We start from the raw sequence: 115343 nt of genomic DNA on the forward strand, positions 1-115343 counted from the left end.
TAAATTAAAATGAAGCTACTGCAGAGGTGATTAGTCTCATTTCAATTTAAAATGGAGCTACTCAGTAGGTGATCAGTCTCATTTCAATTTGAAATGGAGCTACTCAGTAGGTGATCAGTCTCATTTCAATTTAAAATGGAGCTACTCAGTAGGTGATCAGTCTCATTTCAATTTAAAATGGAGCTACTCAGTAGGTGATTAGTCTCATTTCAATTTAAAATGAAGCTACTCAGTAGGTGATTAGTCTCATTTCAATTTAAAATGAAGCTACTCAGTAGGTGATTAGTCTCATTTCAATTTAAAATGGAGCTACTCAGTAGGTGATCAGTCTCATTTCAATTTAAAATGAAGCTAATGCAGAGGTGATCAGTCTCATTTCAATTTAAAATGAAGCTATTCAACTAAACTGATAGATAGAGTGGAACGGATAGTAAACGGTTTTAGAGAATGATATAAACGCAGAGGGCGGGTAGAACGCAGAGAGGAAAAAAGGAAAGGCGATCGTTCCCATCCTGAAGAGTAACTCCGGTAAAAACCAAATGCCGTGTTCACCAATAATGCACGGGTAAAACGCGCCAGGGGGGACGGAAGGTGGCACTTTCTTAAGTGCCAGTGCCCTCCAAAAGCGGAGTCCTCGTAGCGCTATAACCGAGGCACCGAGGAGGTACGACGAGCCTGGAGGACAACCGGTGCCGTCCGCGGCAGGCGCCCGAGATACTCTAGTTCTTATCTTTACTCATCATAATGGCTTGGTGGCACTTTCTTAAGTGCCAGTGCCCTCCAAAAGCGGAGTCCTCGTAGCGCTACAACCGAGGCACCGAGGAGGTACGACGAGCCTGGAGGACATTGTGCCCGAATGGGTAGAACCGGTGCCGTCCGCGGCAGGCGCCCGAGGTACTCTAGTCCTTATCTTTACTCATTCGCAAGCTTAAAGGCCTTTTTCGGGACAGTACTTCAGATGCCCTGTTTTTACCCCCCAATATTTTTGCAATATCAGACTGCTTGAAATTTAGCTGGTCCATGCGAAATTTGATAGCTTATATGGGATTCTGGAGGGGAAACCTGGGTATGTTTTTCCTCATAATCTTCTACAAGAATAGAAAGTACCTCTAATTTATCGTATTCAGGTGTCCCACGTTTGGCATCAATGATCTGATCAATTCTTTTGAGTGCTTCATGGAGATCTTTTTTTTGTTCTGATTGGTTTTATCATTTTCTTAACCCTCGCAAGCATTGATTGTTGCCTGATTTTTTATACTGAAATGGTTTCAAAAACAACTCATTCAGGTAGAGGTTGTAAATTGTAACTAAACTGTGCTGGCATCCATAAACCGGGCTTCAAGGAATTTGGTTGCACGGGGTATCTGCTGTTAGCTCTCTCCCAAACTTAAAAGCTCACCGCTCAATCTTCATCATGCAACGCTTCAAAAACAGCCTTTGGGTTTTTATCTGCAACCTTAAGTAAAGCTTTAGCAGGACCATCAGGTTCTCTTCTCCCCTGCTCCCAATTTTGAAGAGTACTCTTGCTCACCCCTATCATCAAAGCGAATTCACTCTGTGAAACATTTAACCTTTTTCTTATGGCTTTGATATTAGGTTTTTCATACTTGCAGACCCTGCTGGCTTTGCGATTTCCGGCTTTTATCTCACCAGCCTCTTTTACACTCTGCAGTAACTTGTTGAAATCCTGTTCTTTCATAATAACCACTCCGTCACAATTTGTTTCACTATCCTAAGCTGCGATGGGGTTAAATCTTCCTGTTGATTTTTCCTGTACGCAAAGAGCATATAAATCCTGTCTGGTTCATCAAAATAATAGATAACCCTCACTCCACCCCGCTTTCCTGTCCGGTTTAAATACCACCTGATTTTTCTTAACCCACCACTTCCTTTGATCACCGCCCCAGCCTCAGGTCGCAGAGCCAGTTCATCCTGAAGCCTTTTATAGGTATCATCTGAGACTAAAGATGTAATCGCTTTAGTGAAAACCGATGTCTCTATGAATATCATACCATAAATAATACGTCATTGGCGGATATGTATTCAATGAGAAAAACCTTTTTTTAAAGTTAGCCAGTGGGATTTCATAATATTTTTGGCTCCAATCCCAAAACGCGAAAAGGAACGCAATATACCAGCCCGGGGTAAGCCAGTCTGCCGGCGCAAAGTCGGGTTTACGGAACATCAAATTTTCCGACTCCCTTGAATAACCCATATCCCCTTTTCAGGAAATTTAATCGAATTTACCCGACGTTTGTGCCGGCAAACGGCGCTGCCACTATAATAACCTGGAGTAGAGCGAGTTAAGCAAAAGCTGTGTGAAGAATATGATATCGCAAAAATGGGTTGCAGTGCAAAGAAACAGTAAAGATAGTGGAATTAAAATCTTTATGAATTGATCTAACCTGGGATTGCTATCTTTAAACCATCTTTGAATAGAGGTGTCGAAGTGCTGTTGCCATGGTGGCTGAAATAGAAAACTGTATGAATAATGTTAAATGAATTGATTTGTTTCCCTAATCACATCTCCCCCTACCCACCGTCCCTCTCAAACAAATCCCCAAGATGTTGGCGGTGTTTGAAAAAATCACTTCACCCCAGTTTTTGTAGTTTGCGCCATCGCGGTAGAGGTATTCGAATTTAATGTTCATGATAGTAGTGCTCCTGATAGAGGGTCTAGCTATTAGGATTACTCCTGGGTGGTGGGGGATATGATAATTACATGAAATGTATGGTTGTCCGTAATCATAGTAACTATATTTAAATTAAAAGATCGAACGAGCAAGCCTCATTACAGTTATTTCTATGCCGCAAATGAGGTTATAATGAATTGCAAAACCGCAGGAACAGACTCTGCTATCGAAGGTGAGTAGGTTGTACCAGTTAATCTTGTGGATTTACTGTTTTGGGCAACTTCGGTTACCATTCGCTCAGGAGTATCTATTACAACTGTCGAATTTCCAATCGAGAATAAGGGTTGACTGTATTAGCAAACCCAAAGACTTGAGAGTTGCTAATCACAAACCAAGGCTGCAAGGCTGATTCAAAAGTAGTTAATCACAAAGCTGAAAAAGCAATTTTTATAAGCAAATAAACATAGTTATGCATATTGTTTAATTTTTTTGCGCTGGATAAACTTATCGTGTTGAAAGGAGCCCCATGGCCATCTCTCACTGGCAGGAATACGAATTCTACCTCGCCATGCACCTCTACTACCGTACCCCGTTTGGACGGCAGCACCAAAGCAACCCTGAAATAATTGAGTTAGCCAATGTTATAGGAAGAACTCCAGGTAGTGTCTCAATGAGACTCAATAATTTTTCAGCTTATGATCCTAAAGAAAAACTCCGCAATGTCAAAGGCCTTGAGGGCGGAGGTAAAGCCTGCAAATCATTCTGGGATAAATTCCATAGCAATTTAGAGGAAGAGTCTATTAAAGCTGAAGCACTTTGGGAACAATTCGTCGATCATGCCGAGGAAGGAGCAACGGTTCAACCGAATGCTGAAGTTGTTGAAAAAACATTTAAAGGTCTTACGGAATCGAATCAATATGTGAAAGTCCGTAAAGCGCAGAACTTTTTTCGCCGCGCCATCTTGTCACTCTACGGGAATAAGTGCTGCATAACAGGGCTACCAATGGAGAGTTTATTGATCGCCAGCCACATCCGACCATGGGCGATGCATCACGATGGAAGAGTAGACCCGGCAAACGGACTGTGCCTCTCGGCTATTCACGACGCGGCTTTTGACAGAGGGCTGATAACATTTGATGACAAGTACTTGCTTGTCCTATCGAAACAAATTGTTGAACACCTCTCCGTTGAGGTTCTAAACGACTGCTTCAAGAAATACGAGGGCAAACCGATTAGTCTTCCTGAAAAAAACTTACCCGATCAATCTGCATTGAAATGGCATCGTAATAACCTTTTCGAGAAAAAACAAAGTAGTCGAGCAGACATTTCGGCTTGTTAGACATAAGCTGCGTTCATTACCACTTCCTGCATACTTTCTCTGTTCCATTTTCTGTTCAAAACAACCACTCCACGTAGAGTTGCAGATCAGAACAACCGATGGCCGTAGCGGCTATTTCGATCTTAAGCCCTATCTCACGGCAGATGCCTTTTTGCCTCTGAAAGAGGTGTCAGAATTCATACAGGTTTCAAACCGTGGGTACTTTATTGAGTGGCCGTGTGGAGCAGATCTGTCTGCAGATACGCTGGAGGCGAAAATGACCGCAACACTTCAGCCGGGAAAAACTACTTTCAGGGTTAATGAGGGGCCGGAGGAGAGCTGAAGGTTTTTATGGCGGGAACTGCTTCTGCATCTCCTACCTGCGAACATTGTTACAATCATTCCTAACAACCATCCATGATGGCAACGGTTCACCGGTGGCTTCAGAGTAAAGCACCTCTGGAGCTATGTCTAATCCATCAGGCCACTTTAGTATGAATAGTTCAGGATCGACACTGAAATTTTTGAAATAATCAACATCCTTTAACCGAGAAAATATCTCGCCTCTATCAATGAATTTGGCGAAATCAACGATGCCGCTTTTCCCATTTTCAAAAGTCAGGTTGATCATGTAGTCTTTTACATAGTGTGCATCTTTTAGATCCGGTGTCATTATGATCTCTCAGTCTAAAGGTCTAATTGCAGGTGGTGTCTCTTCGCATATACGTGCTATGTATCTTATATCTTATTGGCTTTTTTTGAACTCAGCAGGAAAGTCGTCCCTTTAGGATGAGGAGAAATTCGCTTGCCCCCCACCAGGCGTTGAAACGCCTGGACCCGGGATCGGTCGATCCCTCCCCCGGCCTGAAGGGCCGGCTTTCTTTGCCTCTTCATAACCTAATCAAAAATGAAATTCACCAAAACTTACTAATGTGAACCGACACTTGCTGAACCGTATCCCCCACCACCCCCATCAAAAAACGATTGCAGCCATGTAGTCCTCATAAGTTACCTGAGCCCGCCGATATGGTCAGCGTGTGGATGTGTACCTATTACAATATGAAGAGTATCTACTCCCACAGAATCGATGTATCGTTGTACCCGTTGCCTGATATTCGCTCGGCGGCATCTATCAGCACATTTTTCTTCCTGAGCGAATGAGATTAACAACAATCTGGTGTTTAGCGAAGAGGAAAAAACAACCTAATACACCAACAATTATGGGAAGTTATAGTTGTCGTTGACCAACCATTTACACAAAAAAATATACACTCCCCACAAATAAAAATACACTCCCCTCCAAAACGCACTTCCGGCACTTAAAAACGCACTTCCGGCACACAAAAACGCACTTCCGGCACACAAAAACGCACTTCCGGCACACAAAAACGCACTTCCGGCACACAAAAACGCACTTCCGGCACACAAAAACGCACTTCCGGCACACAAAATCGCACTTCCGGCACACAAAATCGCACTTCTGGCACTTAAAAACGCACTTCCGGCACACAAAATCGCACTTCCGGCACTTAAAAACGCACTTCCGGCACTTAAAAACGCACTTCCGGCACTTAAAAACGCACTTCCGGCACTTAAAATCGCACTTCCGGCACACAAAATCGCACTTCCGGCACACAAAATCGCACTTCCGGCACACAAAATCGCACTTCTGGCACACAAAATCGCACTTCTGGCACACAAAATCGTACTTCTGGCACTGAAAATCGTACTTCCGGCACTGAAAACTGCTCTTCCGGCACTGAAAACTGCTCTTCTAGTACTCAAAACCAGTATGGCAAGAGAGGGTGTTTGTAATGAGGCTAAAAAGATGTCAAAATAAAGGCTGAAGCAAAGGTGTTGTAGTTCCTTTACAGAAATACCAGGAGCGGGATATAAGCATTGAAATGTAAGGTTTTGTGAGTAAGACGATCGCAGGAAAGCAAAAGATTGGTTTGAATAATACACACTCTTCTGCTTACAGCAGCTATCTGTAAGAGTTTTCCTTACTGCCTTAAGATGACGCTACTGCCCCGGGCTCCTTTCCCTTGCAGGCGCAGTCCATTTATAGCAACTCCTTGCAAGGCATGGATAATATTGCCATGATAGTCGTCCCTACAGGACGAGGAGAATTCTGCGCGGGCCCCAAACCAGGCGTTGAAACACCTGGCTTTAAATGGATTACCCTTACAGGGTATAGGAGCGGTATTTTTGTTTTAGAATGTATGGTTTGATCAAAGGGGAATAAAAATTGTGAACGGAAAACGGTTTTTTAGAGTGCAATCTTCTCTTGATGATAAATGTTACTGCAAGAGCTTCCCTTACTGTCTTAACTAAACGCCACTGCCCCGTGCTCCCTGCCCTGTAGGGGCAGTCCATTTATAGCCATGCCTTTTAAGGCATGGACCGTCGGGGTCGGCTGACCCCTCTTCCGGCCTGAAAGGTCCGGTTTTCTTTGCCTTTCTAAACAATATTTCCCAAGAATCTAATTCCACAGATGTCGTTCATCATACTCAATATCATGCAACTGCAACAGCTCGATATATTCATCCTTAAATGATTTAAGCCTATGATGCTTTTCCTGGTTTTTGATGTACTGTATTATGCATTTCAGCTTTGACTTACTGATTGAGAATGCCCCGTATCCTGCTTGCCACATAAAGGTGTTTTCGCTTTTGTTTTGTTCATTGATCCATCGTGAAGAATTACCTTTAATCACGTGAAGAAGAGCGCTGACTTTGTGCTTTGGAAGAAGTTTAGCTGCGACATGGATATGATCATTTGTACCATTGATTGCGAAAACCTTCCCGCCTTCTCTGGTGATAGTACTATAGATGTAATGGTATAAATCTTCCCGGAAGTCGGTGATTACGGGACAACGATATTTTGTAGACCACACCATATGATAAAGCAGATTTGATAATGATTGGGGCATAATAGAATTACCTCCGGTTTTGATATGAGCGGAATTGCATCATGGTAAACTGGAAGCGTAAAAAGGTAAAATAATTACCGCGGTTTGGGAGGTGACAAATATTTAGGACAGTCGTCCTAGGACGAGGAGAATTCCGCGCGGGCCCCAAACCAGGCGTTGAAACGCCTGGCTTTAAATGGATTACCCTTACAGGGTATAGGAGCGGTAGGTCTGTTTTTGAATGTACGGTTTGATTAAAGGGGATAGAATAATAATTGTGAACGGAAACGGTTTTTCAGAGTGCAATCTTCTCTTGATAAAAAAAGTTACTGCAAGAGCTTCCCCTTACTGCCTTAACCTAACGCCACTGCCCCGGATTCCCTGCCCTGTAGGGGCAGTCCATTTATAACCATATCTTTTAGGCATGGATGGATGATTAGCAGGGGATAGAATAAAAAATGTGAACGGAAACGGTTTTTATAGTGCAATCATCTCTTGATAATAAAAGACACTGCAAGAGCTTCCCTTACTGCCTTAACCTAACGCCACTGCCCCGGATTCCCTGCCCTGTAGGGGCAGTCCATTTATAGCCATGCCTTTTAAGGCATGGACGATGAGATTGCCGTTCAATGGTCTGTATTTTGCTCTTTTCTATGAATATAGAATTAAGAACACTAAGTGATTAATGAAATGAATCTTATCAAAATCGCACGTTTAATTGGAAAAAGTATGGTAAAAGCAAAATTAAAAAGACGATATATAGAAGTAATAGCGGTTTCACTGTGTTTTGTTGCGACACTGTTTGCGTTCACTCCTTACAGTATCTATTTCAATAATGCTCAGGAGTTTACCATCCCTTCGGCAGCAGTGTACTCAATGTTATTATTTCCGGCAATTGCGCTTTGGGTGGTGCTTCAGTTTTTTCTTTTTCTGATCCCTGAACGCCTCTATAATTATGCACTGTCACTTCTGTCTGCCTCTACCGTCCTTTTCTGGTTACAGGGCAATGTGCTTCAATGGGATTATGGTGTTTTGGACGGACGGCAAATTGCATGGAGCGAAATGAGACTTCAGGGAATGCTTGACCTTATCCTGTGGGCAGGAATTATTACCTTTGCGATAGTTAAGAGGCGCTGGGTAAAAAGAGCGGCTACTGCACTGGCAGGGGTGCTTCTGGCTACGCAACTTGTGTCATTCGCAATGATTTCATCGGGGCCGGTAGAGCCGGTAAGTGCTCACTCTTTCAGTATCGATAACAGCCAACAGTTTGCGTTTTCAGAAGATAAAAATGTGATACTTCTCATTCTCGACGCGTTTCAGGCTGATATAATGCAGGAAATTATAGCTACAGAAGAACACTATTCTGCAATGCTCGATGGGTTCACTTTTTATCGCAACGCCGCATCGGCGTACTCTAAAACCTACCCCACCATGCCTCTTTTTTTAACAGGACAGTGGTATGAGAATCATATGCCCATTCAACGTTTCTTAAACAGAACCTTTTCCCGCTATTCTATAAATTCAGAAATGTTAAATGAGGGCTGGCAGGTTGATTTATTCCCCTGGGTACCCCGAACAATCTACTTCTCCCGGGCAATGGCTTCCAATATGAGACCCAAAATCGGTTTGCACGAACAGATGGTTCAAATAGGTAAAATACTGGATCTGACCTTTTTCAGGGCAACGCCTCACTTTATGAAATCGTACTGGTTAAATGATTACCAGTGGCGCCTTTCGGGGATGTTTAAGCAGTTTGGGTTCTTTGTTTCCGACAAACAAATAGATGAGGAGTTTAGCCACGAACCACATCCCCATATGGCTATCGAATTTACAGAAATGTTAACGCAAACATCACGTGTACCGTTTAATACCCCTGTATTTAAAATGTATCATCTCAATGTTCCTCATGAGCCGTTTTTCCTTACCGAGGATCTGAGAATGGAACGGTTACCTTCTGGCCGGGAAGGTTTTCTGCGCCACTCTGTAGCAGCAATGGAGATTGTTAAAAGGCTTCTGGATACACTAAAAGAGCTTGAAATCTATGACGAAAGTATGATACTGATTGTATCCGATCATGGTGGGGGGGAGTATAATGCAGGTGTAGTATTTGACTATTTACCAGCTGAAATCGGCACACCCGATACTTTGGGTAAATTTATAGATCCCGCTCACCATCAGTCGGCACTGCCGTTGGTGCTTATAAAGCCCTTTTCTTCACGTGGGGATCTAAAAATATCAGATGCTCCGGTTTCTTTGGGGGACATTGCAAAAACCATCGCCGAGGAGTCGGGGATAGAATCCGGGGGGTTGGGTGGAGAGAATATCCTTCATTTAAAAGAGGGTCAGGATCGTGAAAGGCGTTACCTGTATTATGAGTTTAGCTCCTGGAAAAGGGATTATCTCCCTTCGATGAAAGAGTATACGGTGCGGGGGCACAGCTGGCTGCCTCAAAACTGGGAAGCTACAGGGGCAGTGTTTGAACCCAGGTTAGAGTACACCCGCCCTGCGGATACCTTGTTGCCGTATAAAACTGGTCAGGTAATGAGTTTTACCGATCCCTCCTATATGCGTAGTTCATTGGTGCGTGGGTGGAGTAATCCGGAGTCTCATGGTACCTGGAGTAATGGAAGTAGTGCGGAGATAACAATAAGGATGGAAGAGCGGTCAAGGGCTCCTGAAAGCATTGCGATGTACGGTTTTGGGTTTTTGGCTTCCGGGCAGTTAAACTCTCAGCGGGTAATACTCACTTTAAACGGCGAAGAGATCGGGCAGTGGGATGTTTCTCAGCCCCGGTGGTACAGAGCTGAGATACCTTCTCACCTTATATATGGAACCGAATTGCTTGAGTTTAGATTAGAGTTCCCCGATGCAGCATCACCGGCAGATTTTGGTTTAAACCTCGATACCAGAAAACTTGGCTTTGCGCTGATTCATATGCTCATAGATTAGGTTTTCAGTAACCTTAGCAGGTGACTTAATTCACTCTTTATCTCCTCTAACGGGGCTTTGGCATCATGACCGGTTGCCCCCTCCAGGTTTGCTTCTGCTTTATCCCGGGAGTGTGGGTGAGTTAAAGAGAGCTGCTTTTTTGCACCCTCGATAGTGAATTTATCTTCATACAGTAAGCGTTTAATGTATTTGACTGTTTCGATATCCTTTTCTTTATACGCTCTGTTTCCTGCTCTGTTTTTTTTGGGGTTGAGTTGACCAAACTCATGTTCCCAGTAGCGCAAAACATGAGGTTCAAGTCCGGTTAGGCGACTTACATCGCTTATTGAGTAGTAGATTTTCTTCTGTGGCAGAAGGCTCATCTGTTCACAAGTTAAATCACTATCCATAACGCTCTCTTTTTTTGTGTGTGTTGGGGTTTACTTACACCTGTTTTACCACCATTCCGGTTTGGCTTCTCTATGCATCAAATCTTTAACGGCTTCTTTAACCGGTTTATCTTCGAAAAGGACCTTATAGATTTGTGTGGTAATAGGCATTTCGATTTTAAGTTTTGAAGCGAGCTGATAAACAGATCGGGTCGTTTCAACACCTTCGGCGATCATGGTCATATGCTCTTTAGCTTCATCAAGGGTGTATCCCTTAGCGATGAGTTCTCCCATCTGTCTGTTTCTGCTGTGCTTGCTTATACAGGTAGTGATCAGGTCTCCTATACCGGCCAGTCCGCTGAAAGTAGAGTCCTGCGCACCCATTTTTCTGCCAAGGCGCATCATTTCCACTATCCCTCTGGTCATTATCGCCCCTTTGGTATTATCGCCAAAACCCATACCGTCGCTTATCCCCGCGGCAAGGGCGATAACATTTTTGACACTTGCAGCAAGCTCCACCCCCTTCATATCGGAGTTGGTGTAGATGCGAAAGGTTTCGGTTGAGAACTGCTCCTGTATCTCTTCAGCAAGAGGGATATTTTCTGAAGCTGCAACCACGGTGGTGGGGATATTCCTTGATACCTCTTCAGCATGGCTGGGACCGGAGAGTACCACTATTTTTTCACCTGTCACCCCGGGGATCTCCTCTAAGAGCACATCGGTCATAAGAGCCAGTGTGTTACGTTCTATTCCCTTGGAGGCTATAACCCAGCCCCTGATCTTTTTCAGAGACTCTTCACTGACCTTTGAAACAGCACTTTTTAAGGTGGCGCGCATGGTCTGAGAAGGTACAACACACAGTACAACATCTGCCATCTCTATGGTAGTATCAATAGTATTTACAATTTCGATCTCCTGGGGGATTTTGACTCCCGGTAACTTCGAGGGAAGTTCTCTGTTTTGCTGCAGGAAACGTGCATCCTTTTCATTATACTCCCACATACAGATTTTGTGTGAACGCTTCTGCAACATTACCGCCAGAGCAATACCCCAGCTTCCTGCACCAAGTATACCGATGTTCAATTCTTATTCCTCCTGTTTATTTCTCTTTAGCTGCTTCAATTTTTTCGTGATGTTGTTTTGAACGAATAGGCCTGAACTCAAGGGCTACGGGACAACCTGCAAAATCATACTTTTCCTGAATTCTTTTTATTAAAAAACGCTCATAGGATGGTGAGACATGATCGGGGTTGGTAGCATAGAACCGAAAAACCGGGCTTGGGGCATTAACCTGCTTTGCGCCAAGGATGCGAACGGGTTTTGCGGGGTCTAACGGGTGTGGATGAGCTCTCATCCATTCAAACACGGTGTTTTCAAATTCACCTTTCCCAACCTTCTTAACCATTCTTTCCTTTACACTAAGTGCTCTGTCTAATATCTGAGTTATCCGTTTTCCACTCAGAGCACTGACTGAAATCATGGGTACGAAACGAAGTTCTTTAAACTGGTTACGTACTTCAGCAGCAAGGTGGTCAAAGGTTTTGTGGTCTTTTTCGTAGACATCCCATTTGTTCCAGACCAGTAAAAGCCCTTTTCGCTTTTCCTGCACTTTTCTGAGAATACGCATATCCTGAACCCCGATCCCGGTTGTGACATCAACGATCAGTACACATATATCACAGCGTTTAATGCTGTCGAGGGCTCTGAGGTTGGAGTAGTATTCGATGTCTTTTTTTACATGGGATTTTTTCCTCAAACCGGCGGTATCTATAAGGACGACAGTTTTATCTTTGTACTGCATTTGCGAGTCAACGGCATCTCTTGTAGTACCGGGGATAGAGTCCACAATCATACGGTTTTCTTTAAGCAGTTTGTTAACGGTTGAAGATTTCCCTGCGTTGGGGCGTCCCACGATGGTTAATTTAAGCTCTGTATCGTGAAAATCATCTGCTTCTTCACTGCTCACTTTTAGCATATCTGCCGCTTTATCCAGCATATCTGCAACTCCATTTCCGTGCAAAGCGGATATAGCCATGGGGGTTCCCAGTCCAAGAGAGCGAAAAGAGTCCAGTTCGTAGGTAATATTTAAAGACTCAGCTTTATTAACGGCCAGTATGGTTTTCTCTGCGCTGGTTCTTCTTAACTGCTTGGCGACAAGAAGGTCCAGATCAGTTATCCCTGTGCCGGCTTCAACCAGAAAAATCACTACACTTGATTCCTTTAGGGCTATATCGACCTGATCATGTATGGCTTCAGGAAGTGACTCGTGAAGATTAGGTATGAGTCCTCCGGTATCAACGAGAGTAAATTCCTTATCATTCCAGGAGGCATTATAATAGTTACGGTCTCTGGTAACTCCCGGAAAATCATCGACTACTGCAATCCTTCTGCCGATAATTCGATTAAAAAGGCTGGATTTGCCTACATTTGGCCGTCCTACAATGGAAACTATTTGCTTTGTGGCCAAAATGACCTCCTGTGTGTCATTGTAAGTTAACTTTTTTTTAGTTCATTGTCAATGTTAGGGTACGATATAAGCCTAAAGAAATTGTTGTCAGGGCTTATCGGCCATTCTTGAGTTTTGAAAATAATTCCTAATTTCAGGAAAGAAGATAAGTTTTGCCTCTGTTCAAACCTTTTTTAAGTTCATTTTGTACTTGGCATAATCTTTGTACAATGCTTGGTGTTATGAAAATCGGAATACCACAAGCATTGGGATTTTACTACTATGGCCAGCTCTGGAAAGAGTTCCTTACGCAGCTGGGTTGTACAGTTATTGAGAGCCAACCGAGTAACCGAGAGGTTCTTCAAAGCGGAACCGCACTGACTCCAAGTGAGGCATGTCTTCCACTAAAGTGTTTCGTTGGGCATGTACAGAAGCTAATTACTAAGGTCGACGCACTCTTTATACCCAGAATGGTGTGTATGAAAAAAGAGCCTGTGGTGGGTCTGGGGTGTCCTAAATATATAGGATTGCCGGATATGGTTAAAGCACTATTTCCTCAGGCTAAAGTAGTTACTCCCTATTTAGATCTGAGAAAAGCTAAAGAGCAAAACGCTTTTGCGCAGTCGGTTAGAGGTCTTGGATTCACCAGAAAACAGGCACTTAGGGCCTTTAATGCTGCTAAAGATACTATCTCCTCTAAACAGGCAGAGTCTAAAGGTTTCACCTTTGGGTCCGACAATCATCTTACCATAGCGGTAATTGGCCACTCCTATCTGGTGCATGATAAGTTCCTGAGCTTAGATATCATTAAACGGCTATCAGCGATGAGCTGCAGGGTCGTTGATTATACCTCCTTTGGCAGTTCAGGCATGAGCCGCTCAAACAGAGAGCCCCTGTCCTGGTTTTTTGAAGAGGATATACTTTGTTCTGCCGAAAAGCTGATAGCAAGTTCACACATCGATGGCATAGTGTACATGCTAAGCTTTGGATGTGGTGCAGGATCAATCACTTCTGAAATCCTTGAGCTTGAACTGAGAAAAGATGAATCGATGCCTCTTTTAAAACTAGTGATTGATGAGCATACTGGTGAAGCCGGTATAGTAACAAGACTGGAATCGTATATAGACATGTTAACTTTAAGAAAAGAGAGAAGATGAAAGCTGGATTTCAGCATATGGGGAGTATCCATATCCCGCTCAGGGCCTTACTTGAGGGGATAGGTGTTGATGTCAGGCTGGGGCCGGTACCAAATCGTAAAACACTGGAACTGGGAGCCAGGCACTCACCCGAGATGGTGTGTTTGCCATTTAAGGTAACACTGGGAAATATGATAGAATGCCTTGAAAATGGAGCCGATACGCTTCTTTTTATTGGTTCGGGAGACTGGTCCTGCCGCTTTGGCTACTATGGCAGGGTTCAGTGCTCTATTCTAGAAAAATTGGGCTATGATTTCAGGCCACTGTTTATTAACAGAGCTGATTTGGGCAGCATAAAAACCGAAATATTGAGGTTAAACGACGGAAATTATTCAAAATTGGTGCCCAGGGCTTTTAAATCTTTCGTAACTGCAGTGTATAAGTCCAGGATTACAGAACGAATCCAGTGGTGGGCAAGGAAGATGCGGCCTGTGGAGAGGCATGATGGCGATAGTGATCGGGCCGAACAGCTATTGATGAAAGAGGTTTGTGCTGCAAATACCCTTTCATCACTGTTTGGTATGCTTAAAAGGGTAAATCGTGAGTTTTCTTCTATTAAGACTGATAACCAGACCAATCCACTGAGGGTTTTAATTGTGGGAGAGTCGTACTGTGTGGTTGAGCCTTTGGTGAATTTCAACATAATTGAATACCTGGGACACTCGGGTGTGCATGTTGAACCCTTTTTGACTTCACATAAATGGCTTCTGGGCCACGCACTGCGAATAGACACCTCTAAACAGCTTAAAAAGAAAAAAGCGATAAAGCTTGCAAAGCCCTTGTGGGCAGAAGGGACCGGGGGAGAGGATCAGGTGAGTATAGGCCATGCAATAAATGCCCGGAAAATGGGCTTTGATGGAATTATTCATCTGATGCCGTTTGGGTGTATGCCGGAAACTGCAGCTCTTCCTGTGTTTGAAAGTATCTCTAAGGATAAAGAGATACCGCTTTTAAATATCTCGCTTGATGAACACAGTGCTCAGGCTGGAGTGTGTACCAGGCTGGAAGCATTCATTGATATGCTTCAACAACAACGTCAGTTTAGAAATAGGACTGGGGAAGGAAAGAAGAATCGTGCGGTACTATCTGGGAGTTGATGTAGGTTCAATTTCGGCAAAAGCTGTTGTCATAGATACAGATAGCACAGTGGTGGCATACTGTTATAAAAGAACTCAGGGTAACCCGGTAACGGCCATAAAAGAGGTTTTAAGCGATGTTCAAAGCAAGATACCCGGGGAGGCTACGATTCATGCCTGTGGTACGACCGGTTCTGCAAGGATGTTGGCGGGTGCCATGGTAGGGGCAGATGTGGTGAAAAATGAGATTCTGGCGCACGCGGTTGCGGTGGGGCATCTTCATCCAGAAGCGAAAAGTGTGATCGAAATAGGTGGTCAGGACTCAAAACTTATTTTGCTGCAAAACTCCGTACCGGTTGATTTTGCGATGAACACGGTATGTGCTGCCGGTACGGGTTCCTTTCTCGATCACCAGGCGATACGGCTTGGGGTTCCAATAGAGCAGTTTGGTGATTTGGCTCTGAAATCCAAAAATTCCATCCATATAGCTTCACGCTGTACTGTATTTGCCGAAAGTGATATGATCCACAAAACGCAACTGGGAGTGGAGCGAAACGATATCATTGGTGGGCTGTGTAATGCAATAGCCAGAAATTATCTAAACACCGTTGCGAAGGGCAAAAATTTAAACCCCAAGGTGTTGTTTCAGGGCGGTGTTGCCGCAAATACAGGTGTTAAAAAAGCCTTTGAAAGGGCACTGGGGGTGGAACTTATCGTACCGGAGCACTTTCTGGTGATGGGGGCATTGGGAGCAGCACTTTTGGCTTCCCGCAGCAAAAAGCAGCAGTCATTTATAGGTTTCTCAAACTGTATCGATCAGAAGTTTGAATCCAGGGGGTTTGAATGTGAAGATTGTCCCAATCTGTGTGAAATAGTTGAGGCATGCAGGGAGGAAAAAGTGGTCGCAAGGTATGGCAGTCGCTGTGGCAAATGGGGTTGATAGTTACTCCAGCCCATTTTGGGGTCAATTTCCTTTATATCTTTAACATTGCAATTTGTTTTAATCCTCATTGAAAAATCTTTATAAAGATTTTACCTCCATTTATATTTTATTCCTTTGCAATGCTTACCTTTATGGGTATCTGAGTGGAGCAAAGCTATAGTATTCTATTATATTTAGGCTAAGGCTTTTTTGTGGAGAATCAAAAGATTGCTAAACTAATTGAGAATAATCTTTTCTCAGGAACGAAATAAGCTCTGAATAATCAAAAGGCATTGCACAAAGCTGATAGAAATATGTATCTTCCTTTATTGCTCTAAACGGGGATTATATACTGCAGGTTGAGCCTGTCCGGAAATCTTACATGGCAGATCAAAAACGATATAAAATATTACTGGTTGATGATGAGCCTGGAATCCGCAAAATTTTGCGTCTTTTTCTGGAGTTGGAAGGGTATGATGTTTTTGAAGCAGTAACTGCTAATCAGGCTCTTACAATGATTACCAAGGAAAAGCCTGATTTGGTTATTTTGGATGTTATTCTTTGCGGGCAAACAGGTTTTGATGCTTGTGAGGCGATTAAGAGGGATCCAAACTCAAAAGATACCATAGTATTTTTATTTACTGCCCTTAATCAGGAGCATGATTTCCGTGAAGGGCAACGGGTCGGATGCGATCTTTACCTTACAAAACCGCAGAACCCAAAGGATATAGTAGAGAAGGTCAGTGATTTTTTGGCGTCAAAGACCGAGCAGGTGTAGAATCCTGAAAAGAATTAACAGTTAAATATATTTAGCCAAATTCGATAAGTATCCACAGTGATATATCAGAAAGGGTGTTAACGATTATCATGAAGAAGAAAAACAATCTGCTTCGTATCGGAATTCTGGTAGCAGTATTTGCTGCTGCTGTATTTTTTCTTATACCGTCGTTTAGGTTCTACTCTATGCCTCCTGAGCAAAGAGAACTGTACAAGCACGAAAACCCCAATTATTTCGGTCAGATTGTAAACCTCGGTCTTGATCTTCAGGGGGGGATGCGTCTGGTTCTTGAAATTGATCGTGCTGAACTTGGGGACGCCGATGATTCTGATGTTCTGGACAGAGCGTATGCTATTCTTGAAAACCGAATAAATGCTCTGGGTGTAGCAGAGCCCTCTATTCAAAAGCAGGGTAATGAGCGGCTGATTATTGAGCTGCCGGGTATTCAGGATGAACAGGCTGCAAGGGACGTTATAGGTCGTACCGCTCAGCTTCAGTTTAATCTGCTCAGGGATCCGACTCACTTAGAGCGTGCTATAAACGTTATCGAAAATGTGGTTACTGGTAGTAGCGTCGACAGCGCCGTTGAAGATGAAGAAGCCGACACTGCAGTGCAGCGTGAAGAGCAGGATTTGGCAGACAGGCTTTTTGGTGCCGAAGATGATGATGACGATGTGGTTAAAGATGAGCAGGAAACCGAAACCCGAGAATCTTTCAGAGATCTTTTGATTGGCCTCGGGGACCAGGTTGCAGTTAGAGTGGAGCATCAACACCGGATAAATGAGATGCTTGAGAGGCCGGAAGTTCGCTCAGCGCTTCAGCGCGCAGGATTGGGTGGAAACTCTTTTCTCTGGGGTCATGATGTAATCAGCCATGAAAACAGAGAGTACAGGACACTTTATTACGTCAAAAGCTCTCCTGAGATGACAGGGGATATAATCAATGATGCACGTGCGGCTATGGATCACAGCGGTATGCGTGCGGGAGCAGCAAGGGTTAATTTGGAGCTAAATGCAGAGGGTGCCAGAAGATTTGCCTCTGTAACAGGCAATAATGTAAACAGTTTTATGGCTATTGTGCTTGATAATACCGTGTATTCAGCTCCGCGTATACAGCAAAGAATCTCTGGTGGCCGGGCTGAGATTACCGGTAGTTTTACACTGGAAGAGGCTCAGAACCTTTCAATTATTCTTCGGGCGGGTGCACTTCCAGCGCCAGTTGAAATTATTGAAGAGCGCACGGTTGGGCCATCACTTGGACAGGACTCCATAGAAAAGGGTGTTCAGGCTGGTCTTATAGGAGCGGCAATAGTTATTCTTTTCATCCTTGCCTATTATAAATTAAGTGGACTTATCGCTATCATAGCATTAACTATCAATGTCGCGGTTGTGCTTGCTATAATGGCTGCATTTAACGCTGTTTTAACTCTTCCGGGAATCGCGGGTTTGATTCTGCTGGTAGGTATGGCTGTAGATGCCAACGTTATTATATTCGAGCGTATAAGAGAAGAGCTGGCTCTGGGGAAAACCATAAGAAGTGCAATCGACTCGGGCTACTCCAGTGCTTTTGTTACAATAATGGATGCTAATTTAACTACCCTTATCACAGCAGCGATTCTGTACTGGAAGGGTACCGGGCCGATAAGAGGGTTTTCAATAACACTTATGTTCGGTATTGTAGCATCCCTGTTTACAGCTCTGTTTGTATCGAGGGTATTAATGGACATTTTCTTTCAGAGAAAAGCTAAAATCAGCATCTAAATTTTTTAGTGAGGAAAGCATAATATGCAATTTTTCAAGAAAACAAACTGGAACTTTTTGGGCCATAGAAAACTGGCAGTTACCATCTCTGTGATTTTGCTGGCGGTGACTATCGTATCATTTTTCACCCCCGGTATGAATATGTCTATCGATTTTGCTGGTGGAACAGTGGTGCAAATGAAATTTCAAGAGCCTGTTGTGGATGATATAGCAAGAGTTCGCTCTATTGTTGATGATCTGGGATTTGGTCAGGCAGAGATTAGAACCATCGGTCCGGTAGCAAATAATGAGGCTCAGATTACGGTAAAGGAACAAGCCGAAGATGGCACGGAAGTGGCAGACGCTATTACGGCAGCTTTGCAGGCTGAATATTCAGAAAATCCTTTTGAGGTCAGAAGCAGAGAAAACGTAGGGCCCAGAATCGGTAGTGAGTTGAGAAGGGATACTATTATTGCAACTGTTCTGGCTCTGCTTGCGATTCTTATTTACGTAGGGATAAGATTTAATCTGCCCTTTGGTGTAGCGGCTGTTGTGCCTCTGTTTCATGATGTGCTCATTACACTGGGTATTTTTGCCCTGCTGCAGATTGAAATATCTTTGCCGGTATTTGCCGCGTTGCTTACGATTGTAGGATATTCGCTCAATGATACGATTGTGATTTTTGACCGTATTCGCGAAAACATGAAAACCAGTCAGAGAGGAAAGAGCTTTATCGATCTGATAAATACCAGTATTAATCAGACGATTTCAAGAACAGTCATTACATCTTTGACTACCTTTGTGGTGGTAACATCTCTTTATATCGTTGGAAGCGATGCTATAAAAGATTTCGCTCTTGCTCTTATGATCGGTGTTGTTGCGGGTACCTACTCTACACTCTACGTTGCCAGCCCGATTTTGCTGTGGTGGAATAAAAAGTGGGCTATTGCCAGAAAATAGATACTTTTAATTAACTGTTGATTTGATAGGGGACGGGTGCTTTAGGTACCTGTCCTTTTTTTTGTGCCATGCATGGGGTTTACCATGTTTTATAGGAGTGAAAGTTCCGAACGGGCACAAGGCAGGCTGCATATCTCAGTAATGGAAAAACTACTAGTGTTAAAATATAAAGTTCTGCCTAATGTACCTTTGAATACTTTATATAATTTGATTAAATCTGTGATTAGGGAGTTGGGTTTAGCTATTGCTTATTCGACTTTCTTAGGCGATAATACCCGATTGTTCCGCGGTAACTACTGGCTTTCAGTAGTAATAACTTAAGTTTTTGCTTATTCTACAAATATGGTTTAAATATGTATATGATCATTTATCGTTTAAGGTGGTCATAAGATAAATTGTTGAACCGTAAAACAATCTACAATCTATATGTCTCGCCAAAAAACTTGGATGCCTCACTCTATAACAACCTCTTTCAACGTTAATGTAAGAGTATTATGGTGAAAGAACCTGAAGCTTTTAGCAATCTTTATTAAACAGTCAAAAAATGAAAACTTATGTCATGTATTTCCAATGATGTTTTTTGCTGGATACAGAATATATGCTTTGTGCATGTTAGATTCAGCTTCATAAATAAGCATATATCTTTAGGGGTATATAAATCTTATAAAACAGGTTGCATATACTATGGTTCTCATCGATGAAATAAATGTTTGGTGTTTTTTTTACAGAAGACTGCAATTGCCGGACAAAGGATAAAGTGTCTCTCAGTGACATCGGCATATATATACTAATAAAGTAAGGTGGGTTTATTAGGCTGCAAGTTTGATTTGATAAAACTTGGGTACCTGAGATCTTGATTAAATAAAAAAATTACATTGAATAAGTATCTGTTCAGTATTATTTTATCAATATTGCTAATTTATATTTCTTTCACACACTATAAAAAGGAGTTTAAGATGAACAAGAGAGTTCTTCTTATCTGCACAGCGGTAGCCTTTTTCTGTTTGGTATCCAATTCTGTAGCTGTTGAAAATGCGTTGGGTATAAAAGGTGGTATTGGTTTGAATAATGTATATGGCGATGGAACTGATTTACTTGAAACGTCTCCATCATTGGGCTTTGCTGGTGGTGCATTTTATGAACTCGGTATTTCTGATCCCTTTTCAATTCAGTTTGAAGTACTGTTTTCAATGAAGGGTTACAAATTTGAAGTCCCTGATTTGGGTTTCAGTAATGTTTATGGTTTCGATTCTGATTTCGATTTTGACTTTGATTCTGACTTTGATTCTGACTTCGATATGGGTATGGGTATGGATGGAGAGTTCACAATTAGAATGAATTATCTTGAAATTCCTGTTTTGTTTAAATTTAACATTCCTACTACCGGTGCTATGACACCATTTCTCTATGCAGGTCCTTCTTTTGGATTTTTATTATCTTCAAAAGTAGTATTTGATGGAGAGTCAGAAGATGCTGAGGGACATAGTTCATTTGATCTTTCTATTCCTGTTGGTGCTGGTTTTCAAGTCGATGCCGGCCCTGGAAGATTCATTACAGATGCAAGATTTTCTCTCGGATTGCTCAATACTAGTGATGAAGACGAAAGTGACGATTATCCTGTAAAGAATATGCAGCTGTTTAATATTATGGTTGGGTATGCACTGCTCTTCTAATTAGGGTTATAAAATTAAGGTATAAGCTTCATTCAGAGGTAAACGGGCTTATACCTTATTTTTCAATCAAAACAGTTAACGATAATAATCAACCGCAACACCCTTCGACCAACCAAGTTCTGTATGATTAACCAGCGAAACAGCTGATGTTAGAATGCCTGGCGTAACGGTTATGCCTAAGCTTATCTGGGTGGGGTTTCCGCTTACCGCAAAACTGATAGAAACCTGTGAAGAAAAGCTGTACTCCTGTGCTATGGTCATTCTTACAGGCCTGTCTATTTGGGGCTCTATTTCAAAAATAATTCCCTGGGATCCAAATACATTTGGTGATGAATGTATACCGGCTTTTATTACTCGGGATGCTTTATGGTGCGTATCATCGGAAGTGTAAATAAGAGATGGGGAACTAAGTGATAAAGAAACATGACGTGTAAAAATCACTACTGATAATCCTCCCTGGTAACTGTTAACCCGTTCATTACTTATAGTTATACCGCTTCGAAAGTATCTTAAATCCACGCCAGCGTGTAATCGGTTTAAGTTGTATGCCGCAGAGAGAAAAAAGGAATGTTCAAAGAATATCTCAAGAGCGTTAAAATAGGAATGAGCACATTTTACCACGAGCCTGTCCCAGGAAAGAAAACCGCCTACTGCTAATCGGGTTAGATGTTTGTCTCTTAAATTATCCATGGCATCATAGAAGAGGGTGGCATAGCTACTAATACCCAACCTTAAACTATCACGGTAAAATGCCGCGGGACTCCATGCTTCACGCCCCTGTGGACCATCACTACCAAGAACCGCTCCCTGTGTGCTCATTGCAAAACCGGATGGGAAAGGATCCCTTACCGCGGAAATGATTTTTGGGTTCAGAATGAAGAGTACAAAAAGGGATACCTTAAAGATGCTTTGTAGCCAAGTACTATAGCCTATCTCCACAAAACCCCCTTTTTCCTGAGATACCGTTTATATCCGCCAGTACTGGTAAACTCCGCGACAACAAAGAAAGGTCCGGGAGAAATCGTTCGTCCATTTGCACACAAGCCATCCCATAGCAGCGCTGCATTGTTTGGTGCTTCAATTGATACAATTTCTCTGCCATCGAACCCATAAATGGTAATTTGAGCAGTATATTGAGAAGGAAATTGGGGAAGTATGAGTAGATAATCATCCTTTCCATCCCCGTTAGGCTTAAATGGAAGCGGTCCGATATCAAGCGAGAGTGAAGGAGTGTTGAAGGTAACAGTTCTGTTTGGTGCTCCGGGAGTAGGGTCTTCTGAAAGCATCCATGAGCGTTGATCCAGCCCCGAAAGGTTCATGTTTGTTCTCTGAATCGACTGAGAACTCCAGCCCCGAAACCAACTGCTGCTATAACAGGCAATGTCTATCAGTTGGCCATTGGAGCTAAACAGGTAGAGTGTATCGTTACTATTGTTAAATGCCTGCCATTGGGGTGGTTGAATGATATTTCTAACCAGGGGGTAACGCCTTGAGAGGAGGTCTTGGCGGCGGGTTACAACTACAAAATCACCCGGACCAAGCAAAAGAGTGGTGTCGGTGATCAAAACCGTATCCTCAGTAGTACCATAGGACCAGTTTTGAAGGTCATACCAGTCTTCGGAGTAGTTAAATAACTCTATCCATTCCGGTTGATCCACTCTTCCTCTGGGAAAAATTTCAGATATAAGCACAGTGCCCTGTACTTTTGAAGACTTTGAACTGCTGCTTACAACTGGTTTCAGGGGGTTATTTGAAGCAAGTTTTACTGTTTCACTATTAGAATTACGTTGGTTGTTCTCATTGATGCAATGTGCAGTATGAGGTACAGAGTTAAATGTAAAATCCGATCCGCCTGCAGGAGATCTTAACCCAATACCAGATTCAGCACACAGACGATAATGTGCTATAAAGAGACTGATAATGAAAATATAAACTCTCATTATCTACCTTTTGGCAGGGTTAATGTAGCCGCCGAATGCAAAAAACTTTGGAAAATGTAACAGGTGAGAGAATAATCTAATATAACATTGCAGTTAAGGAGTGGAAAGCTTTTTTTTCGTAGTTACTGATTACAGTGTATCTAAAGAGCTCGCATCCATTCGGGCTTAAGAGGAATGTTATTGTGAATTGCCTGGTCCAGAAGTTTTAACGCGTTCTCTTTTTCCCTTGGCATTCTTACTCTTAAAGGCAAGTAATTTGAGGCATGGTTAGCGTAAAAAATGCCTCTGGAAAGCTGGGTGTTTTCGAGCATTACCTTAAGCTCAAGAAGCATTTGCTCAGGCCCCGGAAGAGAAAACGTTTTCTGTTCTATCTTACTCATTAACTGAGTGTTATCACAGGGGATAAGAGTGAGGGCACCGATATAGTTAGGGTCCATAGAGGTAAGTGCTTCTCCGGTGCGTCTGGCATGTTCCAGAGATCTTTCTGTTCCCCCCAGACCAAGAAGAACAGTCACAAAGAGTTTAATGTCGGCATTTTTAAGCCGTTTAGCCTGTTCTATGATTTGAGATGATGTGCCCCATTTCATAACTCTGTTTAAAGTGCAATCATCTCCCGATTCTAACCCCAGGTGAACAATTTTCAACCCGGCCTCACGCAGCGCTTTAAGTTCTTTATCGCTTTTGGTAGCAATGGCCTTTGCATTAGCATATGTTCCAACGCGCTTAACCCAGGGAGTGATGCGTTTAATTTTTTCAAATGTAGTCAGAAGAAGCGTTTGCGGTGCAACAAGGGCATCGCCATCACATAGAAAGAGATTGGTTTTGTGTTTTAGGTGACAGCTATGCTTAAGGCTGTTTTCAATTGCTTGTTCGCTTCTTAGAGTAAAAGGGATAGATTTGTAGGCTGGGCAAAAAGAACATTTGTTGTGAGAACAACCGGTACTGAGTCGCAATAAAATACTATCGGCTTCACTCGGTGGTCGTATTGGCGGATGGTCTGAACTCATGATTTTAAGCGTATGGAGTAGGAGTTAAAGAAAAAAAAGCTCTGTTTGTGGCCAATTTCTTGAGCCCTTCATAGTAATTGTGGTTGTTCACTTAAACAGAAAGAAGTCCGTCCAGATTAGGACGGCATGCACTCGCTGTTTAAAGTAGAATTCCCGGAAGAACGGTGTTCGTCAAGAAATTTGGTACACGCACAAACAGAGCGAAAATTTCAATACTAAATATACTCTAATTTCAGATCGATTGCACACGCTGTTATAAAAAAAGTAGCAATTCTTTTTCCACACGCATGCTCTTTCTCAAAGCAATTATATTATACTTTCGTTCATGCATAACTTTTATTTTCTTCTTAATGCGATATCTTTTTCAGGTGGATTTTTGAATGTTTGAGCTGATATTTAATCGTGAGATTTATCAGGAAGTAGTAATAGAACAAATTCCTCAGGCTAAGAATTTTGTTTGGATTGCTACTTCTGATATCAAAAATCTTCATATTCATAAGAATAAAAGGATGGTTCCTTTTTTGAAGGTTCTTTCAGAGCTTCTTGAATCGGGGGTTTCTGTTCGCCTAATTCACGCAAAAGAGCCGGGGACAAATTTCAGAGAGGATTTTGATCGGTATCCTGCACTTGCAGCTAATTTGGAGCGACTTCTCTGTCCAAGGGTGCATTTTAAGTCAGTGATTATTGATGGGCATTTTGCCTATAATGGCAGTGCAAATTTAACCGGAGCGGGCATGGGGGCCAAGAGTGATAAAAGAAGAAACTTTGAAAATGGATTTGTTACCGATGAGATTAAAATTGTTGAACAGTTAATGGATCAATTTGATCGGGTATGGATGGGCAGCTATTGCAATGATTGTGGCAGGGCTGAGTTATGTCCGGACAGAGAAGATATGGTAAATGAGGAAAATGGGTGAATGTTACATTTGAGGGAATCTCTTTATGTATTTTGGTCATAGAAATTAAACGGGAGAATCGATGAAAAAGAGAATGTTTGCATTTGATCTGGATGGTACACTCCTGAATGACTCAAAACAGATAAGCAGGGCTACAATTGCTGCTCTTGAAGAGATGGTGGAAAAAGGAGTGATTATAGCATTGGCTTCAGGCCGTATCGCAAGTAGCATGAAACAGTTTCTTCCTCAGCTCAGTATGGACGTTGCCCTTTTAACCCTTAATGGTGCAGCCGTTTTTCTTGATGCCCGAAACGGTCATAAATGTATCTATAACATTACATTGGATCACAAATACACAGAAGAACTAATATGTCACTGGAAGGGAAAACCATTCGCACTCAATTTCTACACCCCTGACCATCTGTACACTGTTACTACAGAGCTAACTCGATCGTGGATAGAACTGTATCAGCAGCAGACTAATTCAAAGTATCAGTTTATTGATGATTTTGATTTTTTGGCAGGCACAGATCCCTCGAAAATAATTTTTGTGGGAGATGAATCCGAAATCTCCAGACAGGAACAGCTTTTTAGAGAAGAGTGGGGAGGGAGCAATATTTATATCTGCAGAACTTGGCATCACTATCTTGAATTTTTAAATCCCAAAGCAAATAAGCTTTTGGGGATAGAAGCATTGGCAGGAGCCTATGGCGTGGATCTATCTGATGTTGTAGCGTTTGGTGACGCAGAGAACGATATCCCTATGCTTTCGGGGGCAGGCTTGGGTATAGCAATGAAAAACAGCAGTGAAAAGGTAAAATCCAGCGCAAAACGGGAAACCGAGTATACCAATGATGATGATGGTGTGGCACGGGAGTGGGACAGACTGAAGAAGGAACTCTTTTGAGGTTAGACCAGCTGGTCAACAAATGAAGTTTGTTGTATATCCTCGGGTTTATCCAAATGGTAAAATACAGTTCTTTGGTGCCTTTGAGCGTAGAAAATATCAAGATTAATGCCCTGCTCCTTTAAAAATCTTTTTACCTCTCCAAGGGCCAAATCGGGGGTATTATGGTCTTCACTGAGATGACAAAGGATTACCGTTTCAATTTCGCTGCTTGAGGATTTGGCTATTCTTTCTATGGTCTGGGCAGATTGTAAATTGGAGAGGTGTCCGCGAGCCCCTGTAACTCTCTTTTTGTGATTCCAGGTTCTGTTGGGATTATCCCATAAGAGAGCCGGGTCATGATTCGCTTCAAGACACAAGACTTTTACATTACTAAGGTGTTCTGTGAGATCTTCTGGCGCATAACCAAGATCCGTAGCATAACCCACAATCAGATCTGAGCAGCCGTTGGAGGGATAAAATTTAAATCCAAACGTAAGCCCTCTGGCATCATGAGGAATCTCAAAAGCTTCAAACATAATCTCACCAATGGCAAACTTTTCGTCAAAACTGTTCACCTCTACCCTTTTTGAAGGCTTTCCACCAAAGATCTGTTGAAAGGGTTCAGTATTGTTTTGATGTATCCATAATGGAACCGAAAAGGTTCTGCAGAAACTTAAGGTGGCCCTGTTCAGGTGATCACCATGGAGGTGAGTATTGATTATAGCAGTAATAGAGCAGGGGTCTACATCGATTTCGTTCAGAATTTCAACCAGCTTTTTTCGGCTCATACCACCGGCATCAATAAGAAGTCGAGTGTCTTTGTGTTCTACAAAGGTACAGTTCCCGCTGGAGCCACTTCTGAGAATCGAAAATTTCACTGCTGGTTTCCTTGCCCCGAGAACTTCTGAACTCACAGGTAGGTTCTCTTAAAAAATAGTGGTGCGATAACAAAATACAGAGATAAATATAGTATATCTGCACCACCTGATACCGGGCAAACCTATTAGGATAGCTTTAGTCTCTCCAGAAGAGAAGTAAAATCCACAGTTGCCACTCCGGTGGCATAGTCACTCATGGCATAGGGCACAATTAACTTGTTTTGGTGAATAAGCGCCCCACAGGTATACACCACATTTGGAACATAGCCCTCTCTTTCATTTTCATTTGGCTCAAGCAATGGCTCAGAAAGCCGCCCCAGTACCTGGCGTGGGTTATCAAGATCAAGAAGAATGGCGCCAATGCAGTACTTTCTCATAGGGCCAACACCATGAGTTAGCACCAACCATCCTTCACTTGTTTCTATCGGTGGCCCACAATTACCTACCTGAACAAATTCCCAGGGAAATGTTGGTTTAAGAAGTGGTATCATTTCATGCCAGAAGTGGATATTATTTGAATACATGATATAAAGATTCTCGTTGTCCTGTCTTGAGAGCATGGCGTATTTGCCATTTATCTTCCGGGGAAACAGAGCCATACCTTTGTTTTGAGCAGCCTTACCATTAAGGGTGAATATTTTAAACTTCAGAAAATCTTCCGTAGCCATAAGCTGAGGCAGTATTTTGTTCCCATCATAGGCGGTATAGGTTGCGTAGTAAACATTTGACCCATCATCATCAGTAAAAAGTACAAACCGTGCATCTTCGATGCCGTTTTGCTCGCTGGGACCGGTGGGGAAAATAATTCTCTGTGAAATCTCCTGTTCGCTTGAAAACCGAATTTCGTAGTTTGACCTGGCAAGCCAAATAAGACCATCCCTTGTGTCATCCTTTGTTTGAGAGGAGGGCTGACCTGGTTCAAAGCTGTTTTCAAGAGTCGTTGTTAGTTCCTGGAGAGTAAAGGTATTGTTCAGTTTGTCTATAATTTTGCTGGAAAAATCGTTGTAGAGTCCCATTTCCATAAGTTTTTGAGAAAAAGTGTCTTTATCATAACTGGAATTGGAGATAGGCTGAGGTTGTGCCACAAAGGGCTCAGTTTTGGTAAAAGAAATATTGCAGTTTTTGTCGATTATACCCGATCTAAAAGAGATTGAAGAGATATGGCCCTCTCCGGTTGCCCGTAAGCTCATAATAAATCGTAAAGATCCGTTGGGGAGTTTGGTTTGATCCGGATGGGCAACGATGGATGGGTTAAAAAGTGCTGCGCATTCAAGAGAATATTCGCTGGTGAAAAGTGAACCTATAAGAAGTTGGCGCTCTCTGGAGGGCTCAAGGTCACTAATCATGTAGTCTTTTACCATTGAATAATGGTGTTCGAAAATGCTCTCTATGTCGATGTGGCGGTTGGCAAACTCTGAAAGTACACTCTCTAACTGCCTTTTAACAGTTTCTTTTGGTAATGCCATAACCCTGGAAATGATTTTCATCAATCGGGTTTCACCTCGGGGAATAAAGGGTCGGATCAGAACCCTTGATGGATCCGGAACAAGGCGTATATCGGTGCGTGCAATCTCCAGTGCTCTCATGCCTCTCCTTTGCTTCAGGTATTAATTGGTTCTCTAAACGTTACGATTGTATTTTCCATCTCCTGCATTTCCACTAAAGACAGGTAAAATGAGAGGCTTGCTTCGGCGCCCTCATTTTGATTGACTCTATCAACATGAAGGGCATCTTTACACCCGCCCGTTTTAGGGTCATAGAGTGAAAGTCCGACCTCATTTCTTCCAAGAAACCATTCGAAAACTTTGCGTGCTTCGATAAACCAGGCAGTTTCCTGTGTTGTCCTACATGCTTCAAGGCAGCCTGATATCAAATCATGGACAACGCTTGGTCTCTGATCAAAAAGCCCCTTTTCAAGCTGCAGTGCTGATTCAGGATGGTAGTAGTTTTTGTTGGATGACTGATATTCCACTAACCATTTAAGAGATTCGAGGCCAGCATTTAACATATCTGAATTACTTAGCCATCTGCCGCTTAATATAAGCGCATGGGATAATCTTGCAGTGTATTCACAAGAGTTAGAATCAAACCAAACCCGTTCATTTGTTTTGGCTTTAGAAAAAAGGTTAAAAAGCTTTCCGGCCAGAAGTTCTCTGCCGTGGTTTACAAGGCGGTCTCCATCAAAGCGCCTGAAGTATTCATGAATGCCAATTATTGTATATGCCCACGACAGTGGTGAGGAAAAGTTATAGGCCACAGGAAGAGCTTTCTCAAACAGTTGGCCAGCCAGGTTTTGAACGCCTTCGTGCCGGGACCTTCCAATACAGGTTCCAAGTGCCCATAAAGTCTTGGCATGGCACTCCTGGGAACCGCATTGATCTTCCCATACACGGTTATAGCCAAGCATGTTTCTAAACCGGCCATTTTTGGAATTAAACGAATAGTTTAGAAAAGCAAGATAGGTAGATGTAAGATCGGATATTCGGGCAGAGGGTGCTTCACCAGCTTCCAAAAGAAGATGCATCAAAATAAGTGCCTTTGCATTATCATCTGTGCTGTATCCCTTTGAATAATCAGGGACGGTATGTATAGCGTGTCTGAGGATCCCTGTGCTATCGGACATTCGAAAGAGGTGGTCAAGTTTTATTTTAGGTAAATCTTTCGGTTTTTGTTCAAGTACTCGGTTAGTCACCCTAAAGGGACTTTTGGCCTTTCGGTGCCGGGCCTCCTCAAACGTTTTTTTATATAAGTAAGCAACGTTGCTCCAAACCATCTCGCGGCTGAGAAGGTATGCATTTTTTCTCATCGCGTGACGTTCAGTTTCTTTTTCGATAAGGTCTTTTATTGCCCGGGCAATAGATTGAGGGCTTTTAAAGGGTACCAAAACACCCCTGTCGTGAGAAAGCAGTTCTTTTGCATGCCAGTAGGGGGTAGAGATTACAGCTTTACCGGCACCAAAAGAGTAGGATAGGGCACCAGAGGTAATTTGTGCTTCTTTGAGATAGGGGGTGATGTATATATCTGCAGCACCAATAAACTCCTTTAATTCCTCTGTACTGACAAATCTGTTGTAGAAAATCACATGATTCTCTATGCCCAGATCCTCAGCAAGGTATTGAAGTGTAAGTCTGTATGCCTCCCCCTCTTTTCTAAGAAGGCTTGGGTGGGTGGCACCAAGAATGATATACACTACATTTGGAAACTTTGAAACAATTTCTGGCAGTGCATGCAACACATTCTCTATACCCTTATCAGGAGAAAGAAGGCCAAAGGTAAGCAAAACCAGCTTTCCCTCCACTCCAAAATGGTCTTTATAGAAGTTTGGATCAACGAATGGTACATCGATAATGCCGTGAGGGATGAGGGAGATCTTGTCACTGTCGACGTTATAGGTTTCGTTTAGTAGCTCTAATGCTTTGTGGGTCATTACAACAAGTCGGTCAGAGTAGTTTATTAGCTGGGTCATTACCCGCTGCTGTTGATCATTGGGATCTTTTAAAATGGTGTGCAGGGTGGTAACTATGGGCATTTTTAACTGGCGCAAAAGAGTCAGTATGTATCCTCCAGCGCTTCCCCCGAAAATTCCAAATTCATGCTGAAGGCACGCTACATCGATATTGTTGAGGTTGAGGAAATCAGCAGCTCGTTCATAGGAACCAAGGTCTTTTTCCTTTATCTCAAAGCGAACCCGTTCTGGGTAATCATAGCCATTTTCAATATCGGTTACCGGAACTGAGAAACATTGTACATCTGGAAACTGGGCAGATACCGATTCGCATATGCTTGTAGTAAAAGTGGCGATACCACACTGGCGAGGCAGATAGTTACCGATAAATGCTATTTTACGGATTCCTGATTGTGTGTGCATGGTGAAAATGAGCCTTTCAAGATAATGGTGTGATTGAACTGGCAATAAGCCAGGTATTAATGATCACGGTAAGATCATGTAATCTTCTTTTTAGTTTTGTTACCTGAAGCAAAAATAATGCCCTATTGTTGTGCTGGTTTTGAGAAAGTGCTGAGGGATGTATTGGGATTTAACTATTTTGAAATAGAGTAGAACATTTTTTAAAAAAAAGGCATGGGAAAAATCAAAGCAATAAAATATCTTCCTTCAAAAACCGAATGAAATGGTACATTTTCACAGAAAAAGGATTGAAGCTATGAGTTATTCATTTGACCATGACAGATTCGTATCAAAGAATCGCTCTCTGGCATCGGCAGAGGAGATTAAGAAAAAAGATGAATTTATGGAAAAAAAGGGATACACCCAACTGAAACGTGATTCTGAAGGCTCCTGTTTTAACTGCAAGATGAAATCCACCTGTACTGAGTTCAAGGCAAAAAGAAGTGGACGTGCCTCGGGGGTGGTTTCATTTGGAGGTGATCAGAAATTTATTTGCAAGCGTTATATACCGGCTTCAAATGAACCTAAGACCATGAATAATAAACAAATAAAATCATTGTTGAAAAATGCAAAAAAAGGTTATAAGTAAAACGTTCACCTTAAAACCGGCCACCTTTTCTTTTCAGTGGTAATTGCAGTTGCCAGTATGGGTACCTGAATTTCACGGTTAAATAAGCCACGGCTTCTGATATATCCAGAATTGCCCATTCTGACTGCACTTTTGGGGTTTTGTAAAAAGTGCTCCATTGCCTTGCTAAAAGCGTCTGTATCACACTTTTTTACAAGCAATCCGGTGATCTTATGTTCCACGATCTCTTTGGTACCGCTGCAACTGAAAGCAACAACCGGAAGAGCGCACCCCTGAGCTTCAGCTACTGAGCGTCCAAATGGCTCTTCAATTGCGGCACTGCAAAAACAGTGATGCTTCTGCAAAATCGAAAAGGGGGAGCTTTGGTGTTCCAAAATAGTAACACTGTCCTCAATTCCATACCTTTTTACCTGATCAAACAGCTGCTGGCGATATGAGCTGTTCCAGTAGTATGTCCCACCCGCAATGGTGAGTTTAGGGTCCAAGGTGGTACTTCTGCATTTAAGTTTATAGAACGCATCAATGAGCAGATGGCACCCTTTCCAGGGGACAACTCTTCCCAGATAAATAAATCCAAAAGGTTTTGGCTTTTTAGGTACTTGCCCCGCTATAAAAACACCATTATAGATTACCTTTGCTTTGTTTTTAACAGAATCTGGCAGAGCATTTTTTACCGAAGAAGAGATGGCAATGATTTCTGAATTTGTGTTTCTCAGAAAAATGGAATAAAGAAAATGGCTTACAGTTCCTTTTCTAAAGATCTCTCTTATATGGAATATTGATTTACCTTTATAACCAAGCACCTGAAGTAGAAAAAGTAAACAATGAGATTTGGCTATATTTGCGTGAATGCAGTCTGGTTTGATTTTAAAAATCAGTAGTTGTGTCTTAATTAAAAGAGAGATAAAAGATAATAGTGAGGGGAAATTTAATATGAGTGAAAGCAGGAGATTATCACGCTTAATTGCCTTAAGAGAAAAAAGAGTCGGTGCTACATGGCAAATAGCGCCCGCTTCTTTTGCTTTTTCTGTTAAGTAACCCTTTTCAGTGGTTATTAAATGCACCAAATGCTCTTTAGATGTTTCGCAAAGGATATCTGCCAATGAATATTCTGCACCACCGGGAAATTTGGACCAGTGACTTAAAAAAAGAATAGTTTTATTCTTCCCAAACATAGTATCTCCTGAGATGTTTTTCAGCTGAATTGATATAATGGTTTCTTATGGCGGGATTATTTCCCAGGACTTCTATTGCATCGACAAGTGAGCAGATGTTTTTGGGGTCAAACAGTCTGGCGCAATTGTCATAATCTACAACTTCAGGTATTCCTCCTGAGGAGCTGGCTATTATTGCCGTTTTGTAGGCCATAGCTTCAAGCAGCACAATACCAAAACCCTCTGTGCCACTTGTACTCTCTCTTGAAGACAGAATAAATATATCTGCCAGAAGGTATTCTTTCTGGAGTTCTTTATCTGAAAGGTTGGTTTTTAGTTCTACGGTTTGAACCAGTTTAGGATGGGCTATTTTTTTTTGAAGTTTTTCTTTTTCCGGGCCGTTTCCGGCGATGGTTAACTTAAAATTTTGATTCAGGTCTACCCTTTTGAATGCATCTAAAAGCAAATCGTGTCCTTTATGTTCAACCAATCTACCAACACTTAAAAAGTGTAACATTTCACTACTTTTTTTGGTAACTACGTTTTTTGGTATAACTATCTTTGGTGGCTTAAAGGTTACCTGTTTTTGGATACCAAACTGTTTAAGCAAAGAAAATGAATAGTGTCCAAGAGTGTAAACTGTACCTGCCTTTTTTAGTATCAAAAGAAAAAGCAGAGTGCGGATATATTTTCCTTTCAAAGAAACAAGTTCTGTACCGAAGGTATAAACGTTGTAATCAAGTCTCAGAAAAAAAGGAAGGAGTGCCGAGTAGATGTTGCCACATTCGATAGTTATATTTTTTTTACCGAAAAGGATAAGTTTTAATACAGGGAAAAAAAAGCTCAACAGGGCTGTCTTTTTAAACAGAGTAATGGCAGGATTATTAAAATTTCTTACAGTACAGGGAAAGCCTGTCAAAAACTTTGAACGTACAGAAGTCGCTGTAAAGACCAGGTCATTAGAGGTGTAAGAATGGCGAACTATATCTGCCAGATAACGTTGAATGCCACCATATTCTGGTTCAAAATCAAGAGTTAACAGAAGTTTCAATATTTGACCTCCTGTACTTACAAACTATGGCAAGTTTAATTAAAACTCCGTTCCAGAACCAAAAATAGGTGTCACCGGGAAAACTATGAATATGTGTTCCTGTTAAGTTTATTAAAGCGAATGTTATATTAAAGGTAGTAATGACTTTAGCCAAAAGTTTGGTTTTATTATTGTCGGAGTTGTCGAAAAGATTCAGGCCGGTTTTTATAAATAGTAAGACTAACAAAGTAATAAAGATCATTCCCGGGTAACCAAATTCTGCCAGATAGGTAATGTAAAGTGAATCTGCGTTTAGTGAACCGGTTCCTCTTCCTAAAATTGCATAATAAGGTGTAGCTGAAATGGCAAATAGTTCCTTCCACAGTGATAGCCGGTGCTGAACTGAGTTTTCGCTAAACGGATCTGTTATTGCAGAAACTCGGTCAAATACAAGAAGCTGAATAAGCTCATCCTCAGTGTCATCTGTGATAAATACAGGTTGGTTGTATACTGTTTGGTGGTTTTGGATTTTCGATTCAAGGAATTGTAGTAGTATAACACTGAAAATTATTACAGAAACAAGCAGAATTCTTTTATGAGTACTTTTTGCGGGTAGAAGTACAAACCATACAAAAAGGGAGATGCCTAAACCGGCCCAATTGGAACGGACAGAGGTGATTATGATACCATAGGAAAAAAAACACAGTAAAACTAAAGAAAAGAGTTTACGTGAAAAAGATGAATGAAATGTCAGGAAAAGAACACCTAATAAGGAAAGCTGGAGGTAATCAGCAAATGCCGCAGGTGATTGGAAAAAAGAGAACGGTCTGGCATGTCCGGCTATAAAAAGCGATCTGAAAGAGATTTGTGAAAACCATATTTTCTCAGCTTCGGAGTAACCGAAATAGAGTTGTTTAAGTCCGTAAAGACAAGCAATAATACCTACAATAACAGTAACAGCCCATAGGTTTTTATGCATTTTGAAGTTTTCTCCAAATGCAATACCGGCAAAAAACAATAGAACCTGTGGAGCATAGAATCTTAAATTTACTATGCCATCAAATCCTGAAGAGTTAAAAATGAAGGCACGAGCAATTACATATAAGAAATAAAGGAAGATAATTATACAATATCTCTGAATTTCTCTGTAGGATTTTTGTCGTTTGTACAAAGAGAAAAACAGCGCGGCGAAGACATACATTGAAAGTATATCCCCAAAAACTATAAGTGGATCCAGAGCCGGACGGTCGTAGATCAGATAATAAAGCCTTCTAAAGTGAGGAATAAGGGGAAGAGAACAAAACAAAAGATAGATGCCACAACGTGGAAATTTTAGAATCGGGTAAAAAAGAATAGCAGAAAAGATTACTACAGCTTCAAGCTGAACTGGGACTAAAGCAAGTCTGTAGGCAAGAAAATGACCAAGACAGATGATTACTATGTACAAAAGAGCAGAGAATTGTTTTGGCTTCGTCTCCTGTTGTGGATAGAGAAAAAGGGAGCCCATAGGTTACCCAAAACCTTCATAAAAGTAAAAGTACACAGGTATTAAGGGGTTTTTAGTGAAATTTCCATCGCAAATTCCCCTAAGCTGGATTTAAACGGTACCATTAAAGTTGGCACACCTCTTTGGGATGCTACTTTGTGATCTTTACCAATAACCACTTTGGGTAACGATATTGAAAGATCGTATTGGGTTAAATGTTTCTTGGCATTGCCTGCCACAATATTTGCAAGCTCACCAATACCATCAGTTACTTCTTCTCCGATAATTTTCACCTCTACACCCAGTAGAGCTGTAATGACCTTAAGAGCCACAATTTTAGGGAAGCTTAGGCATATAGATCCCTGAGCCTCACCAGAGAGTCCGATGATCCCTGAAATATCATAAGAGTATACAGTACTGTTTTTAAGCGCAACTTTGCCTGGTTCGATATCACTGTTTAACATCTTTTTAAATGTCTCTATGGTAGACATGATGAATGGGTTAATGTAAGAAACATTCATTATCCTGCTCCGGGAGCTAAGTTTAACAGACCAGCTTTTTAGTTTAGAGTAATCATACCATGCATTTGATCTGTTTGCAAGAGAATTGAGAGATTAATGTTTTACCGGAAGAGTAAAATAAACAGCGGTTCCTTTTCCCGGACCGGGAGATTCGGTTTTTATCCATCCACCATGAGTGGAAACGATGCTTTTGGCCAGTGCAAGTCCAACTCCCGTTCCTTCTGAAGCTGGATCAAGCTTGTGAAATATTCCAAACACTCTATCGTGATATTTGGGCTCTATTCCTATCCCGTTATCTTTAACATAGAAAACCGCTTCCTTTGGAGTTTCAAACCAGCCCACTTTTATGTACGGATTCTGCTGGTCGCCCATGAATTTAATTGAATTTTCAATCAAATTTTCAACCAGCTCAAACAACTCTATCCGATTACCGTGAACTACTGGCATGTTGGTATCAATCTGAAGTATTATTTTTCTCTCGGACAAAGGCTTTTCAAAACGTTGTGCGACTTCAGACACAAGTTTTGAAAAAGGAACATCTTCAGGTTCTCCCGGGTGACGACCTACGCGGGTAAGCTCTATTAAACCTTCAAGGAGACGGCGCATGGTATCGGTGGCTGAACGAATAAAGGTAATGTCTCTGTACAGTCCCCCCAGATCTCCTTCCCTGGCTTCCTTTTCCAGGTAGCCTAAAAATCCCCTAATCGTAATCAATGGAGTTTTTAGTTCGTGAGAAATGGTATAAGCAAAACGTTCCAGTTCAGCGTTTTTAGTTTCAAGCTCCTTAATAAGTTTTTCACGTTCTTCAAGAGCATTTTTTAACTCCGTAACATCTGCAGCAATGCCTTCAATAGCGTGCGGTTGCCCATCTTTTTTTATAACTACTACCCGCAGATGAACCCAGCGACTCTCAGATGATTTACCTATGATTCTAAACTCATAGAGAGGCTCTGCATCTCCCTGCATTAACCTTAGCCACCTGTCTTTGAAGTAATCTCTCCATTCCGGGGCAATGATGCTGATCATAATCCCGGGGTTTTTATAAAATTCTTGGTGGTGAAATCCAGTTAAGTTAAATCCTGCAGGGCTGACGTAATCAAATTTTCGCTGAGGAATAGAGAAACGAAAAATCATATCTCTGGCATTTTCTGTCAGGCGCTTATACCGATCTTCTGTTGCTTGCATAAGCCTTCTGCTTGCCATTGTTCGTGCCACAGAAATGAAAGCAAAAAATAGTAGTGTGGAAGAAAGAATAGCCATTACCAAACTTAGAGCATAACGGTTGCGGTTTTCTCTGTGAAGTCTTCGTATATCACCGGTAATAGGCTGCTCTACCAAAAGTGTTATCTCTCTGCCTAAAATGTGCATGGATGTAGAAGAAGCGATTGTTTGGTCCCCGGGAGTTCTGGTAGCTAATTCATTTCTATAGACCAGAATCTCTTCCATAAAAAAGGAAACGCGCTTAGTTGCAGGGGCGGTTATCTCTATGGTCTGAGCGATAATGTCCTCCAGATAAATTATAGCAGCAACACTACCACTCTGTCCCTCTGATCTAAATGGGACGATAAGGGCAAGAATAAATACTTCCTCGGGAGATTCTAACGGGGGGCTGAGTAAGATGATAGAATCCTGCGCAGCTCTTCTAAGCTGTGCAGGAGGGAGAAGAAACTGCAAAGTGTTTTGTTCTGGTATTGTAATTATAGCTTCCCCAAGTGAATCATAAAGTCCTATGCTTTCATAAATTGGCTCTCTGCTAATAATTCCCGAAGCGTCTCTTATAAAAATAGCAGAAGGTAGTTGAGGGTAGGCATCTTCGGTTACCATCGTGAGATGTGAAAGGTCTTTTGTTCGTTCAAAAAAAAAGAGCTCCAGTCGGGTAAATATTTGCTCAGCGGTGTGAATCGTACGCTCTTCAGCCATTTCGTTGATTACGCGACAGGCTTCTTTAAATGTGGTGTGGATCACCAGAATGAGTATAATAAGCAGTATAAGGGGAATAAACCAGGTTAATGGCTGTAGACTTGGGGAGATAAACTTCTTTAGAGACACACCGTTACTCCTTAAGTCTTCAGTTTAAGAAAGAGGGACTGTTTAGAGTGGAGTAATATTCCATCTTATCCAGTATTGGACCGTATCGATAATCTGTTGCCTGAACTGGGAAAAGTCTATGTGTTTGACCAGATAGCTGTTGGCATGGTAGTAGTAGGCACGCAGTATATCCGGTTCAGCCATAGAGCTTGTAAGTACAACTATCGGTATATCACTTATGTCTTCGTTCCTTTTCACTTCTTTTAGCACATCAATGCCATCCATCTTTGGAAGCCGTAGGTCCAAGAGTACTAATTTGGGTTTAATATTGGGATTGGTTTCGGTATAACTGGTTTTCAGTAAGTATTCGAGGGCCTCCTCACCGTCTAAAACATGAACCATCTCTGCATTTATATCTGATTGGGAAATTCCACGCTTCACCAGCAATGCGTGGCTTTCGTTATCTTCAACCAGGAGTATTATCGACTTATCCTCCACAAATAAACGCCCCTCTTATGCTTTTACAGTAAGCTGATTATATACGCTATAAAGGAGGAAGAGCAAAAAATCTGCCAAAAGGGGTGATAAATTTGTCCCTGGCTGACCTCATTGATTTTAAAATTTTTTTGAATAGATTAGTGCTTTTTTTACAGAAATATTAAATAACTGTTTCTTTTTGATGCGAAAAGAACTATTTTTGGTTTGCATTTTTAACGGGGTGTAGCGCAGTCTGGTAGCGCACTTGGTTTGGGACCAAGGTGTCGGGGGTTCAAATCCCTCCACCCCGATTGAAAAATCGCTTGCGCCCTTAGCTCAGTTGGATAGAGCAACGGATTTCTAATCCGTAGGCCGCAGGTTCGAATCCTGCAGGGCGTGTTTTCCTCAAGCCCAAAAACCTTCTATCCTATATTCTAAATTGGTAACACTACTGGCTCCTGTTTTTATCGTGTATACTACCCCCGGTTCTTTATTATCTTTATTCTATGTCTTTGCTTATATGTAGTTTATGGATCGAAAGAGTAGTATAGTTCACCTTTGCGGAGTTTCACATTTTTGCCAATACATCTGTTTTTCTCTAATCATACAGAAGTGCTTATGGATCAGTTCCATGAGCTTGTACATGAGCAATGGATCGATCCTTTAAACCCACCCTCAGTTATCATTCAGAATAGGTTGATTGAAAAATGGCTGAAGCTTGAGATGGCATACCGTGATGGTATTACTGCTGGTCTGCGGGGCAGTTATCTTGAGCAATGGCTATGGGATATCGTGGCTCAACCAGAGGAGCATATGATAAAGCCAGAGGATCTTCAGTTGGCTATTATGGATGTATTTAATGATGAATCCGATCAGACCGGTTTGGGTGATGAGGTGTTTGAGCCGCTTAGAAACTATTTAGACACTCAGGACAAAGCCGCCCGGGCCCGCAGATCTATCCAGCTTAGCTTGCGGCTTGCAACTTTGTTTTTGGAATATCAGATAAACAGGCCCCTTATAGTGCAAAACGGAGAGATTGTAAGCTATGGATGGGGGATACTTGATGAAAACAACAAGATGTATCACCCTAAACTTTTTTCTCAGCACATTCGAGTAAAGGAGAGAAAAGAACAGGCCAGTAACTATGAAGCATGGCAGACGGCTCTTTTTGAAAAAGCACGTCCCCGATTACCTGAAAACTATTATACGCTTCCGGAGATATGGCTTAAGAGGTGGGATTTGGTAGCTGTAGCGGAGCAGGTAAAAGCGTTACAGGGGCAGGGCCCTGTGCTTTTTGGTACCAGTGGGCTTAGTCTGTTTCATCGCCATTGTCTTGTTCAACTTGCAGATACCAGAAGCTGGGGTGCTTCACTTGACATACCTGTGTTTCTGCTCAATCCCTGCGCCGAATTCTGGGAGGACGTTGAGAGTGACAGAGAACGTGTACGACGCAAGCGAAGAGAAAAAAAGAACAAGCATGCTGCTAAAAAGGTCTTTGAGGCTAAATGGGAAACGATAGCTCAAAGTGAACCCGGTGAGCTTTGGGGAAGTGATACCGATGACAATCGCCTCCTTCAGCTGTGGGGGCAGTCGGGGCGGGATAATATTGCACTGTGGTGCCAGGCGGCAGAGTATGATATTGACTTTAGAGCTATAGAGGCTGAACCTGTTTCAAAAAGCGTGCTTCATGCGGTTCAGGATGCACTGCTTTTCAGAACTACTCAAATCCGGTGTGACTACAGCGCCGATAACTCACTTTCTATTATGGCCATACCGGGTATTCGCCGTGAAGTAGAAGCTGTCAGAGAGAAAATTCTTTATCTTCTTGCAAACGATTCTTCAGTAAGGCTGCATGAAATAGCGGTATTTTGTCCTGATCCGGAAAAATACAGAACTGCATTTTACGAGATATTTAGCACTGTTGCCCCCCATGAGGGACACTATATTCCCTTTGAGTTTACCGAGGATACTGCAGGGGTCAGCCTTTTCAGTGCAGCCATTAAGGACATTTTTACTCTCACTGATCTACAGTTTACACGTGCTCAGGTCTTTTCATTCCTTAGGAATCCTTTGGTGCAGAACGCAAAAGGTATATCTTCTGCTCAGGTGGAAAAGTGGGAAAAATGGGCTGATAGTCTAAATGTATACAGAGGATGGGATGTAAAATGGCGGGAATGGTGTGGCGAAGTAAATCCGGTCAGACAGCATACATGGTGGAGAGCCATCGAACGATTACTTCTGGGCAATTTAGTCGATGAAGAAGTCGCTGTGGAGAACGCCGATGAATCAGATATAGATGCATTGGTTTTGCCTTATTTGGACTTTGATAGTAAAGATGATGATGAGCTTATTGCATTTATATCGACATTAGAAGACCTTTTTGAATCGCTGAGATCGTTTGTTGAACATAACAGAGAAAACAAAAGGATGCTGGCTGAGTGGACCGAAGATATTAAAGATCTTTGGGATGAATGGATCGTAATACCGGCACAGAGTAGTACTCTGGAACGTGATTTCGCACCAGAATCAGTAGTTCGTACTGCGTTTTACGATATGCTTGAACTTTTTGCTAAACACCCGATGGGCTATAATTGGGAAGAGGTAAGACTGCTTATCGAAAGTCACCTTCAGGATGAACTGCCGGGAAGAATAAGTGCGCTTGGTGGCAAACTTATGGTTTGTACCCTTAGTGAAGCGCGCCCATTGCCATGGAAACATGTTTTTGTGCTTGGTATGCAGGCTGGAGAATTTCCTCCCAATGAACGGGAAGATCGACTGGATCTTAGATGGTGGAAACCTATTCCAGGGGATTCATCCCATAGGCGCACCATGCAGTATGCTTTTTTAGAACTTATTCACTGTGTAAGAGAAAGTCTAACGCTCAGCTATCAATGTGAAGATCTTTCTTCCGGGGCACAGCTTTTACCTTGTTCAACATTGCTGGAACTTCAGAGCTTTATAAATGAGTCGGTTCTCAAAAAAAACAGCTCAGAAAACGCTCTGGTTAAAAAAGTAACTCTACTTGCCGAAGAAGATAACGATCCGCTTGTACTACTAGAAGAAGTAAAAATATTAAAAGAGGCACAGAATGCTAAAATGTTGCCTGAAATTGAGCCTTTAGTTTGTTCAAATATGAAAACTTCTGCTAAAAATAATCATTCTGCAGACTGGAGTACTATGCGCTGGTTTCTTTTGAATCCGCTGGAATGTACTCTAAGAAAAAAACTAAAGCTTCTTAATGAAGATGAAAAAGATGCATTGCTTGTGACCGATGAACCGCTTTCATGGGATCATCTTGAGCGTTTTAATATTGTAAAAGAGTGGTTGTCACAGTTGATGAGTGATAGTTTGAGTGGTAATACCATATCTTCCTTTGGGAAGGATGAGTTAACCTCTGTTATGGACATGAGTTGGGAAAAAGTACTTAGGCAAATAACGATTGAAGGCAGGGGGATAGAAAAAGTATTGGGAGATATTTCCTGTGAAGCTATTCGTTCTCAGTTAAGTTTATATCAGCCTCCGTTTTTGGAGCTTTTTCGGGAATTTGATCATTGGAACGTAGATAGTAATTACTTTGAGGTTGGCAAGGAAGGTGTTCTTGAGGGTAAAACGCCGCTTTTTATCAGGTATTATAAAGAAGATGATGAAGCGATCGTTATCTGCATGCCTTCAGAGCTAAAGATTCGCCATAGGGTGGAGGGTTATTTACTTGCGCTTTGGAGGGCAATGAATGGCAAAAAAAGTACAAAGGTTATTTATATAGCGAAGGATTGTAAAAAACCACTAAAGTATGTTTATGATATGGAAATTGATGAGGCTGAGGAAATTGTATCATCTGTACTATCAGGTATTCATGATGATAGATGTTCTTTTCATATGCTACCAGTTGAAGCATTGGAGGGACTATTGGATAAAACTAACTGCAGCTGTAAGGATTGGAGCAGCAGTTCTATTCAAAAGTGGATAGATAACCAGTTGGAAAATTCTTTTACTCCTGAGTACCGTATACGTTTGGATGCTATGCAGCTTGTAAGGTGGCAGTATCCCCAAAATGTTGAAGACCTTGTTCTTCCTAGGCTCAAACATTTGTTATTCTCTTCTCCGGAGGCTTAGATGATCAATAGTGAACAAATACCAGTTTACCTTCAAATGATTCCGGAGAGTGCTTCAAGCTGGAAACATGGAGTGATTGAGGCAAGCGCGGGAACAGGAAAAACATATAATATAGAAAATTTGCTTATAGAGCTTCTTAAACTCCCGCCTGAAATGGTGCCCGGTGAGGAGAACCGGACTGAACGATTGAACCTTTCAGAAATTCTTGTTGTAACCTTTACTGAAAAAGCCACTGGTGAATTAAAAACCCGAATACGTGAAAAGATTGAATGTGAAATAGAGGCCCTCGATAAACGTCATAGGGCGCTGCACTCACATCTTCAGGACTGTTTGAACCGCTTTGACGAAGCTTCAATATTTACGATTCATGGATTTTGCAAAAAGTTCCTTGATAGTTTTGCTTTTGAAAGCAAATTGTCACTTGGACCAGAGCTTAGGGATGAGCATGAACTCGTTCTTCAGTTTACCAGAGATTGGATAAGAAAAGGGGGGCTTGAAAAGATTGATAAAACAATGGCTCAACGCCTTTTGGCAGGAGGGCCCGAAAAATTCATTACTACCCTGAATAATATAATGGTTCACACTGAGTGTAAAGAAGATGTACTACTTCCTTTTAGTGATCAGCTAGCTGCAGATTTAATAACTTTAGAGGTTCAGCTTCAATCGCATCTCCAACAATTAACGGATGAAGATAGAAGATGGTTCAAAGAAGCTGTTAAGCATGGGGTTATCACTACCGATGAAATAGTAAAAAAAACAGGAAAAGCAAAAACATACAAACTACCTTCGTCTCTTGAGCATTGTTTTAAGGCACTGGTTACGGCAAAGGCTCCAAAAGACATCCTGGCTTCATCATGTAATTTTGAAACGTTTAACCTCCATAAACAAAAAAAACTCTCCAAGGGAATACTAAAATATCTTCTCAAACGTTTCGGGGATCTGTTTCTATCTGTATATGCATTTGGTGTTAGCAATTATGTTGAATCTTGGCACAAGGTATTAAAAGACTGTCGCACCAAATACAGCGAATTTAAAACTTCAGGAAGTCTCATTACTTTTTCTGATATGATCCGTAAAATGAGGCAAGAACTTTCTTCCCGTAATTCACTTCTTCTACAAGCCCTTAGAGATAGATTTAAGTTTGGTATTATTGATGAATTTCAGGACACAAATGAAAATCAGTGGACTATATTTCGCAGAATATTTGTGGATGATCAACCGACTGTTCTAAAAAGAGTTCTTTATGTTGTAGGCGATAGAAAACAGAGTATCTACTCATTTCAGGGTGCTGATGTCCAAACGTGCCTCAAAGCAATGGAAGAGCTGTCTGGGGATGAAAGAAAGTGTATTGATAGAAATTACCGCTCAACACCTGCCATGATTTACAGCTATAATGAACTGTTTTCGAGTTCATGGTTTGTTCAGGAGAGATATAATCATGTGTTGCCGGGTAAAAATGATTCTCAGTTCCCCGCTCTCTTTAATAGTAAAACGGTGCCCTGGGGAGACGCACCTTTAGTACTCTTTGACCTCGGCTCTGAAAAAAGTAATGAACAAAAGAAAAAGAAATTGGTAGAACTTACCGTAGATACAATTAAAGACTTAGTTCAAAGCAAAGGTATAAAAGAGAGTGACATTTGTGTTCTTTTTGAGAAAAACAGCGAAATGCTTCCTGTATTGAATAGATTGAGAGAAGAAGGTGTCAGGGCTACTTTAGGTAGTGAAAAAGGCCTGTTTGAATCCATACAGTGCCTCAATGTGATTTGTCTACTACGATCAATAGCACAGCCTGAAAATGCTCAATGGTTTAAAAACGCGCTTATTACAGAATTCTTTTCGGTAGGTATCGAGAGGTTTTCCTCAGACAGCGATTGTTCGGGACAGGAGTGGAGTTTTTACCGCGATAAACTTCAAAAGTGGTTTCTACTTATGCGCAAATCACAATATGAGCAGCTTCTTCACAGCATAATACAAGATACAAATCTTTATGCACGAATAATAAATAGGGAAGATGGGCCAAAAGCGATATCTGCCTACAGACAAATCCTTACCTATACTCTTAAACAGCTGCGAAATGAAAACCTAACCTTCACCCAGACTGTTTCAAAACTATATCAGCTCTATAAAGGTGAGTTGAGTGAGAGTGAAGAGGAAGAGATGTTTTATCGGGAGACCAGCCTTTCGTCAGTTCAGCTTATGACTCTTCATAAAGCCAAAGGCCTTCAGTTTCCTGTAGTATTTTTATGCACCGGAATAGGCGGCCAGAGTAGATCATTAACAACCTGTCGCGTCCGGGATAAGGATAAGATGCGTTTGGCAATATCACCTCTTTCCGATGATCTGAAATCAAGGGTAAAGGAACAGGAAATTAATGAAAGACGGCGGTTGTGGTATGTAGGTTTAACTCGTGCCAGCCATCTTCAGTTTGCTCCTCACTGGAATCTTGAAAAAAAGAAAGAGTGCACTGCCGGATGGTTTCTTGATACCGCATTTGAGGAACTACTGAAACGCCAACAACAGGAGCAACCTCATACGCCCTGGGTAGCTTCTGTCACCAAAACTCAACCTGAGAATAAAGATGGAATACGCAAGGAAACTGAACCAGTGCAGGAGGAACTAAATCTATTTGATACCACGATACCCGAAGAGGAACTAGAGAGAAGAGGGGTGAATAATCGCAGAAGAATTCAAACATCTTATACTTCACTAGCGCACGGGTATACAAATTCAGGACATTTACTTTCTACATATGGAGGAAGGATCGAACCGGGGGATGAAAATAATGAAGTAATAGTATCGGCTAAGGAGAGAGAGGTGTTTTGGGAAAACAATTTGCCTCCGGGGGCAAAAACCGGTAACATACTTCACGCTGTATTCGAGCAGATAGATTTTGCTGTAGCAAGAGACAGCGCTTCTCCGGAGGAGATGTTAAATATAAGTGATACGGTATCAATTATTGACTATCAATTACAAAAGCAGCAGCTTGGGTCCAGTGATAAAACTGAACGGAGGTTTCAGGTAGCCCAAATAGTGTGGAACACTCTGAACGCTTCTGTACCTCTGGGTCAAGGTGAATCAATCAGGCTCGCTGATCTATCTCTCAATGAAAAAATATCGGAACTGGAATACTATTATACTTTTAATAGAAGAGGTGTCTCTTTTTGTAAGAATGAATCAGCAGGAACCGTTTTCGGTTTCATGGATCTGGTTTTCTTGTACAATAATAAATACTGGGTACTGGATTGGAAAAGTAACTTATTACCAGACTATGAAGAAGCAACTATTCATCAGGCTATGATAGATCAACAGTATACACTCCAGGCTGCGCTTTATGCTGGAGCTTTAAATCAGTATTTATTAACATTCAAAGGAAGTGAAAACTACTCTTTGGGTGGAGCAATCTATATGTTTTTAAGAGGGCCACAAGCGGGTAATTCTTCCGGGGTATGGGTAAGAGATTTCAGCTGGCTCCAAAGGGCTTGGGATGAAGCATTGGAGGAGTTTGGGAACAAAACTATTGGCGATCGTCTGGCTATGCTTGCAGGAGGTGAGAAAAGATGAAGGACGCTTCCTTTGCAGTAAAGTACCTTTGTGCACTGGTTCAGTCCGGTCAGCTTACCCCACTGGAAAGACGGCAGCTACGGTTCCTTTACCAGACCATTCATCCCGGTAAGTCATTTCCCAAAATTGAAAAAGACACCGTAGCCGAAGTAATGGTGTGCCAATCCCATTCAGAATGTCAGCTTGTAGCAGAGAGCATAGATGAACCACTGCTTCTTTTATTAACCCTTTTGTTTGCAGAACTTCATAATGGAAGTATAGTTTTACCTGCTTCAGACTACAATGAATTTATTGAAGCTGCTATGTCTTTTGCTAATGTTGCCATGAGTCACGAGGAAAGTGCTGTCTCCGGTATACTATCTGAGAATGAATGTTTACAATCGTTGAAGGCCCTTTATGAGCGAGTTAAAGAAATATCGTTTGATTTTGATAAAAAAGCATCTGTTCTTGTAAAAAGGCATGAAGGGTTCAGTTTTCAGCGCCTTTTTAGAGCAGAGGAAAAAATAAAACAAAACTTAACAGTCAGGCTAAGTGGGCAAAATGAATCATTTACTCCAGGTCAAATTATCGAAACCTTTGCATCTTTAGATCTCCCTGCTTCGCTTCATTATCGCCAGGCTGCAGCTGTTTTTTTATGTTGCTATAAGGATACTGTAATTATATCTGGCGGCCCGGGCACAGGTAAAACAACCGTTGTTCTTGCAGTAATACGAACTCTTTTACGATTAGATAAAACTCTTGGTGTAAACAGTATCGCTCTCTCTGCTCCTACCGGACGGGCTGCAGCAAGGCTTCAGGAGAGTATTTTGCAGGGCTTGGTGAGTTTCTCAGACGACCAAAGCCCCGAACATCAGTGTAAAAACATAAAATCAACAACCTTGCATAGACTTTTGGGCTATGATGGAAGCAAGGGGAGGAATAAATATAACAGAGATAATCCTCTACCTTATGCTCTTGTTGTCGTGGATGAAGTAAGTATGATTGACGTGCACCTTTTTGCAAGCCTGCTTGAGGCTTTGGCTCCAGGAACCAAATTGGTGCTTCTGGGTGATAGAAATCAATTGCCGAGTGTTGATGCTGGGGCTATACTTGGTGACCTCACCAGCAATTTTTACCTCCGATCGCAGGGCACTTTTACCGACGAAATGGTCTCCTGTGCAAAGGAGCTGATGTCGCTTTCTAACAGCCATGTCTCTCCTTTAAATGAAACCGAAAATTTTGAACACCTTAAGTGTGAAGAGAACCATCAATCTTTGCTTGAAGACCACGTGGTGATCCTTACCAGGTCGTACCGTTTTAGAAAAAATATTGCCAAGGCATCTGAAACCCTCCTCAATGGAGTATCAACCTTAGAGCTGAAAAGGTATGGTAATCCCCTAATAGAAGACCTAGATACTGGTAATATCTCTGAAGATGGTATTGTCGCAGCTGTGAGTAAAGAATATTCCTGGGAGGATACCCTTGAACATTGGAGCGAGTTGCTTTTTCCAAAGCAGTGGTTTATAATGGCTCAGGATTTGGGAAATGAAATAGGGGATATTTGTGAAGAGTATATACCATTAGCCAGGCAATTGATTGAAGGACTGGGAAAAGGCAGAATTTTATGTCCGCTCAGGAGCGGAGCATGCGGCGTTGAAGAGACAAATGCTTACCTTCAAAAAAAACATTCCGCTTCATCGGTTTTGGCTTTATATAGTGGAATGCCCATTATGATACGGTCTAATGATTACAGTTTGGGCATCTATAATGGGGATGTTGGTGTTATAGTAGGGAAACATAACCAGAATATGAGAGCGCTCTTTTTCATTGATAACACCTATCGTTTGCTGCCTGTAGAGATGCTGCCTGATTTTGAGGCAGCGTATGCTATAACCATTCACAAATCACAGGGAAGTGAATTTACACGCATTTTAGTGGGGCTTCCTCAAAGGGATAACGTGCTTATTACTAGAGAGTTGCTTTTTACTGCTATTACCCGATGCAAAACGATGTGTGAGATATTCAATTGGGAAAGGTGTTGGGTGAGTGCGGCTATGAGCAGGGCAATACGGAGAAGGAGCGGGTTGAGGGTCTGAAAATTAGGTACGGACTAACTTTTACATTTTCTGGACAGTCCTACATTATAACCACCCCAAGTTTTTTGCGCATATATAAGGATAAGATTTTTGTGGCTAAGTGAAAGGTGCGATCAAAGGTACGGACTGTTTATAGTATCTTATCGCTTCATAGTTTATTTTAACAACACACTAGAGGTTTAGGTTGTTTGTAATTCAGGTTATATGTTCCAGGCAGGTAAATATTGGAATATAATGATAGTGATCAACCACTTTAGGAGGAGAGTCTTACTATAAGGACAATTCCTTAAACAGAAAGTCCTAGGTTCTACTTAAGTATACTATGGAGTTATTTCAATGGTTAATGTTTGGCGAGGGGATTTGATTAAGTTCTTTGTGATATCTTTTCCTACCCTGTTTAGCCAAGCGTGAAACAGATCCAATACTGATCTTTAGGTACTCTGAGATTACAGAGCAGGGAATGAGTTCTAATTCATGCACCAGATAACAAAAACTTGCTCGGGCTTGGGTGACCATGTTTATTCTACCACGTCTAAATAATGCATATGGTTCTATTTTGTGAGTATTGCAGACTGATTTCATCGTGGTTTTAAGTACGTATGGATAATCTGAAACGCGATGCTTTCTGTTGAGATTTTTCTTGTACTTTTCAAGAGTTTCTTTTACATATTTGGAGTCTCCAATTACAGCAGGCCATCCTTTACACGATATTTTTATTTCCAGATTATTAGTTTCTGGTAATTTACCAGCACACTTCAAGTCATCGAAGCAAAAATTATCATCGCAATAGGATCTATAATTATTTACCCCTTCTAGTCGATTTTTGCCAAATCGTACCAGGCACTCATCTCTGTCCTGAAAACTTTCACCTATGGATCCAGGTTTCCCAATTAAAAACCCATGTCCACACCATGAGTAACTTTCTAATTGTTCTAATGACCGAACTTTACCGGCCCTAAGGGGGTTAAGATGAATGTATTTGATTAATTGAGAAGCATATCCCTGGTCCTGACAAATTACTGATTTAAATCGGTTTTGAAACAAATATCCCCGTCTTTTATGTCTTTTATTATAATATTGAGCATATCCCCCATTCAATGCTCGCATAAGCTTACTCATGGGTAGATAATTTGTTCTAACGAGTAGGTGGTAGTGATTATCCATCAATGTCCAGGCGTAGCACTTATATCCAGTTTTCCTTAACCCCTCTTTAAGTCTTTGAAGAAAGTCGTTTCTATCAGAATCGTCAACAAAAAGATCTCTCTGTTCTATGGAATGAGCCATTATGTGAGCTAAGGCACCGGGTACTTCGATTCGTCTTGTGGTAGGCATGTGATCCCCTTCGATAAGAGTAAGGAAAAATGCTGCCAATGAATTATGCAAAATAAATGCCAAATGTGCAAAAGGTTTTTTAAATGTCCAAAACAGTGAGATTAAAGAAAATACCTACTTCCATTCTCAGATTGAGAAAAACTTTGAGACTAAAAGCTAGTCCGTACCTAAAGAGCGATAAAAGCATAAAAGGCAGTCCGTACCCTACAGTCAGCAAAAAAAAGTTGACCAAAAGACTCCCCGTAACTAATTTATTAAACAGTACTCTCATTTACGACCTCTTTTTTCCAGTTTAAAATTCACTAAACCAACGAAAGCGCGGGTAATGGATGCTTGCTAAACTGCGTTCAATGGCTGTTCTCGGTATTGATGCATTCGAAGTGGGTATAGAAGCAGATGTTTTTGACATGGTTCCGGCTTTTACCATTGTGGGATTGCCTGACGGTGCGATAAGGGAGTCTCGGGAAAGGGTAATGTCAGCGGTAAAAAATTGTGGTTACGAATTTCCACCCAGAAAAGTCACTGTCAATCTGGCCCCGGCTGATGTAAAAAAGGAGGGTTCTGCTTTTGATTTGCCTATTGCGGTGGGGCTGTTGATGGCCTCGGGGCAGGTAACCATCTCAGATTTAAACGACTTTGTTATAGTAGGAGAACTTTCACTCGATGGTTCTGTAAAAAAAGTTAAGGGTATGCTCTCTATGGCTATCTGTGCCAGGGATATGGGTATAAAAGGAATGATTATTCCAAAAGATAATGCCAGGGAGGCTTCCGTTGCAGAAGGTGTTTCTATATATCCCGTTGAAAATCTTTCTGAGGCCATCGCTTTTCTTCAGAAACTTGAGCCTATCACCCCACACTCCACAGATCTGGGAGCACTTTTCAATCAGGCAAGAAAATACGGAGTTGATTTTAAGGATGTTAAAGGGCAGGAGCATGTTAAACGGGCTCTTATGGTTGCTGCTGCAGGATCACATAATATTCTTATGATTGGTCCACCTGGTTCAGGAAAAACCATGCTCGCCAGGCGACTGCCCACCATACTGCCCGATCTGTCGCTCAATGAAGCCCTTGAAACTACAAAAATTCACTCTGTCGCCGGACTCCTCGATTCTTCAACTCCACTTTTAGCGGTACGCCCCTACCGCTCACCACACCATACAATAAGTGATGCCGGTTTGATCGGGGGTGGCTCCTATCCCCGTCCCGGTGAAGTGAGCCTTAGTCATCATGGCGTATTGTTTCTTGATGAACTTCCGGAATTCAATAAAAACGTACTTGAAAATCTACGTCAACCGCTTGAAGATGGAAGGGTTACAATTTCCAGGGCTGCAATGTCTCTTTCTTACCCTGCCCGCTTTATGTTAGCAGTGGCTTTAAATCCCTGCCCCTGTGGCTACTATACAGATACAAGGCATAACTGTACCTGTGCACCACCTCAGATTCAGCGCTATATGTCAAAAATTTCCGGCCCCTTACTGGATAGAATCGATATTCATATCGAAGTTCCAGCACTAACCTATGAAGAGCTTTCGCAGAAAACTCCGGGGCTGGATTCTACATCTTTGAGAAATCAGGTGTGTCAGGCCCGTAGCATTCAGCTTGAGCGTTTTGGGGGAAAAAAGAAAATATTTTGCAATGCGCACATGGAGTCTCGGCATATAAGAAAATATTGCGATCTGGATGATAGTTGCCTTGAGCGTCTAAAAAGTGCCATTGAAAAGCTGGGCCTTTCTGCACGGGCCTATGACAGAATTCTGAAAGTTGCAAGAACAATAGCAGATATAGAGGGGGAGGAATGCATACGTTCACCGCATATCTCAGAAGCGATTCAATATAGAAGTTTAGACCGTAAGTTGTGGCTTGGTGATACCTGAGAAAAAATGGGCATACATAAACAATCAAATAAGCTCAGCTAAGAAAACTGGTATGGGCAACAGGTGTGATCGTTTCATGGTAAGTGGATGGAATTTCTCCACAAAAACCTCATTGTCGACCTTATTTTTGGCGAGTCTATTTGGTTATTCGGACCGTTCACATTGTTGCATTTTGGGCTGGTAAAAGGAATGAAGGCAATATTTTTAGTGTGATATATTGCTACACTTAAGACATCTTTACTTCCAAAATGCTACGCTTGCGCTTTGGGGCGCAGGTCTTAAAGAGCCCCGGGCAATAGGTCCGGTTGTTTGTAGTAAGACCAAACCTTACTTCACCACTACCCGTATTCCCCTCGATGTGTGGTGATTGCTGAGTCTGATGAAGTAGACTCCCGCTGGTGTGTTGCTGGTATTCCAGCTAATTACCTTGCCGTTTGACGCCCCCAGTCTCTCTATGACCTTCCCCTGCATATCAATTACTGATACGCGCGGAGCTTCTGTACTGCTCCAACCGCTCATATCAAGGGTGACCGTTTGGCCCTGCACAGTATGCAGCTCTTTAATAGCACGTTTAGCTGGTTTATAATCTGCTCTGGTGGTATGAACGGGGCTAAAGTAGAAACTGTATACTGAATCGGTGTTAACTTCATAGATGACCTGTGGTGAGGTGGTATAGTCAACGGTATCTCCCGAAACGGAGTCTACCATACCGGCTATGATGGTAACTAATGAATATCTCAGGTCCCGGTTGATTTCAAAATTACCTTTGTGGTCACTAGTAACGGAGTTATCAGTATTATGCGATAAAGATTGTTCCTCAACGGATTCACTCAGAGTACCTGTACCCTTTTCAAAAGTATCTCCCTGGTAGGGTGGTTCATACTGCTCTCTTCCCGGATCAATTACCCCGTAAAGAGGCCGTGCATCACCGGGAGGTATGGGTTCATAATATGGTGGTGGTAATATACCGTATTCCGGCATTACAATGTACGTTTGGCTGAAGATAAGTCTGGTGTTGGTTATAGCTGTGGAATCGGATGCACGAAGAGCTCTTCCTCTAAAGTTTTTACCATCTGATAATGATTCATTGCCGAAAGCTTTTGGGCCCTGGCCGCTTACAACACAGAAAAATGCAAAAAAAAGTGTAACGGCTTTAGCGTAGAGTAAAACAGCTGAGTGCCAGGACCAGCGTGAAGCTCTGATGATCTTTTTTCCCATATAACACTCCTAATTGCAGGGCTGTGATAGTATCTGTGTCAGCAATGCTTTTAGTTATAATGTAAAAAATCATTATACTTAATATATAATAATATTCTCACTTATGAGTTTATAGAGAGAAATAAATGTATACAGGTGTTTTTATATAGACATAATAACGAACACTGTACAATCTCAGTAATTTGACCAGGCAATCTCAAGTTATTTGGCCTGTCCATTCACCTCTTTGCTTCAATTAATTTGAAAAAAGGCATCTATGGGAAATTATATTTTATTAGCATTTTTTTTGGAGAAATAAAAATGAAACTACTTATAGCATATGCGAGTGCTTCTGGATCAACATCTCAAATAGCCCAATGTATTGCAGAAACTATGGGTAAGCAGGAGCATATTACTGCTGAAGCAAAATCGGTTAAAGAGGTGAAAGCTACCGAACAGTATGATGCCATCATTTTGGGCTCAGCTATAAGGATGGGCCGTCCGCTCAAAGAGATGGTAACGTTTGCTTCAAAACGTGCAACAGTCCTTCAAACAAAAAAGGTTGCTATATTTGCGGTTTGTATGGCTCCCCAAAATGATAACCCCGAAAGCCAGAAAGATGCTTCTACCTATCTTGAACCAATCAAGCAGTTTGTTAAACCTGTATCAGAAAAACTGTTTGCAGGCAAAATTGATCCCCAAAAATTGAAATTATTCCCAAGGTTGGTTTTAAAGGCAGTAAAGGCTCCCACTGGAGATTTCAGGGACTGGGATGGCATAAAAACGTGGGCTAAGGAGTTAAGTGTGATACTTCAGGAGGTCTGAAACAAGGTTAACAGAAGTTCTTTGCGATCTCCTTAATTCTACTCATTATGCCGTTTACTCCATTGGCACGGGAGGGAGAAAGCTTTGAATGGAGACCACTTTTTTCTAAAAAAAACAGCTCAGCATTAGCTACATCTTCTGCGGGCTGATTATTAAGGATCTCCGTAAACAGGTGTAGTATTCCTTTTATAATAAGAGAATCACTGTCAACAAGATAAAATATTTTGCCATCAATGATTTGGGCACTTATCCATACCTGAGACTGACAATCGGATATAAGATTGTCTTCTGATTGAAAGTTTTCCTTTAAGTTGTTATGCGTTTTCCCCTTAGTGATCAAAAATTCATAACGATCCCAGTCATCGAGCGCGCTTATAGTAGTGGTGATTAGGTTTTGTTTCTCATTTATGTTCATAAAACCCCTTGCAATTTCTAAGTTAACAAATTTAACACTCTTTTAATGCCCTGAATAAAGAGATCAATCTCCTGATTTGTATTGTATAGTGCGAAGCTGGCTCTGATACAATTTTTAATACCAAGTCGTTTCATAAGTGGTTGGGCGCAGTGCGTACCTGAGCGGACAGCTATTGCCATTCTGTCTAATAAGGCTGCAACGTCGTATGAAGAGATACCATCTATATTAAAGGAAAGTGCTCCTGTTCTGTTGGTTTGAGGTCCATAAATGGTGATATGCTCCAGTTCCATCAGTTTTTGGGTGGCATACTCCATGAGGTTTTTTTCATGTTGCTCAATGGAATTAAGACCGATATCGTTTAAAAAGTCGATTGCTGCTTTGAGGCTCAATGCCCCGGAAATATTTGGAGTCCCTGCTTCAAATTTATTGGGCGGAGAGCAAAATTCGGTAGAAAAAAGATCAACAGATGAGATCATTCCACCCCCATATTGATAGGCAGAGATCGTATCCAGCCACTTCTTTTTGCCATACAGTACCCCGATTCCGGTTTGGGCATACATCTTATGTCCGGAAAATGCCACAAAATCACAGTCCAGCTCTTTAACATCGATTTTGGTGTGTTGTATACATTGAGCTGCATCCAGCACTACAGGTATATTGAAGCTATGAGCGGTTTTGATTATTGCATTAACAGGGTTCACTGTACCAAGAACATTAGAGACCATAGTGATGGCTATCAGTTTTGTTTTTTGGGTAATTAAAGAGAGCAAAAGATCGGCTCTGAGTATTCCGTTGTCGGTGATAGGAATGACTTTAAGAGTTGCTTTTTTCTGTTTACACAAAACCTGCCATGGAACAAGGTTTGAGTGATGTTCCATCTCTGAAATAATTATCTCATCACCTTCCGACACATTAACAGCTCCAAAACAAGTGGCAACCATATTAATGGCTTCGGTGGTACCACGGGTGAATATAATTTCACTGGAGTTTTCCGCTCCTATAAACTCCCTTACTGATTCCCTGGAGCTTTCATACATCTCAGTGGCTTTTTCACTAAGATAGTGTATTCCACGATGAATATTTGAGTTCCATTGACAGTAGAATTGTGAGACACTATCGATTACCTGTACCGGCTTGTGAGTGGTAGCAGAATTATCAAAATAAACAAGGGTAGAACCATTGATTTTCTTTGATAGAATGGGAAAAGAAGATCTAACTCTTTCTACATTCATCATATATCAGAGTAGGTTAGTTAGATGTTACAAGTGAAAACCAGTTCATCGAATCATTATGAAATTCCTTTGGTTTGAAACCAGCCGATTTCAATTCACCAGCAATTTGAGATAAGGTGAATTTGTAGGAATTTTCGGTGTGGATTCGCTCCCCTTTTCTGATATGCATCTTAAAAGGCATGCATGGACTTGATATTTGCATCTCACGGAGCGCCTCAATGTGCATTTCTATTCTTGAATGCCGCTCGTTATAGAATGCTCGATGACAGAAATTTTGAATGTCGAAATTGGAATGTAGTACACTGTTTGCAACATTTAGTATGTTTAAGTTGAAATCAGCAGTGATGTTTTGGGAATCGTTGTATGCACTTTCTAAAATAGATTTATCTTTTATTAAATCAACACCAAGGATAAACAGGTCCTTTTCAGTCATTACCTTTCTGAGATTTTTGAAAAAGGATTTCCTCTTATAAGAGGAAAAATTTCCAATTGTTGATCCCAGAACCATGAAAAGGCGTTTTCGACCTCCTGAAATTGTGTTTATTTGTGTAAAAAGATCTCCTACGATTCCTTCTAATGCAAGGCCGGGATATTTAACTGTAAGGCTTTCGGTGGAATCATCGATAGCCTTTCTGCTTATATCAACAGGAATATACCGTGTAGAATCTAAGTTACCGTTAAGTGAATCAAGAAGTGTTGAGACCTTTTGGCAGTCTCCACTTCCTAACTCTACAATGTCACACTCTGTAAGAAACTCAATTAGGTGAGGAGATAGTTGTTTAAGGAGCTTTACTTCTAATTTAGTGACGTAGTATTCCGGTAGTTGGGTGATTTTTTTGAATAAATCTGATCCTAAATCATCGTAAAAAAACAAACTTGCTATTGCCCGTGGAGATTTTATTAACCCATCAATAAGCATTTCAACAGCCTTTGTTTTTTCCATCCCAAAACAGGTGTCAGCAGTTGCTTTGGGAACATCTTTTACCATGCTTTGATCTTTTACGCTCATACTTTCCCGCCAATCCATTTTACTTTATAATTTACTTATTTAGTTATTACTGGATTTGTGGGGTCATTACTCCACTCAAACCATCCCCCGTCAAAGACTGAAATATTGTGATAGCCCATAAACCATGCATTCATAAAAGCTTCACTGGCCCGCCAGCCGGTGCCACAGTAAAAGGAGTTGTGTTTGTCAGGAGTTATTCCCACATTGTTCCACATTGTTTCAATCTGATGATATTCTTTTGTAGTATGATCGACATTTCTATAGTTTTCCATATGATATGCATCGGAACCACCTTCCGCAAATACTGCACCTGGTATCCTACCTTTTTTGTTTATATAATTGTACCCGCTTACCTCACCTTTATATTCCTTGCGGCTTCTAACACATACCAAATTGCAGAGCGGATCTTTGAGTATGCCTTTAGCTTTGTCAATGTTTGTGAAATATTCCGGGTGCAGGGGTATGGGAGCTCTAAACTCTGTTACCGGCTTCTTCTTTACCCATTCTGTAGAAAGCGCATAGCTTTCATCAATCCAGGCCTGGAGCCCACCATTAAGAATTTTCACCTCTTTTACACCAGCATAACGCAAAATAACCCCCGCTCTCATTGCTCCAAGATGTCCGGCATTACTTCCGGGGAAGGGCTGGTTGTTATGTGGCGAGGAAAACTTTCCATAGAGAATGACTGTTGTATCTGTTGTAATCCCACACTCTTCAAGAGCCTTTTTAAGTTCTTCCGGGCTGCGACGGTTCCAGGTTTGTGGGTCCTCTAACTTGTTAGTGTCAAGATCGATTGCCCCGGGAATATGTCCGCTGGTATAGGAATCGGGGTTTTGATAGTGTACGTGACAAAGTATTGTGTTACCGTCATTTATCTTATTTAGTACTGAATACAGATACCGTGCTGGTATCAGGTCTCTATATCTTGACAGCTTTTGCATCGGTTTACTTGGATCCTGACACCATTGTGATATAAATGAGTTGTATAGGGCTAAGTTTGAATATCCGGCACGTTTGAGACGGTTTGCCACCATACCTACCTGGTCATCGCTATTGCCATACAGAATAAGGTAGGATTGTGGATCGATTCTTTTTTCCCTGAGAATATCGGGCCAGTCAATATATCTGGTCCACTTGCAGGGCAGCGACCTTGCACCCCGTATATGGCCTCCTCTTGCTTCATGCTGTAAACGCCACCCATTGTAAGCATCAACAGAGCGTACATCAATCAGTTCTACGTCTGCTCTTCCTAAAAGTGCTGATACCTGTGGTGTTGAGAGCGTATCCATCTGCATATCCCTCTTGTACTATATGGGTGGATAGGTAAAAATGCTATTTCTTCTTATCAATTGTATTTATTAGAGAGCAAAACAGGTGCCCGAATAGGCTTATAGGGGAAAACTTATCCCCGGAGCTGAAATGAGTTTGTTTTCAGGCTGGTAGGGAGGGAGTGTATTTAAATGAGAAAATTTGGCCTATAAACTTTTTGAAAGCAGCCAATTATAGCATCTTATATCATTATAGGCAAACGTTGCAGTCCCAACATGGTCCTGATTGTAATCCACAATTATTCGATCATATTCAGTATACTTGGTATCTGCACTTTTAAGCTTTAATTTCTGAACAAAGAGACTCTCCTTTAAGCGAGATATTTCACCAGAAGAGAGCCACAGGGGTTGTTTCAGCTCATTTTTTGGTACGCGGGTAGGATCAACGGCCCACAAAGCCGCCCATACATGGGGTAGTGCTGCACCTAGATCGAATACACCGTTACCACCATAACTGAAACCGGTGAGATAGGTGCGCTTGGGATCACCATCTTCCCCTTTCTGTATGAGTTCCACAATTTGCCTTAATGCATCACTGAATTTATACCACAGATCTCCACGCTTGGGCATTTGGGCTGCAATAACTATGAACTCATCCCGTGCCATCAGGTGACTGGTGGTTTTAAGAGGCCCGTGACGTGTAAGGCCTTCTCTGATCTCTACCGGAGCCCCCTCATCATACCCGTGAAGAAAACAGAGTATGGGTCTGGGTGAGACGGATTTGGTATCAGGAACAGAAAGCAAACAGGGTAGTGGTAACCCGCAAAGATGATGTAATCTGTTAGGGATCATGATTAAATCCTTTTTTAAGCTGGTGCCGAAAAGCCTTGACGTACATCCTGTCCATAAGATATTTAAAAGTAAGCTTATTGGTGTTTATCAAAACATACTTCCTGCTGGCTTTATCGTGTACTTTTTTCTCTCTTTAAGACAGTTAAACACTCTTAACCTCGTCTGGAGGCATGAAAATGAAACGATTACTTATGATAATGGTAGTAGTATTTCTGACTTTTTCCCACGGAGCGCTATTTGGAGGTGATCATCTTGAGAATGTTACACTTACTGAACTTATCAGCCATACACAAATGAGTTCAAAGGATGATCGATCGGTCAGAATGGTATGGTGGTTACCTGAGGAGTTTTGGGTAATTTCGATGAGGAATAATCCTGCGATGAACCAGGAGTATATCGAGGAGTTTTCTGCTGTTATAAGCGGATACACTATATTTCTTGTCCTTGATGGGACCATTTCTCCCCTTGGAACGATTAATTATGCGCCATTTGAAGAGACAATGAATAATTTGGTTCTTAGTACTGAAAACATGGTTCGTCATCTTCCTCTTCCCAGAAATGCAATCAGTTCAGATCTGAAAATGACATTAGATATGTTTAAGCCCGTTTTTTCAAACATGATGGGATCAATGGGGCAAAATATTCAATACGCAGTGTTTAGGGGTGAACAAGATGAGAGTTTATTCAGTGTTTTGGATTCTACTAATTTCACTATAACAATTCACGATGAGGTTTTTAGGTTTAACCTTCCCTTGGTTTGTTTTTTGCCCCAAAAATGGTGCAATGCGTGTGAAAAACAATTTCAGGGGGACTATAATTTCTGTCCTTACCATGGAATTGAGCTTATTATAAAAAAATCAGGACAATAGGCCATTATAGAAAAAAACATTGTAAAAATCCACAACTATGGCTTATATAATTTTTTTTATTGTTTTGATTTTTTCGACACAGGTACTGCTTTGATTAGGCTTAGCCCTTAATTATCTTTAGATAGAATTTTCTCAATCTCAATCTCGGTTGTTCTCGGCATTTCTTTCAAAATTTCTCATGATGACTAATATCGTTTTCAACAAAATAAATAGCTGCAAGGCGGACTATAGCTATGTCTATTCGAAATAACAATAGTACCTTAACCTCACTTATAATTTTAATTGTAGCCATCCTTTTTTTAATTAATCAGTTTAATTACACTCTTTATCACTCGTTAGCCGAGAATATATCGGTTGTGATTGCTTTTGGTATTTTTATTGTAACCTGGCATACAAGGTTATATAACCAAAATCCATTCTTTCTAATCATTGGTGTCTCCTACCTCTTTATAGGGTTTCTTGATTTTTTGCATATGCTCTCATACGGGCAATTAAATGTATTCGAGGGGAAAACGACCAATGTTTGTACGCAGTTTTGGGTTGCCGCGCGTTTACTGGAGTCAGGTTCATTTTTACTGGCTACACTAATGATAAATAAAAAGCTTAACCTGTTTGCTCTTATCGGTGTAAATACTGCAATAACAGTATTGATTACACTTGACATTTTCTACCTTGGACTTTTCCCTGCCTGTTTTATTGATGGTGAAGGAGTTACACTCTTTAAAATTATTTCCGAATTGGTAGTCATTACGCTATATTTTCTTTCTGCTACTTTAATATACAAAAAAAGAGATGCTTTTGATTTAAAAATAGTCAGAATCCTGCTGCTTGCTCTTGCTTTTGGTATGATTACAGAGTTTCTTCTTATCTTTTTTTCAGAACCCGAGGGATCTTTGTTTTTTATCGGCCATGTAACAAAGATTGCAAGTTTTATTTTAATATATAAGGTCTGTATTGCGGTTCGTCTTGAAGAACCGTACAATACCTTTTTTAAAGACCTTAAGGATAAAGAAGCGGAATTAAAAAAATCCAAAAGAGAGCTTGAGTGCAGAGTTAACCAAAGGACTATTCAGTTAACAGAAGCTAACTATGAGCTTGAAAAAGAGGTGATTAAAAGAAAGAAGCAGGAGGCAAAGCTTAGAAACAGTGAGGAGCGCTTCAGGGTGATTCTGAAAAATGCGGGTCTTCTTGTTGCTCATTGTGATGTAAATATGCGCTATACCTGGGTACACAGTCCATTTTTAAATGTAAAATACGATTTCCTTTTGGAAAAAAGAGATGATGAGCTTGGTAGTGATATAGATTTCAGGCAGCTTCATGAGCTTAAAACAAAGGTTTTAAAAAAGCATAAGGGAGCCAGAAAAGAGATCTTACTGAAAATTGGGGAATTAGAAAAAGTTTTTGATACCATTGTAGAACCGCTTTTGGATAAAACAGGTAAATTTGTAGGCTTAACTATCGCTGCCTTTGATGTAACCGAAAAAAAACAGGTCGAGCAAACGCTTCGTATCAGGCATAAGACGGTGGAGTCTATTTATGCAATAGCAACAACCTACACCGCATCCAGAGAAACGATGTTTGATCAGATCGCTTTAAGTATCGCAAACATTCTAAGTGTTCCACTTGTTGTAATTGGGCGTATTCAAAATGATTGTGTAGAGGCTATCACCAGGTATTACAAAGGAGACTTTACTCATGGTGGAGAGCATGAATTTTGTAACGCACCGTGTGGTAAAATCTTTGAAACACAAAAAACTCTTGAGGTTGAATCCGGTTTTGATTCACAATACCCGAAATTAGAATGTGTTGCAGCTGAATCGATGGAGGCTTTTCTGGGTGTTCCTGTGATTAGCAGAGATGGAAATGTGACCGGTTCCATCTGTATTCTTGATGATAAAAAGAGAAGGTTTTCGTCCATCGAAGTTCATCTGATTGAAATATTTGCACGCTACGCTGCTCAGGAGTTTGAACGTGAGGCGATTCAAAGGGAACTGATGCAGTCCAGGGAGATGCAGATTCTCGGTAAGCTAACTAGCGGAGTTGCTCATGAGGTAAGAAATCCCCTTAATGCTTTATATGCGATTTCAGAAGCGCTTTTTCAGGATCTTGGAGAAAATGATGAATTGAATGTGTATAGAGAACACATACGGGCACAAGTTGAACGCTTGAATGTACTGATGAAAGATTTACTTGATTTTGGAAAGCCAATAGACAAAGAGTGTAAAACAGAAATGGATATAGTGGAAGTCGTTGAAGATGCCCTTTTCTTGTGGCGTAACTCTGATGATAAACAGAAGGTCGACTTTAAATGCAGAATTCCTCAAAAAAAGGTATACGTAAACGGAGTTCTTTCTAAAATACAACAGGTGTTAATTAATTTACTGGATAATGCTTCCCAGCACAGTCCATCGGAAAGCACCATAACCGTTACTACTGAGACCCGAGGGACCTCCAAAATTGAAATTACAGTGTCTGATTGTGGAAAAGGTATAGAGCTGGATGAACCGGACAAGATATTTGAGCCCTTTTTTACCACCAGGAAAAAAGGTACAGGACTTGGTCTTTCTATAGTTAAGCACACTGTTGAACTGCATAAAGGCTCCATCAAAGCGTATAATTCAACTGATGGTCAGGGTGCAAATTTTCTCATATCACTTCCCTGTAAATGTATGTCAGATATATCAAAACAAGAAATAGAAGATGCTAAGGTCTTAAAAAAATGAAAAAAGTCGTCGCGGCTGTAATCTCAGATACTCATAACCTGCTCAGAGCTGAGCTTATTAAACTTTTAAACGGTGTGGATTTGATAATTCACGCCGGTGATATAGGTGATGATGAAATCATGGCTTCGCTTGAAAGCATCGCTCCCCTACACGCAGTAAGAGGCAATACCGATTATTCCGCACGGGCATCCACATTGCCCTTAACCGATATCGTTAGAGTGGGATCAGCTCACTTATACGTTATACATAACATCGCAGGACTGGATATCGATCCTCTTTCGGCGGGTATTAGTGCGGTTGTTTACGGCCACAGTCACAGAGCATGCAGTGAAACTAAAGATGGGGTGCTCTATTTTAACCCCGGAAGCGCGGGACCCGTACGATTCAATCTGCCGGTGACAGTTGGTTTTATTACCGAAGAGAACGGAAAGTTAAGCTCAAGGATTGAGCGGGTTATTTAATACCCCAGTGCTTTTTCTTCAAGTAATGTAATTGCCCCCGAGATTTGATGATTCGTGAACAGGGCGCCGGTTCGGGGCTGCTGTTTAAAACTGTACTCCCGCTCTTTTAATCTAAACGAGAGTGCATAGGAGTGAAGATAGCCTCTGTCCGCCTCAGAATCCATTTTACCATAAAGCGAATCTCCATAAATCGGGGCTCTGATAGATTTTAACGCTACACGTATCTGGTGTGTTTTACCCGTTTGGGGCAGGATCAGATAAAGGCGAAATTTGGGTAAAAGAGAGGTACTGAAAAACCGGGTAAACGCAGGGTTGTTTTGAGTCTTAAGAAGGATCCATTTGCCGTTGCGCCTCTTTTGCATATCGCCACTTATAACCCCCTGTTTTTTTTTAGGCTGATTACCCCCGATGGCAAGATACATCTTTTTAATCGTTTTCTTTCTGAACTGAGAGGCAAGAATTGCTGCACTTTCTTTGTGAAGAGCAAAGAGGAGAAGCCCGGAGGTCATAGTGTCGAGCCGGTGCACAGGATAAAGTTTTTCACTTTCTGTCCACTCTCTGACCTTTTGGGTAAGACCAGTAGAGTGAAAAGAGACCCCGTGATCTTTATCGATAATGCAGAAATGTTCATTTTTGTAAACTGGTGTAAACAGAGGTACTCCTACAGTTTGTTTTTCTTTGAGTTTTCGGAACCTCTTTTCAGGCATCCTGGTCCATATTTTTTAAGTACGTTGTCTACGGCTTTTTCCGCGTTTTGAAGTGTTTGTATGTGCTCATCCTGGTAAAAGAGGTTGAGTTGATGGTCCCGGCCAAAGTCACAGATCCCTATACCGATAAGTCTGAGAGTGGTGTCACGTACCTGAGAAACAAGCTTCAGCCCATACTCATAAATCACTCTGGATACATCGCAGGGACAGGGTAAAGGCATTCTTTTGGAGTGGCGGGAGAAGTCGGGTCTTCTATAGGTAAGAACAACTGTTGATCCCTTCAGGTTACTATCTCTTGCCTGTCTTGCAACGTCCTGAGACAGTGATAAGAGTACCGTTTTCCACTCCTCTCTGTTGGAACAGTCACGAGAAAAAGTATGCTCTCTGGAGATTGACTTTGGTTTCTTAGGTGGTTCAACGTTTCTTTCATCTACACCCCTGCAAAGATAATAGAGAGATGCACCCTGCTTCCCAAGCTTTTTATGAAGGTAATCAAACGGGCACTTCTGAAGATCCCCTGTGCTTACTATGCCTAATTCATAGAGCCTTTCTTTGGTCTTCTGACCAACTCCCCATATTTTACTTACAGGGAGTGTAGAAAGCCACGCTGTAATCTTATCAGTAGCAAAGGGTACCACAGTTATTCCGTTGGGTTTTTTATAATCTGAGGCTATTTTTGCCAAGAATTTATTGGGAGCAACTCCTATGGATGCACTCAGGGATTGTTGTTCCCTTATCTTCTCTAAAATCTTTTCAGCCGCATTCAGGGGTTGACCAAAAAGCCTGGCGCTTCCGGTCATATCAAGAAAAGCTTCGTCAACCGATATTTGTTCGATAAGAGGAGAAAAGGAGCGCAGGATATCCATTATCGCCCTTGACGCTTTCACATACGCATCCATCCTTGGCTTAAGGAAAATACCATGCGGGCAGCGACGGTAAGCCTCACTAACCGCCATAGCAGAGTGAACACCAAATCTCCTTGCCTCATAACTTGCAGCGCTTACCACGCCCCGTTCACCGGGCCTTGCGCCAACGATGACAGGTTTACCCTGTAAGCCGGGATTATCACGCTGCTCAACAGAGGTAAAGAACGCATCCATATCGATGTGAAAAACTACTCTCTGTTTATCCATTTGCTTACCTGTGCGTCGCGAAGAAAAACTCAGGGTAACGTTATCTGAGCTTTCTCTTTGTTTCTTCTGAATAGTATTATTTTAAACCCTAAAACCTGCACTTTTTGCGCTCCTGTTTTCCGGCAGATCTCCTCTGCTGCTTCATTGCGATCAAGCCCCGAAGACTCCAGCAGATTTATCTTTATAAGTTCATGATCATCGAGCGATTCTGATATCTGTGAAATAATTCCTTCACTTAAACCATCTTTGCCAATTTGAATCACAGGGTTTAATGAATGAGCCAGACCTTTAAGATACTGGCGCTGTTTAGTGCTGAGTTGTGACATCTGTTGTTGTTCCTTTTCCTATAAACATGAAAGCTCTAAAAATAGTTTTTTCCAACCAAAAAGTCTCTCCAGCATAAGCTATCTTAATAGTGAGCGGCTGAAAATACGTTTTGGGTGCAGACGGAATTGGCTTTGTTTTTTGTCGGTCTCAGAGTATCTTTTCATAACTCCTTGCATAATAGTAGGTATGCTGTAGCAGTGTACTGTCGTGTATTGGCGAACCAAAATCGCAAAACAGGCCAGATTCAATGAGTTTAGGACAACAAACCATGGATGAAAAAGGAATTCGGTCCCAAACTTTTGCAGAAGAATTTAGCATGAAAGACACAGATAACTTGAACAGGCCGGGTCTGTTAGAGATCTTTTGGATCTACTTTAGAGTTGGTGCACTAACTATTGGTGGTGGTTTGGTGATGATTTCGATCATCCGCCATGAGCTAACCCGCAAAGGGTGGATCGATGATGATACCTTTGTGGAGGAATTCACCACTGCTACAAGTATCCCGGGCGCAATAATCGTGAATTTTTCTCTTTTGCACGGTTACAGGATGCGGGGTGTGGGTGGAGTGTTGATTAGCCTTTTGGGAGTAGTGTTGCCCTCATTTATTATTATGGTTTTGGTTGCAGCGTTTCTCTTTCCCTATTTTGATCATGCCGGCTTTTCAGGCTTCCTAAAGGGAGCATCAGCGGCTGTGAGCGCCATTTTAGCTTACACTGCACTCACTTTTGGAAAATCGGTGTTAAAGGGTCCTCTACAGGTAATGTTGGCACTTTGTGCACTTATTTTGGCGCTTCTGCCCCAAATACATCCTGTAGTGGCATTGATAGCTATCGGTGTAGTGGGAAACTTTCTTCTTGTGAGAAGAAAAAACAGGGAGGAAACTGAATCATCTGATGGTTGAGCTGTTTTTGTTTATAAGCTTTTTGGTCATTGGTGTAGGTGCTTACGGTGGGGGGATTGCTACGATACCGCTCATTGAACATGAACTGGTATTTGTACGGCAGTGGTTAACACCTCAGGATATGGCTGAACTTATTGCGGTGGCTCAAATGACACCCGGGCCCATTGCAATCAATGCTGCAACATTTGCCGGTTACAGAGTCGCTGGATTTACAGGTGCTCTTGTTTCGACTATAGCAGTTATAACACCATCACTTATTCTTTGCTCACTGTTAATACATTTCTTTAACAAACTAAAGAACACTGATCTGGTGCAAAAAGTAAAAAAAGCGGTTTCACCTGCGGTTATGGGGTTAATACTGAGTGCTGTAGTAATCTATGGCCAAAGCTCTGTTGCAGATATTACCTCATTGAGTATCGCACTTGTCTCCTTTCTGGTACTGCTGTTCTTTCGACAGAGCATACACCCGGTTTTGCTAATTATAGTAGCTGGTATTACCGGGGTGTTTCTGTTTTGAAGGATTTAGGGAAGAGCGACTTTTGATTGAGGCATGACCGGCTTTTTACCCAACGATAATGTCACGTATTTTAGCAGTTCGGGGAAAAAATTGGGGGTGCCTTTCTGAAGTACCGGAAAGGCGTGGGTGGCTTTGTGTGCTGCTTTGGGATCGTCGGTCATTATTACACCCTTAGCTCCGGTGCAGATACTGCAGGCTTTACTTAAAAAAGAGGCACCGTTGAGTTTTGGCATATCAAAATCAGATATGATTAAAGCAGGGCACTGTTTGACATCAAGCTTTTCGAGACACTCAAGTGGGTCATAGTACACTGTGGTGTTTTCATACCCACAGATCTCAAGGTTGTACTGTACAAGCTCAGCCATCAAAGAGAAATCATCAACTATTATCACAGAATTACGCATAATTACAACACTACTTGTTTCCGTTAAACGATCGTCCTCAATAAGGTACTATTAAATTATAAGTTAGTGCACTTTTGAAATTCTACCCCAAACTACATTTATTACAGTTCAAATGTTTTAACCCCTTTCGGGTCTGCTGATTGCTCTAAAACATTATACAGCAAAAAGGAGATCTGTTGTTTGAACACGGTTGAAATAGTGGGTGTACCTCTCGATTTGGGTCAATCCAGACGGGGTGTGGACATGGGGCCCAGTGCTTTAAGGTATGCTGATTTGCAAAAAAGGCTCATGGAAACGGGGCTGGAGATTAAGGATTTAGGCAATATAAGTGTGCCGGTACGAGAGCATATTAAAGCAAAAAGAGCACTGGAGTATGCTGCTGAAATAGCAGGCGTTTGTGAGCAAATCTATAACGTCGGCTGCGCTGTTATAGAGCGGGGGAGTTTTCCGTTGTTTCTTGGCGGGGATCATTCCATCGCCATAGGAACAATCGCAGCAGTTACCGACAGAACTCCGGCAGGAGTTATCTGGATAGATAGTCATGGCGATTTTAACCTCCCTCAGACTTCTCCCAATGGCAATATTCATGGTATGCCGGTTTCGATTATTACTGGTACCGGCATAGCAGATCTGGTAAATGTTGGCAGAGTGGGGGCAAAAATTTCGACCAAAGATATCGTACTGGTTGGAGTACGGGACCTGGATTATGATGAAAAAGAACTGCTCAAAAAGAGTGGGATTAAGATTTATACCATGAGGGAGATAGATGAGCGGGGGATCGGTGAGGTGATAAAGGAAGCCATAAACTACCTCAGTGTTCTTGGAAGAATTCACGTTAGTTTGGATATGGATGCGATCGATCCGCAGGTCGCGCCAGGGGTGGGCACCCCTGCACAGGGCGGAATTACCTACAGAGAGGCTCATCTTGCCATGGAACTGATTGCTGACTCAAGCCTGGCCTGTTCTATGGATATCGTTGAAATCAATCCGGTGCTGGACTATAAAAACACAACAGCTGCAACTGCAGTCGAGATGGCTGCATCTCTTCTGGGCAAAAGAATTCTGTGAGTATATACCTCAAATCTGGAATGTTAGAATCTATGGTTGTATACTTAGGTAGAAGTGTTTGGTTATTACAATTATTCAATTTTAGGAAAGCTTGTGCAAACCCGTATAACCGTAACCATGCTTATAACCCTTTTCTTTTTAAGCTTCCCCCAGGCCCAAAGGGGGGCTCGTTTAGGGGGAACTTTCGATTTTAGCTCCCGTTCTCTTCAGAAACCCGATAGTAGCGTCTTGCTCAGAAAACGGGCATTCTGCTCATCCACTATCAGAGTGTTAGCATTGGTTGAGAGGGGGTTTGATGAATCGGCAGTAGTGGTGCGTGGCTGGGAGGTGGTCACTCGCAGTGGTGAGCTGTTAACGCTTCAGGGCTGCGAAAATGACCTGCACTTTATAAGGGGTTTAGAAGGGGTGATTGAGATTCAGGGCCCCACAAAACTCTTTCCCCAACTCGATGTGGCACGAGAGTTTTCGGCGGTCGACTCTGTTCATGAATTTATGCACACCCATCCCTATTTTGGTTTAACCGGTAAAGACATCCTGGTTGGAGTAATTGATGTTGAATTTGATATCTATCATCCCGCTTTTGTTGATTCGGCCGGTAACAGTCGGTTTGTAGCACTATGGGATCAAAGAGCCGAGGGCAGTGGAAACAGCTCTTTTGGCTATGGCGTAATCAAAACCGGAGAGCAGCTTCACTCAGATTCCTCGTTTGGCTTTGACAGCTCATCCACCCACGGTACCTCTGTTACGGGGGTGATTGCTGGCGGAGACCGCTCAGGACCCTACTATGGTATCGCTCCGGAAGCCACGATAGCCGCCGTTAAGTATGGAAACAATGCCGCTGAAATCGCCGATGCCATACGGTGGATCTTCTCCCTTGCAGACTCCATGGAGGTACCAGGTGTAATTAATCTTAGTATCGGAACTCATGAAGGGCCACATGATGGTACCTCGTTAATAGACCGGCTGATCGATTCTCTTTCGGGGCCGGGGAGGATAATCGTTGGGGCTGCAGGTAATGATGGGGCCAGGAAGGTTCATCTTTCTACGAAGCTCAGTTCTCAAACTCAGGGTACATTTGTGCAGCCCCGTGAAGTAAATGGTTTCCAAAGGTATGCTTCGGCAATAAATGTCTGGGGGGAGCCGGGTGAAAACTTCTCGGCTACCGTTTTGGTCCTCGACACTGTTTCGATGACCTATCTGGAAGGAAGCACTACTTTGCGAACCAGATTCGGTAGTTTTATAAATGCTGACACCATACTAATACCTAATAGCACTTCAGGTGCTTCCGATACAGTGATAATCAGCGCTTTTTCGGAACGTTCCAATACCCTTAACAGTAAACCCAATGTCAGGGCTTCCCTGAGGAGCAATAATAAAAAGTACTGGCTTGGGGTGTCACTTAGTGGATCGGGGAAGGTGAACATATGGAATACCGTTAACAGAGATCTCAGGGGGTTGGATACAGAACACTTCTTTGACGGGGGTAATAAATCATCCATAGTAGAGATAGGGGGTACAGCAAACAGGATCATCTCGGTGGGAGCGTACATTAACAGAGGAACCGTTACGCTCTGGGACAGCGTTCAAACCACCATTAACTCAAACCCTCTTGATCTTGCTCCCTGGTCCAGCCGCGGCCCTACTGTTGATGGCCGGATCAAACCCGATATCACCGCTCCGGGCCTTGGAGTCGTGTCGGTCATGAGCAGTGCGTATGAAAACACCGCAAACCTGGTGGTGTGGCCGGATACAGAAACCCTTTATGGCAGGTATCAGCATGGTTCCGGTACATCACTGTCTGCTCCCATGGTAGCGGGAAGCGTGGCGCTTATGTTACAGGCAGATCCCCTGCTCACCCCAGAGCGGGCAAAAGAGGCACTGAAAGCAGCAGCTACGACCGATGAGCTGACCGGCTATTCTATCCCCGACAACAATTGGGGGAGTGGGAGGCTAAATGTTTGGGGGGCAGTTAGTGAGATAACCGACTTTGTCATCACTACACAAGCACAGAGCACTCAAAATGCCAGTCTCAGGCCATCTTTTTCCATACTAAACAGGCATATAATAATAGAAAATGATGCACTGACAGATCAAAAGGTACGCTTACGGGGGTTTGATATCCGGGGCAGGCTTCAGTTTTCCACTGTCGCTACCGTTGGAGAAGCAGTGAAAATCCCCTCTGGTATTTCAAGCGGTACCCTTATATTGCACCTTGAGCATAACGGCAGATCGCATAGTTTCAATGTAAGGACATTAAACAGGTAAACGGATTCAGACCGCTATCTCAGGTGAATTTCACTACAAGACAGTCCCGGAATGATCGCAGTCCTCAGTCATAAAAGCCATTTGTTCAAAAACACGCGACTTAAATAGCCCTCTCTTTCTGGCACATTGATTGCGTTCCCTTTTTACACTTCACGTTTTCTCAATACGGGGGTGTGTGTTTGTGTCCTATCTTTCAAATCCATTAAAACTAGTTTCTTTATGCTGCTGTTTAATTCTTCCGGGCAGCTCCGATACTCTTACGCTACGCAATGCCGAAAGAGCCGCACTTGAGAATAATCTGAACTTTTTATCTGCTCAGTATGAACTATCTGCAACGCGGTGGGAGCGTAACAGTGCTATAGGTAATATCTTTCCAACGGTTTCATTTTCAACAACTTATATCACTACAGAAGATATCGCTGAAGAGCCGCCCGCTCCTGTCGCTCAGCAGCAGCCAACAGTGCCAACCGGGCCAGGCATTGTGGGTGATGGCTTTTCTCATCAACTCTCAGTAACGCAGCCACTATTTAACGGAGGGGTGGAGGTGGCAAGTCTTCTTGTTGCCAGAAAAACGCTTTCAGCAATGGAACACACCCTTGAAGCGACCAGGCAGGATGTGATTCTTGAGGTCCGTTCAAATTACCTCAACACGTTAGTTGCGTTTGAGCAGCTACGGATCGATAGCACCGGTCTGGCCTGGGTTGAGCAGAATTTAAAGCAGGCCCGCGTTAGTGAAGAGAGGGGAGTGATGCCTGCAAGTGAGGTCCTGCGCTGGGAAGCCGAACTGTTAGAACGCCAGGTCAGGATAAATGAATCACATACTGCTGCACGGCTTGCCCTTTCACAGCTTCTTTTATCCATTGGGGAAACACAGGTTGGTGAAGCAGATGTCCAACTGGAAGGCATGGAGCTCTTAAAGCAGCTTTACAGAGATACCGCAGAGATAATCGATAACGGAGTGGGGAGGAATCCATCAATTCTTGCTGCTGAGGATGAACTTGAAGTCGCCCAACGATCGGTGTTGGTATCCATAACGCAGTTTCTGCCACGGATAAATGCCTTTTTCCAGTACGATTGGCCACCTGAAAATGGGGTGATCGTTGAGCAGGAGAGTTACTGGACCATGGGTGCTCAGGCTTCCATCGATCTGTTTGCCGGGGGCAGGCGGTATTCGGAATTGCAAATGAGCAGATATCAGGCGCGAATGGCGGAGACGATGACTCAACAGATGAGAAGACAGACTCAGATCTCATTGGAAAATGCCAGGGATCTTTACCGAAACTCAGGCATTGAGGTGGAAGCCAGTAGCAAGAGGCTACAGTTGATGCAGGAGGCGCTTTCTATGGTTGAGCGACGTTACAGGGCGGGGATGGCAGGGCTTATCGAATTGTTGGATACTCAAATGCAGCTCGAAGCTGCACAGGTGGCCTATCTGGGAGCAATGGCAGGCAGTATACTAAATCGCGCCGAGTACTTAAGGGCTGCAGGAATGCTTGAGGAGTTGCAATGAAAATGTTACAACTGATAATTTTCGGTAGTATGGTGGTGATAGTCGCCTGTAATCCTTCAAACGAAAATGGAGAGGCGCTGCAGGGGGAAGTTCCTGATGGACGGGTGGCAGTTGAGGCGGTGATCTCCGGTCGCGATATACTAAACCCCTGGATTGAACTCTCCGGAGTGGTACGGGGTGAAGAGGAAGTGGTGGTAGCTTCCGAAACTGAGGGAGTAATTCAGTCGGTGTCTGTTGAGCTGGGCGACAGGGTAAATGTCGGAGGAGAAATTTTAAGAGTAGACAGAGAAGAGGCACTGTATTCTATGCAGCAGGCTCATAATCAACTGGTCACTGCACAGAGGAACTTAGAGGTTTCAGAGGAGCTGGTTGAAGATAACACCATATCAAGAGGTGAATACGAAGAGGCTTTGGCGGCGTATCATGGTGCACGGGCTGGCTACGAAAGTGCCAAAGCCAGATATGAAAACACCGTGGTCACTGCTCCGATTTCGGGGTTGATTGCCCAAAAGGGTGAGGAGGTGGCGGTGGGAAATCTTATATCATTTGGAATGGTTGTTGCCCAAATTGTTAACCTCGATGTGATGCGGTTTGAAGGGGCAGTGGGGGAGAGAGAGGTGGGGTTGCTTGAGCCGGGGCTTACTGCGTATGTCTCTGTGCCGGCTTTGCAGGTCGATACTCCATTCACTGCTACGGTGAGTGCGGTGGCCCCGAGAGCAAGCCCCCAGAGCGCAAGCTACTCAGTTGTTATCAACTGGCAAAACAACGCCTCTTCGGTGCTGTCGGGAATGAACGCAAGAGCTCGCGTAAGGACCACAGATAAAGACAGTGTGTTGGTTGTACCTACATCGGCAGTTGTGCGACAAAACGACTCAACCTTTGTTTTTCTCGCAAAGGGGGTATCGGCACAGAGAACTGCGGTGCGCGTCGGCAGAAGGGTCGATAACCTTTCCGAAATAGCTCAGGGAGTTACCGCGGGTGATACAGTTATAACTTCCAGAACAACAACTCTTACTGATGGTGACAGGGTAAGGGTTCGTGTAATCGGCGAAAGCGGGGACTTACGGTGAACATTGGCGGGTTTTCTGTTCGCAATCATGTGCTTATTAACATTCTCATGGTTACGGTACTTGTTTTGGGATACCAGAGCCTTACGCGGTTGCCACAGGAACAGTTTAGTGAGGTGCCCTTTTTCTGGGCTATTATAACCGTGCCCTATCCCGGAGCCTCACCCTTTGATATCGAAAACACAGTGGGTGTTCCCGTCGAAAACGAGATGGATGGTCTTGCACGGGTTACCGAGATACAGACCAATATCAGGGAAGGGCTTGCGGTTATTATCGTGCAGTTTGAAGAGGGGATTTCGAGGGAAGAGTTTGCAAATCTGTTCAACGAAACCCAGACTCGTCTTGCCAATGTCGATCTGCCGGATGGTGCTTTGGATCCGGAGGTTAGTGAATTTTCCAGTGCTGAGTTTTTGCCGGTTATTGAAGTGGTGGTTCATGGAATTGATGATACCCTTACGCTTGCAAGTGAAGCCCGAAGGTTACGGGATGCTATTGCTGCAATCAGAGATGTCTCCTCTGTTTCTGTGCTTGGCGCACCGCAACGACAGTTTAGGATTAAAGCCGATCAGGGTGCAATGGAAACAATGGATCTGGATATCGATCAGGTTGTGCAGGCGGTAGGGGGGTCAAATGTAAGTATCCCGGGAGGGTTTCTTAAAACCCCCACTCGACAGTATCTGCTTCGCACGCTTCAGGAGAGGCAGAGGCCCGGGGAATTCAGGGACATAGTTGTCCGCCCGGCTACTGATGATGCCGGGGTGGTGCGCCTTAGGGACATTGCGACCATTACTGAGACCCTTGATCCTGCAGCACCGGTTGCCAGGTTTAATTTCAATCCCGCGGTTCGCCTTGAAGTGGCAAAGGTAACTGATGCCTCTTCGGTTGATGTGGTTGCGGATATACGGGAAGTGGTGGAGCAGTTTCGTCAAACAGCAGCACAAGATGTAGAGATCTCGTATTTAAACGATTCTACAATCAGAATCACTCAGTCGATCAATGTGCTTGTAATGAACGCTGTGTTTGGTTTTTTTCTTCTCATTTTTGTACTGTGGTTCTTTGTGGGGGGGCGCAATGCGTTTATCATAAGTCTTGGGATACCAATCACCTTTGCAATTACCTTTATTGTCATGGAGGTGCTTGGGGAATCGCTTAACAGCAATTCTCTTTTTGCGCTGGTGCTTGTCCTGGGGCTTATTGTCGATCATGCCATCGTTATCATCGAAAATTGTTACCGAATACAGCAAACCGGTTTATCACGTACTGATGCTGCAATAAGCGGAACAAATGAAGTGTTTTCTCCGGTATCGGCTGCCACTTTAACCACCATCGCTGCTTTTTTGCCCCTGATGATCGTTCCTGGAATAATTGGGAGGTTTCTGCGGGTTATTCCCATTGTTGTAACCATTGCACTGGTCGCTTCAACTCTTGAAGCCTTTACGTTTCTGCCCTCACACTTTGCGCACTGGAGTAGTACAAAGCAGAAAAGAAAACGGAAAGTTTTCACCAAATTGGAAAACTTTTGGCGAAAAGCACTCTCGACAATTTATGTAAACAGGTATAAGACCATCATTGGCGCTGCTGTTTTTTTGCTTCTGGCCTTTATTGGGCTGACAGCGGTTCGGCAGGATCTTTTTGCCGGTGAAGAGTACAGTTACTTTTTTGTTGAAATCGAAATGCCTCCCGGGACACCAAGGCACAAAACCCTTTCTACGCTTGAAGAGTTTGAGGAAGTGCTCGCTCCCTACCTTGATGATGGAACGGTAACTTCGGTGCTCTCGGTAATAGGTGAAGTGGGTGCTGGTCCGGTGCCTCTTTCACGGGACAATCTGGCTCAGCTTATTGTTGAGCTTCCAGAACAGGAGGAGGGAAGAGAGTATCCGGTTGCGGAGATCGCAAGCTGGGTGGAAGCTGATGCTGCGCACATTGCCGGCCCGGATGTGGTGCGTTTTAGAACTATTGAAGGGGGGCCGCCCGTTGATGATCCCGTGACGCTGAGGTTTTATGGTGATGATTATGACGAGCTGTTTTTTATAGCTGAGCATATGACACGGGTAATGGAGGATATGTCCGATCAGCTATTTAATGTGCAGAATAACATCGAACCCGGAACTCCGGAGCTGCGCATTCTGGTCGATACCTATCAGGCTGCCCGCCTGGGGCTTAACGCGTCAATGGTAGGATCATACATTGGGGCTCTTTTTGACGGTGTTTCGGCAACTACCGTCTTTGATCGCAATGAAGAGGTGGATGTAGTGGTTATTATTGAAGATGAACCGATTACTAACTGGTCACAGCTTCACACTCTTCAGATTCAATCACCGGCAGGAGTTGGTGTTCCACTTTCCTCCTTCTCAACTATTCTTGACACCACCGATATAGCGTCAATCAGCAGGCGGGATGGAAGAAGGCTTGTGACTGTTTCGGCGCAAATATTCGGTGAAGTGGATCTGGCGGGGGTAAATGAAATGCTTATAGAGTATTACCAAAGGGAGCTGGCAGCTCAATACCCCGCAGTCACGCTTGAAGCGGGGGGGGAGTTTGAAGAGTTTCAGCAGGTTCTTGACGATGTGTTGAGGCTCTTTCTGGTAGGGATATTTTTAATGTATATAATCCTCGGTACTCAGTTTAATTCATACACCCAGCCGCTTCTGTTGATGTTTTCGATCCCCTTTGCTTTTGCCGGAGTGGTGGTATATCTGATCATTACCGGTACACCGTTTTCATCGGTGGTGATGTATGCCGGGGTGGCGTTGGCAGGCATAGCGGTAAATGATTCTATTGTGCTCATTAGCTTTATAAACAGAAGGCGCGCTTCATATGGAAGTGTCATGGATGCAGTGGTGGATGGGGTGATTGTTCGTTTACGGCCTGTTTTGTTGACATCAATAACTACCATTGGGGGCTTACTGCCAACTGCTCTGGGCATTGGAGGCGTTTCCCCGGTTTGGAGCCCCATGGCTTCAACTATAATTTTTGGCCTTCTGTTTTCTACCATAACGGTTATACTTGTTATACCGTGTTTTTATGGAATAGGCAACGATATTTCGAATGGGTTAGGGCGTTTGAGCAAGAGAGTTAAAGGGAAGATAGGTAGGGGGTAGAGAAAATTTGGATTTTGGAATAAAGATTTTTTGGGGCTAAAGGCGATTGATTGGGTCACCCCCTGGCGTCATTGGTGAAAGCGTGAAAGGATCCGTTTGGGGGGACCCTTTGGGCTTTAATCGCGGAAAGAGAGAAAATTTGGAATTTGGAATTTGGAATTTGGAATTTGGAATGTGGAATGTGGAATGTGGAATGTGGAATGGAAGGAATGAAGGAATGAAGGAATGAAGGAATGAAGGAATGAAGGAATTCTGCATCGGCATTGGCATTGTGGCATAGTCGCAGGTTCTCTACGTTCTCGTGGATGATCTTATCGGTAGGAGATGTTCAGGAATTCTGTTCTCTGGGTTTGGCAAATCTTAAGCGCTTAAAAGCGCGGGATATAATAGCCCGGGGTAAGCCAGTCTTCTGGCGCAGCCCCGGGTGCTGGGTGCAAAAAAGATCCCGAGCGCTGAAAGTGCGGGATATTCTCTGATTCCAGAGAAGCCGGGTAAAAGAAATCTGGAATGTAGAATTTGGATCTTGGAATACTCAACACTTCAATATGTCTTCATTTATCGCCGATTAAAAAATCTTGTTTGCGTTTGGTCTCGTTTCAACCTCTCACGGTTAGATCCGGTCATAGATGTTGTGCTTAAATTTAAGGTTTAAAAAACAGTCCGTCCCCTTAATTTTGGATTTTGGAATAAAGGTTTTATGGGGCTAAAGGCGATTGATTGGGTCACCCCCGGGCGTCATTGGTGAAAGCGTGAGAGGATCCGTTTGGGGGGACCCTTGGGCTTTAATCTTGGGAGGAAGTGGAGAACGGAATATGGTCTTGATTTTTTTCTTAAGCGCTGAAAGCGCGGGATATAATAGCCCGGGGTAAGCCAGTCTTCTGGCGCAGCCCCGGGTGCTGGGTGCAAAAAAGATCCCAAGCACTGAAAGTGCGGGATATTCTTTGAATCCAGAGAAGCATGGTAAAAGAAATTTTGAATGTAGAACTTGGATCTTGGAATACTGAACACTTCAATATGTACTTCATTTATTCCCGGTTGAAAAAATCTTGTTTGCGTTTGGTCTCGTTTCAACCTCCCACGGTTAGATCCGCTCAAATGTTGTGCTTAAACTTTAACGTTAAAAAGACAGTCCGTCCCCTTAATTCTCACACACTCATCCCCGCTTCAACCTCTCACGGTTAGATCCGCTCAAAATGTTGTGCTAAAACTTAAAGGTTAAAAGACAGTCCGTCCCCTAAATTTTGGATTTTGGAACAAAGATTTTATGGCGCTAAAGGCGATTGATTGGGTCACCCCCGGGCGTCATTGGTGAAAGCGTGAGAGGATCCGTTTGGGGGGACCCTTAGGCTTTAATCTCGGGAGGAAGTGGGAATTAGAATGCAAAACTCGGTTTAATGTCCTGTTGTATTTCCAGCAAAGATGAAACAATGCTCCAGAACACAAATCTTCTACTCCCTGTTCATAGCTAGATAGGGGGGCTTCGGCTGTTATCGCGGTGAGGAAGTGGAGAACGGAATATGGTCTTGATTTTTTTCTTAAGCGCTGAAAGCGCGGGATATAATAGCCCGGGGTAAGCCAGTCTTCTGGCGCAGCCCCGGGTGCTGGGTGCAAAAAAGATCCCAAGCGCTGAAAGTGCGGGATATTCTTTGAATCCAGAGAAGCATGGTAAAAGAAATTTTGAATGTAGAACTTGGATCTTGGAATACTCAACACTTCAATATGTACTTCATTTATCACCGTTGAAAATTTCTTGTTTGCGTTTGGTCTCGCTTCAACCTCCCACGGTTAGATCCGGTCAAAATGTTGTGCCTAAACTTAAAGGTTAAAAGAGCAGTCCGTCCCCAATCCCAAACCGCCCCTGAGAAAACATCCTCTCCTCCAAAATCCCGCAAAAAACCCCAAAAAACTAAAAAGGTGAAAAAATATCAACTTTTTCAGCGCTTTTTCACAGGTATTTTTCTGGCTGTTTCCTTATATTATTCTTCACATCAATTATTCATCGTTAAACATTTTTAAGGAGAGTTTAAATGAAACTGATTCTTTGCCCATTATTGTTGTTTCTTGCCGCGACCTTTTCCTACGGCCAGAGCGGAAACTATTCATTCCCTCAAAATGTGCAATATCCCCATGGATATATGCCTGCAAGCTACCTCGATAGCGATTTTATGCAGGAGTGGTGGGATGATTGGAAAGAAGACTATATAGAAGAATGTATTGATATAAATACTGGTATTGTTGCATTGATGCCTACAGCCGACACTCCCCAAGAAGTCAAAGTAGAGGGGCAGGGATGGGCAATGATGACCGCTGCCTACATGGATGATAAAGAAACGTTTGATGGGTTGCTTCATTTCTATAACATGAAAACTACCGACAGAGCCGGTGGAATGATGGGTTGGCATGTAACCTGTGATGGTTTTATCGACGAAGGAAGTGCTACCGATGGTGACCTTGATGTGGCCTTTAGTCTTATCGTTGCCTACTGGCAGTGGGGTGAAGATTATCTTAATAAGGCAAGAGAGGTGATCGAAAATTGCGAAAAATTAATAGTGACGCATCCAGATTCGACGATCTCTGTTTTGGCTGCAGGACACGCCAACGGACAGCCTTGGGGAGGGTATCAGGAAACCGATATATCCTACTATACACCAGCATACTTCAGGCTTTTTGCAGATGTGACCGGAAATGATGCCTGGAATAAGCTTGCTGAGGATACCTATATCCTTCTTGAACGCGCAGCTCACGATGAAACAGGACTCGTACCGGACTGGCAACATGCAGATGGAACTCCGGGCGCTGGTGAAAGAGTAGGGTATTATGCTTTTGATGCCTGTCGTACCCCATGGAGAATCGCTCTTGACTATCTCTGGAACGGAGATGAAAGGGCTAAAGACTGGCTGGTGAAGGTAACTGGCTGGGCACATAATCAAGATCGTATTGTAGATGGCTATGAACTGGATGGAACTCCCAGAGGAAGTAACACTAACATCCCCTTTGTTGGTGGCTTTGCGGTTGGAGCAATGGCAAATAGCCAGGAGGTCGTTGATGACTTTGCCGCTCAGGTAAGAGCAATAGATGAAAATTACTGGTATGGTCGACATTTAGGTAATGTTTACCTCCTGGCGCTTACAGGAAATATGTGGAGTGAGGACATCGTTGCTGACATGGAAGGCACCTATCCGCTTATGACTGAAGTAGTTGGCCGGGGAAGGGTACGTCGTGATCCCAATGCCATTCGCTACCAGGAGGGAACTGAAGTAACACTTTCAGCTGAGCCTGCTTCAGGATGGGCATTTGAGGGCTGGAGTGGTGAAGGCGTCAGTGGCAGCGAAAACCCTCTTACCATTACCGTCAATGGCGAAACCAACATTACAGCTACTTTCGTCCTGGACTTTGACCCAACAGATCCCACAAGTAACCTTTTGGAGAATGGAGATTTCTCTTCCGGTTATGAATTTTGGAACTTTCATACATGGGATGAATCAGAAGCGGACAGTAGTTTGGTTGATGGGGAATTGACGATTTCAGTTACAAGACTTGGTGATGAAGAGCAAATCCATAACATTCAGTTGGTCCAGGGAGGAGTGCCACTAGAAGAGGGGCAGGAGTATATACTTACATTTGATGCTTCTGCAGCAGAAGAAAGAGAGATAGAAGTGTTGGCCCAATTGCCAGATAATCCATGGACTGTCTATGCTTCTGAGATGATTGAACTAACAACTGAAAAGGAGACCCATGTCGTTGGGTTTACCATGGAGAATGAGACCAATATCAATTCCAGAATTGGATTCAACTTTGGTAATGTTACAGGAGATATAACGGTTAGCAACGTAAGGCTTACCTTCGCAGAGGAAACGAGTGTCTCGCCTGCAACATTCAGAAGTAACAGGCAGACTGGGCTCAAAGTTACTCCCTACTCTAATTCCGCGGTAAATATCAGTTTTAGTCCAAATACAACCGGTGATGCTGTGCTTAAAATCTACAGTCCACGGGGTAATGTTGTAGAAACTGCTTCTATTAAAGCGGTTGCCGGCGTCAATGCTACCCATACTTTCAATGCGGCAAATGTACCAAATGGATATTACATTGCAAGAGTGTACCAGGGCGGTACAGCTCAACAGGCAAGATTTGTACTATCAAGATAACCCATAGCAGTACCCCTTCAACTATAAGGCAGGCTTCCTGCCTTATAGTTTTTTACCATTACTCCTGAAGAAGCCTGTTTTTTATGACCACCCTTCTCTAATCCTCAACGCTCATAGCCATAAGCGCTGAAAGCGTTGGATGTTTTTTGTTCCAGCAAGAATATTAGCATAAAAGAATTGAAATACGAAAAAAGGGATTTTTATGGGGCTAAAGGCCTCCTACGCTTTAGCTACGGAGGCCAGGGCGAAAACAAAATTACTTATGACCAATTAAAGAAAATGTAAGAGTAAAAACTAGGAAATAACCATTTGTTCCTTTTCCTGCTCAACGCTCACAGCTCATTGCTCATAGCTATTTAAAGCGTGAAAAGATCCGTTTGGGGGGACCCTTGGGCTGTAATCGCGGGAGGAAGGGGAATGCAGGATTTTATAGAGACCAGGCTTAAAAGACCTGGCTATAAACCTGTGCTGAGCGAAGCCGAAGTATGGACTGCCCTTATAGGGCAAAGAGCCCATAGCAGTGACATCATTTTTGGCATTGTGGCCTCAGCTGGGTATTATGGACAATGGCCCTGAGCAGTTCCTCGAGCTTAGCCGAGAGGCGTAACTGTTCTAATATACGAGCTCGCTCACACCGCTTCGCTGTTATCTCTGCTCTACCCTTGTTACCTACAATTCATGGGGTCAGCGCAAGAGTGAAAAGAGAAAATGCCGCGATGATGAAGAATTCAGAGGTGTTAGGTTTTGTTTTACCACTAAAGAGGATTTTGTCGAATCAATACGGTTTAGAGATAATAACATAGACTCGAGTTTTATACGGTGGTACTATTTTAACCAATTCGACAGTCTTTCCGCTGAATACATAATAGAAAAAGAGAAGGAGCCATTAAAACTAATTAAACTTTACACCTATACTCCCTTTCAGAAACGGGAATATGAATACAGTTTAGGAATCTACTCTAACCAGGGTGATGTTATACGGTTTAATTTTTACACTTATACTGAACACAACCAGGTAGAAAGAATCTACTTTTTCAGCCTTAAAAACTACTCAAACCTTAAAGACGGCTTTGTTCTCACCAACTACACCGAATACACCTACGATTCGCTTGGGCGCAAAACTTCCATGATTACCCGTGTGGTTCCGGATAAAGAGGGTGAGGGTGAGTAGGTGCTCTCTTGTTGATTCGACAAAACAGTGACCGTTTTGTTCCGATGCCGGATCAGGCGCTTCATATTAAATGGGCACGCAACAGGGGAATACCCCATATCTCCTTAAATAAACAATTCGATAATCTGATCGAAAAACTAAAGGGGCAGATAGAATATGTTGAAGCACTTACCGGAAAATCAAAACTATTTCTGTTAGACCGGTATCCAAAATACTATAACAACACAAAAATTATATACGCTTTTGATTTCGAAACGTTTAAAGAACATGCATCCAAACTCATACACCAATACTATTACTGAGGTATATTTTGATAAAAACAACTCTATTGATTTTTTTTACAATTACGATGGTGATCGCGCAAAATAAGTTTCAGCCAGATCACTTTATCCAAAAACACGACCTTAACCTGCCTGAAGTTACCGATGAGATGCTTGATGTTTCTAACCATACACATAAAAGTGATAGTTGGTTTTATTTCTATAAAGATGATTCTGATAAGGTAGATAGTGTTTTTAGGTTTCTTAACATAGAGGGTTTTTCATCAAACAAACGATTTGAGAGTCATTTACACCGAAATGATTCAACAATTATTAACAGAGTATCCGTATCACAGGAAGATAAGGATACCACAAACAACGTTCATGAAATTCGTTACACTAACAGCATTTTCTACATAAATGAAACAAACAGATGCTCTACCCTTGTTACCTACAATTCATGGGGTCAGCGCAAGAGTGAAAAGAGAAAGTGCCGCGATGATGAAGAATTCAGTGGTGTTAGGTTTTCTTTTACCACAAAAGAGGAATTTATTGAATCCATACGGTTTAGAGATAATAACATAGACTCGAGTTTTATACGGTGGTACTATTTCAACCACTTCGACAGTCTTTCCGCTGAATATATAATAGAAAAAGAGAAAGAGCCATTACTAATTAAACTTTACACCTATACCCCCTCTCAGAAACGGGAATATGAATACAGTTTAGGAATCTACTCTAACCAGGGTGATGTTATACGGTTTAATTTTTACACGTATACTGAACACAACCAGGTAGAAAGGATCTACTTTTTCAGCCTTAAAAACTACTCAAACCTTAAAGACGGCTTTGTTCTCACCAACTACACCGAATACACCTACGATTCGCTTGGGCGCAAAACTTCCATGATTACCAGAGTGGTTCCGGATAAAGAGGGAGAGAGTGAGTAAGAGGACACTACCCGGATTGTAACCTCTTCGGGGTAGTACATTCACATGCGTGCTTTTTGGTGAGCACGACATCACAACTTCAACAAAAGCACCTGAATGGATTTTTCTTCCCACTGCGCCAAAAGTGGTAGCCACTGCGCCCAAATCAGTACCCCCTGCGCCTCCTTGATGGTTTCTATACGCGAAAATATCGACCCGCTGCGCCAAAAGTGGTAGCCACTGCGCCCAAATCAGTACCCCCTGCGCCTCCTTGATGGTTTCTATACGCGAAAATATCGACCCGCTGCGCCAAAAGTGATAGCCACTGCGCCCAAATCGGTACCCCCTGCGCCTCCTTGATGGTTTCTATATGCGAAAATATCGACCCACTGCGCCAAAAGTGGTAGCCACTGCGCCTAAATTGGCACCCCCTGCGCCTCCTTGATGGTTTCTATATGCGAAAATATCGACCCACTGTGCCAAAAGTGGTAGCCACTGCGCCCAAATTAGCACCCCCTGCGCCTCCTTGATGGTTTCTATATGCGAAAATATCGACCCACTGTGCCAAAAGTGGTAGCCACTGCGCCCAAATTAGCACCCACTGCACCAAAATTAGCACCCACTGCACCCAAATTGGTACCCACTGCACCCAAATTGGCACCCACTGCACCCAAATTGGCACCCACTGCACCCAAATTGGTACCCACTGCACCAAAATTGGTACCCACTGCACCCAGATTGGTACCCACTGCACCCAGATTGGTACCCACTGCACCCAGATTGGTACCCACTGCACCCAGATTGGTACCCACTGCACCCAGATTGGTACCCACTGCATCCAGATTGGTACCCACTGCACCCAGATTGGTATCCACTGCACCCAGATTGGTATCCACTGCACCCAGATTGGTATCCACTGTGGTCGACGACAATTGAAATTACTTATTATTGTTGGTGTAGCAGGTTGTTTGAGTGTTCAAGGATGGTTGAGTGGTGCACAAGTCATTCTATTCCAGTAGCTGTGGTTATGGCTTCCTTAAATATTTGTCCCATACGCTAAATACCAGATTGCTGGTGAAATCTGAAATTTATCAGCAAAGAAGAGCACCAAAGTGTTCGCGATGCAATTCAAAAAATGAAGGAGGAAATTAGGAAAAGGCAGGATCCAAGACTTGGGATGTGACTTACTGAACTTAGGCGTTTCGTAAGACATTTCGACCCTATGACCGATAAACGATATTATCCTGCTTGCGACAGTGAGATAGTAGGTGCTAAACTAAGGGGAGAACATATAGGGTTGATGAAAATACTGTTGAGCACTGCTGTCCAAATTAAGCGAATGCTAAAGCCACTTGCTCCACATTTAAATCAGCCTCCCGCTCTTGGGGAAACGGATTATTGATTTAGGCCCAAAGGTCAGGATGGGTGAATATATTCATTCTTAATAGTACTGTATAAAGTCGAGAGCGACCACCCACAGGTAGATTTCAGCTGCGGATACTTTAATATCAACATTGCAATTAATGCAGTCCGGATCTGAGTTATTTGTGGTTATAGAAAAGGAGATTTTATAACGCAGACCTGTGCTGAGGTCACCGAAGTAGAAGCCAAAGAGCGCACGTTCTCCGTAGCAGACTACTGCGAAGGGTGAACAGAGGTAAACGCTTCACGTTTAGAAAAACCAGAATTCATTCAGTTGTGATTACGACATTATCCAAAGTAATTGCGGAGCGTTTACCCTCAACCCTCGTTTATTTTATCCTGTTTTGGACAAGAGTGATCACACAATTTAAAGTAAATGCAGCGGTTAGGGACTAAACAACTGAATAACCTAACTGTGTTAAAGGATAAAACAATTGTTCCCTGTATCCCCAATTGTTACAGGAGAGATGAAACCTGTTTTCATTTGACACTATACCTCATATTATGTATATATAAATAATACGCTATACTACTGTAATACCAAAAAAACATGTTTAGTAGAAAAGCAGTTTGAACCCTAAAAGGAACACATCATTATGATGGCAGCCAGAATAACCGATATGACAGCCCACGGCGGTACAATTACCGGTCCGGGAGCACCCAATGTACTTATAGGAAAAATGGTGGCGGCTCGCATGGGTGATATGCACATGTGCCCCATGGTGACTCCGGGGATGCCTCCTGTGCCCCATGTGGGAGGACCTATCGTTGGAGGATGCCCCACTGTACTTATCGGAAAGGCTCCGGCCGCCAGACAAGGGGATATGTGCGTCTGCGTCGGCCCCCCTTCAAGTATCGTTATCGGCTGTCCCACAGTTCTCATCGGCTCCGGTGGGGGAGGTGGTGGCGGGGGCGGCGGAGCGTCCGCGTCGCAGGCAAGCGCTGCCAAAGCACTTAAAGAGGGGAAAATAAAGCCCGTGGAGGGAACCGAAACCTTTCCCGTTGACATTCAGGCAGCGCTTGCACAGATGAATAAGTACTGCGCCCCTGAAGAGGTCGCGCAAAAGGTTAAAGAGATCGGGGAAGCGCTGGCCGCAGCCGGGGAGCAGCAAAAAACGGAACCGCTCACCATAAAAGATATCATCGAAATCCTAAAAGAAGTCGAAAAAGAAGAGGGTTACGAGGCCGCACGACACTTTGCCTCACACCTCAATTATGGTAAACTCACCGACATCGCGAAAGCATTTATTTCCGGGGAAAACAGCGACCCCGATAACGACCCCAATCTTATGCCTACCCGCTTTATGCTGCTCTATGGTATGGATGACAACAAAATAAAGGAGATGGATGATCACCCTGATAGCTTTGAGGGCGAAGAGCATAAAATCAACGTTAAAAACCTGAGGCGTGGACTAAAACTTCTTGGCTACGATATAGATGATGAAAATGGGCCCTTTGATGACAAGGTATGGGTGGCGCTTGTGCAGCATTTGGCCTCCCTACCGTTTCAGAAGAAGTTTGAGAATGTGCATACGGTTACAGAAGGTGATGACCTTGGAAGCATTGCAAAAGATTACGGCATAATTTCCTGGAAGTATCTTTATGAAATCAATAAAGAGGTAATCGGAGATAACCCCGATCTGCTCTCTGTTGGTACGGAGCTTCAAATCCCGCAGTGGGATGATACTCAGGGGGATGAGAAGATAAAAGCAAAGGGAGCCAAGCTGCATCACTATGTGAATGGATTGCGGTATCAGTATGTGTGGGTGCCGTTTAGTGTGAGTTTGTGTAATGGAAGTAGTGTTATTTACGAAGAGGTAAAGCCTCCGGAACAACATACAGGAATGTCAGAGGATAATAATGAGGATAATCATTATGTAGATACAGAGATGGAAAACGGAGAAAGTACAGCTTTGCATACAAATGAACCACTTCACATTCCTGAGAATACAGAATATCTGATTAAAATGTTGAAAACCAATGAAGTTGTATGCACTGGAATACTAAATAGCGCTACAGAAATAGCAACGCTACTACCACATACCTGTGATTTTCGTATAGGTGTTCATGGGATACCTTTAATGCTTGGTAATCAACTTCACGTACATCCAGATGATTTAACTGAGAATTCAGAAGGTTAGGCTAAGATGTCACATTTGAAAAAAGCAGCGCAAAATGCCCGTAACACGATCACTGAAATAGTAACAACTGCATCAGCTATTGTTGCAACGCCAGCCGATAAGCTTCAGCTCACAGTGATGGAACCCAATTATCAGGAACCCGGCAGATATAAGCGTGCAGCTCACAGGGCTTTTCTTGGGTATAAAAGAACTGGAAATGAATGGAGGTATGAAGGATTTTATGCGACGGATGAATCTGGTTTTCTTTATTATTGTAATACTCTAACAGCTGCTGGTCCATCAGGATTCCAGAACAACTATTTATTTGAAAAAGTAGGTGACCGGTATAAGTATCTTCACGATGTGCGGTTTAAAATTGGTGAAAGATATCTTTTTATACCATTTGCTCTTCGATTACTCTTTTCAGAACCTCATAAATATGCAGATGAGAGACATGCAGAGAAAAGCAGAATAAATAACAACTGGTTTTCCTACATTGGCAAAACACCGGATGATTGGCTTGCAAATACGCTCAAAAATGAGAGTGTAAATTTTGTTTCCTGGGACTGTAGCGACAAGAGGCTTTATACCGGAACGACTCTGGTGGTTGGCGAATCAAATCTGCTATGCATGGTTCCAACCTTTTGTGAATATCTTGAAAAGCTATATTTATTACTTAAATACTTCAATGATCTTCAGATTTTTCACGATAATATAGTCAGATATGATGAAACCAACGTGACACAGTTACGAACAGCTTCCAGTATTATAGAACTTGCAAGAAGTTATCCTCAAACACCTCAGAGTGAAATAAAAACCAATGGTTTGTCGATCGCTGCTTTTTTTGAATCTATTCGGGGTGAATCAAATTCAGAAACTCTAGACAACAGACTCCAACAGACAGCTTATCTTCTCGCAGATTTTGCTTTGAAGATCGAAAAGAAATATATAACTGATACTAAGGTGAAGTCTCAGAGAGAAGAGCGGCTGAGAGGTTACAACGCCGGGATGAACAGTTGCTGTGAAGCGATACAGCAGATATTAACCAGCGATGTTTTTGGTAACTCTATTGACATGTTAACAGAGTGTGTTAACTCGGAAGATACAGAACAGCAAAAGAATGATCTTGAAAACTTCTCTCCCGGCTTTACCTGGCTGCGGAATGGTATTGAAAGTAAAATTATAACGGAAGCATATATTGCGTTGTCCCGATGGCCCGACCATTTACGCAGTGAAGCATTTTATGAAATTCATGTCAAACCCTATGAAACAAGACTTGCATATTCTCTTGATTTGAATGATCTAAAAATCCTAAAGACACTCTTTTGCAAAGATGAGCTTAAAGCTTCATACCCTTTTCTTGAACATTCAAAGAGTTTTGATGAGCTTATACATGAAACAAAGATCTGGTTTGCAGAAAAGCCACAACCCGGATCCACAGATGATGGTCTGATAAGAGCAGGTAAAAATGCGCTTGATGCTTTTGCAATGAGTCCGTTCAGGGGTGTTTTCGAATCTCTTGAAGTTATTCTTAATGCTTTTGTTTTCACAGGTGAAAACGATATTGATAATCTCAGGGAAAGTTGGGTGTTTGCGCGTAAGTTTCGCTCAAATCTTGCTCTCGGAAGAAAGTTTTCAGGCACACCTTCAAAACCCCCTTCTCCTAAAATTATTCAAAGGCAATTAGGTTTAGGACGAACCAAATCTGTGGAAAACTGGCTAAGAGGTCAGATAAATATAGATAGAAAATACCAGACACCGGGGCTTATGGAAGGAATGCTTTCGGCTTACAGCATGTATTCTGCACTTGCGGGATTAAAGAAAATTGTGGATGAGGTACAAAGAGAAAACAGACAACCTACTTTTAAAGAGATCCGGAACGGTTTTGTTTGTGTGCAATCTTTCGGGGCAAGTGTTACTGGTTTGCTCGGTACAAGGCTCAATAGAATACCCTTTGGAGGTGTATTTGGAACAACTTTTACAAACGTACTTGGTCCTCTTGCAAATATAAACAGTCTCTGGGATCATGCGATAAGCAGTATAAATGGTGTACGCAAGGACAATTATGAAGCTGCTGTTCTTGATGCGCTGAAGGGAGGGGTTACTGCCTTACAGTTGGCCGAATCACTTAGGGCTTCGTATGTGATGTTTCGGGTTTGGCAGCAACAGCAAATCATACTAAAAAAAGCTACGCATGCCCTTGGGAGGAAGGTGAGCAGAAAGCTTGCAAAAGAGACGGCCAGGAGAGTTGTCGCAACGAAATTTGCATCCGCAAGTATATCGGCTGCGGGAGCTTTAGGCGGTATCAATGTAGCAATGTGGGTATATATACTTGTTAAGGCTGGTCAGGAATGGGTTCTTAATAGTTATAAGGAACTATACAGGCCATTTGGAACGGTCGCTCAGATTATTGAACAGGTAAACGAATCTGTTACAAAAAATCAGAATTTCTCATTCTGTTTTTCTCCCAAATCACCTCAGGACTATTCTGAAGATAAAAGATATACTCTCCGGAGGGAGAGATACGATTTTTCTGATATCAGAGGACGGACATTTGGGAACTTTCGTGAGTATGTGGGGGATGGAATAGAGTGGAGCAGTGCGGTAAGATTTTTAACCGGAAAGGGGCAGCACTCAGTATTTCCCTCTCTTGAGAGCATGGCTTCAATTATGAGAAACCTTGAAACTGAACCAGCTGCATGGGCATTGAGAGAAATGGGGGTATTACCTTTTGGGGCAATTGCTACTATTCTGGGGAAATCTAAAGATGAGTTGCATGGTATATATGAAAATGGGATTTCTGAAGACCAGAGAGCTATTGCCGGACATTTAGATCCTAAACGAAAAGGTGAAAAGATAAATGAAAACGTCCATAAAGAAACATTAAAAAGTATTTTAGAGATAGAGATTTGACCACCACAGCGTTTTAATACACAAAAGTTTCGAATTGTTTCTGTAACAAACATGATGGTAAGTTATCAAAAGGATTGTCCTGAACACGTAGCACTACCAAATTCGGCATGTTACATAAATCTGCAGGGATTCGGGAGATATCATTTTCTGCAATATTCAATCCTGCTAAAGTAGTAAGTTCAGTAATGAAAGGAGGTAATGAATTTAGACGGTTGTTTGCTAAACCTAACCCTTCCAGTTTGGTCAGATCAATGATAGAAGGTGGGACAGCAGGGATTTGGTTATCATCAACACCAATAAAACGTACATTTGGGATTGTAGTTATACCTTCTGGAAATTTTGTTAACTCATTTTCAACTAATGATATCTCATTCAGCTTTGTCATCCTACTCATATCCACAGGCAAACTCTCGATTCTATTTCTGTGAGCAGGTAATTTTTTCAACCTGCTCATATTTCCTATACCTTCGGGTAGTGCTATAAGCCGGTTATCATTTAATGTCAAAGTTTCAATCAGCTCACAATCTCCAATGGATTGGGGCAGTTTTTCAAGCTGATTGAATGCAAGCCGTAAATCACGCAGGTTTTTTAAATCCCCCATATTTTCGGGCAGGTTTTTTAACTCGTTCATTTCCAGGTTCATCTCTTCAAGTTTTACAAGGTTGCAGATCTCATCAGGAAGGGATGTTAAGTTGTTTTCCTCAAAATTAAGGTTTTTTAAATTAACAAGATTGCCAATCTGAGCCGGTATAGAACGAAGGTTACCTTTGCCTGCCGATAATGCATCAAGATATACAAGCTTACCTACAGATGGAGGGAGTGTATCAATTTTTATACGTTGTAGATAGAGACCACGTATCGTTTTTCCACTAAAGCTTGCAACATCTTCAACTGTTCTTGTTGCATTATTCAGATCCAGTATCTCCTGAACAATCTGTTTTTGCTCATTCAGGGATATACTGTTGCTGCAACCGATACTTGTAAAACTTACTATGAGAAGAATCGAGCATAGTAAAACACTGCTATATCTACTTTTCATGGTTCTTTTTCCCGTGCTGATTGTGCTGGTTTATCACATTAATATTTAAAATAATAAACTCCAGGTAGCAAATGCGTGATTACAGAATGTTGCTTGGTATTAGCTGATTTTTTTTAAGCCTGCAGACACCGCCAAAGCACTAAAAGAAGGCTAAATCAAATAAACACCCCACGTTACCTGTTCCTCTTCTTTAATTTCGTGTCCTTTTTCGTGCTTTTCGTGGCAAATTTCCCACCTCTTCACCCTCTTCTACAGCATTTACCTCTTTTTTTCCTGTAAACATCATTTCGCCTTGACACTGAGCTTTGTATAACTTACATACCTGTTATACAACGCACTATAGTATAGAAACCGAACAACATTTTTTGTATTAAAACAGCATAAAAAAGGAACAGACCATTATGATGGCAGCCAGAATAACCGATATGACAGCCCACGGCGGTACAATTACCGGTCCGGGAGCACCCAATGTACTTATAGGAAAAATGGTGGCGGCTCGCATGGGTGATATGCACATGTGCCCCATGGTGACTCCGGGGATGCCTCCCATTCCTCACGTAGGGGGACCTATCGTCGGGGGGTGCCCCACTGTCCTTATCGGTTCAGGGGGAGGCGGTGGTGGTGGCGGCGGTGGTACGTCAGCCTCGCAGGCAAGCGCTGCCAAAGCACTTAAAGAGGGGAAAATAAAGCCCGTGGAGGGGACCGAAACCTTACTTCTTTGCTCTTCATACAACGCATCTCTCTTTCCCTTACACCCAATAACCAGCAAACTCAACAAGCAGAATAGTAAAACTTTTTTCATAGGAGTTCCTTTTTATGTCTGAAGAATGGTTAGAGTTCAAAGTAAAACCTTTTTACGTTATAAGTACCGACCTGTCGGTACTTCTTTTTGCGATATGGTCTGTAATGCAGCTTACAAGGTTGCTACAAACAGGTCAGGATGCTTACTCTGGTATCCGGCCTCTTTGCAACAGTTGCAAGTGTAATAGCGACTTTAAGGTACCGTAAACATCCTGCATTAACCATAACACCTACATCCGTTTCGGTTATCGCCTCCCGCCTCCCTATAGAGGAAATCGATTATATCGAGCTTGATCACCCTAAAAAAATAGTTTTTTGGATCAAAGATGGTGAGTATGAATACAAAAAAAAGCTGAATCTGAAATTTATCAGCAAAGAAGAGCACCAAAGTGTTCGCGAGGCACTTCAAAAAATAAAGGAGGAAATTAGGAAAAGGTGGAATGGCGGACTTGGGATGTGACTTAGTGAACTTAGGTGCGGGAGTTGTTTATCAAAGAGCATGCAACTGTACATTCATCGTTTTGGAGCAAAATGATAAATTGTACATAAAAGATGTTGCACCACGGGAACAGCCATTAGCAGAAGACTTTTTTGGTTAATTTGATGGTAAAATACATATCTTAAGCCATTAGAAATTGTATGATCAATCTTGAACAAAATCATCAACCAGGTAATTTTTACCCAGATTAGGCATTTCAGAAAGAACGTTTGGAATGGTTACGAATTCATTACCAACAAGGTTTAAATACCTTATATTCTCAAGATGTTTCATGGATTTGGGTAAATCGCTCAAATTATTACCTGCTATCCACAATTGTTTAAGGGATACAAGGTCACCGATGTCATCTGGCAGTGCTGTTAACCTGTTCTCCCCGACATCCAAAACTTTCAGTCTTTTCATCTTACTAATAGGTTTAGGCAAACTTGTTATAAGATTTCCTGTAAGATTCAGTTTTTCCAGGTTCTCCAGCTTTTCAATTTCTTCGGGCAGCTCTTCAATTTTGTTTCCGGACAGATCGAGTTCGACAAGTCCTGTTAGAAGGCCAATTTCCGGTGGAATGGTGGTGATATCTAAATTGCTAAGATCTAATTTCACTAGTTTGCGGTCGAAAATCAAAAAGACGTAGATTTTTGTAACTCAGTTAAATCTGATCTCCCATCAGTTTTATCAGGATTTAGGTTATTAGCTTCAAAAATAGATGTCACAATACTTCTTTGCTCTTCATACAACGCATCTCTCTTGCTCTTACATCCAATAACCAACAAACTCAACAAGCAGAATAATAAAACTTTTTTCATAGGAGTTCCTTTTTTATGTCTGAAGAATGGTTAGAGTTCAAAGTAAAACCTTTTTACGTTATAAGTACCGACCTGACGGTATTTCTTTTTGCGATATGGTCTGTAATGCAGCTTACAAGGTTGGTACAAACAGGTCACGATATAAATCTGCTTACTCTGGTATCCGGCCTCTTTGCAACAGTTGCAAGTGTAATAGCGACTTTGAGGTACCGTAAACATCCTGCATTAACCATAACACCTACATCCGTTTCGGTTATCGCCTCCCGCTTCCCTATAGAGGAAATCGATTATATCGAGCTTGATCACCCTAAAAAAATAGTTTTTTGGATCAAAGATGGTGAGTATGAATACAAAAAAAAGCTGAATCTGAAATTATCAGCAAAGAAGAGCACCAAAGTGTTCGCGGGGCACTTCAAAAAATAAAGGAGGAATGCCGGATCTGGGATGTGACTTAGTACTTAGAGGTGCTACGCAAGACACATTTGGAGCCTATGACCGATAAACGATATTATCTTGCTTGCGACAGTGAGATAGTAGGTGCTAAACTAAGGTGATAACAGGGTTAGTGAAAATACTGTTAACATTTGCCACAAGGAAACGAAAAACGGACCAAACCAAAAGCACCACTGTTTCGCGGTGCTCTTGAAAAGAAAAGTGATCCCATCTTAAGAAATAGTAAGATGGGATAGTAGTGAGTAGAAAATCACTAATTTATGGTTCATAAAAGTCTAATGGTATTTGGATAAACTCATCGGAGTCTTCGGTTGTACCGTTGCCCAATTGCCCAGAATAGTTATATCCAGTTGCCCATAAGGTACCTTCATTTTTGATGATAAAAGTATGGTAATAAGGTGCAGAGCCTCTTCCTTCGCGACCAGCGCTAACATCAACGTAAGCTACATCCCTTGCAACAATTACAGGTGTGTTTCTAGAATCGGTATCACCGGTACCCAATTGCCCGGTTTTGTTGTCACCAGAGGCTAATAGTGTACCGTCTTCTAAAAGGATCATAGAATACTGAAATCCCAAAGCCATTCTTTTTATATTTTTTATATTATCAATTTCCAAAAATTCGTTCCTAGGTTCATCGGAACCGTCAGCTAACTGACCATCTGTATTCCAACCAGTACCTCTAAGTATTCCATCATTGCAAATGCTAAAAGTATGCAGTCCTCCGTTTTGGATGTATTGTACATTTTCATCAATGAAAACAGGGGCGTTTATACTTGAGAAGTCTCCGGTACCAAGTTGCCCTGCTCCATTTCTGCCTGTTGCCCAAAGATTTCCATTCTCTTTCAAGATCATAGAATTGTTTTCGAAAATAGACACTTGAGATACATTGTCCATATCAGGTACCTTTGTAAGTGTAACGACATTCATCTCTTCTCCGAGGCCTAACTCACCATTATAATTATGACCAGTAGCATATAACTGACCATCTTTTTTAACTACGAGTGTAGAGAATAAATGTGTAGTTACATATTGAACATTGTCTTCAATTTTTATAAAAGCATTCTCTGAATTAGTTGTCCCTGTACCGAGTTGGCCCCAGGAATTACCACCTGTAGCCCACAATACACCATCTTTTGTTATAGCCATAGTATGATCCCAACCGGCAGAAACATGTGATACATTATCTTTTACTTTAATGAAAACATCTACATCGGTATTTGTACTGTCTCCAAATTGTCCAGAATAGTTGCTTCCTGTAGCCCACAATGTTCCATCGCTGAAAAGGAGCATTGTATGAGATAAACCACATGAAACCATAACTGGCTTTGCTCTCCAGATAGCATATAGTGTATCATTGTTAGCCTCCATTTCATATAATCCTTCATCCTCAATAAGTTCCTCTCTACCATCTGTTGATTTTGACCATCCAATAAATATCCAGTCGGGCTTAGAAAACCTTACAGGATGGAGATTTTGAGTGGTTCCGTAAGGTATTGTTTGCGAACTCATTTCTCCTGTAGCATCATCACTGTTTCTATCGAATGTAACAGTATAGCTCTTCAGGCTCCATACCGCATACAGATCAACATCGTGCGGCCACATCCTAACTTGCTCTTCACTGTATTCCGGCTCTTCGCTTTCTTCACTCAGGCTCCACCCCTCGAATTCATAACCCTCTCTTTCAAAGGGGTTTTGGAGTTCAACAGGTTCATCGGTACGAATGGTATGTTCAGAAGTAGTATCTGATCCATACAGTTTATGAAAGGTGAGCGTAAAGCTTTTGGCATTCCATACAGCATAAAAATGCAAATCAGTGGTATCTATGGTAATGTGCTGATTCTCCTCATACTCAACATCTCCATCGGAATCAGAAGACCACCCTTCAAAAGCATAACCTGGGCGCTGAAAATAGTTTTCAAGCTCAACCCTGTCACCTGTCTGAGTATTGATAACACGTGTTGAATCACCGCCATCATTTTTATACAATGTAAGAGCGTAGGTATGGGGTGTCCACACTGCGTAGAGTTTTAGGTCTGTGTCCCCAATAACAATCTGCTGGTTTTCATAGAACTCAACATCTCCGCTACTGCTTAGTGCCCATCCATTAAAAGAATGCCCCAGGTGCTCGAAATTGTTTTCCAGTATGATAGTGTCACCAAACTGAACATTGACAGTCACAAGGCTGTCTGTATCATTATTTGCGCTAAATGTAACAGAATAACTATTAATCTCCCACACCGCAAACAGCTCTATACTCTCTTCGGTCATAGTAAATTCTTCACCATCAACATATTCAGGTTCATTGGCAGCTGTTTCACGTGACCATCCTTTGAAACTATATCCTTCTCTTTCAAAAGTATTTGGGTTCAAAGCTGCAGTTTCGCCATAAACGATCGTTTGATTGCTGGTGCGGTTACTTCCATCATTGGAATAGAATACAGCTGTGTTTTCTTTGGGTACCCATCCTCCATAAAGCGATGTGTCGGATATCACAATATCGTCATCAGCCCATTTATTCAGACCACTACTGTCTCTATACCAACCATCAAAAATATGCCCATCAAGTTCGGGAATTTCCGGGAAGTCGATTTCAGTGCCATGAGGTACACTGTGAGTGAAGCTATCTTCACCATTGTTAGGGTTGAAGGTGACATTGTAGTCAATGGGGCTCCACTGAGCAGTGAGCACAACATCCTTTTCACTCACAATAAGTGTATCGCCACCTCCATACACCTTAAGCTATTTACCGACCTCTCTGCCCCAACCCATGAAGGTAAATCCGGTCCTTTTAAGGGAGCCGATGTTACCTCTCACTACAGTACTTTGCCCGGTGGAGTAGTAAACTGTATCTGTGGGAACATTACCATCATTGTGATCACTACTCGTATATAGTATGCTGTAGGTACTATCACTATCCGGCTTTTCTACATGGATTGTTATTAATGAGAATTTTACGTTACTATTATTCTTAAGATACCCTCTAAGGACAATTTCATATTCTCCGGGTTCAGGCAAAGCTATTTTGAAAGATAGCGTGTCTTTGTGTAAGGTATCTGTGTTATCAAAAACTAACTCATAAGAGTTATTCTTCACTGAAATACTCTCAAAAAGATGAGGCATAGTAATCTCTATTATGCATTCTATGGTATCACCGATAGTGTACGCTACTTCTTTCGTGTCGGGATGGAAGAGGAGTTGAATGTCAGCACGCCGATAATCCTCAAAGGGATGAGTTGGTGTTTCACAGCTAAAAAAAGTCAACAAGCTTAAAGAGAAAAACAGTACCAGTATAAAAGATTCATAAGTCCCACTTTGATACAAAACGAGTTGGTTCACGAATTTAAGACTTAAACACTATGTATGTAATTGATACAAAGGGACTTGTCATTAAAATTGGCTAAAAGAGGAGAAGTGTTCTTTTTGATTACAATGAGAAAGGTATTAATATATAGTGGGTAATTATTTAAGTAGGGGAGAGAGACGATTCTATTTTAATGCATATCAAGAATACGTCTCTCTTTTAGTTAGCTAATGGTCTTCATTAGAATGAAGATCAATACAAATCAACGAGTTCAGGAGGACAATCTACTTCTCTATAGGTAAATGTTGGGTTATTTGCAGCGTGCATCCAGTCTACAAACCAGATACAACCTTCCCAGAGGCTGTGCAGTGAATCATCATTTCCGAACAGATTGTCACACATGTTTCTCACACATCCCTTCATATCTTCAGCTGAATAATTCCAGCCCAACTGGTCTTCACATGTAGTGGCAAACCCACCAAAAGTAGCACCAACCATAGATTCATTATTTACGTCTACATTCCACTGTTTTCTGCATCCTTCTGTATGTAAGCCCAATCCGCCCCCAGGTATCATTATGTCGACTTGGTGTTCCTGTTCCCTAACATCACCACCGACATTGGATGCCATTACGATCATGGTTTTTCCTGCTAACGCCTGGTGAGTTGCCCGTGGGTTACCATGTTGGAAACCACCATCAAAATCAATCTGGAAGCATCTTCCGCATACATTCCCGGAAACAGGAAGCGCAGCAAAACCGTATGCCAAATCTTCACAAACAGCGAACGGAGAGTGGTCGTAACAGGTATAAGCAACTCCACTATGTTCACACCCTGAGCTTTGGTTGCCAGGTATTTCATTATCGTTTATATCACAGTTACGTGAAACATTGCCCTGGGCGTTGTCATGCCACGAACAGTGGGGCATACAGCAGTCCCAGTAACGTGATGCCCAACCCTGATTTCCAGAAACAGGTGAAGGCATCATACCATCACAGCTTTTGTTAATATTGTTCAGTCGTGATCCTGGCTCATAATCAATAGGGCCACCATTGTCATTATCATCCCGTTCCGGTTCAAGAATGACCTCAAAATACTGATCGTACGAGTGTATAGCCATTCTTCTGGTTTGGTACCCTTCAGCAGTAACTATAAGGCTATCAAGGGTTGCCTGTGCAACAGTTGCAGAACGCTGTGAAGCTGATGTCTTGCTTGCTGTTATGCCAGGTGCATTCCGTAGTGAAGAGACATATCTGAAAACATTTCTGTTCCCTTCATGAGTAACGTTTATCATAAACGCGCCGGCTCCGAAGTTGTCCATAGGAAGGGTTATCAGGTTTGCTCCAGCGTTAAGCACTCCTGCATCAAAATCATAAATCTTTCTTCCGGACATGGTAAAAACAGAAACCGATACCGGGGATGATTCTCTAAGCACTACCTCAAGCTTAGATCCATGAAGAGTAGCTGAAGATGCGCTACCAGAGAATAATGCTCTGCCTACTGAGATGGCTTCTCTGACTATTTCAAAGCGACCTTCCGAATCGGTTGTGTTACTAAGATTTTGGCCCTTTAGCTCTACTTCTGCACCAACGATAGCATTACGTGTTTGAAACTCCTGAACTATGCCTCTGACGTTTATCGCTTCAGCGCTTAAATAAGTACAGATAGATGGTAACAGTAACATGGAAAACAGAAAAGGTAGTTTTAAGGATTTCATAGGAGCATTCCCTTTTTAAGTAAAATTGAACTGTATTACTTATAAATAAGGATCCCCCCCCAGAGCCTTATTATAAAAACTATAAGACCAAGATACAAAATTACACAAAATAAGTAAAGAACTGTTTTGAGCACAGCAGGATTACGGTTGAAAACAGTTCAACACTAAAGCTACTGGTAGTCGGTAACCTGATTCGTCAGGAAAACTAGTACGCGCCGGCATTTCATCCCCGGTCATGGTGGATCCGGGAAGGCTGGATAGTGCTACTATAATAGGAATGTTCACTAAAATTTGGTTTGCATTTCTATAAAGCCACTACGGATTAAAGAAGTCTAAAGGTATCTGGATAAATTCATTGGTGCTTTCCGTGGTGCCGTTGCCAAACTGGCCATTTCTATTACTACCGGTTGCCCACAGCGTACCGTCCTCTTTGATGATCATGGTGTGTGAATCTGAATCATCTGTACCAACACCTGTCCCATAGGTTGAAACGAAGGTAACATTTTCTGCCACAGAAGCAGGATTGTGCTGAACGTCACCTGAAACCCCAGAGCCCAACTGCCCCGAAGAATTTTGTCCCACAGCCATCAGCCTGCCGTCAGTTCTAATGAACATGGTATTAAAACTACTGGTGGCAATATGCTCAAAAAGACCGGTTACTCCTAATTCGGTGAAATTTGAGTATCCCGTTGCAGACTCCCCTCCAAGCTGGTAGTTTGTGTTCTGCCCTGTAACTTTAACCTGCCCGTGACTTTTGAGCAGCACGGAATGATGGTTTTGGCATTTGACGCTTACAACGTTACTGTCCACTAAAACAGGAGTGTTAGACCCGCTTTCATTTCCAAGGCCAAGTTTACCGTATACGTTTGATCCGGCAGCCCACAAGTATCCGTTTTTATCCAAAAACATAGTGTGGCCCAGCCCAACTGCTACTTCAACAATATCTGCTAAATTTGGAATCAGTCCAAAGCTATTTGCCCTGTCATAGTGTCCCATCCCCAATTGACCAAAAATGTTGGATCCCTGAGCCAGTACTCTGCCATCCTCTCTGACTGCGATGATAAAGCTACTATTACCGGCAACATGCTTTATCTCCCTGGCAACCAGGAGGTATTCATCATCCATTGTAGTCCACAAATCACCACCTGTGGTGATAATCAACATACGGGAATTTCCGGCAGAAGCATAGTGTACATCATCTTTAACCAATACAAAAGAGTGAGTTTCGCTGAAATCACCCAGCTGTCTGTTATGATTATACCCGCTTGCCCATAATGATCCATCACTAAGAAGCACTAAAGAGTACCGGTCACCACAAGAAACCATCACAGGATTTGGGCTCCAGATTGCATAAAGAGTGATGTCACTACCGTCTATACGATACTCACTTCCATCATCATATATTGTTTCATTTCCATCGGGTGATGTTGACCAGCCCAGAAAGGTCCAGTCATCTTTATTAAAACTGTTTTGATTTAATGCCACTGTTTCATCGTTAAGAACCAACTGAGGATCCATTGAGCCGGTGGCAATGGAGCTGTTTTTATCAAATGTAATAGTAAAACTACTTAGACTCCACACTGCGTATAGATTCATATCACCTGCAATCATAGTGATTTCTTCACGGTCAGTAAAAGCTACAGAGTCACTTTCCGGATTCACTGCCCAGCCTGTAAAAATGTACTCTTCACGTTGAAAGTCATTTTCTCTTAGCTTAAGTATTTCATCAGTAATTGCTGCCTGTTGCTTTTTACGGTCGTTTTCATCATTTGAGTGGAACGTGATTGTATTTGATGTCGCTTCCCACACAGGCGAAAGTTCTACATTAACGTTGTTAACAATCAGTGTATCACCACCAGAGTAGATTTTTGAAGCATCGGCTTTTTGCCAGCCGGTAAAAGTATACCCGGTTCTTTGGAGATCCCCAGTATTATCACGTATCTCTATTGGCTCTCCGGTAGTGTATCTTAGGGAGTCTTTGGGAACAGTGCCGGATGAATGGTCTGTACTGGTATACGTTATTGTAAAAACATCGCTTACTGTAATCTCCACAGAATCTGAAATGTTGTTGCCATCTTTCAGTATTCCGCTGATTACTACGTTATAGGTACCACCTTCCTGAAACGTAGTAAAAAACGATACAGTTTCCCTTTCTCTAACAGTTGTGTTGTCAAATTGTAGCGAAGAGTCGTGAACAGCAAAAGAATAACGTATGGTTTCGAATAGGTGAGGCAGGGTGATTTCAAACTCAAACTTAACAGGATTACCGGGTAGAATTTGATCTCTTTCTGAACTGTCAGATATCGTTATATCAGCAAAATCATAGCGTTCTAATGGATCGGTTGGGCTTGAGCAGCTAAGCAGTATTACTGATACAGCAAGAACGATTGTATATAAATGTAACTTCATAGAGCCCTCTACAAGCAGATGTAAGCAATTTCGGTTTGCTTAGATATATATAAGGTAACCCGTTTGTGTCAATACTTTTCTGCTATAAGCAGTACTAAGGGTGTGGTTCTAATGAGGCCAAAATGATTGAGTTATAAAAACTGAAGCAAGCTGTGTATGTTACATAACATGAAAGTGTAACTATAAACCATGCTGAAAAGTGTATGTTGAGCATTGGCGGTAGTCGGGAAGCCCTTAAGCACACACACCCTGACAAATAAGTTATGGTCTACCCTTCGACTTACAAGTCCCCCCTTCTGCGTCTCTGCGTGAAACGCTCTCCCTTCTCTCTTTCGCTGCGGGAACTAATTCAGTGCCCTGCCTAAGCCATGCTTAAAGGAGTACTTCAACCCCTCCCATTCCTCTCCGCGCCTCTGCGTCTCTGCGTGAAACGCTCTCCCTTCTCTCTCCCGCCGCGAGAACTAATTCAGTGTGCTGCCTAAGCCATGCTTAAAGGAGTACTTCAACCCCTCCCATTCCTCTCCGCGCCTCCGCGTCTCTGCGTGAAACGCTCTCTCTTCTCTCTCCCGCCGCGAGACTAATTCAGTGTGCTGCCTAAGCCATGCTTAAAGGAGTACTTCAACCCCTCCCATTCCTCTCCGCGCCTCCGCGTCTCTGCGTGAAACGCTCTCTCTTCTCTCTCCCGCCGCGAGACTAATTCAGTGCCCTGCCTAAGACATGCTTAAAGGAGCACTTCAACCTCTCCCATTCCTCTCTGCGCCTCTGCATCCTTGTATTCAAAGCTCGATTTCAAAACCGGTTCCAACAGCAAAACACTCCGTAGATGAGCAGTGAGTGCGAAGATATTCCTGTGCGGTTTCGGTAAAAAGATCCATCTGATCATCTGTTCTCTGGGCGTTAATATGAAATAATCCAAGCTGATCAACCTGCGCCTGGTGAGCAAGTTTTACCACATCGTTAAGTTTCGAGTGTCCCCATCCCTTAAAGTGCGGGTACTCCGTACTGTCAAACTCAGCGTCATGAAGCAGCAGGTCTGCATAACTGCAGAAATCAACATAGGTTTCAAACTTTTCCCCATCAGGGTATTTTCGCCCAAGCTCATTATCGGTCATGAATACAAACGATTTACCATTTTCTTCGAAGCGAAACCCTAATCCGCCATTAGGATGATTCAAATTAACAGGTGTTATGGTAACAGATCCTATGGTAAATGGTTTTAAGTCAATGTCGATATAGGTTACATTTGAAGGTATATTGGATAATTTGGCAGGGAAAAAAGGTTCATTGATAATTTTTTCAAGTGTGTGCCTGACACCTTTACCTGTAAAAGGATAGCCATAAATACTTATTTGAGCTTCATTTGTGTAAAGAGGTTTAAAGAACGGAAACCCTATAATATGATCAAGGTGAAAATGAGTAAAAATGAGGTGAATATGTGGATTTTCCTTTAAACTGATTTGGTTAAGGTGACGGATACCGCTTCCTGCATCAATTATTATTCTCTCCCCACTATTTGTTTGGATTTCCATGCAGGTGGTATCACCACCATATTTAAGGAACTCTTTTCCGCTCACCGGAAGCCCGCCACGTGATCCCCAGCAATGAATCAACATCGGTTTAACCTTTTAAATTGAAGTTTAGTGGAACGGTAAACATACTTTATTATACCCGATAGCTCCATTTATTGGAAGAGAAAAAACGTTTTAGAAACTATTTTCTGACGTTTCCTGTATCTATTCCTTAACAAGAGTGAAGCGAGGGGTGCTCTAATCTAAGATAATTCTTAGCACCTTTGCCCTCAAGATCTTTAACACAGCTATGCCCCCTTTGCAGCAATTAATTTAACAGCCAATAAAAAAATTGCTTCCAGGATCAAAAAAAGGCTATTTTTATGAAGACCAGAAAAAAGGAGAATGTATGCAAAGACTTCAGGAAAAGATACAGGATTATTCAGATAAAGAACTTCTGAAACAATATTATCACCATAGTAGTGAATACACTCCGGAAGCGCTTTCGGTGATGCAGCAGGAGATTGCCCGTCGCAATATTGATGAGGATGCGATTCGCCAGCAGCTGACCGATCCCCAGGAGATGAGCGGACAGGAAAGGGCTTTGCGCAATAATCCTGAAGATTTCATCGAGTTTCAGCACAGCTTCATCAAAGCTGATATTCTTTTGGCATACACCATACTGACGGATCACGAGGTAGTCTTTTTCATCGATAAAAAGGAAACGCAAGAGGATGCTGAGGATGAAACGGATACTCCAATACTTTTTGTGATCAAGGTGCATAAGGACTATGTTGAAGCAGCAGAGAAAGCCTTAGAGGAACATTTCATAGTTGAGGGTGAATGCTACGCCCTTAAGCATCAGGGTGTTAAAGACCGCCTGAAAGCGTTTAATTTTCACGATGTTCAGATTAGTCAAAAAGCGGCGATGGAGCAGCTTGAAGTCACATTTTCACCCTCTGAAACAAACTCGATTATCAGTCTGGGGAAACGGTTGCTTGAAGAAGCCGATGAGATCGAGCAGAGTCAGCAACGAGTCATTTTCCATTACGATACAATTGAAGAACTCGTGGAGAAGCTGGAACAAAGTGACAACTACACCCTCTGCAGAGCAGAGCTGCTTGCAATTCTTGAAATCGCTCAGGTGTACTGTGATGATCCCGATTTTCCGCACAGCATGGAAGAAACCGCGTCCTCTCTGCTTTCGTTCTTTCTGGATATCTAATCAATCCAGGTGAATAATGGTCGCGTCCTCTCTAAAACGCCTGAGGGAGTTCAGGGAAGTAGTGGAATCGCCATGCAGAATCATCTCACTGCCACTGTCGGTCGATACATACAGAGAGATGTTGGGGGAGTTACAGATCGTGCGAAGTCCTTTAACTATATGGAAGGCATCTTTGATCAACTGCTCTTTTCCTTTGCGACCGGTTACATATTCCACCTGATAGGTGCCTCTGTCTGTTACACTGAAATTTAACAGTGAACCATAATCTTCAATCAGTGATGATGCGGAGTAGATAGAGTTTCCGAAATGCTCTTCCATGTCGGCTATTGTACGCCGCGTCTCCTGGTGCATTCCTGCTTCGCGGTAGGAGTTTATAAGTCCGTACCAGGCATTAATATTGTTTTTATTGAACGAGAGGGCAATCTTGTAGAAGTTTATCGCTTTGAGGTGATCACGGCTGATACTCCTGGCCGAATCTACAAAGGCAGTGGAGCGTTTCTTCTCTGAACGGCTTGCCTGATTAGCTCCTGCGGGGGTGCCCGCCAGCGGTGTTCCAACTGAGCTCATTGAAGTGCCTTTGGATGTATGTCCTCCCCCAGAGGGCTGCCTGTTGAAAGAGGGGGTTTGTGATTTATTGGTCGCAAACCTGGTGCTTCGGCCGCCAAACTGGGTTGTTACAAAAGCAAGCAGTACGATAAAAAGAAAAGCAAAAATCAAAAATTTTGTGTTTGAGGGTGAATCAATGTCGCCTTTTTTCTCTGGCCCTAAAAGTCTACGCGGAACAAAAAACGTGTGGTTTTTCTTTTGTGTGCTGTTTTGCTCCAGAGCGTTGCTGCTCTTTTGAGGTGATTTTTTTTCCTCCTCCTTTGGCGTATCCTTTTGAAGTGTGAGCACTTCCTTTATGGCATCATCTTCTGAAGACGCATCGTCGACCGTTGATTCTTCTGCGGGTTCAGTTTGTGCTGCCTGCGCATCACCCTTTTCAGGAGCCTTGAGTTGTGACTTATATAATCTGAATTTGACTTCAAACTTCATGAGCGTTTCAGCGTGTTTGGCCAGCGTCTCTTTGTCCCTGGAAACCAAAACCTGAACAGGAAGGTTAAGAACCAGTTCCATAGCTTTGTGCAGAGGAACAGAGGGGCTGGTAGTAGCAATCATGCGTGCAACTATCAGTCGGGCTTTCTGAGTTGGAATTTTGGTCACATACAGGTCGAATAATTGCATACATTAACCTCTGCTGCTATGATATCTATTATATCGGCTTTTTACAATGAAAGGTTGAGAGGTGTTTTCTCAGTGTGATTAAACTGTTGCACACGGTGCTTTGGTGGGTTATTTATAAATGGTTGGTTCTGTTAAACAGCGAGGAATCTTCCAGAATACGACAGGCTTCATCAAGATTACCCTCTTCTATTCGCTTTATGGAAAAACCCCGTCGCTCCATACCTCTGAACCAGGTGTTTTGTCTCTTTGCGAGCCTGAAAATACTCTGTCTGAGGTCGATGTACATCTGCTGGTAATCGCACTCTCCCAGCAGGTATCTTGCGATATAACGGTACTCCATCCCAAACAATTCAAGCCTCTCTTGGGTTATACCATTTTCTATAAGTCTGCTAACTTCTTCGATCATCCCACTCTCTAATCTGCTTTTGAGTCTGAGTTCTATTCGCTCCTTTAGCTTCTCTCTCTCCCAGGTAACATACAGAATCAGTGGGGCAATAGAGGGCTTTGATAGTTTCTGTTTCTCACCTAAGCTGGCTCTGGCAACTTCAAGCGCTCGCACAATTCGTTTTTTGGAGCTAAGGTCGGTATCGTTGAATAGTGTGCTATTTTCCTTTTTTAGTTGTTCGATGAGCTGTTCTTTATCCTGAAGCATAAGGTGTTTTCTGAGTTCGGGATTCTCGGGAACAGGTGGAATGGTGTAGTGTTTCAGCACTGCTTCAAGATAAAGGCCCGTACCACCTACTGCTATAGCTGATTTTTTTCTCTTTGTGATTTGATTAAAGCAATGGTAGAAATCGCGCTGATAATCATAAAGAGTATAGATTTGAGAGGGATGGGCTATATCTATAAGGTGGTAGGGTATGGAACCCCTTTCTGTTTGATATTCATCAAGATCCTTTCCAGTCCCTATGTCCATGCCTTTATAGACCTGACGTGAATCCACGGAGATAATCTCCCCATCGAGGAGTATTGCGATTTGAACTCCCAGGCGGGTTTTCCCTGAAGCGGTGGGGCCACAAACAACTACACAGTTAAACATGGTTTAAAGTCCATAGAAAAAGGTAATGCTACAGTAATAAAAATACAACAGAGTAGGTGCAGAGTGCATAATATGGTTTAAATCCTTGAACCTTCTTTATAAAAGTCATATAATTTTTAGAAATAAGAGGATAGTATACCGATAGTGGAGCAAACATGAAATCTCAATGCTCTTTAGTTCCGGCGATAGTGGTTCTATTTATTATATCCTGTGTGATGCCGGGTGCTAATTCGGTTGAGGAGGGTAGAATCAGTTTGTTAAAGCAAGGTGATACGCTTTCGGGGTTTGAAAAAATTGTGGTACATTTCTCCCAACCAGTTAAAGAGCCTGAGCAGGTGTGTTTTACATTTGACCCTCCGCTTTTTTCTCATAGTTTTCGGTTCAGTGAAACTGCAGACAAAGCCTATATAGATCCCGGTGAGCCTATGAAAGGGGGGCATACCTATACTCTTACCCTGTGTAACGGTGTGTATTCTGTAGATGGTAAGCAATTTAAGGGTGAAAATGCCAGGATTACTTTCCATACCCATCCAATTGAACAGGAACCAAATGATACACCACAACTGGCAGACACGATATATGATCAGATGAGCGCGACGCTTTCGACCAGTACAGATGTAGACTGGTTTGTAATTGGCGATACGGGTGTATATGGCTTTGAATTCTCCCAGTACGATTTACTGTGCAGTGTAGTGGTTATGGATAGCAGTGAAAACACAATCAGTGAAACGATAACAGATAAGAATACAATAATTACAATACCAGCCGAATTTTCTCCGCCAGTTTTTATCGCGGTGAACTCTTTTCAGAACTGGAATGGCGGGTATTATCATATCAGATTGAAACGGGAATAGGATGTTTACTCAAAAGTACGCCAAAGAGTTAAAAGAACTTTCTGCGGATACCCAGAACAAAACGTTACTTACTAATCTAAGTTCAGCATACTGGAGTTATCTGGCTGATACTTGTGGCTCTCTTTTACGAGATAAAAAAGATTTGGATCAGTTTTTATCCGATGAGTCTGATCTGATTAACTTTGGCCTCTGCTCTGAGCTTATTGAAGCCGAAAAGGTGAGTGATGAAATTTCTGATGGTCTGAACGGAAACCGAATTCCGGTTTACGATATAAGTAGTTGGTTAAAAGAGCTGGTTTCAAAGATTAAAGATGGTGATAAAAAGGAGCAGTTAGAGCGTGATCTGCATTTGGGGGAGATAAGGAAAAAGAAACTTGAGGCAGAGTTAAAGGATATACAGTCTCAGAGATGTGCTATACTTGAGCAACATTTAAAAAAGAATAGCCGTGAATGGAAACGTCAAATAGAAGCACTTGAGAATACCGATAAGCTTCTGGGAGTAAGTATTAAGTCAAAGAAAGCAATTGCCCGGGGAAAATTTCTGTCAGTCGAAAGTAAACGGGAGCATTGTGTACGGGAAAAACAGCTAAGCAGTGAGCTTGAGAAAAGAGACTCTCTGTTTGGGAGTATGCCGGACCAGGAGACTGTTTTTACCCTGAAAAAACAGGCTAAATCAATTGAAGAGATCTTTATTACTATTGCCGATTTGGAATATGCAATAGAAAAGATGAGTGCTGAGCTGATAGATCTGGAGAAAAAATCTGACCAGATGTCGCCCCTTGAGATGGAAAACAGAGTAAAACGTGAGATAGAGTACTTACGTGATATGGCAAAACTTTCGGCTAAACGGCTTCACTTAGATACGGTGGCGCTGTTGAAATCGGGTGATAAATACTTAACGGGTAAAATGCTTGGTGAATATGTAAACAGAATTCTTGAGTTCGATCCCCATATTTTTCACAATGACAGGGTAAATATTTTCGGCAAGCCTTCTATTCTGGTTGTTCCCGGATGTGGCAACTCCCTTTATGATTGGAAGAATAACAGAATTATTATACCCCTTACAGCTCCGTCAGGAAATTTTATGGCATCTGTTGCATGCGCAATAATTGAATATCGCCTGGATGTTGATGAAGATAAAAAACTTCTTACATCCTACAATCAGATACCTGAATTAAAAGGGATCAGGTCGGTGTTTCAGCTTCGTAACAGGCTAATAAAAGATTATATAGGGTGGATGACAAGTGAGTACAAGGGGTACAGGATCTTATCCAAAGACGTAAAGGCATGGTTTGAGCACGAAATCGCCCCGCCAGGAAATGACATCTATACACCACCTGAGCTTCAGAGGTATGCTGTTTCCGGTGAAGCGTATAAGAAGCTGCTCGAAGAGATGGAGGAGAAGGCAAAAGATGTTGAACAATGCAGCGCAGAGGAACTGTGGAAAGGAAGCATACTGTTTTATCAGCAGGGTAAATATGATAAGGCCCTTGATTTAATCAATGTGCTTGTAAAGAGAGAGCCTGAAAACCATCTTGCTCTGTATAACCGGGGCCACATTGCTGTAAAACAGATGAATAAAACAGTAGCAATCGAATCCTTTAATGAGTATAGCAGAATGAATCCTCAGAGTTGGTGGGCCAGAATGGCACGTGATCATGTAAGGAGACTTCAGGCGGGCTGAGTGTATCAGCCCCGGTTTCCCCTCTCATGACCCCGTAACTTCTGTTTATTACCGATAAAACGCTATCCGGCAGATATCTTAACGCTTTTTATCTCTTTGTTTGCAAGGCGTACACCGGCTGCTTTGCAACCTTTAACCTGGTAGTCGTTAAGCATGAAAGTTTCATCAAGCACTTTAAGGCGCGGTTTGGGTTTGTACTGTAGAGTAACAACAGCTTTGGAGTCTGTTGTTAGTTTAAGAATAGTACATTTGTCAGGGACTAACTGGTAGCCTCTGTTTAGAATAAATTTATCAATTTTACATCGTTTAAGATAGGGGAGTTTAGTTTTATTGTCGCGGTATATAACGTTAAAGACCAGATCCTTATCGACAAACCCGCAATAAAGCATACCCTTATCCACAAACAGTTTGTCGGGTACATCCATCACCGAGTAAGCACCGGATTTTCTGATAACAAGTACCCTGTCATACTGAGAGACATCAAAGAGAACGTTTCCGTTGACCTGGTAGCCAAGGTATCCTGTGTCTTTTTCGTATCGTAATTTAAGGTTACGCTGTGCTGCTTCACGAACGTCGACTTTTTTAAAAGACATGAGCTTTGTTCTGCGGGGGAACTGCTTTCCATACTTTTCAATCAGATCTTCAAGGAATGAGATCGCGTAATCGACTATTGCAGCGAGATGTTTTTTAATCTCTCTAAGCCTTCTTCTAATATCACGCATCTCTTTTTGTGCTCTTTTAATATCGTAAGCGGATATCCTTCTGATAGGAATTTTAAGCAGCGTTTCCACATCTTCATCGGTTACTTCCCGCTTAATCTGGTTTTGAAAGGGCTTAAGTCCTTTATGTACTGCTTCAGTGACATCTTTTGCGGTAGTCTTTTGCTCAATTTTCTTGTAAATTCTGTTTTCAATAAATATTTGCTCAAGAGTTTTAGCGTGTAGCTTGTCATTAAGCTTTTTCTCTTCAAGCATAAGCTCTGCTTTTAAGATTTCCACCAATTGCTGTGAGTTGTGATGGATCACTTCTGAAGCAGTCATAACGGTAGGTTTATCATCGTTGTTAATCACCATCATATTCGCGGAGATGGATGATTCGCAGTCGGTGAAAGCGTACAGTGCGTCCACCGTATCTTCTGAGCGTATCCCGCGGGCGAGTCTGATTTCGATCTCAACATCTTCTGCTGTATAATCACTGATACCGGAGATTTTTAGTTTTCCTTTGCGTGTAGCAGTTTCTATTGAAGAGATAAGAGATTGGGTGGTTGTGCCATGAGGCAATTCTCTGATAACTATTCGTTTGGGGTCACTGGTGTCAAGCTTTGCCCGTACCAGAACCTTTCCGTTACCATCATCATACTCCGAAACGTCGGCGAACCCGCCGCATGCAAAATCCGGATAGACCAAAAACTGTTCACCTCTTAAAGCCGCGACCTGTGCTTCAAGTAACTCTTTAAGATTATGTGACAAAATCTTGGTTGACATTCCCACAGCAATACCTTCTGAGCCAATGGCAAGAAGTACCGGTAGTTTTGATGGCAGTGTGAGAGGCTCTCTGTTTCTTCCGTCATAGGAGTCGAGAAACTCGGTTATTTCCGGATTAAAGAGCGTTTCGCGTGCAAGTGGCGAAAGCCGGCATTCGATATACCGAACGGCTGACGCGGGGTCACCGGTGAGAATGTTGCCAAAGTTACCCTGCTTATCAATAAACATCTCTTTGTTTGATAAAGAAACCAGGGCATCACCAATGGATGCATCACCATGAGGATGGTATTTCATGCACTGTCCTACAACATTTGCCACCTTATGAAACTTGCCATCATCAACTTCCCACAGTGTGTGCAGTATTCTTCTCTGAACAGGCTTAAGTCCATCATTGACATGAGGTATCGCACGATCTTTAATGACGTAGGATGCGTACTCAAGAAAGTTGTTATTGTAAATATTGTTTATAAAAGCCATACTAAATAAGATTCTCCATTATGTATTCGCGTCGTTTCGGAGTATTTTTTCCCATGTAAAACCCTAATGTTTCAGGAATGTTCTGAACACTTTTTATATTCACTTCAACTAAACGTATGTCATCTCCGATAAACTGCCCAAACTCTTTGGGTGAGATTTCACCCAATCCTTTAAATCTGGTAACTTCAGGGTTACTGATATCTTTTAAAGCAATGTTTTTTTCTTTTTCATTGTAACAGTAGCGGGTGTGTTTTTTGTTTCTCACCCTAAAAAGCGGTGTTTCCAGTATATAGACATGTCCTGCAACCACAAGCTCTTCAAAGTAAGTGAGAAAGAAAGTGAGCAGGAGGTTTCTGATATGAAATCCATCCACATCGGCATCAGTGGCAAGAACGATTCTGTTGTAGCGAAGTTTCTCAAAGTCCTCCTCTATCCCCAGGGCCATCATCATATCGTGCAGTTCATCATTTTGATAAATCGCCGCCCTGGTTCTGTTAAACACATTCTGTGGTTTTCCTTTCAGGGTGTATATGGCCTGTGTGTAAACGTCTCTTGCCGAGATGATCGAACCACCTGCCGATTGTCCTTCAGTGATAAAAATGGTCGATTTTTCCCCCTTGGGACCGTCACTGAGATGGTACTTACAGTCTTTTAGATTGGGTATCTTTATTTCGACTCTTTTTGCAGCCTCTTTGGCTTCCTTCTTTACCTTATTAAGTTCTGTGCGCAGCTTTTCATTCTGGACGATTTTACTTTCAAGTTTCTTGGCTGCTTCATTATTCTTATGAAGAAAATCGACCACCGAGCTTTTTACCTCCGATACGATCCAGCTGCGTATCTCAGTGTTGCCAAGTTTGTTTTTGGTTTGGGATTCAAATACGGGTGATTTCAATTTTATCGCGACTGCTCCGGCAATACCTTCTCTTACATCCACACCCGAAAAATTCTTCTTAAAAAACTCGTTAACCCCTTTTAAAATACCTTCCCTGAACGCGCTCTGATGCGTTCCGCCATCACTGGTGAACTGTCCGTTAACAAATGAAAAGTACGTTTCACCATAGCTTTGAGTGTGGGTAAAAGCGTACTCTACCTGCTTGCTGCGGTAATAAGCAATGTTATAATAAGTACTGGTTCCCACCTCGGCTTCAAGCAGGTCAAGAAGACCGTTTTTTGATTCAAACTTCTGATTCCCCAGATACAGCTTAAGCCCTGCATTAAGATAGGCATAGTTCCACAGGCGCTGCTCTATATATTCATAGTTATACTCATAATCACCAAAAATACCAATGTCCGGAGTAAACTCAACAAGAGTTCCGTTTGGCTCATTTTTGGCCTGGCCGCTTTTTTTGGATTTTAATTTGCCCTTTGAAAACACTGCTTCAAAAAATTTTCCATCCCTGAATGAGCGTACCTTAAAATAGCTTGATAGTGCGTTAACAGCTTTGGTACCAACCCCGTTAAGTCCCACACTGAACTGAAATACATCATCATTGTATTTCGCTCCGGTATTAATAACCGAAACACAGTCGATAACTTTACCCAGCGGTATCCCTCTGCCATAATCGCGTACACTTAAGGTATCATGCTCAAACAACACATCAATTCGTTTTCCAAACCCCATGATAAATTCATCGATGGAGTTGTCGATCACCTCTTTTAAAAGCACATAGATACCATCATCGGGATTGGACCCATCTCCCAGGCGCCCGATGTACATCCCGCTTCTCAGGCGTATATGTTCAAGAGAGCTGAGGGTCTTAATCTTGCTCTCATCGTAAGTGGATTTTGAAATATTTTTACTCATAAGCTCACAGTCGAAATATTTTGAAAACTGATATAATAGTGATTGTGCACCCTTTTGAGGATGCAGGAAACATAATATAAATACATCTTTAGGCATTCACAAGATTACCGAAAAACGCTTCTACTGTGCCCTGTTTCCCTGTTATCACACCAAAATAACTTCTCTAAGAGAAGTGGAAAACTAATTAATATGTTTAGTTTAAACCAGTTTTGAGCGGTACTTTTTTGAAAAATGCTTCTGTTTTAAAGTCGATTTAATGGTTCGATAACCCATTACGTCGAAACCACCCCGTGATATTGCGTAAAAAAAGGCCTGTCACATTTTAAACAGGACTAACCTTTCAAACCACTCCCGGCCCCAAAAGGAATCGGATTGCAGCAGCCAGCGTACCTCATTGTTTCAATGTTCTTGCTGAATCATACTGGATTGTATATTTTCTAAATAGTTTCTGTTAGGATGCGCACTGAACGGGTTGCTTGAAACAGCACTTACCCAATAACCTCGGGGCTTCAAAGAGGCCATAGTTTTGAGCGGAGGAGAAGCAAAAGCGCGCACAGCTTCAGAAATAGAGTACATTATTCTTGTGGACCTACAATCATCCCGGAGGAGCTGAAACATGTCACTCTCAGAAGTTATAAAGACCGCTCTTGATCATATCGAGCATGTCGCTAAAACAGAAACTGTCATTGGTGAGCCGATAAAAGCGGGCGATATTACCCTTATCCCTGTTTCTAAGGTCTCCATTGGCTTTGCTGCAGGGGGTGGTGGGAAGGATGATACCTGCGGCTCCGGAGCAGGTACGGGTGGTGGTGTGAATGTAACACCTATTGCGTTGATCTCTGTTTCTGAAGGCAACATTGAGGTGCACTCGGTCAGTCAGTCCGATCCAAGTCTTTCAAAGCTCCTTGCCGCAGCTCCGGATTTATGGAAAAAAATATCTAAATATGTTAAGAAAAAAGACGAAATAGACTGTGATGATTAATAAGGACTTCAGGTTAAGTAGCAGAAGTGTTTAAAAACCATTTGCCTTCCGTTTAGCTGATACCGTACAATAATACCAATTACCCATTTATCCTGAAGACAGATATTTATGCAGCACTACAGTAGCGGTGCTGCTGCTTTTAACGGGTACTGAAACCCTCATGGAGAAAGAATTAATGTTTGATAGAGAAGATCCTAAGATAATCTGGGTAGGCCCTCAGGGTGAGGGTGGTACCGGGACCTATGCTGACCCTTTTACATCACTGGGCCAGGCGCTTCAAAATGTGAAACCGGGCAACACGGTAGTGCTCAAAGACGGCACCTATTATAACGACCAGACTATTGAAATATCCGGTTCCGCAGAGCTTCCGGTGAAAATCTGTGCCGATACCGATGCTGAGGTGGTTATAGATGGCGCATGCTGGTTTTTTTACGATACCTCAGATCTGGTGGTTACAGACCTGATTTTCACAAATGCCCCTCAGGGAGCAATCTCGGTTATTGGAAATTGTCAGAGAAATCTTTTCAGTTCATTGAAGTTTCTGGACTGCGGGATCGCGGATAAACCATCCTGTACAGTTTATTTTGGCGGGGCTGGTGCCCGTTTTAATATGGTAGAGAATTGTCACTTCCAGCGCAATCAACTTAGGGAAGACCCGGCTAAATCCACTATCGCTCTTATGGTGGCTGAAGGTGATGATGAGTTTGCCTTGCCCATAAAAAACCATATCTTCAGGCGTAATACTTTTATAAACTATAGCTATGGAGTGATGATCGGAAGCAGCGATCAATCAGATCTTAACAGTGGGCATATCGTCGAATACAACAGAATCGAAAACTGCAGTATTGATGGAATTATGGTAAAGGTCGGTGACGCTCAGGTGAGAGGCAACCTGATTAAGGGCTGTATGCGAAACCCTGTGTCGGTGAGCACCGGTGAAGGTACTGTGGTGGAAGACAACAGGGTGGTTGATTGTAAAAAGGGTGTTCAGGTAAATGGGGATGGCCATACAGTTGTAAATAATTGTTTTATTCGGTGCGCAGAAGAGGCCGTAAATGTTGGCAGCAGCTCGGGAACTTTGCGTAAAGCTGCTTCAAATCTGTTCATAAACAGTAATACCTGTGTCCACTGTGGCATTGATGCCCCTGATAAGCAAGAGGCTGTAAGCGGCTTTAGAATCGAGCCCGGTACCTCCTGTATAATTCAAAAGAACCTGGTGGTTGGTGATGGTAAACCCTATGGAATCGTGGGGGAAAACGGTGATTCAACTGTAAATTATGTTGTGGATGATAATATCTGCGACAATTCCGGTGTTTCACTGCATGGGTTTGAACATTCCAGCGTCTCTTTCGATCAGCCTGATGATGATAACTACCAAAACAGCTCAGGATACGGAGCGTGTGGTTTGATGCTTACGCCCCAGACCTTCGATCCTTCAATTGATGAGCTGCGGGAAGGTGAGGTGGATTACCTGGCCGCAAGTGTACTGGAGGATGAGCAAGGCGGACTTGTCATACCCGGAGGCGATGATGAAAACCCCTTTACGGAAATCTATTCCGGATTGCTTCAGGACAATGGCCCGGAGGATGAAACAGTAGATGATGGAACAGTTAATGAGGATGATTAAGCTTTAATCAAATCACCAAGCCGGGAAAATCTGTTCAGTGCTTCATCATTTTTAACCGCGATTTTCAGTGCGTTTGCGGTTCCGATTAAAACGCACAACTCCCTGGCACGGGTAATCGCGGTGTATATAAGATTTCGCTGAAGCATCACATAGTGCTGGGTGGAAACAGGAATTATAACCGCTTTAAATTCACACCCCTGGCTTTTATGGATACTTATGCAGTAGGCAAGAGTTAGTTCATCCAAGTTGCCTGATTCATAAATTACCGTATTGCCCTGGAAGTCAACCGTAACAGCATCCTCTGTTACCGCGCAGATCTTACCTATATCGCCATTAAAAACACCCAGATCATAGTTGTTTTTTATCTGCATTACCTTGTCACCAAGAGTAAAAACCGCTTGTCCGTGGGTGATCTTTAGCGTATTGGTGTTGATCTTTTGTTGAAGTGCTGTGTTTAAGTTTGCCGTTCCAATAATCCCTTTGTGCATCGGTGAAAGAAGCTGAATGTCATCTGAGGGGTCAAATCCGTACCGTGCCGGCAGGCGTTTTGATACAAGCTCAACAATGGTTTGAACTGATTGGTGGGGATCTTCTTCATGAAGAAAAAAGCAATTATCAACTTTAGCGTTTTTAAAATGGGGTACATTCCCCTGGATTATTTCGTGAGCAGCACATACAATCCTGCTTTCCGCAGCCTGCCTGAAAATCTGTTTGAGATGAACATGGGGAAGAGATCCGCTCCCTATAAGGTCACCAAGTACATTGCCTGCCCCAACCGACGGAAGCTGATTGTTATCCCCCACAAAAATCAGATGACAATCGCGGGGAACTGCGCTTAAAAAACTTTTCATCAGCATTATATCCACCATCGAGACTTCATCAAGAATGATAACGTCGGCATCCAGCGGCTCCTCTTCGTTTTTCACAAAAGAATAGGGCCCTTCACCTGGTTTATACTGAAGCAAACGGTGGATCGTGCGGGCTTTGTAGCCCGATATGGAACCCATCCGCTGAGCCGCTCTACCGGTGGGTGCCGCGAGCTTTACCTTTAGCCCCATCTGTGCAAAGTAAGCTACTATTACCTGAAGAACAGTTGTTTTTCCTGTGCCCGGACCACCTGTAAGAAGCAACAGTTTGTTGCGGGTTGCGCTTTTTATCGCTTCAACCTGCTCTGGCGCGCCGATCCAGCCGCTTTCGCGGCGGTAGTTCTCAAGCCATGGTTCAATGGGTTGGTCGAAGCGATTACTATCAGAGAAAGGCGCCCAGATTTTCTCTTGTAACAGTGACGCGGTTTTACTTTCAGCTTTGTATAGCCACGGAAGATAGATCGCATCACCCTCCTGTATGAAAAGAGAGGCTTTTATGGCATGATCAAGAGAAAAGGTTATAAGCTCATCTTTTACCTGCAGTAGTTGTGATGCTTTCTCTGTAAGGTCTTGAGACGGTAAAAAACAGTGACCGTCACCGCAAGCTTCCTGAAGAGTGAAAGTGAGCCCTGCCCTGATTCGTTTATAGGAATCGTGTCCAAAATTTAACTTTCTTGCAATGGCGTCAGCTTTTACAAACCCGATTCCCCACACACTGTCGATAAGCGCATAAGGGTTTTGGCAAATTTTACTTTGCGCCTCCGCGCCCCAGGCTTTATAGATCCTGGAGACCATATTAACCGAAACCCCGTAGTCCTGCAGAAATAACATAAGCTGGCGCATTTTTCTCTGGCTTTCCCAACCATCAATAATCTTTTGAACCGTCTTGGGTCCGATCCCCGGAACCTCGGTAAGCCGCCGCGGTTCATTGTCAAGGATGTGCAAAGTATCAAGGCCAAACGTAGCGGTGATCTGCCTCGCTCTAACTTCACCGATGTTAGCAATGTAACCTGAACCAAGAAGCTGTTCAATACCCTCAAGAGTGGCTGGTTTAACTATGGAAAAAGAGCTGATCTTAAACTGTTGCCCAAATTTCTTATGCCTCTGCCACTCACCCTCCATAACAACAGATTCACCTTTGCGCACCGTTGGCATCGTACCCACACAGGTAACGGGGTTTTGGGTAGTGGTTTGAAGCTGAATGACCGTAAAACCATTATCGGCATTTTGGTAGGTAATGGTTGCTATCGTTCCTTCGAGTTTATCCATGGTTTAAAATATACAACGTTGCAGGAGTCCGGGGTTAATAATGAGGAGTTTTTGGGATCGGGAGCGTTTTATGGAAGGAGTTTTATGGGGCTAAAGGCGATAGATTGGGTCACCCCCGGGCGTCAATGGTAAAAGCGTGAAAGGATCCGTTTGGGGGGACCCTTGGGCTATAATCGCGGGAGGGTACAGGTTCAAGACATGGGTAACACAATATGTACATTAGTTAGTCTCTTGAAAGGAGGCTGGCTATGCCGTGGAAGGAGTTACAGGTTTTGGATCAAAGAACAGAATTTGTGCTGAAGTCGTTAAGCAGGGATGTCGTATTCACTGAATTATGTCGAGAATACGGAATTAGTACAAAAACCGGCTACAAATGGCGGGAACGCCTCATTTGGATCTTCCCTGAAAAAGTAGACACGGTTTTATGCTGCCTTCTTAAAATGGTTTTCGAAATCAACTGGTGACAAGTATCCTGTTGCACTGTGTCTTCTTTTCCTGTTATAGTAGTGCTCAATATATTCAAAGGTGCTACTTAGAACATGCTGCCTGTCAGTGAATGCTTCATGATAAACCAATTCGGTTTTATAAATTCTGAAAAAGGACTCTGCAACAGCATTATCCCAACAGTTACCTTTCCTGGACATGCTTTGAATAAAACCATGTTTCTCTAACTCCGCCCTGAAGGCTTCACTTGAATACTGGGTGCCTCGATCAGAGTGTATCATAACACCAGGCTGAAGATTTC

Annotated in this window: 89 protein-coding genes and 2 tRNA genes (1 of these 91 running past the window's edge); 44 read left to right on the top strand and 47 right to left on the bottom strand. The window is 42.5% G+C overall.

The annotated features are described in order from the left end of the window. Positions 1-1402 precede the first annotated feature (1402 nt). Entirely contained in the window at positions 1403-1699 is a 297-nt protein-coding gene (nadS, locus tag QA601_00005; GenBank protein MDG5813449.1) for a NadS family protein, read from the bottom strand. Next, positions 1696-2010 (bottom strand): type II toxin-antitoxin system RelE/ParE family toxin, encoded by a 315-nt coding sequence (locus tag QA601_00010; GenBank protein MDG5813450.1) that lies wholly within the window; start codon positions 2008-2010, stop codon positions 1696-1698. Before QA601_00010 ends, nadS begins: the two co-directional genes overlap by 4 nt. Before the next feature lie 1149 nt (positions 2011-3159). Here QA601_00010 and QA601_00015 point away from each other — a divergent pair. Then, a complete protein-coding gene (locus QA601_00015) occupies positions 3160-3972 on the top strand; it encodes an HNH endonuclease (GenBank protein MDG5813451.1) in 813 nt (270 codons plus the stop codon). 79 nt (positions 3973-4051) lie between these two features. Continuing rightward, positions 4052-4294 (top strand): DUF2442 domain-containing protein, encoded by a 243-nt coding sequence (locus QA601_00020; protein MDG5813452.1) that lies wholly within the window; start codon positions 4052-4054, stop codon positions 4292-4294. A gap of 33 nt (positions 4295-4327) precedes the next feature. Here QA601_00020 and QA601_00025 read toward each other — a convergent pair whose 3' ends face one another. The 4 genes from QA601_00025 to tnpA all read right to left on the bottom strand — a co-directional run bounded on the left by QA601_00025 (position 4328) and on the right by tnpA (position 6883). Then, positions 4328-4624 carry a DUF2442 domain-containing protein gene (locus QA601_00025; protein MDG5813453.1) on the bottom strand — a complete coding sequence of 99 codons (297 nt, stop codon included), beginning with the start codon at positions 4622-4624 and terminating at the stop codon, positions 4328-4330. A gap of 545 nt (positions 4625-5169) precedes the next feature. Then, positions 5170-5736 carry a hypothetical protein gene (locus QA601_00030; GenBank protein ID MDG5813454.1) on the bottom strand — a complete coding sequence of 189 codons (567 nt, stop codon included), beginning with the start codon at positions 5734-5736 and terminating at the stop codon, positions 5170-5172. Positions 5737-6281: 545 nt separating this feature from the next. Beyond that, positions 6282-6443, bottom strand: a complete 162-nt coding sequence (locus QA601_00035) for a hypothetical protein (GenBank protein ID MDG5813455.1) — start codon at positions 6441-6443, stop codon at positions 6282-6284. Next, positions 6434-6883, bottom strand: coding sequence for an IS200/IS605 family transposase (gene tnpA, locus QA601_00040; protein ID MDG5813456.1), 450 nt, complete (start codon positions 6881-6883; stop codon positions 6434-6436). Before tnpA ends, QA601_00035 begins: the two co-directional genes overlap by 10 nt. A 669-nt stretch (positions 6884-7552) precedes the next feature. Here tnpA and QA601_00045 point away from each other — a divergent pair. Continuing rightward, positions 7553-9811: a sulfatase-like hydrolase/transferase gene (locus QA601_00045; GenBank protein ID MDG5813457.1), complete on the top strand. Its 2259-nt coding sequence runs from the start codon at positions 7553-7555 to the stop codon at positions 9809-9811. On the opposite strand, the gene QA601_00050 is transcribed toward QA601_00045, so the two are convergent. From QA601_00050 to der, 3 genes are read right to left on the bottom strand one after another with little or no spacing between them, the layout of a single operon-like run. Continuing rightward, positions 9808-10200: a MerR family transcriptional regulator gene (locus QA601_00050; protein ID MDG5813458.1), complete on the bottom strand. Its 393-nt coding sequence runs from the start codon at positions 10198-10200 to the stop codon at positions 9808-9810. The genes QA601_00045 and QA601_00050 overlap by 4 nt on opposite strands. 45 nt (positions 10201-10245) lie before the next feature. After that, complete coding sequence (locus QA601_00055; GenBank protein MDG5813459.1) at positions 10246-11262, bottom strand: NAD(P)-dependent glycerol-3-phosphate dehydrogenase; 1017 nt, start codon at positions 11260-11262, stop codon at positions 10246-10248. A gap of 16 nt (positions 11263-11278) precedes the next feature. Continuing rightward, positions 11279-12646: a ribosome biogenesis GTPase Der gene (der, locus tag QA601_00060; protein MDG5813460.1), complete on the bottom strand. Its 1368-nt coding sequence runs from the start codon at positions 12644-12646 to the stop codon at positions 11279-11281. A gap of 221 nt (positions 12647-12867) precedes the next feature. Between der and QA601_00065 the strand changes: the two genes are divergently transcribed. From QA601_00065 to QA601_00095, 7 genes are all read left to right on the top strand, one after another. Then, a complete protein-coding gene (locus tag QA601_00065) occupies positions 12868-13782 on the top strand; it encodes an acyl-CoA dehydratase activase-related protein (GenBank protein ID MDG5813461.1) in 915 nt (304 codons plus the stop codon). Further along, positions 13779-14918: a hypothetical protein gene (locus QA601_00070; protein ID MDG5813462.1), complete on the top strand. Its 1140-nt coding sequence runs from the start codon at positions 13779-13781 to the stop codon at positions 14916-14918. The genes QA601_00065 and QA601_00070 overlap by 4 nt, the downstream gene beginning before the upstream one ends. Next, positions 14896-15837, top strand: coding sequence for an acyl-CoA dehydratase activase (locus QA601_00075; GenBank protein MDG5813463.1), 942 nt, complete (start codon positions 14896-14898; stop codon positions 15835-15837). The genes QA601_00070 and QA601_00075 overlap by 23 nt, the downstream gene beginning before the upstream one ends. A 364-nt stretch (positions 15838-16201) precedes the next feature. After that, on the top strand, positions 16202-16597 hold the full coding sequence (locus QA601_00080) for a response regulator (GenBank protein ID MDG5813464.1): 396 nt from the start codon (positions 16202-16204) through the stop codon (positions 16595-16597). An 89-nt stretch (positions 16598-16686) separates the two neighbouring features. After that, entirely contained in the window at positions 16687-18357 is a 1671-nt protein-coding gene (gene secD / locus QA601_00085) for a protein translocase subunit SecD (protein MDG5813465.1), read from the top strand. A 24-nt stretch (positions 18358-18381) separates the two neighbouring features. After that, positions 18382-19296 (top strand): protein translocase subunit SecF, encoded by a 915-nt coding sequence (secF, locus tag QA601_00090; protein ID MDG5813466.1) that lies wholly within the window; start codon positions 18382-18384, stop codon positions 19294-19296. A gap of 956 nt (positions 19297-20252) precedes the next feature. Next, the gene (locus QA601_00095; GenBank protein ID MDG5813467.1) at positions 20253-20969 is read left to right on the top strand and encodes a porin family protein; all 717 of its coding nucleotides are present in this window, start codon (positions 20253-20255) and stop codon (positions 20967-20969) included. 75 nt (positions 20970-21044) lie between these two features. Here QA601_00095 and QA601_00100 read toward each other — a convergent pair whose 3' ends face one another. The 3 genes from QA601_00100 to QA601_00110 form a co-directional block, all read right to left on the bottom strand. Continuing rightward, on the bottom strand, positions 21045-21788 hold the full coding sequence (locus QA601_00100; protein ID MDG5813468.1) for a hypothetical protein: 744 nt from the start codon (positions 21786-21788) through the stop codon (positions 21045-21047). Between the two features lie 110 nt (positions 21789-21898). After that, entirely contained in the window at positions 21899-22909 is a 1011-nt protein-coding gene (locus tag QA601_00105; protein MDG5813469.1) for a lamin tail domain-containing protein, read from the bottom strand. Between the two features lie 140 nt (positions 22910-23049). Further along, positions 23050-23916, bottom strand: a complete 867-nt coding sequence (locus QA601_00110) for a radical SAM protein (GenBank protein ID MDG5813470.1) — start codon at positions 23914-23916, stop codon at positions 23050-23052. Between the two features lie 380 nt (positions 23917-24296). Here QA601_00110 and QA601_00115 point away from each other — a divergent pair, with 380 nt between their 5' ends. Then, positions 24297-24833, top strand: a complete 537-nt coding sequence (locus tag QA601_00115; protein MDG5813471.1) for a phospholipase D family protein — start codon at positions 24297-24299, stop codon at positions 24831-24833. A gap of 61 nt (positions 24834-24894) precedes the next feature. Next, a complete protein-coding gene (locus tag QA601_00120) occupies positions 24895-25719 on the top strand; it encodes a Cof-type HAD-IIB family hydrolase (protein ID MDG5813472.1) in 825 nt (274 codons plus the stop codon). 2 nt (positions 25720-25721) lie between these two features. On the opposite strand, the gene QA601_00125 is transcribed toward QA601_00120, so the two are convergent. From QA601_00125 to QA601_00135, 3 genes are all read right to left on the bottom strand, one after another. Then, complete coding sequence (locus tag QA601_00125) at positions 25722-26579, bottom strand: MBL fold metallo-hydrolase (GenBank protein MDG5813473.1); 858 nt, start codon at positions 26577-26579, stop codon at positions 25722-25724. Between the two features lie 125 nt (positions 26580-26704). After that, positions 26705-28165: a glycoside hydrolase family 130 protein gene (locus tag QA601_00130; GenBank protein MDG5813474.1), complete on the bottom strand. Its 1461-nt coding sequence runs from the start codon at positions 28163-28165 to the stop codon at positions 26705-26707. A gap of 14 nt (positions 28166-28179) precedes the next feature. After that, complete coding sequence (locus tag QA601_00135; protein ID MDG5813475.1) at positions 28180-30447, bottom strand: glycosyltransferase family 4 protein; 2268 nt, start codon at positions 30445-30447, stop codon at positions 28180-28182. Positions 30448-30742: 295 nt separating this feature from the next. On the opposite strand from QA601_00135, the gene QA601_00140 reads away from it, so the two are divergent. Continuing rightward, a complete protein-coding gene (locus QA601_00140) occupies positions 30743-31075 on the top strand; it encodes a hypothetical protein (GenBank protein ID MDG5813476.1) in 333 nt (110 codons plus the stop codon). Positions 31076-31080: 5 nt separating this feature from the next. Here QA601_00140 and QA601_00145 read toward each other — a convergent pair whose 3' ends face one another. The 6 genes from QA601_00145 to QA601_00170 form a co-directional block, all read right to left on the bottom strand. Further along, positions 31081-32250 (bottom strand): glycosyltransferase family 4 protein, encoded by a 1170-nt coding sequence (locus QA601_00145; GenBank protein ID MDG5813477.1) that lies wholly within the window; start codon positions 32248-32250, stop codon positions 31081-31083. Continuing rightward, positions 32234-33280 (bottom strand): glycosyltransferase, encoded by a 1047-nt coding sequence (locus QA601_00150; protein ID MDG5813478.1) that lies wholly within the window; start codon positions 33278-33280, stop codon positions 32234-32236. The genes QA601_00145 and QA601_00150 overlap by 17 nt, the downstream gene beginning before the upstream one ends. Beyond that, on the bottom strand, positions 33258-34766 hold the full coding sequence (locus QA601_00155) for an O-antigen ligase family protein (GenBank protein MDG5813479.1): 1509 nt from the start codon (positions 34764-34766) through the stop codon (positions 33258-33260). The genes QA601_00150 and QA601_00155 overlap by 23 nt, the downstream gene beginning before the upstream one ends. Before the next feature lie 41 nt (positions 34767-34807). Next, complete coding sequence (locus tag QA601_00160) at positions 34808-35266, bottom strand: chemotaxis protein CheX (GenBank protein MDG5813480.1); 459 nt, start codon at positions 35264-35266, stop codon at positions 34808-34810. A gap of 93 nt (positions 35267-35359) precedes the next feature. Beyond that, entirely contained in the window at positions 35360-37315 is a 1956-nt protein-coding gene (locus QA601_00165) for an ATP-binding protein (protein MDG5813481.1), read from the bottom strand. 42 nt (positions 37316-37357) lie between these two features. Beyond that, positions 37358-37792 (bottom strand): response regulator, encoded by a 435-nt coding sequence (locus QA601_00170; GenBank protein MDG5813482.1) that lies wholly within the window; start codon positions 37790-37792, stop codon positions 37358-37360. Between the two features lie 216 nt (positions 37793-38008). Here QA601_00170 and QA601_00175 point away from each other — a divergent pair. The 5 genes from QA601_00175 (at position 38009) to recD (ending at position 47520) form a co-directional block, all read left to right on the top strand. Further along, positions 38009-38082 (top strand) — tRNA-Pro (locus tag QA601_00175). A 14-nt stretch (positions 38083-38096) separates the two neighbouring features. Next, positions 38097-38170 (top strand) — tRNA-Arg (locus QA601_00180). Positions 38171-38347: 177 nt separating this feature from the next. After that, complete coding sequence (locus QA601_00185; GenBank protein ID MDG5813483.1) at positions 38348-41884, top strand: exodeoxyribonuclease V subunit gamma; 3537 nt, start codon at positions 38348-38350, stop codon at positions 41882-41884. Beyond that, entirely contained in the window at positions 41885-45445 is a 3561-nt protein-coding gene (locus QA601_00190) for a UvrD-helicase domain-containing protein (GenBank protein ID MDG5813484.1), read from the top strand. Continuing rightward, positions 45442-47520 carry an exodeoxyribonuclease V subunit alpha gene (recD, locus tag QA601_00195; GenBank protein MDG5813485.1) on the top strand — a complete coding sequence of 693 codons (2079 nt, stop codon included), beginning with the start codon at positions 45442-45444 and terminating at the stop codon, positions 47518-47520. The genes QA601_00190 and recD overlap by 4 nt, the downstream gene beginning before the upstream one ends. A gap of 333 nt (positions 47521-47853) precedes the next feature. On the opposite strand, the gene QA601_00200 is transcribed toward recD, so the two are convergent. Next, positions 47854-48852, bottom strand: a complete 999-nt coding sequence (locus QA601_00200) for a transposase (protein MDG5813486.1) — start codon at positions 48850-48852, stop codon at positions 47854-47856. A gap of 329 nt (positions 48853-49181) precedes the next feature. Between QA601_00200 and QA601_00205 the strand changes: the two genes are divergently transcribed. Then, on the top strand, positions 49182-50726 hold the full coding sequence (locus QA601_00205) for a YifB family Mg chelatase-like AAA ATPase (GenBank protein ID MDG5813487.1): 1545 nt from the start codon (positions 49182-49184) through the stop codon (positions 50724-50726). A gap of 327 nt (positions 50727-51053) precedes the next feature. Here QA601_00205 and QA601_00210 read toward each other — a convergent pair whose 3' ends face one another. Continuing rightward, positions 51054-51944: a T9SS type A sorting domain-containing protein gene (locus QA601_00210; GenBank protein ID MDG5813488.1), complete on the bottom strand. Its 891-nt coding sequence runs from the start codon at positions 51942-51944 to the stop codon at positions 51054-51056. A gap of 300 nt (positions 51945-52244) precedes the next feature. Here QA601_00210 and QA601_00215 point away from each other — a divergent pair, with 300 nt between their 5' ends. Beyond that, positions 52245-52748, top strand: coding sequence for a flavodoxin domain-containing protein (locus QA601_00215; GenBank protein ID MDG5813489.1), 504 nt, complete (start codon positions 52245-52247; stop codon positions 52746-52748). Positions 52749-52755: 7 nt separating this feature from the next. Here the strand turns inward: QA601_00215 and QA601_00220 are convergent, their stop codons facing one another. The 5 genes from QA601_00220 to QA601_00240 all read right to left on the bottom strand — a co-directional run bounded on the left by QA601_00220 (position 52756) and on the right by QA601_00240 (position 57524). Then, positions 52756-53163 (bottom strand): SufE family protein, encoded by a 408-nt coding sequence (locus QA601_00220; GenBank protein ID MDG5813490.1) that lies wholly within the window; start codon positions 53161-53163, stop codon positions 52756-52758. A 17-nt stretch (positions 53164-53180) separates the two neighbouring features. Beyond that, positions 53181-54398 (bottom strand): cysteine desulfurase, encoded by a 1218-nt coding sequence (locus QA601_00225; GenBank protein MDG5813491.1) that lies wholly within the window; start codon positions 54396-54398, stop codon positions 53181-53183. Between the two features lie 13 nt (positions 54399-54411). After that, a complete protein-coding gene (gene egtD / locus QA601_00230) occupies positions 54412-55404 on the bottom strand; it encodes an L-histidine N(alpha)-methyltransferase (GenBank protein MDG5813492.1) in 993 nt (330 codons plus the stop codon). Positions 55405-55439: 35 nt separating this feature from the next. Next, positions 55440-56693 carry a rhodanese-like domain-containing protein gene (locus QA601_00235; protein ID MDG5813493.1) on the bottom strand — a complete coding sequence of 418 codons (1254 nt, stop codon included), beginning with the start codon at positions 56691-56693 and terminating at the stop codon, positions 55440-55442. Positions 56694-56879: 186 nt separating this feature from the next. After that, entirely contained in the window at positions 56880-57524 is a 645-nt protein-coding gene (locus QA601_00240) for a hypothetical protein (protein MDG5813494.1), read from the bottom strand. A 176-nt stretch (positions 57525-57700) separates the two neighbouring features. Between QA601_00240 and QA601_00245 the strand changes: the two genes are divergently transcribed. The 3 genes from QA601_00245 to QA601_00255 all read left to right on the top strand — a co-directional run bounded on the left by QA601_00245 (position 57701) and on the right by QA601_00255 (position 61577). Then, positions 57701-58393 (top strand): hypothetical protein, encoded by a 693-nt coding sequence (locus tag QA601_00245; GenBank protein ID MDG5813495.1) that lies wholly within the window; start codon positions 57701-57703, stop codon positions 58391-58393. A gap of 233 nt (positions 58394-58626) precedes the next feature. Further along, entirely contained in the window at positions 58627-61116 is a 2490-nt protein-coding gene (locus QA601_00250) for an MASE3 domain-containing protein (GenBank protein ID MDG5813496.1), read from the top strand. Beyond that, on the top strand, positions 61113-61577 hold the full coding sequence (locus QA601_00255; GenBank protein MDG5813497.1) for a metallophosphoesterase family protein: 465 nt from the start codon (positions 61113-61115) through the stop codon (positions 61575-61577). The genes QA601_00250 and QA601_00255 overlap by 4 nt, the downstream gene beginning before the upstream one ends. Here QA601_00255 and QA601_00260 read toward each other — a convergent pair. From QA601_00260 to yhbY, 3 genes are read right to left on the bottom strand one after another with little or no spacing between them, the layout of a single operon-like run. Then, complete coding sequence (locus QA601_00260; GenBank protein ID MDG5813498.1) at positions 61574-62284, bottom strand: TIGR01621 family pseudouridine synthase; 711 nt, start codon at positions 62282-62284, stop codon at positions 61574-61576. The two genes, QA601_00255 and QA601_00260, sit on opposite strands and share 4 nt — an antisense overlap. After that, the gene (gene dinB / locus QA601_00265; GenBank protein ID MDG5813499.1) at positions 62239-63417 is read right to left on the bottom strand and encodes a DNA polymerase IV; all 1179 of its coding nucleotides are present in this window, start codon (positions 63415-63417) and stop codon (positions 62239-62241) included. Before dinB ends, QA601_00260 begins: the two co-directional genes overlap by 46 nt. 29 nt (positions 63418-63446) lie before the next feature. Then, the gene (gene yhbY / locus QA601_00270; GenBank protein MDG5813500.1) at positions 63447-63743 is read right to left on the bottom strand and encodes a ribosome assembly RNA-binding protein YhbY; all 297 of its coding nucleotides are present in this window, start codon (positions 63741-63743) and stop codon (positions 63447-63449) included. 269 nt (positions 63744-64012) lie between these two features. Between yhbY and QA601_00275 the strand changes: the two genes are divergently transcribed. Further along, positions 64013-64645 carry a chromate transporter gene (locus tag QA601_00275; protein ID MDG5813501.1) on the top strand — a complete coding sequence of 211 codons (633 nt, stop codon included), beginning with the start codon at positions 64013-64015 and terminating at the stop codon, positions 64643-64645. Continuing rightward, on the top strand, positions 64638-65162 hold the full coding sequence (locus QA601_00280; protein ID MDG5813502.1) for a chromate transporter: 525 nt from the start codon (positions 64638-64640) through the stop codon (positions 65160-65162). Before QA601_00275 ends, QA601_00280 begins: the two co-directional genes overlap by 8 nt. A 5-nt stretch (positions 65163-65167) precedes the next feature. Here the strand turns inward: QA601_00280 and QA601_00285 are convergent, their stop codons facing one another. Further along, positions 65168-65566: a response regulator gene (locus QA601_00285; GenBank protein ID MDG5813503.1), complete on the bottom strand. Its 399-nt coding sequence runs from the start codon at positions 65564-65566 to the stop codon at positions 65168-65170. 180 nt (positions 65567-65746) lie between these two features. Here QA601_00285 and rocF point away from each other — a divergent pair, with 180 nt between their 5' ends. The 9 genes from rocF to QA601_00330 all read left to right on the top strand — a co-directional run bounded on the left by rocF (position 65747) and on the right by QA601_00330 (position 81103). Then, a complete protein-coding gene (rocF, locus tag QA601_00290; GenBank protein ID MDG5813504.1) occupies positions 65747-66634 on the top strand; it encodes an arginase in 888 nt (295 codons plus the stop codon). Between the two features lie 93 nt (positions 66635-66727). Continuing rightward, positions 66728-68899 (top strand): S8 family serine peptidase, encoded by a 2172-nt coding sequence (locus tag QA601_00295; protein ID MDG5813505.1) that lies wholly within the window; start codon positions 66728-66730, stop codon positions 68897-68899. Between the two features lie 181 nt (positions 68900-69080). Next, positions 69081-70409 (top strand): TolC family protein, encoded by a 1329-nt coding sequence (locus QA601_00300; protein ID MDG5813506.1) that lies wholly within the window; start codon positions 69081-69083, stop codon positions 70407-70409. Continuing rightward, positions 70406-71479 carry an efflux RND transporter periplasmic adaptor subunit gene (locus QA601_00305; GenBank protein ID MDG5813507.1) on the top strand — a complete coding sequence of 358 codons (1074 nt, stop codon included), beginning with the start codon at positions 70406-70408 and terminating at the stop codon, positions 71477-71479. The genes QA601_00300 and QA601_00305 overlap by 4 nt, the downstream gene beginning before the upstream one ends. After that, positions 71476-74577 carry an efflux RND transporter permease subunit gene (locus tag QA601_00310; protein ID MDG5813508.1) on the top strand — a complete coding sequence of 1034 codons (3102 nt, stop codon included), beginning with the start codon at positions 71476-71478 and terminating at the stop codon, positions 74575-74577. The genes QA601_00305 and QA601_00310 overlap by 4 nt, the downstream gene beginning before the upstream one ends. 2027 nt (positions 74578-76604) lie before the next feature. Continuing rightward, a complete protein-coding gene (locus QA601_00315; protein MDG5813509.1) occupies positions 76605-78722 on the top strand; it encodes a glycosyl hydrolase family 8 in 2118 nt (705 codons plus the stop codon). A gap of 417 nt (positions 78723-79139) precedes the next feature. Next, positions 79140-79298, top strand: a complete 159-nt coding sequence (locus QA601_00320; GenBank protein MDG5813510.1) for a hypothetical protein — start codon at positions 79140-79142, stop codon at positions 79296-79298. A 606-nt stretch (positions 79299-79904) separates the two neighbouring features. After that, positions 79905-80195, top strand: coding sequence for a hypothetical protein (locus QA601_00325; GenBank protein MDG5813511.1), 291 nt, complete (start codon positions 79905-79907; stop codon positions 80193-80195). Positions 80196-80203: 8 nt separating this feature from the next. Continuing rightward, on the top strand, positions 80204-81103 hold the full coding sequence (locus tag QA601_00330) for a hypothetical protein (protein ID MDG5813512.1): 900 nt from the start codon (positions 80204-80206) through the stop codon (positions 81101-81103). Between the two features lie 515 nt (positions 81104-81618). Here QA601_00330 and QA601_00335 read toward each other — a convergent pair. Next, entirely contained in the window at positions 81619-82014 is a 396-nt protein-coding gene (locus QA601_00335; protein MDG5813513.1) for a hypothetical protein, read from the bottom strand. A gap of 1086 nt (positions 82015-83100) precedes the next feature. Between QA601_00335 and QA601_00340 the strand changes: the two genes are divergently transcribed. Then, positions 83101-84645, top strand: a complete 1545-nt coding sequence (locus QA601_00340) for a PAAR domain-containing protein (GenBank protein ID MDG5813514.1) — start codon at positions 83101-83103, stop codon at positions 84643-84645. 6 nt (positions 84646-84651) lie between these two features. Beyond that, positions 84652-87537, top strand: coding sequence for a hypothetical protein (locus QA601_00345; GenBank protein MDG5813515.1), 2886 nt, complete (start codon positions 84652-84654; stop codon positions 87535-87537). Positions 87538-87550: 13 nt separating this feature from the next. Here QA601_00345 and QA601_00350 read toward each other — a convergent pair whose 3' ends face one another. Next, complete coding sequence (locus QA601_00350; protein MDG5813516.1) at positions 87551-88576, bottom strand: hypothetical protein; 1026 nt, start codon at positions 88574-88576, stop codon at positions 87551-87553. 401 nt (positions 88577-88977) lie between these two features. Between QA601_00350 and QA601_00355 the strand changes: the two genes are divergently transcribed. Together QA601_00355 and QA601_00360 are read left to right on the top strand one after the other, a co-directional pair. Then, on the top strand, positions 88978-89400 hold the full coding sequence (locus QA601_00355) for a PAAR domain-containing protein (protein ID MDG5813517.1): 423 nt from the start codon (positions 88978-88980) through the stop codon (positions 89398-89400). A gap of 116 nt (positions 89401-89516) precedes the next feature. Next, positions 89517-89837 (top strand): hypothetical protein, encoded by a 321-nt coding sequence (locus tag QA601_00360; protein MDG5813518.1) that lies wholly within the window; start codon positions 89517-89519, stop codon positions 89835-89837. Between the two features lie 183 nt (positions 89838-90020). Here QA601_00360 and QA601_00365 read toward each other — a convergent pair whose 3' ends face one another. Then, positions 90021-90473 (bottom strand): leucine-rich repeat domain-containing protein, encoded by a 453-nt coding sequence (locus QA601_00365; protein ID MDG5813519.1) that lies wholly within the window; start codon positions 90471-90473, stop codon positions 90021-90023. 17 nt (positions 90474-90490) lie between these two features. Continuing rightward, positions 90491-90676, bottom strand: coding sequence for a hypothetical protein (locus tag QA601_00370; GenBank protein MDG5813520.1), 186 nt, complete (start codon positions 90674-90676; stop codon positions 90491-90493). 15 nt (positions 90677-90691) lie between these two features. On the opposite strand from QA601_00370, the gene QA601_00375 reads away from it, so the two are divergent. Continuing rightward, positions 90692-91099 (top strand): hypothetical protein, encoded by a 408-nt coding sequence (locus QA601_00375; GenBank protein ID MDG5813521.1) that lies wholly within the window; start codon positions 90692-90694, stop codon positions 91097-91099. A gap of 288 nt (positions 91100-91387) precedes the next feature. On the opposite strand, the gene QA601_00380 is transcribed toward QA601_00375, so the two are convergent. The 5 genes from QA601_00380 to QA601_00400 all read right to left on the bottom strand — a co-directional run bounded on the left by QA601_00380 (position 91388) and on the right by QA601_00400 (position 100168). Next, positions 91388-93835 carry an InlB B-repeat-containing protein gene (locus QA601_00380; protein ID MDG5813522.1) on the bottom strand — a complete coding sequence of 816 codons (2448 nt, stop codon included), beginning with the start codon at positions 93833-93835 and terminating at the stop codon, positions 91388-91390. 33 nt (positions 93836-93868) lie between these two features. Beyond that, on the bottom strand, positions 93869-94465 hold the full coding sequence (locus QA601_00385) for a hypothetical protein (protein ID MDG5813523.1): 597 nt from the start codon (positions 94463-94465) through the stop codon (positions 93869-93871). 217 nt (positions 94466-94682) lie between these two features. Next, positions 94683-96146 (bottom strand): hypothetical protein, encoded by a 1464-nt coding sequence (locus QA601_00390; GenBank protein ID MDG5813524.1) that lies wholly within the window; start codon positions 96144-96146, stop codon positions 94683-94685. 315 nt (positions 96147-96461) lie between these two features. Then, positions 96462-98555 carry an InlB B-repeat-containing protein gene (locus QA601_00395; GenBank protein MDG5813525.1) on the bottom strand — a complete coding sequence of 698 codons (2094 nt, stop codon included), beginning with the start codon at positions 98553-98555 and terminating at the stop codon, positions 96462-96464. 776 nt (positions 98556-99331) lie between these two features. Next, the gene (locus QA601_00400) at positions 99332-100168 is read right to left on the bottom strand and encodes an MBL fold metallo-hydrolase (GenBank protein MDG5813526.1); all 837 of its coding nucleotides are present in this window, start codon (positions 100166-100168) and stop codon (positions 99332-99334) included. Positions 100169-100472: 304 nt separating this feature from the next. On the opposite strand from QA601_00400, the gene QA601_00405 reads away from it, so the two are divergent. Further along, complete coding sequence (locus QA601_00405) at positions 100473-101288, top strand: hypothetical protein (GenBank protein MDG5813527.1); 816 nt, start codon at positions 100473-100475, stop codon at positions 101286-101288. On the opposite strand, the gene QA601_00410 is transcribed toward QA601_00405, so the two are convergent. Continuing rightward, entirely contained in the window at positions 101289-102512 is a 1224-nt protein-coding gene (locus QA601_00410) for a hypothetical protein (protein MDG5813528.1), read from the bottom strand. Between the two features lie 112 nt (positions 102513-102624). Next, complete coding sequence (gene miaA, locus QA601_00415; GenBank protein ID MDG5813529.1) at positions 102625-103551, bottom strand: tRNA (adenosine(37)-N6)-dimethylallyltransferase MiaA; 927 nt, start codon at positions 103549-103551, stop codon at positions 102625-102627. 155 nt (positions 103552-103706) lie between these two features. Between miaA and QA601_00420 the strand changes: the two genes are divergently transcribed. Continuing rightward, positions 103707-104405, top strand: a complete 699-nt coding sequence (locus QA601_00420; GenBank protein MDG5813530.1) for a hypothetical protein — start codon at positions 103707-103709, stop codon at positions 104403-104405. Position 104406: 1 nt separating this feature from the next. Continuing rightward, on the top strand, positions 104407-106089 hold the full coding sequence (locus tag QA601_00425) for a hypothetical protein (protein MDG5813531.1): 1683 nt from the start codon (positions 104407-104409) through the stop codon (positions 106087-106089). A gap of 62 nt (positions 106090-106151) precedes the next feature. Here the strand turns inward: QA601_00425 and QA601_00430 are convergent, their stop codons facing one another. Together QA601_00430 and QA601_00435 are read right to left on the bottom strand one after the other, a co-directional pair. Next, on the bottom strand, positions 106152-108050 hold the full coding sequence (locus QA601_00430; protein MDG5813532.1) for a DNA topoisomerase IV subunit A: 1899 nt from the start codon (positions 108048-108050) through the stop codon (positions 106152-106154). 1 nt (position 108051) lies between these two features. Then, positions 108052-109854 (bottom strand): DNA topoisomerase IV subunit B, encoded by a 1803-nt coding sequence (locus QA601_00435; protein MDG5813533.1) that lies wholly within the window; start codon positions 109852-109854, stop codon positions 108052-108054. A gap of 616 nt (positions 109855-110470) precedes the next feature. Here QA601_00435 and QA601_00440 point away from each other — a divergent pair. After that, positions 110471-110836 carry a spore germination protein GerW family protein gene (locus QA601_00440; GenBank protein MDG5813534.1) on the top strand — a complete coding sequence of 122 codons (366 nt, stop codon included), beginning with the start codon at positions 110471-110473 and terminating at the stop codon, positions 110834-110836. Between the two features lie 175 nt (positions 110837-111011). Next, positions 111012-112463 carry a chondroitinase-B domain-containing protein gene (locus QA601_00445; protein ID MDG5813535.1) on the top strand — a complete coding sequence of 484 codons (1452 nt, stop codon included), beginning with the start codon at positions 111012-111014 and terminating at the stop codon, positions 112461-112463. On the opposite strand, the gene QA601_00450 is transcribed toward QA601_00445, so the two are convergent. Together QA601_00450 and QA601_00455 are read right to left on the bottom strand one after the other, a co-directional pair. After that, entirely contained in the window at positions 112460-114598 is a 2139-nt protein-coding gene (locus QA601_00450) for an ATP-dependent RecD-like DNA helicase (protein ID MDG5813536.1), read from the bottom strand. The two genes, QA601_00445 and QA601_00450, sit on opposite strands and share 4 nt — an antisense overlap. 422 nt (positions 114599-115020) lie before the next feature. Beyond that, positions 115021-115343, bottom strand: partial view of an IS3 family transposase gene (locus QA601_00455; GenBank protein ID MDG5813537.1) — the 3' portion only. 151 nt of this gene lie beyond the right edge of the window; only the last 323 of its 474 coding nucleotides appear in the window; the start codon falls outside the window, past its right edge; its stop codon occupies positions 115021-115023.

It is taken from the genome of Chitinispirillales bacterium ANBcel5 (assembly GCA_029688955.1).
GTDB classification, from domain to species: domain Bacteria; phylum Fibrobacterota; class Chitinivibrionia; order Chitinivibrionales; family Chitinispirillaceae; genus Cellulosispirillum; species Cellulosispirillum alkaliphilum.

What these genes read in the sequence shown, in the direction of transcription:
- QA601_00130 (MDG5813474.1), bottom strand. Translation starts at nt 28,165, where the DNA reads ATGAGAGCACTGGAGATTGCACGCACCGATATACGCCTTGTTCCGGAT.
- QA601_00160 (MDG5813480.1), bottom strand. Translation starts at nt 35,266, where the DNA reads ATGAATGTTTCTTACATTAACCCATTCATCATGTCTACCATAGAGACA.
- QA601_00390 (MDG5813524.1), bottom strand. Translation starts at nt 96,146, where the DNA reads ATGAAATCCTTAAAACTACCTTTTCTGTTTTCCATGTTACTGTTACCA.
- dinB (MDG5813499.1), bottom strand. Translation starts at nt 63,417, where the DNA reads ATGGATAAACAGAGAGTAGTTTTTCACATCGATATGGATGCGTTCTTT.
- QA601_00065 (MDG5813461.1), top strand. Translation starts at nt 12,868, where the DNA reads ATGAAAATCGGAATACCACAAGCATTGGGATTTTACTACTATGGCCAG.
- QA601_00145 (MDG5813477.1), bottom strand. Translation starts at nt 32,250, where the DNA reads ATGTTTGGGAAGAATAAAACTATTCTTTTTTTAAGTCACTGGTCCAAA.
- QA601_00370 (MDG5813520.1), bottom strand. Translation starts at nt 90,676, where the DNA reads ATGAAAAAAGTTTTATTATTCTGCTTGTTGAGTTTGTTGGTTATTGGA.
- yhbY (MDG5813500.1), bottom strand. Translation starts at nt 63,743, where the DNA reads ATGTCACAACTCAGCACTAAACAGCGCCAGTATCTTAAAGGTCTGGCT.
- QA601_00080 (MDG5813464.1), top strand. Translation starts at nt 16,202, where the DNA reads ATGGCAGATCAAAAACGATATAAAATATTACTGGTTGATGATGAGCCT.
- QA601_00115 (MDG5813471.1), top strand. Translation starts at nt 24,297, where the DNA reads ATGTTTGAGCTGATATTTAATCGTGAGATTTATCAGGAAGTAGTAATA.
- QA601_00400 (MDG5813526.1), bottom strand. Translation starts at nt 100,168, where the DNA reads ATGTTGATTCATTGCTGGGGATCACGTGGCGGGCTTCCGGTGAGCGGA.
- QA601_00245 (MDG5813495.1), top strand. Translation starts at nt 57,701, where the DNA reads ATGAAACGATTACTTATGATAATGGTAGTAGTATTTCTGACTTTTTCC.
- QA601_00110 (MDG5813470.1), bottom strand. Translation starts at nt 23,916, where the DNA reads ATGAGTTCAGACCATCCGCCAATACGACCACCGAGTGAAGCCGATAGT.
- QA601_00190 (MDG5813484.1), top strand. Translation starts at nt 41,885, where the DNA reads ATGATCAATAGTGAACAAATACCAGTTTACCTTCAAATGATTCCGGAG.
- QA601_00250 (MDG5813496.1), top strand. Translation starts at nt 58,627, where the DNA reads ATGTCTATTCGAAATAACAATAGTACCTTAACCTCACTTATAATTTTA.
- QA601_00405 (MDG5813527.1), top strand. Translation starts at nt 100,473, where the DNA reads ATGCAAAGACTTCAGGAAAAGATACAGGATTATTCAGATAAAGAACTT.
- recD (MDG5813485.1), top strand. Translation starts at nt 45,442, where the DNA reads ATGAAGGACGCTTCCTTTGCAGTAAAGTACCTTTGTGCACTGGTTCAG.
- egtD (MDG5813492.1), bottom strand. Translation starts at nt 55,404, where the DNA reads ATGAGCGTAAAAGATCAAAGCATGGTAAAAGATGTTCCCAAAGCAACT.
- QA601_00350 (MDG5813516.1), bottom strand. Translation starts at nt 88,576, where the DNA reads ATGAAAAGTAGATATAGCAGTGTTTTACTATGCTCGATTCTTCTCATA.
- QA601_00430 (MDG5813532.1), bottom strand. Translation starts at nt 108,050, where the DNA reads ATGGCTTTTATAAACAATATTTACAATAACAACTTTCTTGAGTACGCA.
- QA601_00305 (MDG5813507.1), top strand. Translation starts at nt 70,406, where the DNA reads ATGAAAATGTTACAACTGATAATTTTCGGTAGTATGGTGGTGATAGTC.
- QA601_00220 (MDG5813490.1), bottom strand. Translation starts at nt 53,163, where the DNA reads ATGAACATAAATGAGAAACAAAACCTAATCACCACTACTATAAGCGCG.
- QA601_00210 (MDG5813488.1), bottom strand. Translation starts at nt 51,944, where the DNA reads ATGGGAAAAAAGATCATCAGAGCTTCACGCTGGTCCTGGCACTCAGCT.
- QA601_00070 (MDG5813462.1), top strand. Translation starts at nt 13,779, where the DNA reads ATGAAAGCTGGATTTCAGCATATGGGGAGTATCCATATCCCGCTCAGG.
- QA601_00225 (MDG5813491.1), bottom strand. Translation starts at nt 54,398, where the DNA reads ATGATGAATGTAGAAAGAGTTAGATCTTCTTTTCCCATTCTATCAAAG.
- QA601_00105 (MDG5813469.1), bottom strand. Translation starts at nt 22,909, where the DNA reads ATGAGAGTTTATATTTTCATTATCAGTCTCTTTATAGCACATTATCGT.
- QA601_00235 (MDG5813493.1), bottom strand. Translation starts at nt 56,693, where the DNA reads ATGGATACGCTCTCAACACCACAGGTATCAGCACTTTTAGGAAGAGCA.
- miaA (MDG5813529.1), bottom strand. Translation starts at nt 103,551, where the DNA reads ATGTTTAACTGTGTAGTTGTTTGTGGCCCCACCGCTTCAGGGAAAACC.
- QA601_00435 (MDG5813533.1), bottom strand. Translation starts at nt 109,854, where the DNA reads ATGAGTAAAAATATTTCAAAATCCACTTACGATGAGAGCAAGATTAAG.
- QA601_00120 (MDG5813472.1), top strand. Translation starts at nt 24,895, where the DNA reads ATGAAAAAGAGAATGTTTGCATTTGATCTGGATGGTACACTCCTGAAT.
- QA601_00315 (MDG5813509.1), top strand. Translation starts at nt 76,605, where the DNA reads ATGAAACTGATTCTTTGCCCATTATTGTTGTTTCTTGCCGCGACCTTT.
- QA601_00345 (MDG5813515.1), top strand. Translation starts at nt 84,652, where the DNA reads ATGTCACATTTGAAAAAAGCAGCGCAAAATGCCCGTAACACGATCACT.
- QA601_00275 (MDG5813501.1), top strand. Translation starts at nt 64,013, where the DNA reads ATGGATGAAAAAGGAATTCGGTCCCAAACTTTTGCAGAAGAATTTAGC.
- QA601_00450 (MDG5813536.1), bottom strand. Translation starts at nt 114,598, where the DNA reads ATGGATAAACTCGAAGGAACGATAGCAACCATTACCTACCAAAATGCC.
- QA601_00355 (MDG5813517.1), top strand. Translation starts at nt 88,978, where the DNA reads ATGATGGCAGCCAGAATAACCGATATGACAGCCCACGGCGGTACAATT.
- QA601_00375 (MDG5813521.1), top strand. Translation starts at nt 90,692, where the DNA reads ATGTCTGAAGAATGGTTAGAGTTCAAAGTAAAACCTTTTTACGTTATA.
- QA601_00395 (MDG5813525.1), bottom strand. Translation starts at nt 98,555, where the DNA reads ATGAAGTTACATTTATATACAATCGTTCTTGCTGTATCAGTAATACTG.
- QA601_00010 (MDG5813450.1), bottom strand. Translation starts at nt 2,010, where the DNA reads ATGATATTCATAGAGACATCGGTTTTCACTAAAGCGATTACATCTTTA.
- QA601_00410 (MDG5813528.1), bottom strand. Translation starts at nt 102,512, where the DNA reads ATGCAATTATTCGACCTGTATGTGACCAAAATTCCAACTCAGAAAGCC.
- QA601_00240 (MDG5813494.1), bottom strand. Translation starts at nt 57,524, where the DNA reads ATGATCCCTAACAGATTACATCATCTTTGCGGGTTACCACTACCCTGT.
- QA601_00340 (MDG5813514.1), top strand. Translation starts at nt 83,101, where the DNA reads ATGATGGCAGCCAGAATAACCGATATGACAGCCCACGGCGGTACAATT.
- secD (MDG5813465.1), top strand. Translation starts at nt 16,687, where the DNA reads ATGAAGAAGAAAAACAATCTGCTTCGTATCGGAATTCTGGTAGCAGTA.
- QA601_00015 (MDG5813451.1), top strand. Translation starts at nt 3,160, where the DNA reads ATGGCCATCTCTCACTGGCAGGAATACGAATTCTACCTCGCCATGCAC.
- QA601_00440 (MDG5813534.1), top strand. Translation starts at nt 110,471, where the DNA reads ATGTCACTCTCAGAAGTTATAAAGACCGCTCTTGATCATATCGAGCAT.
- QA601_00155 (MDG5813479.1), bottom strand. Translation starts at nt 34,766, where the DNA reads ATGGGCTCCCTTTTTCTCTATCCACAACAGGAGACGAAGCCAAAACAA.
- QA601_00260 (MDG5813498.1), bottom strand. Translation starts at nt 62,284, where the DNA reads ATGCCTGAAAAGAGGTTCCGAAAACTCAAAGAAAAACAAACTGTAGGA.
- QA601_00285 (MDG5813503.1), bottom strand. Translation starts at nt 65,566, where the DNA reads ATGCGTAATTCTGTGATAATAGTTGATGATTTCTCTTTGATGGCTGAG.
- QA601_00320 (MDG5813510.1), top strand. Translation starts at nt 79,140, where the DNA reads ATGCAGGATTTTATAGAGACCAGGCTTAAAAGACCTGGCTATAAACCT.
- QA601_00045 (MDG5813457.1), top strand. Translation starts at nt 7,553, where the DNA reads ATGAATCTTATCAAAATCGCACGTTTAATTGGAAAAAGTATGGTAAAA.
- QA601_00205 (MDG5813487.1), top strand. Translation starts at nt 49,182, where the DNA reads ATGCTTGCTAAACTGCGTTCAATGGCTGTTCTCGGTATTGATGCATTC.
- QA601_00100 (MDG5813468.1), bottom strand. Translation starts at nt 21,788, where the DNA reads ATGAGCACACAGGGAGCGGTTCTTGGTAGTGATGGTCCACAGGGGCGT.
- secF (MDG5813466.1), top strand. Translation starts at nt 18,382, where the DNA reads ATGCAATTTTTCAAGAAAACAAACTGGAACTTTTTGGGCCATAGAAAA.
- nadS (MDG5813449.1), bottom strand. Translation starts at nt 1,699, where the DNA reads ATGAAAGAACAGGATTTCAACAAGTTACTGCAGAGTGTAAAAGAGGCT.
- QA601_00425 (MDG5813531.1), top strand. Translation starts at nt 104,407, where the DNA reads ATGTTTACTCAAAAGTACGCCAAAGAGTTAAAAGAACTTTCTGCGGAT.
- QA601_00215 (MDG5813489.1), top strand. Translation starts at nt 52,245, where the DNA reads ATGAAACTACTTATAGCATATGCGAGTGCTTCTGGATCAACATCTCAA.
- QA601_00360 (MDG5813518.1), top strand. Translation starts at nt 89,517, where the DNA reads ATGCTTACTCTGGTATCCGGCCTCTTTGCAACAGTTGCAAGTGTAATA.
- QA601_00420 (MDG5813530.1), top strand. Translation starts at nt 103,707, where the DNA reads ATGAAATCTCAATGCTCTTTAGTTCCGGCGATAGTGGTTCTATTTATT.
- QA601_00255 (MDG5813497.1), top strand. Translation starts at nt 61,113, where the DNA reads ATGAAAAAAGTCGTCGCGGCTGTAATCTCAGATACTCATAACCTGCTC.
- QA601_00140 (MDG5813476.1), top strand. Translation starts at nt 30,743, where the DNA reads ATGAGTTATTCATTTGACCATGACAGATTCGTATCAAAGAATCGCTCT.
- tnpA (MDG5813456.1), bottom strand. Translation starts at nt 6,883, where the DNA reads ATGCCCCAATCATTATCAAATCTGCTTTATCATATGGTGTGGTCTACA.
- QA601_00135 (MDG5813475.1), bottom strand. Translation starts at nt 30,447, where the DNA reads ATGCACACACAATCAGGAATCCGTAAAATAGCATTTATCGGTAACTAT.
- QA601_00280 (MDG5813502.1), top strand. Translation starts at nt 64,638, where the DNA reads ATGGTTGAGCTGTTTTTGTTTATAAGCTTTTTGGTCATTGGTGTAGGT.
- QA601_00200 (MDG5813486.1), bottom strand. Translation starts at nt 48,852, where the DNA reads ATGCCTACCACAAGACGAATCGAAGTACCCGGTGCCTTAGCTCACATA.
- QA601_00445 (MDG5813535.1), top strand. Translation starts at nt 111,012, where the DNA reads ATGTTTGATAGAGAAGATCCTAAGATAATCTGGGTAGGCCCTCAGGGT.
- QA601_00095 (MDG5813467.1), top strand. Translation starts at nt 20,253, where the DNA reads ATGAACAAGAGAGTTCTTCTTATCTGCACAGCGGTAGCCTTTTTCTGT.
- QA601_00025 (MDG5813453.1), bottom strand. Translation starts at nt 4,624, where the DNA reads ATGACACCGGATCTAAAAGATGCACACTATGTAAAAGACTACATGATC.
- QA601_00050 (MDG5813458.1), bottom strand. Translation starts at nt 10,200, where the DNA reads ATGGATAGTGATTTAACTTGTGAACAGATGAGCCTTCTGCCACAGAAG.